This is a genomic window from bacterium, from assembly GCA_019695305.1.
Classification (GTDB): domain Bacteria; phylum UBA10199; class UBA10199; order UBA10199; family JAIBAG01; genus JAIBAG01.
In genome coordinates this window covers 1-115,343 of the sequence record JAIBAG010000002.1, presented here as the reverse complement: position 1 = coordinate 115,343, position 115,343 = coordinate 1, and the positions used below count along the sequence as shown (strand labels likewise).

98 protein-coding genes, 1 tRNA gene and 1 pseudogene (1 of these 100 running past the window's edge) are annotated in these 115,343 nt (G+C 43.1%); 47 read left to right on the top strand and 53 right to left on the bottom strand.

The window, feature by feature from the left end:
- Positions 1 to 1,258, bottom strand: partial view of a hypothetical protein gene (locus tag K1X76_01985; GenBank protein ID MBX7147829.1) — the 5' end (the start) only. Its footprint begins 2,135 nt before the window's first position; 1,258 of the gene's 3,393 nt are visible here — the first part of the coding sequence; the start codon lies at positions 1,256 to 1,258; its stop codon lies off the left edge, out of view.
- A 217-nt stretch (positions 1,259 to 1,475) separates the two neighbouring features.
- Here K1X76_01985 and K1X76_01980 point away from each other — a divergent pair, with 217 nt between their 5' ends.
- Positions 1,476 to 2,180, top strand: coding sequence for a hypothetical protein (locus K1X76_01980; protein MBX7147828.1), 705 nt, complete (start codon positions 1,476 to 1,478; stop codon positions 2,178 to 2,180).
- On the opposite strand, the gene K1X76_01975 is transcribed toward K1X76_01980, so the two are convergent.
- The 6 genes from K1X76_01975 to thiS all read right to left on the bottom strand — a co-directional run bounded on the left by K1X76_01975 (position 2,177) and on the right by thiS (position 6,473).
- Positions 2,177 to 2,377 carry a DUF4911 domain-containing protein gene (locus K1X76_01975; GenBank protein ID MBX7147827.1) on the bottom strand — a complete coding sequence of 67 codons (201 nt, stop codon included), beginning with the start codon at positions 2,375 to 2,377 and terminating at the stop codon, positions 2,177 to 2,179. The genes K1X76_01980 and K1X76_01975 overlap by 4 nt on opposite strands.
- A gap of 49 nt (positions 2,378 to 2,426) precedes the next feature.
- Positions 2,427 to 3,755, bottom strand: a complete 1,329-nt coding sequence (gene thiC, locus K1X76_01970; GenBank protein MBX7147826.1) for a phosphomethylpyrimidine synthase ThiC — start codon at positions 3,753 to 3,755, stop codon at positions 2,427 to 2,429.
- Between the two features lie 81 nt (positions 3,756 to 3,836).
- The gene (locus tag K1X76_01965; GenBank protein ID MBX7147825.1) at positions 3,837 to 4,289 is read right to left on the bottom strand and encodes a hypothetical protein; all 453 of its coding nucleotides are present in this window, start codon (positions 4,287 to 4,289) and stop codon (positions 3,837 to 3,839) included.
- An 86-nt stretch (positions 4,290 to 4,375) separates the two neighbouring features.
- Positions 4,376 to 5,155: a thiazole synthase gene (locus K1X76_01960; protein ID MBX7147824.1), complete on the bottom strand. Its 780-nt coding sequence runs from the start codon at positions 5,153 to 5,155 to the stop codon at positions 4,376 to 4,378.
- Positions 5,152 to 6,270: a glycine oxidase ThiO gene (gene thiO, locus K1X76_01955; protein MBX7147823.1), complete on the bottom strand. Its 1,119-nt coding sequence runs from the start codon at positions 6,268 to 6,270 to the stop codon at positions 5,152 to 5,154. Before thiO ends, K1X76_01960 begins: the two co-directional genes overlap by 4 nt.
- Positions 6,271 to 6,272: 2 nt before the next feature.
- Positions 6,273 to 6,473: a sulfur carrier protein ThiS gene (thiS, locus tag K1X76_01950; protein MBX7147822.1), complete on the bottom strand. Its 201-nt coding sequence runs from the start codon at positions 6,471 to 6,473 to the stop codon at positions 6,273 to 6,275.
- Positions 6,474 to 6,642: 169 nt separating this feature from the next.
- Between thiS and K1X76_01945 the strand changes: the two genes are divergently transcribed.
- A complete protein-coding gene (locus K1X76_01945; protein MBX7147821.1) occupies positions 6,643 to 6,957 on the top strand; it encodes a hypothetical protein in 315 nt (104 codons plus the stop codon).
- Positions 6,938 to 7,306, top strand: coding sequence for an ArsR family transcriptional regulator (locus K1X76_01940; protein MBX7147820.1), 369 nt, complete (start codon positions 6,938 to 6,940; stop codon positions 7,304 to 7,306). Before K1X76_01945 ends, K1X76_01940 begins: the two co-directional genes overlap by 20 nt.
- On the opposite strand, the gene K1X76_01935 is transcribed toward K1X76_01940, so the two are convergent.
- Entirely contained in the window at positions 7,295 to 8,053 is a 759-nt protein-coding gene (locus K1X76_01935; protein MBX7147819.1) for an MBL fold metallo-hydrolase, read from the bottom strand. The genes K1X76_01940 and K1X76_01935 overlap by 12 nt on opposite strands.
- Before the next feature lie 51 nt (positions 8,054 to 8,104).
- Between K1X76_01935 and alr the strand changes: the two genes are divergently transcribed.
- The 20 genes from alr (at position 8,105) to K1X76_01835 (ending at position 45,023) form a co-directional block, all read left to right on the top strand.
- Positions 8,105 to 9,232 carry an alanine racemase gene (alr, locus tag K1X76_01930; protein ID MBX7147818.1) on the top strand — a complete coding sequence of 376 codons (1,128 nt, stop codon included), beginning with the start codon at positions 8,105 to 8,107 and terminating at the stop codon, positions 9,230 to 9,232.
- Positions 9,232 to 10,011, top strand: coding sequence for an ABC transporter permease (locus tag K1X76_01925; protein ID MBX7147817.1), 780 nt, complete (start codon positions 9,232 to 9,234; stop codon positions 10,009 to 10,011). The genes alr and K1X76_01925 overlap by 1 nt, the downstream gene beginning before the upstream one ends.
- A 100-nt stretch (positions 10,012 to 10,111) precedes the next feature.
- Positions 10,112 to 10,852, top strand: a complete 741-nt coding sequence (locus K1X76_01920) for an ABC transporter ATP-binding protein (protein ID MBX7147816.1) — start codon at positions 10,112 to 10,114, stop codon at positions 10,850 to 10,852.
- Positions 10,853 to 10,862: 10 nt separating this feature from the next.
- Complete coding sequence (locus K1X76_01915) at positions 10,863 to 12,302, top strand: amidase (protein MBX7147815.1); 1,440 nt, start codon at positions 10,863 to 10,865, stop codon at positions 12,300 to 12,302.
- Between the two features lie 53 nt (positions 12,303 to 12,355).
- On the top strand, positions 12,356 to 12,595 hold the full coding sequence (locus tag K1X76_01910; GenBank protein MBX7147814.1) for a type II toxin-antitoxin system prevent-host-death family antitoxin: 240 nt from the start codon (positions 12,356 to 12,358) through the stop codon (positions 12,593 to 12,595).
- Positions 12,592 to 13,002 (top strand): type II toxin-antitoxin system VapC family toxin, encoded by a 411-nt coding sequence (locus K1X76_01905; protein MBX7147813.1) that lies wholly within the window; start codon positions 12,592 to 12,594, stop codon positions 13,000 to 13,002. Before K1X76_01910 ends, K1X76_01905 begins: the two co-directional genes overlap by 4 nt.
- A gap of 283 nt (positions 13,003 to 13,285) precedes the next feature.
- Positions 13,286 to 14,722, top strand: coding sequence for a hypothetical protein (locus K1X76_01900; protein MBX7147812.1), 1,437 nt, complete (start codon positions 13,286 to 13,288; stop codon positions 14,720 to 14,722).
- A gap of 170 nt (positions 14,723 to 14,892) precedes the next feature.
- Complete coding sequence (locus tag K1X76_01895) at positions 14,893 to 21,690, top strand: 1-acyl-sn-glycerol-3-phosphate acyltransferase (protein MBX7147811.1); 6,798 nt, start codon at positions 14,893 to 14,895, stop codon at positions 21,688 to 21,690.
- 1 nt (position 21,691) lies between these two features.
- Positions 21,692 to 25,105, top strand: a complete 3,414-nt coding sequence (locus K1X76_01890; GenBank protein MBX7147810.1) for a hypothetical protein — start codon at positions 21,692 to 21,694, stop codon at positions 25,103 to 25,105.
- Between the two features lie 72 nt (positions 25,106 to 25,177).
- Positions 25,178 to 29,140, top strand: a complete 3,963-nt coding sequence (locus K1X76_01885; protein MBX7147809.1) for a pyridoxal-phosphate dependent enzyme — start codon at positions 25,178 to 25,180, stop codon at positions 29,138 to 29,140.
- 105 nt (positions 29,141 to 29,245) lie between these two features.
- The gene (gene ald / locus K1X76_01880) at positions 29,246 to 31,360 is read left to right on the top strand and encodes an alanine dehydrogenase (GenBank protein MBX7147808.1); all 2,115 of its coding nucleotides are present in this window, start codon (positions 29,246 to 29,248) and stop codon (positions 31,358 to 31,360) included.
- Between the two features lie 82 nt (positions 31,361 to 31,442).
- Positions 31,443 to 33,146 carry a hypothetical protein gene (locus K1X76_01875; GenBank protein ID MBX7147807.1) on the top strand — a complete coding sequence of 568 codons (1,704 nt, stop codon included), beginning with the start codon at positions 31,443 to 31,445 and terminating at the stop codon, positions 33,144 to 33,146.
- A 147-nt stretch (positions 33,147 to 33,293) separates the two neighbouring features.
- On the top strand, positions 33,294 to 37,097 hold the full coding sequence (locus K1X76_01870; GenBank protein ID MBX7147806.1) for a DUF4215 domain-containing protein: 3,804 nt from the start codon (positions 33,294 to 33,296) through the stop codon (positions 37,095 to 37,097).
- Between the two features lie 171 nt (positions 37,098 to 37,268).
- Positions 37,269 to 39,773 carry a DUF4215 domain-containing protein gene (locus K1X76_01865; GenBank protein ID MBX7147805.1) on the top strand — a complete coding sequence of 835 codons (2,505 nt, stop codon included), beginning with the start codon at positions 37,269 to 37,271 and terminating at the stop codon, positions 39,771 to 39,773.
- 48 nt (positions 39,774 to 39,821) lie between these two features.
- Positions 39,822 to 41,027, top strand: a complete 1,206-nt coding sequence (gene xseA / locus K1X76_01860; protein ID MBX7147804.1) for an exodeoxyribonuclease VII large subunit — start codon at positions 39,822 to 39,824, stop codon at positions 41,025 to 41,027.
- A gap of 46 nt (positions 41,028 to 41,073) precedes the next feature.
- On the top strand, positions 41,074 to 41,313 hold the full coding sequence (gene xseB / locus K1X76_01855; protein MBX7147803.1) for an exodeoxyribonuclease VII small subunit: 240 nt from the start codon (positions 41,074 to 41,076) through the stop codon (positions 41,311 to 41,313).
- Positions 41,310 to 42,197, top strand: a complete 888-nt coding sequence (locus K1X76_01850; protein MBX7147802.1) for a polyprenyl synthetase family protein — start codon at positions 41,310 to 41,312, stop codon at positions 42,195 to 42,197. Before xseB ends, K1X76_01850 begins: the two co-directional genes overlap by 4 nt.
- Positions 42,194 to 42,610, top strand: a complete 417-nt coding sequence (locus K1X76_01845; GenBank protein MBX7147801.1) for a secondary thiamine-phosphate synthase enzyme YjbQ — start codon at positions 42,194 to 42,196, stop codon at positions 42,608 to 42,610. The genes K1X76_01850 and K1X76_01845 overlap by 4 nt, the downstream gene beginning before the upstream one ends.
- Position 42,611: 1 nt before the next feature.
- Positions 42,612 to 43,904, top strand: a complete 1,293-nt coding sequence (locus K1X76_01840; protein ID MBX7147800.1) for a ribulose 1,5-bisphosphate carboxylase — start codon at positions 42,612 to 42,614, stop codon at positions 43,902 to 43,904.
- Between the two features lie 12 nt (positions 43,905 to 43,916).
- Positions 43,917 to 45,023, top strand: a complete 1,107-nt coding sequence (locus K1X76_01835; GenBank protein MBX7147799.1) for an aldo/keto reductase — start codon at positions 43,917 to 43,919, stop codon at positions 45,021 to 45,023.
- Between the two features lie 8 nt (positions 45,024 to 45,031).
- On the opposite strand, the gene K1X76_01830 is transcribed toward K1X76_01835, so the two are convergent.
- Positions 45,032 to 45,730, bottom strand: coding sequence for a hypothetical protein (locus K1X76_01830; protein ID MBX7147798.1), 699 nt, complete (start codon positions 45,728 to 45,730; stop codon positions 45,032 to 45,034).
- 163 nt (positions 45,731 to 45,893) lie between these two features.
- Between K1X76_01830 and ileS the strand changes: the two genes are divergently transcribed.
- From ileS to K1X76_01810, 4 genes are read left to right on the top strand one after another with little or no spacing between them, the layout of a single operon-like run.
- Positions 45,894 to 48,734, top strand: coding sequence for an isoleucine--tRNA ligase (gene ileS / locus K1X76_01825; GenBank protein MBX7147797.1), 2,841 nt, complete (start codon positions 45,894 to 45,896; stop codon positions 48,732 to 48,734).
- Positions 48,734 to 49,255: a signal peptidase II gene (lspA, locus tag K1X76_01820; protein ID MBX7147796.1), complete on the top strand. Its 522-nt coding sequence runs from the start codon at positions 48,734 to 48,736 to the stop codon at positions 49,253 to 49,255. The genes ileS and lspA overlap by 1 nt, the downstream gene beginning before the upstream one ends.
- A 42-nt stretch (positions 49,256 to 49,297) precedes the next feature.
- Positions 49,298 to 50,077 (top strand): prolipoprotein diacylglyceryl transferase, encoded by a 780-nt coding sequence (locus K1X76_01815; GenBank protein MBX7147795.1) that lies wholly within the window; start codon positions 49,298 to 49,300, stop codon positions 50,075 to 50,077.
- On the top strand, positions 50,074 to 50,715 hold the full coding sequence (locus K1X76_01810) for a CPBP family intramembrane metalloprotease (protein MBX7147794.1): 642 nt from the start codon (positions 50,074 to 50,076) through the stop codon (positions 50,713 to 50,715). The genes K1X76_01815 and K1X76_01810 overlap by 4 nt, the downstream gene beginning before the upstream one ends.
- A gap of 199 nt (positions 50,716 to 50,914) precedes the next feature.
- Here the strand turns inward: K1X76_01810 and K1X76_01805 are convergent, their stop codons facing one another.
- The 16 genes from K1X76_01805 to K1X76_01730 all read right to left on the bottom strand — a co-directional run bounded on the left by K1X76_01805 (position 50,915) and on the right by K1X76_01730 (position 66,830).
- Complete coding sequence (locus tag K1X76_01805; GenBank protein MBX7147793.1) at positions 50,915 to 51,958, bottom strand: agmatine deiminase family protein; 1,044 nt, start codon at positions 51,956 to 51,958, stop codon at positions 50,915 to 50,917.
- Entirely contained in the window at positions 51,955 to 52,827 is an 873-nt protein-coding gene (locus K1X76_01800; GenBank protein ID MBX7147792.1) for a carbon-nitrogen hydrolase, read from the bottom strand. The genes K1X76_01805 and K1X76_01800 overlap by 4 nt, the downstream gene beginning before the upstream one ends.
- 79 nt (positions 52,828 to 52,906) lie before the next feature.
- Positions 52,907 to 52,988, bottom strand: a tRNA-Leu gene (locus K1X76_01795).
- A gap of 11 nt (positions 52,989 to 52,999) precedes the next feature.
- On the bottom strand, positions 53,000 to 53,356 hold the full coding sequence (gene secG / locus K1X76_01790) for a preprotein translocase subunit SecG (GenBank protein MBX7147791.1): 357 nt from the start codon (positions 53,354 to 53,356) through the stop codon (positions 53,000 to 53,002).
- Between the two features lie 8 nt (positions 53,357 to 53,364).
- Positions 53,365 to 54,123: a triose-phosphate isomerase gene (gene tpiA, locus K1X76_01785; protein MBX7147790.1), complete on the bottom strand. Its 759-nt coding sequence runs from the start codon at positions 54,121 to 54,123 to the stop codon at positions 53,365 to 53,367.
- Positions 54,124 to 54,131: 8 nt separating this feature from the next.
- Positions 54,132 to 55,313: a phosphoglycerate kinase gene (locus K1X76_01780; GenBank protein ID MBX7147789.1), complete on the bottom strand. Its 1,182-nt coding sequence runs from the start codon at positions 55,311 to 55,313 to the stop codon at positions 54,132 to 54,134.
- Entirely contained in the window at positions 55,314 to 56,318 is a 1,005-nt protein-coding gene (gap, locus tag K1X76_01775; protein MBX7147788.1) for a type I glyceraldehyde-3-phosphate dehydrogenase, read from the bottom strand.
- A gap of 152 nt (positions 56,319 to 56,470) precedes the next feature.
- Positions 56,471 to 57,400: a hypothetical protein gene (locus K1X76_01770; GenBank protein ID MBX7147787.1), complete on the bottom strand. Its 930-nt coding sequence runs from the start codon at positions 57,398 to 57,400 to the stop codon at positions 56,471 to 56,473.
- Positions 57,388 to 58,200 carry a 3-keto-5-aminohexanoate cleavage protein gene (locus tag K1X76_01765; protein MBX7147786.1) on the bottom strand — a complete coding sequence of 271 codons (813 nt, stop codon included), beginning with the start codon at positions 58,198 to 58,200 and terminating at the stop codon, positions 57,388 to 57,390. The genes K1X76_01770 and K1X76_01765 overlap by 13 nt, the downstream gene beginning before the upstream one ends.
- Positions 58,201 to 58,269: 69 nt before the next feature.
- On the bottom strand, positions 58,270 to 58,656 hold the full coding sequence (locus tag K1X76_01760) for a 3-aminobutyryl-CoA ammonia lyase (GenBank protein MBX7147785.1): 387 nt from the start codon (positions 58,654 to 58,656) through the stop codon (positions 58,270 to 58,272).
- A gap of 5 nt (positions 58,657 to 58,661) precedes the next feature.
- The gene (locus K1X76_01755) at positions 58,662 to 59,399 is read right to left on the bottom strand and encodes a cobalamin-dependent protein (protein ID MBX7147784.1); all 738 of its coding nucleotides are present in this window, start codon (positions 59,397 to 59,399) and stop codon (positions 58,662 to 58,664) included.
- The gene (locus K1X76_01750; GenBank protein MBX7147783.1) at positions 59,400 to 60,965 is read right to left on the bottom strand and encodes a lysine 5,6-aminomutase subunit alpha; all 1,566 of its coding nucleotides are present in this window, start codon (positions 60,963 to 60,965) and stop codon (positions 59,400 to 59,402) included.
- Positions 60,966 to 61,072: 107 nt separating this feature from the next.
- Entirely contained in the window at positions 61,073 to 62,275 is a 1,203-nt protein-coding gene (locus tag K1X76_01745; protein MBX7147782.1) for a KamA family radical SAM protein, read from the bottom strand.
- Positions 62,272 to 63,303: an L-erythro-3,5-diaminohexanoate dehydrogenase gene (locus tag K1X76_01740; GenBank protein MBX7147781.1), complete on the bottom strand. Its 1,032-nt coding sequence runs from the start codon at positions 63,301 to 63,303 to the stop codon at positions 62,272 to 62,274. Before K1X76_01740 ends, K1X76_01745 begins: the two co-directional genes overlap by 4 nt.
- A gap of 192 nt (positions 63,304 to 63,495) precedes the next feature.
- The gene (gene ccrA / locus K1X76_01735) at positions 63,496 to 64,764 is read right to left on the bottom strand and encodes a crotonyl-CoA carboxylase/reductase (protein MBX7147780.1); all 1,269 of its coding nucleotides are present in this window, start codon (positions 64,762 to 64,764) and stop codon (positions 63,496 to 63,498) included.
- 92 nt (positions 64,765 to 64,856) lie between these two features.
- Positions 64,857 to 66,830 (bottom strand): protein meaA, encoded by a 1,974-nt coding sequence (locus tag K1X76_01730; protein ID MBX7147779.1) that lies wholly within the window; start codon positions 66,828 to 66,830, stop codon positions 64,857 to 64,859.
- A gap of 92 nt (positions 66,831 to 66,922) precedes the next feature.
- On the opposite strand from K1X76_01730, the gene sucC reads away from it, so the two are divergent.
- The 4 genes from sucC (at position 66,923) to rho (ending at position 71,342) form a co-directional block, all read left to right on the top strand.
- A complete protein-coding gene (sucC, locus tag K1X76_01725) occupies positions 66,923 to 68,122 on the top strand; it encodes an ADP-forming succinate--CoA ligase subunit beta (protein ID MBX7147778.1) in 1,200 nt (399 codons plus the stop codon).
- Position 68,123: 1 nt separating this feature from the next.
- Entirely contained in the window at positions 68,124 to 68,993 is an 870-nt protein-coding gene (sucD, locus tag K1X76_01720; protein MBX7147777.1) for a succinate--CoA ligase subunit alpha, read from the top strand.
- 37 nt (positions 68,994 to 69,030) lie between these two features.
- Entirely contained in the window at positions 69,031 to 69,453 is a 423-nt protein-coding gene (ndk, locus tag K1X76_01715) for a nucleoside-diphosphate kinase (protein MBX7147776.1), read from the top strand.
- 641 nt (positions 69,454 to 70,094) lie between these two features.
- Positions 70,095 to 71,342 (top strand): transcription termination factor Rho, encoded by a 1,248-nt coding sequence (gene rho / locus K1X76_01710; GenBank protein MBX7147775.1) that lies wholly within the window; start codon positions 70,095 to 70,097, stop codon positions 71,340 to 71,342.
- A gap of 1 nt (position 71,343) precedes the next feature.
- On the opposite strand, the gene K1X76_01705 is transcribed toward rho, so the two are convergent.
- From K1X76_01705 to K1X76_01600, 22 genes and pseudogenes are all read right to left on the bottom strand, one after another.
- Positions 71,344 to 72,069, bottom strand: coding sequence for a phosphodiester glycosidase family protein (locus K1X76_01705; GenBank protein MBX7147774.1), 726 nt, complete (start codon positions 72,067 to 72,069; stop codon positions 71,344 to 71,346).
- Positions 72,070 to 72,087: 18 nt separating this feature from the next.
- Positions 72,088 to 73,341, bottom strand: coding sequence for a M48 family metallopeptidase (locus K1X76_01700; protein ID MBX7147773.1), 1,254 nt, complete (start codon positions 73,339 to 73,341; stop codon positions 72,088 to 72,090).
- The gene (locus tag K1X76_01695; GenBank protein MBX7147772.1) at positions 73,334 to 74,062 is read right to left on the bottom strand and encodes a hydroxymethylpyrimidine/phosphomethylpyrimidine kinase; all 729 of its coding nucleotides are present in this window, start codon (positions 74,060 to 74,062) and stop codon (positions 73,334 to 73,336) included. Before K1X76_01695 ends, K1X76_01700 begins: the two co-directional genes overlap by 8 nt.
- 2 nt (positions 74,063 to 74,064) lie before the next feature.
- Complete coding sequence (locus tag K1X76_01690; GenBank protein ID MBX7147771.1) at positions 74,065 to 75,141, bottom strand: ABC transporter permease; 1,077 nt, start codon at positions 75,139 to 75,141, stop codon at positions 74,065 to 74,067.
- Positions 75,141 to 76,730, bottom strand: a complete 1,590-nt coding sequence (locus tag K1X76_01685; GenBank protein MBX7147770.1) for a peptide-binding protein — start codon at positions 76,728 to 76,730, stop codon at positions 75,141 to 75,143. The genes K1X76_01690 and K1X76_01685 overlap by 1 nt, the downstream gene beginning before the upstream one ends.
- Positions 76,706 to 77,146, bottom strand: a complete 441-nt coding sequence (locus K1X76_01680) for a hypothetical protein (GenBank protein ID MBX7147769.1) — start codon at positions 77,144 to 77,146, stop codon at positions 76,706 to 76,708. The genes K1X76_01685 and K1X76_01680 overlap by 25 nt, the downstream gene beginning before the upstream one ends.
- Complete coding sequence (locus K1X76_01675) at positions 77,143 to 78,771, bottom strand: tetratricopeptide repeat protein (GenBank protein MBX7147768.1); 1,629 nt, start codon at positions 78,769 to 78,771, stop codon at positions 77,143 to 77,145. Before K1X76_01675 ends, K1X76_01680 begins: the two co-directional genes overlap by 4 nt.
- A complete protein-coding gene (gene dapB / locus K1X76_01670; protein ID MBX7147767.1) occupies positions 78,771 to 79,568 on the bottom strand; it encodes a 4-hydroxy-tetrahydrodipicolinate reductase in 798 nt (265 codons plus the stop codon). The genes K1X76_01675 and dapB overlap by 1 nt, the downstream gene beginning before the upstream one ends.
- Positions 79,565 to 80,440 (bottom strand): 4-hydroxy-tetrahydrodipicolinate synthase, encoded by an 876-nt coding sequence (gene dapA, locus K1X76_01665; GenBank protein ID MBX7147766.1) that lies wholly within the window; start codon positions 80,438 to 80,440, stop codon positions 79,565 to 79,567. The genes dapB and dapA overlap by 4 nt, the downstream gene beginning before the upstream one ends.
- 9 nt (positions 80,441 to 80,449) lie before the next feature.
- The gene (gene dapF / locus K1X76_01660; GenBank protein ID MBX7147765.1) at positions 80,450 to 81,328 is read right to left on the bottom strand and encodes a diaminopimelate epimerase; all 879 of its coding nucleotides are present in this window, start codon (positions 81,326 to 81,328) and stop codon (positions 80,450 to 80,452) included.
- 4 nt (positions 81,329 to 81,332) lie between these two features.
- Positions 81,333 to 82,589: a diaminopimelate decarboxylase gene (gene lysA, locus K1X76_01655; GenBank protein ID MBX7147764.1), complete on the bottom strand. Its 1,257-nt coding sequence runs from the start codon at positions 82,587 to 82,589 to the stop codon at positions 81,333 to 81,335.
- A 94-nt stretch (positions 82,590 to 82,683) separates the two neighbouring features.
- Positions 82,684 to 84,075: an argininosuccinate lyase gene (gene argH / locus K1X76_01650; protein MBX7147763.1), complete on the bottom strand. Its 1,392-nt coding sequence runs from the start codon at positions 84,073 to 84,075 to the stop codon at positions 82,684 to 82,686.
- A gap of 85 nt (positions 84,076 to 84,160) precedes the next feature.
- A complete protein-coding gene (locus tag K1X76_01645) occupies positions 84,161 to 84,484 on the bottom strand; it encodes a helix-turn-helix domain-containing protein (protein ID MBX7147762.1) in 324 nt (107 codons plus the stop codon).
- Positions 84,474 to 84,757 (bottom strand): annotated as a pseudogene (locus K1X76_01640) (type II toxin-antitoxin system mRNA interferase toxin, RelE/StbE family). The gene K1X76_01645 and the pseudogene K1X76_01640 overlap by 11 nt, the downstream one beginning before the upstream one ends.
- A gap of 340 nt (positions 84,758 to 85,097) precedes the next feature.
- Positions 85,098 to 86,036 carry a Ppx/GppA family phosphatase gene (locus tag K1X76_01635; GenBank protein ID MBX7147761.1) on the bottom strand — a complete coding sequence of 313 codons (939 nt, stop codon included), beginning with the start codon at positions 86,034 to 86,036 and terminating at the stop codon, positions 85,098 to 85,100.
- Position 86,037: 1 nt separating this feature from the next.
- On the bottom strand, positions 86,038 to 87,309 hold the full coding sequence (gene tolB, locus K1X76_01630; GenBank protein ID MBX7147760.1) for a Tol-Pal system beta propeller repeat protein TolB: 1,272 nt from the start codon (positions 87,307 to 87,309) through the stop codon (positions 86,038 to 86,040).
- A complete protein-coding gene (locus tag K1X76_01625) occupies positions 87,306 to 88,133 on the bottom strand; it encodes a TonB C-terminal domain-containing protein (protein MBX7147759.1) in 828 nt (275 codons plus the stop codon). Before K1X76_01625 ends, tolB begins: the two co-directional genes overlap by 4 nt.
- Before the next feature lie 65 nt (positions 88,134 to 88,198).
- Complete coding sequence (tolR, locus tag K1X76_01620; GenBank protein ID MBX7147758.1) at positions 88,199 to 88,636, bottom strand: protein TolR; 438 nt, start codon at positions 88,634 to 88,636, stop codon at positions 88,199 to 88,201.
- Positions 88,633 to 89,334, bottom strand: a complete 702-nt coding sequence (locus K1X76_01615; GenBank protein ID MBX7147757.1) for a MotA/TolQ/ExbB proton channel family protein — start codon at positions 89,332 to 89,334, stop codon at positions 88,633 to 88,635. Before K1X76_01615 ends, tolR begins: the two co-directional genes overlap by 4 nt.
- A 164-nt stretch (positions 89,335 to 89,498) precedes the next feature.
- Complete coding sequence (locus K1X76_01610; protein ID MBX7147756.1) at positions 89,499 to 90,233, bottom strand: nucleotidyltransferase family protein; 735 nt, start codon at positions 90,231 to 90,233, stop codon at positions 89,499 to 89,501.
- A complete protein-coding gene (locus tag K1X76_01605; protein ID MBX7147755.1) occupies positions 90,233 to 91,285 on the bottom strand; it encodes a phosphotransferase in 1,053 nt (350 codons plus the stop codon). Before K1X76_01605 ends, K1X76_01610 begins: the two co-directional genes overlap by 1 nt.
- A complete protein-coding gene (locus K1X76_01600) occupies positions 91,282 to 92,061 on the bottom strand; it encodes an arylamine N-acetyltransferase (GenBank protein MBX7147754.1) in 780 nt (259 codons plus the stop codon). Before K1X76_01600 ends, K1X76_01605 begins: the two co-directional genes overlap by 4 nt.
- 42 nt (positions 92,062 to 92,103) lie before the next feature.
- On the opposite strand from K1X76_01600, the gene bcp reads away from it, so the two are divergent.
- The 5 genes from bcp to K1X76_01575 all read left to right on the top strand — a co-directional run bounded on the left by bcp (position 92,104) and on the right by K1X76_01575 (position 95,864).
- Positions 92,104 to 92,556 (top strand): thioredoxin-dependent thiol peroxidase, encoded by a 453-nt coding sequence (gene bcp / locus K1X76_01595; GenBank protein MBX7147753.1) that lies wholly within the window; start codon positions 92,104 to 92,106, stop codon positions 92,554 to 92,556.
- 144 nt (positions 92,557 to 92,700) lie between these two features.
- A complete protein-coding gene (locus K1X76_01590) occupies positions 92,701 to 93,378 on the top strand; it encodes a urate hydroxylase PuuD (GenBank protein MBX7147752.1) in 678 nt (225 codons plus the stop codon).
- 50 nt (positions 93,379 to 93,428) lie between these two features.
- Positions 93,429 to 93,755: a cytochrome c gene (locus K1X76_01585; GenBank protein MBX7147751.1), complete on the top strand. Its 327-nt coding sequence runs from the start codon at positions 93,429 to 93,431 to the stop codon at positions 93,753 to 93,755.
- A 156-nt stretch (positions 93,756 to 93,911) separates the two neighbouring features.
- Positions 93,912 to 94,700: a TIGR00266 family protein gene (locus tag K1X76_01580; protein ID MBX7147750.1), complete on the top strand. Its 789-nt coding sequence runs from the start codon at positions 93,912 to 93,914 to the stop codon at positions 94,698 to 94,700.
- 108 nt (positions 94,701 to 94,808) lie between these two features.
- Positions 94,809 to 95,864 carry a Fic family protein gene (locus K1X76_01575; protein ID MBX7147749.1) on the top strand — a complete coding sequence of 352 codons (1,056 nt, stop codon included), beginning with the start codon at positions 94,809 to 94,811 and terminating at the stop codon, positions 95,862 to 95,864.
- Here K1X76_01575 and K1X76_01570 read toward each other — a convergent pair.
- Positions 95,861 to 97,564, bottom strand: a complete 1,704-nt coding sequence (locus K1X76_01570) for a M3 family oligoendopeptidase (protein MBX7147748.1) — start codon at positions 97,562 to 97,564, stop codon at positions 95,861 to 95,863. The two genes, K1X76_01575 and K1X76_01570, sit on opposite strands and share 4 nt — an antisense overlap.
- A gap of 59 nt (positions 97,565 to 97,623) precedes the next feature.
- Between K1X76_01570 and K1X76_01565 the strand changes: the two genes are divergently transcribed.
- Positions 97,624 to 100,722: a hypothetical protein gene (locus K1X76_01565; protein ID MBX7147747.1), complete on the top strand. Its 3,099-nt coding sequence runs from the start codon at positions 97,624 to 97,626 to the stop codon at positions 100,720 to 100,722.
- 181 nt (positions 100,723 to 100,903) lie between these two features.
- Here the strand turns inward: K1X76_01565 and K1X76_01560 are convergent, their stop codons facing one another.
- From K1X76_01560 to K1X76_01545, 4 genes are all read right to left on the bottom strand, one after another.
- Positions 100,904 to 101,341, bottom strand: a complete 438-nt coding sequence (locus K1X76_01560) for a hypothetical protein (GenBank protein MBX7147746.1) — start codon at positions 101,339 to 101,341, stop codon at positions 100,904 to 100,906.
- A gap of 131 nt (positions 101,342 to 101,472) precedes the next feature.
- A complete protein-coding gene (locus tag K1X76_01555; GenBank protein ID MBX7147745.1) occupies positions 101,473 to 101,907 on the bottom strand; it encodes a PIN domain-containing protein in 435 nt (144 codons plus the stop codon).
- Complete coding sequence (locus K1X76_01550; GenBank protein ID MBX7147744.1) at positions 101,904 to 102,155, bottom strand: hypothetical protein; 252 nt, start codon at positions 102,153 to 102,155, stop codon at positions 101,904 to 101,906. Before K1X76_01550 ends, K1X76_01555 begins: the two co-directional genes overlap by 4 nt.
- Before the next feature lie 61 nt (positions 102,156 to 102,216).
- A complete protein-coding gene (locus K1X76_01545; GenBank protein ID MBX7147743.1) occupies positions 102,217 to 102,573 on the bottom strand; it encodes a hypothetical protein in 357 nt (118 codons plus the stop codon).
- 120 nt (positions 102,574 to 102,693) lie between these two features.
- Here K1X76_01545 and lysS point away from each other — a divergent pair, with 120 nt between their 5' ends.
- From lysS to K1X76_01495, 10 genes are all read left to right on the top strand, one after another.
- Positions 102,694 to 104,178 carry a lysine--tRNA ligase gene (gene lysS, locus K1X76_01540; GenBank protein ID MBX7147742.1) on the top strand — a complete coding sequence of 495 codons (1,485 nt, stop codon included), beginning with the start codon at positions 102,694 to 102,696 and terminating at the stop codon, positions 104,176 to 104,178.
- Positions 104,179 to 104,191: 13 nt separating this feature from the next.
- The gene (locus K1X76_01535) at positions 104,192 to 105,472 is read left to right on the top strand and encodes a hypothetical protein (protein MBX7147741.1); all 1,281 of its coding nucleotides are present in this window, start codon (positions 104,192 to 104,194) and stop codon (positions 105,470 to 105,472) included.
- A complete protein-coding gene (locus tag K1X76_01530) occupies positions 105,469 to 106,800 on the top strand; it encodes an FtsX-like permease family protein (protein MBX7147740.1) in 1,332 nt (443 codons plus the stop codon). Before K1X76_01535 ends, K1X76_01530 begins: the two co-directional genes overlap by 4 nt.
- Entirely contained in the window at positions 106,797 to 107,477 is a 681-nt protein-coding gene (locus tag K1X76_01525; protein ID MBX7147739.1) for an ABC transporter ATP-binding protein, read from the top strand. The genes K1X76_01530 and K1X76_01525 overlap by 4 nt, the downstream gene beginning before the upstream one ends.
- A complete protein-coding gene (gene bamA / locus K1X76_01520) occupies positions 107,449 to 109,740 on the top strand; it encodes an outer membrane protein assembly factor BamA (protein MBX7147738.1) in 2,292 nt (763 codons plus the stop codon). Before K1X76_01525 ends, bamA begins: the two co-directional genes overlap by 29 nt.
- A 146-nt stretch (positions 109,741 to 109,886) precedes the next feature.
- Positions 109,887 to 110,399, top strand: a complete 513-nt coding sequence (locus K1X76_01515; GenBank protein ID MBX7147737.1) for an OmpH family outer membrane protein — start codon at positions 109,887 to 109,889, stop codon at positions 110,397 to 110,399.
- Between the two features lie 8 nt (positions 110,400 to 110,407).
- Positions 110,408 to 111,058, top strand: a complete 651-nt coding sequence (locus tag K1X76_01510) for an FHA domain-containing protein (protein MBX7147736.1) — start codon at positions 110,408 to 110,410, stop codon at positions 111,056 to 111,058.
- Positions 111,059 to 111,075: 17 nt separating this feature from the next.
- Entirely contained in the window at positions 111,076 to 111,927 is an 852-nt protein-coding gene (locus tag K1X76_01505) for a YicC family protein (protein ID MBX7147735.1), read from the top strand.
- Positions 111,927 to 112,496, top strand: a complete 570-nt coding sequence (gene gmk, locus K1X76_01500) for a guanylate kinase (protein MBX7147734.1) — start codon at positions 111,927 to 111,929, stop codon at positions 112,494 to 112,496. Before K1X76_01505 ends, gmk begins: the two co-directional genes overlap by 1 nt.
- A gap of 5 nt (positions 112,497 to 112,501) precedes the next feature.
- The gene (locus K1X76_01495; protein MBX7147733.1) at positions 112,502 to 114,685 is read left to right on the top strand and encodes a bifunctional (p)ppGpp synthetase/guanosine-3',5'-bis(diphosphate) 3'-pyrophosphohydrolase; all 2,184 of its coding nucleotides are present in this window, start codon (positions 112,502 to 112,504) and stop codon (positions 114,683 to 114,685) included.
- Positions 114,686 to 114,689: 4 nt separating this feature from the next.
- Here the strand turns inward: K1X76_01495 and K1X76_01490 are convergent, their stop codons facing one another.
- Positions 114,690 to 115,244, bottom strand: coding sequence for a hypothetical protein (locus tag K1X76_01490; protein ID MBX7147732.1), 555 nt, complete (start codon positions 115,242 to 115,244; stop codon positions 114,690 to 114,692).
- Positions 115,245 to 115,343: the final 99 nt, after the last annotated feature.

Genomic DNA, 115,343 nt, shown 5'->3' with positions numbered 1-115,343 from the left:
GTTGGGCGGCTGCATCGCGTGCTTCTAAACCCCACTGAACCAGTCCTCCGCCTACGGCAAAAGCAACGCCATAGGCCGGTGCTAAAGCATAGGCTGCTGCTAAAGATACAACCATTCTGGCACCCACGCATAAATAGTATAAATTTTGAACATTGCTAGCCCGTTGTGTAATTAGCCTGGCTAAAGTCCAGGTACTAGCCGACATGTTATGGGGTTTTTCCTCACTCTCTTTGGCTAAAGTTAAATCGTTTTCGCTTAATCCTAATGTTTCTAAAGCACGAGCGCGTCCTGGGGTAGATTCAAAAAAACATAGAACATCGTATAGATAATGTGGATCGGTAAAACTTTCTACGCTTTGTATGGTTTCTTCAATTTGTGATTTTGCACGAATAAAGAGGGGTCTAATTATATCTTGGTTATGAGAACTGTTTTCAAACTGTGCCAGGTTTGCGCGAATAGGTAAATTATCGTTTAATAAATCAAGCACAATACCAGAGAGATCGGTTTCAACAGGTGCTAGTGCAATTTCCTGAGGTGTTAACGTTTCGGAAACATCTCCCATAAATTCTTTCAGAATTTTTCTTTGATCCGGATTTAAAGTATGAAGAGCTTGTCTTAAAGCATTTTGTGTTTCTAATATTACCTGCATGCGTTGGATGCCACTGCCCGGTAAATTGTAGGCGTTAAGAATGGCTTCAATATTGTGGTAGCTTTGCATGGGGTTATTTGAAAAATAACCTCTTAAAAAAGCTGCAAATAAATGGACGGTAATTGGGCTAACTCCTTTTTGAGGGGATAGCTTGCTTTCAAAATCTGCTTTACCTGCCGTTAATTGAGTGAGTGCTAAATCTTTGAGACGGTTAAAGGCTATTTGTGGTTGTTGCTGAATGTCTGCTTGTTCTGTACGTTGCGCTTCTTGCCTATAGCGTGACTCAACCTGTGGGCTTGTGAAACTAGGGGTAGGGGCAAGATGATCTGTGTAGTGCGATAAATTCATCCACGTGCCACTGCCTAACGATGTTTTTTGAAAACCCGGGATAGTAGCGAGCACAGCCATAAATTCTTCAGGGCTGGGTCTTCCAATCATGTAACCCGAAAAGGCATGTTGAATGGCCTGGGTAAGTTCAAATTGTTCGCGCATGCCCAGTTGGGTGCTGTTGGAAAAAGGATCTAAAAGCCAATTTTGAAACTCATCGTAGCTGAGCATTTCAAGGTTTTGAGGAAGATTTAAGTCGGAGTATGATAATGATGTTGTCATAAGTTGTCCATCCGGTTTTATTATCGACCAGACCAGTCTAAAAGTTGTGCTATTTTTTTAAAATAAGAGCTTAAAGCCTGATTTATATGCTTATTTTATGTTGTAGGGGTTAATCCACAGCTTGAGGGTTTTACTCACCAAAATTGTGCCTAAAATATAAAAAAATATAATAATTTCAAGGTATTTATATGGCATGAGGCTTGCATTTTTAGGCCCTATGGTCTACGTGCGCCCACAATCTGGCCCCTCTGAGACTCCTGCTGGTGATCCGTTTCTTCCGGAAAGCGAAAAGGAATTTATTCAGAGTTCTACATCGTACGCTTTGGGGGCGGCTTATTTGTTTGTACCTAAAACAACGGGCTCGTGTTCGTTTGCGAGTAAGCTTTTTGGAAATCCTGTTTCTTCTGTTATTCCCGACGTACCACAAGCAACACCCTCGCAGGCTGATTCTGTTTCTTTATTAGACTCCGAAATTACTCAGGAAGAGGTGGTAGACGATACAGGAAATATAAATGAGGAAGACGGTATTCGAGAAAATATTTTAGATTCGTGCAAGCGTATTGTGGGTTTGGGATTAAAATACGATTCAGAAAATAAACGCGGCATTGATTGTTCGCATTTTGTGTTTAGAGTGCTTGGCGAAAGTAATGCGTTACCCCCAGATGCTCAATATGTGAATACTAAGGTAGGTGAGAAGGGTTGGGTAGCGCAGGGTTTTGTAAGAGTAGATCGTTCTGAAGAAGTGTTGCCAGGAGATGTTATATTATTTCCATCACATGTAGGGATTATTGATGATCCGGATGCTAAAACTTTTTATGGATCGCAAACAAGCACGGGGCCGGCCCTTGCCAGCTATGACAGTGGTTATTGGGCCAATCAGCCTTATGTTATTTTAAGATTGCCGCAGTTGGTGGATGACTAATAATTACCCTGCGACACGGTTTGATTGTCATCTAGGCGTGTCATGGGAAAACGTTTTTCCATATCGGCTAAAATATCCAGACAATCGTTTAAAAAGTCCGACGCCACTCTAATTTGAATTTTAGAATCGGTGGGATAGTTTTCTACCGTCGAAATATCCATTAAATTTTCATAGGCCTCGATTAAAAATTTAATCATGCAAAGATGCTCGTGCGGGACTCTGTAAAAGAGGTAAATCATTTTTTTGTTATACAGCAATCTTATCCATATCCTGCGTAATTTTCATGCTGCAAAATTTGGGGCCGCACATGGAACAAAAATGGGCTTCTTTAAAAGAGTCTTGCGGCAAGGTTTCGTCGTGCATACGCTGGGCGGTTTCGGGGTCTAGCGAAAGAGCAAACTGTTCCTTCCATTTAAAATTGTAACGGGCACGAGAGAGAGCATCGTCACGATCACGTACACCTAAACGGTGACGCGCTACATCCGATGCATGGGCCGCAATTTTATAAGCCACCACACCCTGGCGCACGTCTTCGGCGTTGGGAAGTCCTAAATGTTCTTTAGGAGTCACGTAACATAACATGGCAGCACCAGCTGTTCCGGCCAGGGTGGCCCCAATAGACGAGGTGATGTGATCGTAACCGGGAGCAATGTCTGTCACCAAAGGTCCCAACACATAAAAGGGTGCTTCGTGGCACAGCTTCATTTGTTTTTTCACGTTCATTTCAATTTGATCGGCGGGAACATGGCCTGGGCCTTCAATCATCACCTGAACATTCTTTTCCCAGGCTTTTAAGGTGAGTTCGCCCAACACTTTTAATTCGCCAAATTGAGCTTCATCCGATGCATCGGCCAAACAACCGGGGCGTAAACCGTCGCCTAAACTGTAACTCACATCGTGCTTGGCTAAAACTTCCGAGATGCGATCGAAATGCGTATATAAAAAGTTTTCTTTTTTGTTGTGTTTAATCCAGTTTGCCAGCATGGAACCACCGCGGCTTACAATGCCGGTGATGCGGCCGGGGATGTATTGTAAAAATTCTTCTAACACACCGGCGTGGATGGTCATGTAATCCACACCTTGTTCGGCCTGTTCTTCAATGACTTCTAGCATGATATCAATATTGAGATCCGATACTTTTTTAACACGGCTTAACGCTTCGTAAATGGGTACCGTACCAATAGGAACGGGGCTCGCTTCAATAATAGCCTTGCGTATTTCGGGAATATTGCCGCCGGTGGATAAATCCATCACGGTGTCGGCACCCAAATGAACGGCCGCGTGCAGTTTTTCGAGTTCTTCATCAATTTTACTGGTAACAGCCGAGTTACCGATATTGGCATTAATTTTACACAGGCTGCCGATGCCGATGGCCATAGGGACTAAATTTTTGTGATTTTTGTTGGCCGGGATAATCATGCGGCCTTTTGCTATTTCCTGGCGCACAAATTCGGGCGATAAGTTTTCGGTTTTAGCCACGTGCTGCATTTCTTCGGTAATAACATGATGACGGGCATAAAAAATTTGAGTGGGGGTTTTGTCTTGTTTTCTTTTTAAAATCCATTCCGCGCGCATAAAAACCTTTCGTTAGTGGTTTTCTAAATCATGGAATGAATAGGGAGTCAATAATTGGATTTATGGCTTTAAAGCGATTCCTTAAAATTGAAACAGCCAGCCTGCTCCTGCGCTTATGGCTGCAGGTACGGAAGAATTCCCCGTGTGGGCACTTACTGTGACTGTTGGTCCTCCATAAAACAAATGTGTACTATAGTGACCTTCTGTTTTTATATCAGCAACGGGTGGGCCACCAGCAGTATGCCATGAAGGACCAGCCAAAAGACTTACGCCCGCATGAGAATTGGCTGCGGGTGTAGGCCATGCATACTCGGCGCCCACACGTACAGGAAATGCGCCTTGAACAGGGCTAGCGGTAGTAGGGATTAGTGCTGTTGGTTCGGCTTGAAGAGTAAACTGAATATGATGACCGTTACGGAGCTCTAAAGGATAAGTGAGTCTAGCATCAACCCCAAAAGTAAGTTTGGGAGCCTCTCCATTTAATGGTATTGATACTCCAGTAATAGGGCCTGCGCCGCCTAAAAACCATGTCATAACAACTCCTTATAAATAAGCTGATCAGTCAGCATAATTAATATCGGCTGTTCAAGAAAAAAGTTGCGTGATTTTTTATAGAATTTTTAAGACCAGTTTATTTTTCCCTTGGTGGGGCTGGAAGGGGTGGCCATCTTTTTTTGTGGGATAGCCCCGGCTAAAAAGCAGGCTCTGCCGGCATTAACCGCATCTTTCATAGCCCCAGCCATCAATACCGGGTTTTGAGCGTTCGCAACGGCGGTGTTTAAAAGCACGGCATCACAGCCTAATTCCATGGCTAAAGCTGCGTGCGAGGCCGATCCAATGCCGGCATCTAAAATAACCGGCACGCTGCTTTGTTTTTTAATAAGCTCAATATTGATAGGATTAACAATGCCACGCCCACTGCCAATGGGAGCTCCTAAGGGCATTACAGCAGCCGCTCCCGCATCGCATAATTTTTTAGCCACTACCGGGTCATCCGTAGTGTAGGGCAACACCACAAACCCGTCTTTCACCAATTCTTCGGTAGCCTTTAACAGTTCCTGGGTATCGGGATAGAGCGAATATTTATCGCCAATCACTTCTAGTTTAATCCAGTTGGTGTTTAAAGCTTCACGCGCGAGTTTGGCGGTGAGCACGGCTTCGCGGGCTGTATAGCAGCCGGCAGTGTTGGGTAAAAGATGCAGCTTTTTATCGACTAATAATTTGATCAAACCTTCATCACCTGTTTCAGCTAAATTAATGCGACGGATGGCAACTGTACAAATTTGTGTGGCGGATGCTTCTATGGCACGTGTCAGTATATCTAAATTGGGATAGGAGGCGGTGCCCAGCAGCAATCTAGAAGAAAAACTTTTTCCGGCTATGGTGAGTAAATCGTTCATTTAAAACGGCCCATCCCCCATTCATCCATAAAGGGAGAATATTTTCTTTCGGTTAAGTAATCGGCAATAATTTCTCCAATAAGAGGGGTGAGCATAATGCCGTGACGGTAAAAACCCAAGGCCAGTACAAAATTTTCATCGTCAATGGGGCCTAACACGGGGGCATGATCACGAAAAGCCGCACGATGACCAGCCCAGCTGCTTAATACTTCCATTTCTTCTACCATGGGCAGCGTACGCGAGGCAGCATAAATAAGTTCTAGCATGGCCCCCGCGGTAACCCGGGCATCAAAGCCCATTTCTTCTTTGGTGGCGCCTAAAATTAAACGATTGTCGCTTCGGGGCACCAAATACATGGGAAAACGATGAATGGTGCGGATAGGGCGTGTAATGGGATGGTCCAGCACCGTTTTTAATTCCAGAGCCTGGCCTTTTACAGGGCGCAGGGCCGGTATATTTTTAGTAAGTTCGCTGGATGGATATGTTTCTACACCACTGGCCAGCACTACTTGCGAAGCCTTAATAGGAGTACTGGTGTTATGGAGAATATACTCACCGTTTTTTTCGCGAGCGATAGAAGTAACGTGGGTATTTTCCAAAATTTTTCCGCCCTGTACTTTAATGGCGCGTACCAAAGCATTAACCAATTTGCGGTTATCAATACAATACTCGTTATTACTATAAAGGGCTTCTACACAATCGGACGTAAGATAAGACTCCATCTGCAATAATTGTTTTTTAGATAATTTTTCGGCCGGCAATCCCAGTTTTTTGTGAAATTCAAAAATCCGGTTCATTTCTTTTAAATCATCCTGATCGAGTGCTACGGTAAGAGAACCGTTGGCAATAAAATCTACCGATAAATCGGAAAGGGTTTGGAGTTTTTTAACAAAACCGGGGTAGCGTTTGTGACTTTCTATGAAAAGATTGAGCAGTTTTTCTTCACCAAATACCACTTCCGATGCAGGCGTAATCATCCCGGCTGCTTTAAGCGATGCACCGCTGCCACAGGTATTTTTTTCAACAACAAGAACATCTTGGTGTCTAAAGGCCAAATGATGGGCAATAGATAAGCCAATAACGCCACCGCCAATAACAACAATGGGGTTACTCATACTTAGCCTCCCCCCACAGGACGGATAATTTCAATCTTATCGTCATGGTTTAATAATTTAGTTGTATATTCCGATTTTGGAACAATATTTTCGTTAATGGCTATTGCAATATTGGAATGGTTTACCTGTAAGTGTTCCAGTAGCGCTAAAAGGCTAGTACCATGTTCTACTTTTTGATGGTTACCATTCACCACAATATCCATGACCCTTGCTAACTCCTATTGGGCCTCGATGTCAAGGGAGTCCGATTTTGAGATTGTGGCAGTCCGAAAATGAGACTCTGTATTTTAATTTAAAAAATAATCCTATAAAAATCAGTTATTTAATTTTGGCATGCTCCTTGCTTTGTAAAAAGGGGTCTTGGCTTGATGTTTGGCCTATGATACCCTATATATGAAAGCAATATCGATATTACGTGACAAAAACATTTATAAAGACGGTTCCATTACCGAGATGAAAGTATGGAAAATCCCAGTATCTATCCAGTACCCTTTTGGATTTCGATATTCATTTTTTTATGTAAAAAATGGGAAGGTACTTGTTGGATATGATAATCATTTTCCTAAAGGTCCACATGTGCATTATGGATACGAGGAAAGACAATATGCTTTTAAGAGTATTGATGAGTTGATTAAAGATTTTGAGCAAGATGTAGAAAGGATAAAAAATGAAAGTGAAAAAATTTAAAATTCGTTCGTTAAAAGACAGTCTTAAAAATGTTGCGGATGTTTTAAAGAAAATTCAGGCCGGAAAAAAAGTAAAACCGCAAGAAGGTGTTTATTTTGAAGATATGGAAGCTATGCGTAAAATACTGACGCCCGAAAGGCTTAAGCTATTGCATTATATTAAAACAGATAAACCGCATTCTATTTATCAGGTGGCCAAAGGGTTAAAAAAAGACATTAAAAACGTAGCGGATGATCTTAATTTTTTATCGCAAATAGGGCTTGTAGAAATGGAAGAGACTAAAGGTGCGAGAGGCCAAAAAAAACCCGTTTTACTGTATGATCAAATTACGTTTGAACTAACTATTTAGCGGGTGTTTTTCTCCGGCATTTAAGATTTTTATTTTGGAAGCCATGGGAGTGCCGCTGATTTTGGTTTTAAGAATTTCGAGCGATTCGTTAAGCCCATCCAATGCCAGTTTAAAACTGCCCCAATGAATAGGGATCATGGCTTTGGCTTGCAGGTCATCAAAAGCCTGCAAAGCATCTTCGGGTCCCATGTGGCGGTTTTTCATGATCCACAAAGGGCGATAAGCACCAATAGGCAGACAAGCCGTATCAATTTTAAATTTTTGGCCAATTTCCTTAAAATGAGGGCCGTAGGCTGTATCGCCGGGATGATAGATTGTATGATTTTTATGTTCCAGGACATAGCCCAAACAATTTCTGTAAGTAAGGCCCGATAACCTAAAACCATAATGTTTGGTAGGAACGGCATGAATGCTAACATCACCAAAAGTGTGCGTGCTGCCGGATTTAAGTTCGGTAACAGGGTTGTGCAAAAATTTGGAAATAAGGCTGCCTAAGCCTTCTGGGCATATAATAGGAATATTTTGTGAAAAATATTTATACGAAGGTAAATCGAGGTGATCGTAATGGGCGTGTGTTACCAGTAGAGCTGTGGGTTGAGGCAAATTACTTAAATCAATACCCACAGGAATTTGGCGCTTAGATACACCCAATAGTTTGGTAGAAAAATTAGTATCAATGTAAAAATTTTGGCCGCCCAATTTAGCCAATACCGAGGCGTGACCAATAAAATGGATAGAATTTGTCATATAAACGAATAGTTGTCAGATAACGGAAAACAACCTATAAACGCAAGGATAATGTCTATACACTTTCGTCCTACCCTTGCTGAAATCAACTTAACCGCTCTTCGCGACAATGTGAAAATTGCCATAGAAAAAACGGGTTCTCACACCAAAATTATGGGCATCGTGAAGGCTAATGCTTATGGGCATGGGGCGGTAATGTGCGCTAGGGCGCTTAAAGCCCAGGGGGTTACTCTTTTGGGAGTTGCCACTCTGGAAGAAGGAATGGAGCTTAGAAACTCGGGTATTCAGGGTGAAATTGTTATTTTAAATGGCTTGCTCAGCGAGTCGCTTAACGAATTTAATGAATTTCGTCTTAAACCGGTTTTACATCAAATGGATGATATTGTTCGTTTAGGCGCTTTTTTAAAACAAAGTAGTAAAAAAATGGCCGTGCATTTAAAAATAGACACGGGCATGGGTCGTTTGGGTTTTTTGCCATCGCAGGTAGAAGAAATGGTAGAGACTCTTAAAAAGAACAGTGCCATTACCGTAGATGCCGTTCTCACGCATTTAGCACGAGCCGATGAAGATAATAGCGAGCCCACCGACAGGCAATACCTGCTTTTTTCACGCCTTCAAAATATTCTTAAAGAAAAAGGGCTTGATGTGCCCGTGTATCATATTGCCAATTCGGCGGCTCTGTTAACGCGCCCTATAGAAAGTTACGAGTTAGCGCGTCCTGGTATTATGCTTTATGGGGCTTATCCTAATGCCAGTATGCGTGATAAAGCCGCACTTAAACCGGTGATGACACTTAAAACAAAAATTTTAAGTCTTAAAAATATGCCTGCGGGTCATGGTATTAGCTATGGCGCCACTTTTACTACCGCGCGTGAGAGTCTTATTGCGGTATTGCCCATAGGTTATGCCGATGGTTATCCACGGCTTGCTTCTAATAAAGCTTGTGTATTAATAGCGGGTAAACGTGTACCGCTTGTTGGACGAGTGTGTATGGATTTGTGTATGGCCGATGTTACCGATGTGCCAGGAGTAAAAATAGGGGATGAAGTGGTGTTGATGGGCAAGCAAGGAAACGAATGGATTAGAGCCGAAGAAATTGCGGCCTGGGCCGAAACAATTTCTTACGAAATATTTTGCGGGATATCATCTCGCGTGCCAAGAATTTATTTGGGGATGTGATGCATCTTGAAAGCCTAAAACTAGTGTTGTGGAACTTGGCTGCCGAGCTGGGTACTTTTACCGGGTTTGCCAAAAACTTTTTTGCCTGGGTTCACAAAAAACCTTTTCGCCTCCCTCTTTTTTTGCGCCAGTTCAACACTATTGGTGTTGATTCTACGCCTATTATTTTACTTGTTAGCCTTTTTACAGGAGCCGTGTTTGCACTTCAAACCGGTTATGCCTTTCGTTTATTTAATGCCGAAACTATGGTGGGTTCTACCGTGGGTTTATCACTCACGCGCGAAATTGCCCCCGTGTTTACAGCCCTTATGATGATTGCCCGCATGGGTTCGTCTATGGCTGCCGAATTGGGAACCATGCGCGTAACCGAGCAAATTGACGCGCTAGAAAGCATGGCGGTTAATCCTTATCACTATCTTGTTGTTCCACGCGTTGTGGCCAGTATGATTATGGCGCCGTTACTCACCGTGGTTTTTAATTTTGTGGGGTATATGGGATCGTATTTTGTGGGAGTGGGGTTGCTGGATATTCCCGAAGGGCCGTTTATTGCTAAAACCGAGCACTATGTAGAATTGGATGATGTGTATGGTGGATTAGTAAAAGCCGTTATTTTTGGTTTTTTAATGGCCATGATTAGTTGTTACCAAGGTTATAAAACCAAAGGTGGTGCCGAAGGAGTGGGTAAGGCTACTACGCGTGCGGTGGTGTATGCATCGGTTACTATATTAGTGGTGGATTATTTTTTAACGCAGTGGATTTTGGAAATTTTTAAAAATTAGTAACCCACCCCTGTCCCCTCCCTTAATTTAAGTGAGGGGGACTTTCTTAGCCCCTCCCCCTTAGGTTAAGGGGGAGGACGGGAGGGGGTTACAACGCAGCATGATTGAATTAAAAAACATCCAAAAATCATTTGGGCCTCAAGCCGTGCTAAAAGGCGTGGATCTTGTGATTCCCAAAGGAAAAATTACCGTTATTATTGGAAGAAGCGGCGAGGGGAAAAGTGTGCTCTTAAAACACATGATGGGTTTGGTAAAGCCCGATGGTGGCGATGTAGTTGTAGACGGTATTTCGGTGCCAAAACTTGATGACTATGCCTTATCCGACATCCGTAAAAAATTTGGGATGCTTTTTCAAAATGCGGCGTTGTTTGATTCGATGAATGTTTTTGAAAATGTGGCCTTTCCCTTGCGTGAGCATTCCAATTTTACCGAAAATAAAATTAAAAACCGTGTGCATGAAGTTTTAGAATTGGTGGGGCTTAAAAATATAGACCACAAATTACCGAGTGAACTTTCGGGTGGTATGCGTAAGCGTGTGGGCTTGGCACGCGCCATTGCACTCTTGCCGCAAATTTTATTATATGATGAACCTACAACAGGTTTAGACCCCATCATGACCGATGCCATTGATCAGCTTATTTTAAATACTCAAAAAACATTGGGTATTACCTCGGTGGTTATTTCTCACGATATTGAAGCTACGTTTAAAATTGCCGATAAAGTAGCCATGTTATACGAGGGAAAAGTGCTGTTAGAGGGCGATGAAAATACTTTTAGAAATTCAAATCATGCCTTTGTGAAAAACTTTTTGGAAGGCAGGGCTTTGGGCAATGAAATGTAAAAGGGAGTGAATGTTGAGGGGCAAAGAACTTCTTCAATTATCGGGTTTGCAAATGGCGGAGCTAATCCGCAATGGTGTTGTGTCGTCTGTTGATTGTGTAAAAACTCATATAGAGCATATTGAAGCGGTTAACGGAAAAATAAACGCCGTAGTAGGTAAACGTTACGATGAAGCGTTATCCGAAGCAAAGGCGGCCGATCGCGCCGTAAAAGCCAAAAAGAAACTGGGGTCCTATCATGGAGTCCCCTTTACCGTGAAAGAATGTTTTGCCGTAGACGGCATGCCCAATACCGCCGGTACTGTGTATCGCAAAGATGTAAAAGCAAGTGAAGATTCCACAACGGTAACCCGTATGAAAAAGGCGGGTGGCATTGTTGTGGGAGTAACCAATACCTCCGAAATTTGTCTGTGGGTAGAAACCAACAATAGAGTGTACGGGATGACCAATAATCCTTACAACACCAAGCGTACGGTGGGTGGTTCGTCGGGCGGCGAGGGTGCTATTATTGGTGCTGGTGGTTCTCCTTTAGGTGTGGCGTCGGACTTAGCCGGTTCCATCAGGCTTCCTGCTTTTTTTAACGGTATTTTTGGACACAAACCCACAGGTGGTTTAGTGCCTAATACAGGCCATTTCCCACCGGTGGCATCGGGTATTGGCCGTTGTTTGGTAACAGGTCCTATGGCTCGTAAAAGTGAAGATTTATGGCCCATGCTTAAAATTATGGCCGGCCCCGATGAGCGTGATTCCTGTTGTGAAACTTTTAAATTGGTTAACCCCAACAAAGTAAAAATTTCGGATTTGAAAGTATTTAACATTCACGGCGACGGCAGTATTAAGGTGAGTGACGATTTGCTGGGTGTGCAAAACAAGGTGGCGCGTCACTTGTCGCTTTTGGGGGCCAGTGTAGAAGAGCATCAGGTATTTGAATTCAAAAAGAGCCTCGATATTTGGTCGTCGTTTATGGCGGCAGCAAAAGGAGAGCCCACCATTAAAATGCTGGGTGGTGGTGTGGCCATTAAACCATTTAAAGAATTTTTTAAATGGATGTTTCGCATGTCGCATCACACACTTCCGGCCATTGTGTTGCCTCTTTTAGAAAGTATTTCGGCGTTTTCTGAAAAACGCGTGGAGAATCATGTGAAGCTGGGAAAAAATTTAAAAGAAAAACTCATGCGCATGCTGGGACCAGACGGTATTATTTTGTTCCCTTCCTATTCGGTGCCGGCCCCCAGTCATTATGAACCCTTGTGGCGCACGTTTCACTGGGCCTTTATGGCCATTTTTAACACACTTGAATTTCCCGTTACCCAGGTGCCGCTGGGCCTTAATCCGCAAGGCTTGCCGCTGGGTGTTCAGGTGGTTTCTAGCCCGGGTAACGATCATATTACCATTGCGGTAGCCCAAGAGCTGGAGCGTCGCTTTGGCGGCTGGGTGATGCCTGCTCTTTAAATAAGCATAGACAAATGCCTCTTAATAATTTAGACTAGATTAAGACTAGAATTATGGTTTACATCGGAACATATGACGCTAAGACTAATCTTCCTGGGCTTCTTAAAAAAGTGGCTAAAGGAGAGGTGATTACTATTACCAAGCATGGACAGCCTGTGGCTATGCTGGTTCCTCCCCGAGGTCAAGAAAACGGGGACTTTAGCCCCATGATTCAAAAACTAAAATCCCTCCGTCAAAAAAACAAGCTTAAAGGCTTCAGTCTTAAAAAACTGATAAACGAAGGCCGTCGATGAAGCTTGTTATCGATTGTTCCATTGCCATGTCGTGGTGTTTTGAAGACGAGATATCTGAAGAAGCCGATAAAATTTTAAATGAAATAACCCGTTACGAACTGGTTGTTCCTGTTTTATGGTGGTTTGAAATAAGTAATGTTTTGGTGGTGGCCGAAAGAAAAAAAAGAATGAAGTCGGCTCATTCCAATCAATTTATTCGCACCTTAAAAATGTATCCTTTTACGGTGGATACCCTTCAGGTAGAGCATCGCCTGGACGATATTCTGGCTTTTGCCCGCAAACACCTACTCACTTTTTATGATGCCAGTTACTTGGAGCTGGCTCATCATATGGATTGTGCTCTGGCCACCAAAGATAAAGCATTAATAAAGGCCTGTAGTGAAGCCAAAATTAAAGTTTTTTCTTAAGGGGACCTCTAAAAACTCCTTTTTTTAGAGGATGTCATTCTGAGCAAAGCGAAGAATCCCGTTGAAATTACTTGAGATCCTTCACTACGTTCAGGATGACAGATGGGCAAAACCATGGTTTTTAGAGGTGCTCCCAAATTATTTTCTCTACCCTCTCTTTCTCTAAACCCCCTTGACGTTTTTACCTTATTTGAACTATAGCCCACCTACCTTCATTTCTGGGCAAAGGGGTCAAGTCGAAGGTTAAATCATAAAAATTTAAAATTTTTCCGAAAGGATTGTTATGCCGAGCGTTACTTTATCTCCTGCCGAGTTGCAGTATGTTTATCACTATGTCACGAGTCATACCGATGATGTGCCCGAAGGTTGGACTCCTGATAGTGTGGATCCCGTGTTGGTTGAGATGGCGCGGCATCAATGGGCGTTATTAAGTGAGGGTGTTGAGCCGGCGGCCAGAATAAGACAGCATTTGTTGGTTAATATGCCAGAGGGAGAAGAGCGCACGTTTGAAGTGCGCGCTTTTGAAGAAGGAACCGACAGGTCTTATGTTTATGGAAAGTACAGCTTTTTAACAGAGGTTATTGAAAGCTATGCGCAATCTGTGGATTCTTTTTTACAGGCTCACGGTGCCGAAGCAGCAGCTCTTGATCCTTTAGCTTTGCTGCGTTTGCATCAAGCTTCGGTAGACTTGCATAATTTGGCCGAAGAAAACCAGTACGCCTACCAGTCGGATGCTGTTGGTTTTTATCGTATTGCCCGTACCAGCTCTGTTTTAACAGGTTTGCTCACGCTACTAGGTTCAAAGCAAACAAGTTATCACGTTAGTTTGTTTTTACAGGGGTTAGAACGTGGTCGTATCTATTTAACCGGTTTAAGAAGTCCTTCCAGCGGATTATATTACAACCATCCCATGCTGGCTACAGGTAGTGCTTATCGCGGCAGCATGGATACAGAAGCGCTTTATTATTTTTTCAATCATTTTACGCCGCAAATAGCTGGGTGCCGAGTTGTTAAGGTGCAAGTTAAAGAGGGCCGGTTGTTGGTTGTGTATGATGGAACCCTAGAGTACGCAAAAAATGTACAAGAAACAATTTTGTTTTTAACCGAACAAGGTTTTATTGAAAGTGCTCAAAATACTTGGGTAAAAAACATTAAGGATGACGATACCGATCCCTCCCGCCCGGGCGGTGGAAGAGTAGCACGCCCAGAGGTTATTGCTGAAGAAGGAGTAGATGATCGTGCTTCTGAAATTGCAGCCGGACCTCAAGCTGATGGCCCTACAGACTTGGCGCGTCCGCAATCGCTGGATGATTTATACCGTGAGTTAGGTGTTAAACCGCAAACGTACGATACGGACTACGATCGCTATCAGGCCCTTATGCGTGCTGTGGCGGTACGTGGCGATAATTTTTATCAACTTGTTTCTACCGTTAGTGCCTCGGTACGTTTTGCGGCGCGGCCTACAAGTTTTGGAGAAACAGAAGCTAGTCTAGTATTGGGTTCTTTAGATGCTTTATTGCGTGACAATGACGATCCATTAAAAAACTTATCCCAAGTAAATCCTGTTGTGTTGGAAAGGGTTACCCAAAGAGTGGTTGCTTTTAGGCAAACGCTCCGAGAGCTGGAAGAAGCCCGAGAAGCGGCTTTAAGGGCTACAGAAGAGGCGGCCCGTGAAGTCGAAAGAGATAGGGTAGAAGAACGTTTACGGGTAGCCCCGTAAGTATGTGACATTCTTGTGAAAAAATCTTGTCGAAACTAGCAACTTTTTAGTAAACCCTCCGATAAATAATCAGAACGACTAGCATTGTTGTTTGGGCATTTTATTTACAAATATCTTTTTAAGAACCTTTGTGAGTTTTTTACGGCATTTAACTCACACAGAAATTTTCTATGTCAAACTCTACGGATAAAGCGCATCCATGGGCGCTCAATTATCAGCAATGGGGCAACGCTCTTGCCGAGCTTTTAGGACAAGAGGTTAGTACTCTCGATCCCGTCCTCAAAGACAGCACATTTCATATGGCAGCCCGTATTGCTGGTGAAACAGGGTATGATACCGAAGTAGATGCCGGTGATTTATGGAAAGCCGCTCAAGCTGGCAATAATAGACCCGATCATTATTTACACATTGCTCCTCAAACTTCTTCTTTGGCTCTTCTTACCCTTTTTAAATTAACGGGTGTTTCTATAACAGATGATAGTTCTCAGGCTTTACTTGCGCAGGTGCAAGGAGGCGTTACTCATGATGACTTAAATTCTGTTTTAAAAGATATTGATAAACCCAATCTGGGGCTTATACGCGGATTACGCGTAGCAGCGGGTAGGCCGCTTTCGGATGCGGTAGATGCGTTTATTTATGGCCCGGCTTATTTGGCAGCGTCTTTGACGTCTACAGCCAGTTATTATTTGCCCGATCGCTTGGCCTCTTTGCGTGGTCGATGGGGAGCAAGAGTAACCGACTGGTGGCCCGCACAAATTGCTCCCGAAACTGAAACGGTGGCCAATCGTTTAAATATTGTGTTGCAAAATGCCATTCAGGTTTTTGATGAAATGCCCGAGCAAAATATGGTGGCTACCAGCAAGGTGAATTTTGAATATGAAAAATCGGGTCGTCAGCATCCGGCTGCACGAGCCCAGGTGGCGGAAGATATTGGCCGCTTACGCGGTGTGATGGAGGCTCAGCCTACCGATGCCGATTTGGTGGGTTATTTAGAAACTAACCCCGAAGATAGAAAACGCGTTGAAGATCTGTTTTATTATATTGAGGCCTTTGGCAGTCGTCCTAATCGCCGGGCGGCATCCGAGTTTTTGGCTGTTTGGCAGAGTGGGGTTTTTGAAGAGCGCGCTACAAGCCCCATTGGACAAGCAACACCTCATTTCCCTCAGGTAGATGTAGGCAATAGAACGCAGGTTTTAGAATTTGTAAGAAGTATTGTGCCTCAGTTTTGGAGTAATTTAGATGAAGGTGATAGTGCACTTCTTGATGCAGAAATTTGGAAAATTTGGAGTGAAACACTCACTATTGAAGGGCTTACGGCTGATGATATCCGTACCGATTTGGATAAAACCCTTTACGATTATACCATGCCCCGTTTTATCTGGGGCCCCGAACATGTGCGTTTGCGTAAGCTCATTATTAGTTACCTGGCGTTAACGCTTCGCGATCAAGCTGCTATTCATTTTGCCAGCCATACAGTTGCCGACAGACTTAAAGATTTTGCCAATGATCCGCGTCTTGCGGCCTTAAGGTTGGTTTTGTTTTTACGAACTCAAGCCGATCCAAATGTTACAACAGCCGAAGTAGATTCATTTGGCAACAATGTAACTTATGTAAGCTTGGCCCAGCGTGAATTGGCAGCTTTAGAGCGTTTTCAGGCTGTAGGCTACGATTTTAGCCAGCTTACTCCCGAAGAAAGAGTACGCGTGGCTCGTAGCCTTACCACCCCTTCGCGTGGTGACCGTGTGCTGGGTTCTAAATCGTATGCTGCCGAGGCCAATAGAGTATTAATTGATGATACCAAAGGCAAGGTTGTGGATTACGTTTTGGGTGGAGGCATGGGTGGTATTATTTTGGGTGAATACGATTACGATCCTGTTTTTTTGATGCGTGTGGTGAAGATGGTTAAAGATAAATACGCCCAAACCGGTAAACCTGTGATTGTTGATTTATCGGGCGGCAATGTTTTTGGCGAGCTGATTGATGAAAAAGAAACCAAAAGCGAGTTGGTTGCCGAAGAAGCGCCCATAGAGCATTCAAGTTGGCGTATGTACGATGGGTACACGCGACCTGTGGTGGATATTATTCATGCCAAGGGAGATATTGAAAGAGCATTAACTACAAGCGGACGTTATCAGGCTGTTCTAGAAGAAGCCCACGGGATTGTGGCTACAGCTCTTTCTAATGTAGAGAATTGCAAAGTAGAGGTAGCGGGGATAACTCCGCCGCATCTGGTGCCGGCCAATGCAGCAGCCTACGACCCCCGTATAGAACAAATTTACCAAAATTTATCGCCTCCCGATAATTTAATTAAAATTAAACCGGGTGAGTTGCCCGATTTGCACGATATTTTGGATATCCGTTTTGATGCAGAGGGATCGCTGGTTATTACACCTAAAGGCTTTGGGATGGATAAATCATCGGTGTCTTTTAAAGCGCTTTTAAAATCGATGAAAATATTTGTGGATTATGGACCCGAGTTTAAAGCTTTAGTAGATGCCGGTCGTTTAGATGATGCTCATCGTTTATTGGGTGTTTGGTTTGCGCTTTCTCTTGTGGAACAACAAACACAAGTTGTTGTGAAGGGCTGGGACAATATTGCCGGCGACCAAAATCAACTTTTTGCTCCCGATCATAAAAGTCCTTCCGAATATCATATTCTTATAGGTCTTCTTTTAGGCAAAGGTCAAATTGCAGGTATTACGTATAAAGAAGAAATGATGCGTAATCCCATTGCGCGTTACACCTTTGGTGTGGGGCTACGTTATTCGCCTTATTTTGTGCCTCTTAACCGTGGTGATACCAAAGGGTCTATTGCTCGTTTAGAGCGTACCGCCGAAATGCTGGCTAGGCCTGGTGCTCCCAGTCTTATTCATTTTTTTCCGGGAACGCGCGCGCGCAAAGATTCTAAAGACGCAAGGGGTGCCCGCCAAGATGGTATTCAGGAACCTCTTAAAAAAGGTGGAGCCTGGCTTGCTGTAGATGCGGGGCTAGATGTTGTGCCTGTTCATTTGGAAGGTATTGGCAAGGTTACCGGAACAGGTGTGGATTTAAGAATTGGTACACAGCAAACCGTAACGGTACAAGTTGGTGAGCCTCTCCCTATTACAAATTATACCGGCATGAATAGAGATGAAGCGGTAGCGGTATTAACCGAAGATTTAAGAGTGGCCTGGCAAGATTTAGGAATACGTCTTAGTCCTCAAGACAGTGAACAAATACAAACGGTAGCAAGCCAAGGTAGCGAGGTGCTTCAACCACGCCAACCGGTTTCGCGTAATCCCCAAGAAGCAAAAAAACCAGTATCGCGACCTTTGCGTGTTTTTCAAGGCGTGCTGGGTAAAATTCATCCGGCCATTCCTACGGCACCTCTTGAAGCGTCCATGTATACGCCTCAGGAAAGAATGCGTTACGCTCTGGAATATGTGGGGGCAAAATGGGAACTGGTTAAAAAGCTGTTTGCACTTTTGGGCGGCTATACCTACCAAAACGATGCCGGATTAAGAGAACGATTTGGCCAGGGTTTAAAATACCGCGTGGCTCGTTTTTTGGGTTCTCTTTCGCGTGCGTTAGGCAATCAACCTTTTTCTCTCACACGTGGGGCCATTGCTGAAGCGGTAGATTCGGTTTCGCGTAATCCGCGCTATCAGTTGCCCGAGGTAGATAAGGCTGTGGTGGTAGAAACCTTAAGTGCTATTGCCAATAATTATCATTTTGAAGAAGTTCCCGAAGTCTTAAAGGCCCGTATTGCAGAATTGTACGGCCCCGCAGGGGCTGATGCTGTGGCTCGTTTTACACAATATACCCTCTATTATTTAAATGCCCTGGTGGAGGGCGCAGATAAAGCTTTAAAATTTAACACAAGCGATGTTGCTTTGGATGACGCTCCTGTTCGTGAAGCGCGTGATACCTACACAGCGTTATATCAACAAACTGTAGATCAAGCCAAAGAAGCGGGTGTGGTGCTGGATGATACAAGCTATGCCGTTGTGCGTGATGCACGCGAGAGCGTGTGGATTACTACGGGCCCTGTAAACGGAAATGAAGAACAAAACGCACGCTGGCAAGATTTGCTTGCTGCCGAGGCAAAGTTGGGGTCGTTGGTTGCGGAGGGCGCTTCTACAGCACAACTTGAGGCTGCGCGTTTTGATGTGCAAAAAGCCTACGAGCAGTATTCCCAAGTGTCGGGTTTGGCAGCCTCGCACGAAACGTTTAGTTATTTCGATCGTGCCGAGGTGGGTTACGCTATTCCTCATCATTATTTGGAATATGTTTTAACAAACACTTTTGGACGTACGTCTGAAGTTATAGGTATTTTGACCTTGCATACCCAATTACAAGAAGACAGAGGCAGTGATAATTTGGAATTAAGACAGCAGTATGTAAGTGCTGTAAGGGCGTTGTTAGACGTGCCCGGTAATGCACGCAGCCTTCAGGTAAATTTAATGGCTTTGTATGGTGCTCAGGATTTTTTACTAAAACATCCCGCCGATGAATTGCATGCAATAGTTGAACAATATGGAAATGATCATCCCGAATCAAAAAGTAATTATGCGCGTTATGAAAATGCTTATACCGATTATCATTCCTTTAGCTTAAGTTTACCGGCCAATCCTACCTACGACATGAGACTCACGCAAGAACGCTTACGGGGTGCTCTTATTACCGAAGCGGTGGCGTTATTTACTGGTGAAGCGGGTTTGCGTTTGGTTCCTGCTGCTATACGGTATGTGGGTGAAGCGGCGAGTTCTATGACTGGTATGGAAAGCGTTTTAGACGCGCATGCCCGTTATCAAACCGAAAGAAGAACTTGGGCGTTTGCCGAAAGAGAACGTCGTGAGGGGAATGTTGCCGATTATATTGATTATAGGCGTTGGAAAGCTGAAACCGTTTATGACTTATTCACCCAGGAGGCACAAGCGTTAAAGATGGTGGCCGATGGTTATGTGGCCGACATGGATGCACAATTGAAAGACGCTGGCATTAAAAACGGTGTGGCTCGTGTTACAGAATTAGCCGGTATTGTACTTGAAATTGAAGAGCTGAAAGCGACCGACAAAGCCACCAAAACAAATCAGCATGCCGATAGAATAACGTCTTTAACAGCCCAGGCTGCAACATTACGAGCTTCATTAAGCTCTCAGGAACAGTCGATGGAATTTGGTATCACGCGTTATATAAAAGGGCAAAGAGCCTGGGATAAAGCCATGACAGAGTTAGAACAGCATCAGGCTTTTCAGCTTTCTCATATCGACAATGTGGCCAATCCTCAACTCATTGAAGGTACCAATCCTCATCCGGGCCATTTGATTACTTACAACAGAAAATTGGAACAGGTGGCCTTAGCCACCACTAATTTGGTGGTGGGAGCGCAGCAAGCACGGCAGGGTATGGATCCTACTTGGAATTTATCGGCACCTTTAAGTTACATGATGACGGCTTTTACCGAAAAGCTGACGCCCACATACAATGCCAACACACATCGTGAGCGGGCACGCGATACTTTTGGACGTTATATTGGCGAATTTGTGGCGCCTGTTGTAACAGAAGGCGTGTGGATGTTAGAGCAAGGTTTACCTGCCGATGTCATTGCCGAACCCGTGGGGCGTTGGGGGCTTGAAACTAGCACTCGCTATCATCATTACCGCTTTTTAGATCGTACGCCCCAAGAGGCGTTGCCGGGTACGTTAAGTTTTTCAAATTCCAGCCATAACACCGGTTGGTGGGGTGATTATGGTCCCGAAGTGGCTCGCAAACCGCATCGTCCTCTCATGGCCAAACTCGATTTGGGTGAAAAAATGCCTCCTGGAATTGGTGCTGGAGTTTCTTTAATTGGTAGTCCTATGCCCAATACGCGTGAACAGGCTCCCATTACGGGCAGTGTGATTGATGTGATGACGCGGGGTGTGAGTACGGGTCCGCTCCTCCGGGCCGGTGGACAAGATACGCTCATTTATGGCGCGGCCACTATGGCTGTTCCTTCCGAATTAAGTTTAGATGCCATTGTTAATCCCGGTGATTTGCTGGATGTAGAACGTACTACCGGCATGGAACTTCCAGGATTTGGTAAATCGGTTGCTGCCATGCAAGGCGCGCGGGCTTTGCGTGGTACGGGCGCTTATGAAATGGAGCGTAACATTAAAAGAGGGGGACATAAAATTGGTTCTAAGCCCGATAAACCCATGGGCATGCGACCCGCTGAAGTTCATTACGTGGTAACACCTGTTGATGTGGATGCTCTTCCGGATGGTCGTAGCTTAATGACGGATGGTGTGCGTCCTTCTACGTTTACCAATAATAATATTGGAGAGCTCACTATTTTTGCCGATAACAATCGTGATATGGCCGATTTGGGGGCTATGAGAGTAGCTCCTTTGGTTTCTGGTCCCGATTCTCCCAATGGGCCCGATGATTTGAATGAAAGTGATCTTACGCCTCTTTCTCCTTCTGAAGGGGGTGCTGCAGTAGTAGATCTAGCGGCAGCAAGAGCTGCCGCTGTTAGCAGTCCCACGCCTACGGCGCGTGTTTCTTTTACAGATATACGGTCACTTGATGATCTGTACCGTGTTTTGAAAATAACCCCTGAGAGTTATGCGAATGACTATGAGCGTTACCTGGCCATCAGAAGGGCATTGGCGGTAAGCGACCCTTATAGCATTACACCTGTATTAGATCCTATTGTAAGGCTTATTTGTGCTAGTCGTAGTGCTTCTACGGTTGGTAATGAAGAAGCCCGTTTGCTTCTTAAAGTTACCGATCGTGTTTTGGCGGATGAGCAGATTTATGGTACCCGTGAAGTGGAATTATTAGCTCAAATTCATTTTATGGGTGTGCTTGTTGAAAGTGTTACAGATGCTGTTAAGAAGCAAGAATTAGAAACGCGTATTGCACAAGCCCGCGACCGTTTGGAAGAACTGCGTGATCGTGAAACGCGTGAAGAAGAACGATTAAGAGAAGTAAGAGGAAGGTAATATGCCGGGCAATCCTCCTCCAATTGGTTCTGTTACTTCCGGTGGACCTGTTTCAGATGTTGGAGATCCGCTTACTCCGACTGCATCTCCACCAGACGAAGGGCGTCCTGGGCTTATTCTACCGGTTGAAGATGAGTATGTTCCTCCTAGCTATCCCGAAGCTTTTCCCTCGCATTTAGTTGTAACCTCGTTTGGCGCAAACGGTATTGCCTATTCTAATTTAGGTGATGTTTATCAAATGCGCGTCAACGAATTTGGTGAAAAATATTATGCCACTATAGGTACGGGTATTCACAGCTGGCAAAAGCTGGCCGACTTTATTGGGGCGCGTGTTAACGATGCGAGTTCTTCAGGACGTGTTTTAAATTTTGAAGTAGACCAATATAATTTTAATACATTAGGTCCTAATCAATCTGTACTAGAACAATTACAAACGCTGTCGGCCACGTTTAGTGATGTAAGTTTTTCTGTTGTCATTCATGGTGACCCCATGGAAGAGCCACGCGTTTTGCTTTTTAACGGTGGAACTGTAAACGATGTGGTGCATGGAAATGTTTCTGGCTTGGTAAGCGGAGTGTGGGATACCAGAAAAGTTCAAGAAGGGATTACTGCCTTGTTAGAAAGTAATCCCGAGTTTAAAGCCTTATATACAGCACTGGTAGATATTTCTGCCGATTCCGGTGATTTAAGTTTGGGTGAATTTTTAGAAAAAGTGCGGGTACGCTTTAATACCTTGTCGTCTGTTCGTATTGCCGATAACCAAAGAACGCAAATTTTTGATAAGCTCGATTTACTTGTGAGTCAAATGCGTCAAGTTGCACTAAAAGCTTCAATCTCTGCACCGGTTACAGCAGGTTTTCAGTATTTTGATCCGGTATCCACTATTTTGCGACGTTACGAGCCTAACAACAGTGCCTCCAATCATGCGTTTTCTATTGGTGGTGGCGCCATGGTGGCCCAATTGCATTATGCCAGACGCCTTATGGATTTGGGAGAGCTCCCTTTAGATTTTAGAGTGACTGCATCATCCCGAAGACTAGCCCCTGTGTGGGAAGCCAACAACGAGGGAACTTTAATTGGAGCTTTTGGTGCTACTCCACTTAACCAGGTTGGACGTGGTATTTATTTTGTAAACGATGCTCAGAGAAATGCATATTTGGCAGAACATCCGGCAGAAGTTATTTATGTGAATACCAAAGCCAGTGAGCTGGTAAGTACTTTGGCCGATCCCGATTTTTTGCGCATTATTGCCCCCCACACAAAAGCGCTGGCAACGCCTGCCAAAGCTTACGATTTGCAGGGGCGCATCCCGTATTTGGTGGCGCACGAATATCTGGTACAAGCTGGATATCCCGATTTGGCCCGTGCCTTGGTGGTGGAAGGCGGTTATTTTAGTGCGCCCGATATTTTGGCGGGTAAGCCCGTGTGGATGACTTTTGCCGGTGAATCGGCCGAGGCGTTGGAGGCCATGAAGCATGTGTATACGCCGGCACAGGTGGGAGACAATGGAAGAGCTTTGTGGACAAATGGTTCGCTGATTAACGATGTGGAGTTTGTGCAAAGTTACGAAATGGCAGCCTATCTTATGGCGGGCGGCGCCAATAAAAATTTTCTTACCTATTACCTGGGAAGTTATTTCATGGACCGGGTGCTTGATTTAAGCGACGCCGATATCAATCAACATACTCTTGCTGCATTAAATCGCGAGTTAACCCAGGCCATACTGGAAATGATTGCGGCATCCGAAGAAATTATTGTGCGCATTTTGGCAGAAGAAGGTATTTCGGTAGATCACTTAAGATCACCGGATGGTTTACGGATGGATATCACCATGTGTTCACCCGAAGATTTCAAAGGAATGCTCGCCATTCGTGCTCGTTACCGGGCTATTCTTACCCAGGAATTCCCTGCACGACGTGTGGGGGCCTTAAAACAATTAATTGGCGATATTGTGAGTGGTCAAATTAAGAATGCCGATGGCACCGTAACGCCCGCGCAGGGAACGCGTAACCCGCGTGATGGTTATATTGATAAAGTAATTGCGCGTGCCTATGTTGATTTTCAGGTCAATGATATGGATTTTGAGAGTTTTAGAGACACTGTTTATCCCGAAAAATGGAAGGGCGATCGTGCACAGGAAGGCCGGCAGGGCGCTCCCCGTTTGGATGATTTTTCCGGTCGTGCAGGTTTGACGCTGGATCCTCTTTTTTATTTGGCCTTGGCGGGCTACCAAGGGCAAGACCCTGTTATTCCGCCCGAAGAAACCCGTACTGTTGAAGCTGCAGACGGGCTTGATGCGGTTTGGGGCTTACCCGATGAATGGGTGGAGCGTTTTCAGGGTGCTGTTTTGGAAATGAAAACGAATGTGGAGCTTTCGCGAGCTGGGTTAAGTCGCGGAAAAACGTTACCCGACAATTTTTTTACCCATGGTTTTGATAAAATTGTAACTCTGTTGGCCCAAATCAATTCGGATAGAGGCAATTATTACGAGGTAACACGGCGTTTGATGGTTTTACAATTTTGGCTTAGTCGTGCGCAGGGTTATTTTGAACGTCTTCAAGCCGAAGGAGGAGTTCTTACCCCAGAGCAAATAACCACCACCATGTATAACCTGGAAGTGACGCTTTCGGTGGCAAGCGGTATGTTTAAAGTTTCCACCACCACCGAGCTTTTAAGTTATTTGGGTAAAACCATTCAGGATACTTTTCAAATTGAAGCCGCTCTTAATCCAAAAGTTTTAAAAAAGCTGGGGCTTAACATGCCTCCCGATGAACGTCCGGTGTCGGCCGAAGCCCGTGTGCTGGCCCCTGCAGAGGTGGTGGAACTTTTTAGAACCATTACTCCCGATGACGATAACGACCCCGATCGTGATCCGCCGTCTGGAGGGAGAGTGTCTGTTGCGGCTCTAGCACCTGCTGCACCGGCGGCTGTTATTGCTTATCAAACTCCATCTTCTGGCGGCAATACTTCGGGTGGAAGCGGTACAACCTCGTCTCTGGTGCGTGTGTATGAGGAAAACCAGTTACATGAGTTTTCTAATCCTTATGAGCGTTATATGTCTTTTAGACGGGCGCTGGCGGTAAGTGGTACTGCAGAAGAAAATCGCTTGGTCGATAGTTTAAGTTTATCGGTACGCTTTTATATGCGATCGAGAACTCTGGGCAATGCCGAAATTGAAGTTGTGTTAAGAAGTTTGGAAGCGCTAGTAGCCGATAAACCCGATGATTTAGCCGATTTAGAGCAAAAAATGAGAGGCGCTAGCTTAATAGCGTTAGCTCAAACCGTGGAAAGCTTGCGTGTAAAGCGAGTTCAAATGGACGAAGCACGTCTGGCACAGGAAGAAGCCAGAGAAATTGAGCAAAGAGATGAAGAAACAAGTGAGCGGGAACGCGAGTTGTTAAGAGAGGCACGCTAATTTTATTTTGACAGTTTTGTATTAGTTTATTAGGGGTCACATTCTTTCTGGGGCAGTCTTTTAAAGGGCAAAATGGGCAAAGATGGTGTAGCACTGGGCACTCCTCCACGCGGAGTATCGCCCAACTTTTGGGAGCATCCCACACAAAGCCTGCCTCGTGAAAACGGATTTTATAATCCTGTTTTTTTGTACGGCTTAAGCGATGTGTATGCCGGACGTGTGCCCGTTAGCGGGCAAAATCCCAACTTAGAGCTTCAAAGCCCGTATCCTGTTTTAAATAAAAGCACATACAGCATTTACATTGTTGATGAAGCTCATCGTATACAAACCATTAAGCTTACCGATGATCCCGATGCCTTTGTGCGTGAACGGATTAATATTTTTGGCGATAAATTTATTGGATATGAAGATTCTTTTTCTACCACTCTTGTTGATAACGAAGGCAATCACCAAACAACGCAGATGCGTATTTATTATGTCAAGGGTCGTGGTGATCCATCAGATGTTGTAGCAAACGAAATTTTTGATTTGGTTGATGCCGACGACATCAATATGGTGTCGCGTTTGGAATTGCTCTATTTAAAAAGCCGCTTTGATACACGCCCTCCAGCCGAAAAACCACCCGCCGATTTTAGCCGCGATGCCCAGCTTTTTGCCTGGAGCAGTGTGCGCGGGCAAACTGGTGGATCGGCCGAAGCGCCGGCTATTATTACCCCGGTAGTCCAGTCGCCGTGGCTGGCACAGTGGATTGGGGCGCAAACTGTTTATGTAAAAGATGAAGGTTTGCAAAATCAGCGCAGCTTTAAGGTGCGCGGCGCCTTTAATTTTATGGATTACATGCGCCTGTGGGAAGAAGTGGTGCCTGCCGAAACACCGGTGGTGGCTGCTAGCCATGGTAATCATGCTCAGGGTGTTATTCGCGCTTCCAATTTATTGGGCTATCAATCGGCTCTTTTAGTATTACCCAACGATCCCCAAACCCAACGTAAAAAAATTGAGGCCTGTGCCGCTAACGGTGCCATTGTACTGTTGGCCGGACACGGTTTTCCCGAAGCGTTTGAAACAGCTCAGGCCATGGCAACTGACGGTGTTGCATCACAACTGGCTCTTATTAATGCCAAAGGGAAACCTATTTTATATTTACCTTACAATCCTGGCACCTGGGATGAAACGCAGGCTCGTATTGATAGAGCCACTGCCGAAGATCAACCGGTTATTTTGTATCCTGGCGATACCGTTCCACAATGGAGCGAGGTAAAACCATTACTGGTTCCCACTTACGATCATCCTCTAACCAGTGTGGGGCAAGGGACTGATGCCATGGAATTACTGGCGCAGGAGCCGTCACTGATACAAGGTGCTTTTGTGTATGTGGTGCCGTTTGGCGGCGGTGGGAAGCTAGCCGGTGACGGCACGTATTTAACATCTATTAATCCCGATGTGCGCGTAGTGGGTGTTAACGACGACAAAGCTCCTGTGTTTGAGCGTTCGCTAAGTTTAGGCCGGCTGGATGTGTGGCCCGAAGAATTTGAAATGGCCGAAGACCGTAATTTTGCCGATGGCACGGCAGTTCCTAACCCGGGTGTGTATACATTTAACCAGGCCATGCAAATAGGAGCCGAAGCAGCTATTGTCACCAACGATGAAGTGGCCGAAGCCTTGGTGCTGATGGATAGCCAGCCCTGGTACACCGCAAACGGCGAAAGCCGCGCGCGTCAAATTGAAGGCGCCGGTGCCAGTGCCGTAGCCGCTATGATGAATGGGGCTATTGGCAATATGCAGGGGCAGCGTGTGGTGCTCAGTGTATCGGGCAGCAATATTGATCAAAGCACCATGGACAGGGCCTATGCGTTAAAAGGCTGGATATTGGATGATCTCGATTTTTATCGCGGTATCACCTTGTGGCGCACCGCCTTGCGCATACAAGAAAATAGCGGTTTTCATATTGCTCTTTTAAACGAGCTTATTCAAACCTCCACCGGGCGCAACGAAATAAGAGCATTGCTCATGAGCGACGGAGCTTCGTGGAAAGAGGCATCAAGCCTTGATGCTTTAAGACTTGAAACGCTTGATGGCTTTTTGGACGGTAAATGGAAAGAAGTAAAAGCGGTGGTGGAAAAAGCGTTGGGTGCAAGTGATTTTGTATATATAAAAGAAAATCGCTCCATGATGTTGAATGACCCTCAAGTATTGGCACGTGTGATGCCCCAGCTTTTTGGTTTTTATAAAGGACAGATCAGTGCTTCCGAGATGATTGAAAAATTAGCGTTTTGGTACGATGTTTTTATGAGGCGTTCGCCAAATGCGCAGGCCGACAATACAGTAGATGCAGAGTTAAGGCCCATTGAGGTTGATTTTGATAGAAAAGTTCAAAATCCTTTTCCTACGCTTGCCGATGAAATTTATTTTAGAGATTTAAACCGTCAGCAAATTGAAAAAAGACAGGCCGGTTTTTTGGATTATTACCGTGAAGTGAGCGGTAATGCAGAAGCCACGCAGGAGGTTTTTGACCAAGCCTATACACAGTGGAATCCCTTTATGGCTTGGGCTTCTGCAGAATTACCGGTGGATGACGATTTGATGCGTTTTTCTTTTTTGCGCTCCCTTCAAATGAATACAGAAGCGCATCGTGTAAGTTTTTTAAATTTAGAAGGTGCTCCCGATGTGCAAGGGAATCCCATCAATATTTATACCGAAGTGCATCAACCAACAGGATTTTCGCGCGGTGTAGTGATGCTGGTGCCGGGTGGTTACGAAACAGTGGCCATGTATAATCAGGAAATAGATCGCTTTGTGGCCGAAGGTTATACGGTAGTGGCGGCCGATGTACGAGGAGACGGTTTTTCGGGGAAACCTCTGGGTGTGGGTGGCTACATGGATTCGGCCGGGAGTACGGTTCACGATTTATCCCGTGTGTTGCTCTACATTCAACAAGATGCTCGTTTAAAAGATTTGCCTTTGGTGGGTTATGCCTACTCGCGCGGCGGTTTGCTGTTAACGCTTTTATCACAGTTGCATCCCAAGGCGTTTAAGGCCATTTGTTTATTGGCTCCTGCGTTGCGTTTAAGTGAATACAGCAAAAAATTACTTCCCGAAAATTTGCCGCCGGGAGTATCACGTGATTATTTTAGAAGAATCAGCCGCAGTATTATTGTGCCGGGCACAGATACTCCCATCGATTTCATGCGTTTTATTCCGTACCAGCCTCAAGACTGGATGGCTAGAGGGTTTACGGTTAATTATCAACTAGGCAACACCAGCGCTACTGTAGCCGATGCTTATCTTTATTCGCATGCTTTGGCCGATGATGGTCATCTGTCACCCACGCCGGTGTTGGTAATTCATGCTTCCAACGATCATTGGACTGGAAATGATGATGTGGTGAATGGGGCAAGAGAAGTTTATCAGCACGTGACCGATTTAAAAGTGGATGGGTCGCATACTGTTCGCTGGCATGCAGATGTGATGGATGCTGTTATTTTACCGGCCATCCTGAGAGCGTTTGAGGAAAAACCTTCTCCGCCCCCATCCGGAGGGGGAGGAGGCGGGGTGGAAAGAGGTGCAGATGGAGAAGTGGTAGTGCCCACCCCTGTTGAAGCCGCAAAAATAGGTCCCGGTTCGTTAGCTGATTTGTATGAAGAGTTGGGTGTGAAAGTGGATAGAAATACGCCGGAGTATGAACGTTATCTGGCTTTAAGGCGTGCTTTAGCAGTAAGAGGCGATGAGGTTTTATTAAACAGAGTGAATACAATAGCGGATACGGTTCGGCTTTATTTGCGATCCACTCTTGTTGGAGATACAGAAGCCAAACTTATTTTAGCTACTGTGGATGCCGGTTTAAAAGCCGATACTCAAGATTTAAAAGAATGGCATGATAAAGTGAGTGAAAGGGGTCTTTTGGCACTTGCCGGTTTAGCTGTACGCGTCAGTGAAGAAAGAAAAGCGGCGGAAAGATTGATGCTTATGGCCGAAGAAGCACGTGCCGCGGAGGTTAGAGAAGAAGAGAGGGACAGGAGACCGTTGGAAGTAAAGTAAAAGCCAGCCTTGACAGTTGGCTTGTAATTTAATAGCGCGAAAAGTTCTGGGCAGAATTTAAATCGCAAAAACAAACGTAAAAAACTAGGAGATACTATGCCAGGGATTACTATTGGGGTACCAACAGAGGTTAAAAATAACGAAAGTCGTGTGGGCTTAACGCCGGAGGCGGTAGCGGCTTATGTAGCGGCAGGCAATACGGTGTTGGTGCAAAGCGGCGCGGGTATAAAAAGCGGTTTTACCGACGATGAATATCGCGAAGCGGGTGCTACCGTTGTGGCAACAGCCGAAGAAGTTTTTAAAGGCGCCGATATGTACATTAAGGTGAAAGAGCCTTACGGTGACGATTTAAAATATCTCGAACAATACGGACGTGGAAAACTTTTATACACCTATTTACATTTGGCCAGCGGCCCCGCTTTAACTCGCGATCTCATGCGTTTTGGTGTAACCGCTGTTGCTTACGAAACCGTAAAAGACGGCAATGGTCGCACGCCATTACTGGCTCCTATGAGCATTGTGGCCGGTGTTTTAGCGGCTGATAAAGCAGCTTACTATTTAACAGCTCCGGCCGGAGGTAAAGGGATTGCCATGGGTGGCGTTCCTGGAACCAATCCTGCCAAGGTGCTCATTGTAGGTGGTGGTGCTGTGGGTTTGGCCGCTGCACAAAAAGCGGTGGGTATGGGCGCCGATGTGACTATTTTAGATGTAAGCCCTGCGCGTGTTCGCTACCTTAATAATTTCTTTAATCGCCCCATTGCTCGTGTGCTTGATGCTTCGGTTAATCTGGATGATCTTGTGGCGGCTTCCGATGCGGTAATTGGTTCGGTGTATATCCATGGAGCTAAAGCGCCTCAGCTTATTACTCAAGATGCTGTTGCGCGCATGGCACCAGGCAGTGTGGTGGTAGATGTGGCGATTGATCAAGGTGGGGCTATGGAAGGGGCGCGTGCCACAACACATTCCGATCCCGTTTATACAACAACCCATGGTGTTATTATTTATTCTGTTGCCAACATGCCCGGTTCGGTAGCGCAAACATCAACCCTTGCTCTTAACAATAGTACGCTTGAGTACGGTTTAGCATTAGCGGCCGGTTGGCAAGAAGCCGTGGCTGCCGATGCCGGTTTATTAAAAGGCTTAAGTGTGTATGACGGTAATTTGGTTGATCCTGCCGTAGGCAGTTCTATTGGTGAGCCCGTGGTACCGTTTGTTCCTTCTGTTGTTGTTGATGCCCCAGCACCCGCACCTGCCATTTCGTTAACTCCCGATGCCCAGCGCGCTGCAGACCGTACGCTGGCTTTGGCTCAAAGTCATCCGTTATTTGATGGGATTATTTGGAATGACTTAAAACCGGTGCTGGCTGCTTTTTATGCAAACCCAGACGCGCAAGAAATTTTGGAGCGTTTATACGAAGATCCAATTCGTCTTTATGAAGCGCTAGAACAAGCCACTGGCCGTTACGATCTTTCGGTGAACATGGCCGATTATTTGGATGCCCGCACGGTATTTTCAACCGACTTTGCGATTCCTTTGTATATTTTGGCTGTATCCGATAATGCTGCATTACTGGATGTTGTTGCCGATAATGTAGAGGATGCCAAAGAAAAGCAAATGAGTTGGCGTGGTTTTGTGTGGGATACTCCTGCAGAAGCTCCAAACATTGAGTTAGCGCGAGTTTTATTGGGTATAGTTCCTGGTTTAGGTTTAAAACCAAAAGCTGTAGATGCGCTTTTTGATGCTGCGCCCGCCAATACGGATGTTACAGTAAAGCCGGCCCCCGTACCAGCCCCTGAATCATCGCGATTGAAAGATATTTACGACAAAGTTTATTATTCAGACGGTGACTATCCAAATGATTACGAACGTTACCGGGCGCTATTAAGAGATGTGGCTGCTCGAGGGACATTTGTAGATTATAAGCTGGTTACCGATTTATCGAAAGCCGTTAGAGATGCTTTGGGTTCTACGCAACTAGGTGTGGACGAAGCCTCGCTGGTTTTTGAGGTGTTGGGTTCTGTTTTGGATAGAGACCAGGCTTTAGTTTTATCCACCGATATTGACGATATTCGTGCTCAGGCTTTAGAGCAGCTTGTTGTTGATTATGCGCGTCGTCGGGCTGCTGAAGAAGCAAAGGTAACTGCCGCTAAAGCTGAAGCCTTATTACGTGCCGAGGAAGAAATTGATAGGGTAGAAAGAGATTTAGTAGAGAGAAAATAAATATATAAAATCACGCAACTTTTTTGATGCTAATCCGATAATCCCCTATCCTCCCAGGGCTGGGAGTTAGAATAGGGAAAGTATGCCGGGCATTGAATTATCTGAACATTTAAGTTCCCAATTATGGGCCATTATTCCGTCGTTGCCACAAGCTCAGGCCGATATGGCTCGGGATGCTTTATCTGCCTTAACAGCAGCTCAAAACGAAGATGATGTTCGTGCTGTTGCCGACGCGCTTTTTTTAAACCCGAATCCCAGTCTTCATCAAATTGGTGCCGATTATTTATATACAGCTGTACCCCTTAAACCCGGCGCCTTGAGATCATCCACTTCTTATACCCTTCCTCTTTTATTGCGAGATATTACCGGTCCTTTAACAAGCAAACAAATGGCAACACTGTTAAGATTTTTGCCGGCCACAGGGGCGCGTGTATCCGGTGTGGAATATCGCGATGGGAATTGGCAGGTATATTTATTGCCGGCCAATACACCCAATGCCAATTTAGAAAGTTTTGAAGACAGAACTCAAGATGGTTTTGAGCGTTTTGTAAGCGAGCTTGCCAGCATTTTAGGTTATTTGGCCGATAGCGGGATGATCAGTAAAGAGGACGTTTTTAATATTGTGTGTGATTCTGAGTCTTTTAAACAGACTCCGGGTGGTGGTTTGGTGAGAGATTTGAGTAAACGTTATTCTTTATATTACCTGGAACAAGATCCTGTGAGTGGCCGCTATACGATTTTGGATTACAGTGCAGATCCCTTAGAGGCAGAATGGCGGGCGGGTGATATTAGTTTTGGTATGGATGATTCCGATTTTGCTGAAATAGAAGAACAATCGCGTGTTATGCAGGGTGAGCCCAGCATGGCGCAAATGAAAGATGCTGCGGCACATGGTATTGGTCAGTGGATAAAAGGTAAAATTGATTTGGCCGCTCCTCTTGTTTTTAATGCATACGATTTAAGAACTCGTTTAACTGATTTTGCCTTGAGTATTGGAGCGTCTCATTCTTTACAAAATATTATCTCAGCCCTTTCTAATTTAATAAGTTTTTTAAATGAGAATGAAGGAAGATTTGATGTTTTTCACAAAGCAGATGCAGCGACCTTAATGGAGGCTTTGAAGTACATGCAACGAGAATTAACAGCTCTCAATGCTTGTACGAGTGAGGCCGAGCTTCAAGAGTGGTACGATAATTTTGCCACAACAGACGGTTTAACAGAGGAGATAAAAAAATCGGCACGAGGTTTGGTGAGTAGGGAATTGGCCAAGCTGAGGCCGCAGCGTGCAGATGCTGAACCTCAGCCACGAGGAAGAATTGAGTTTGGCGGGACGGCCGATAATGTTGATCCTCCCGCTGTTTTTACAGTAAGTCCCGAAAGTGCATATCCTAGATCGTTAGAAGACCTATTTCGCATGCGGCATATTGCTACCGAAGGACAAACATCTGCGGCCCAATATTTAGCTTTGCGCCGGAGCTTGGCTGTAACTCCCGATGACTTTTTATTGCAAATGCTTGGTCAGGCAGAACAAGTTTTTCATCCTGAAAGCGGATTACTGAGTGATGCAGAAGCCAATGCGGTGCTTAAAACCCTGGATGCTGTTTTATTAGGCAATACCACGTCGTTAGATGCTTTGGTACAAACAGAATTGGTGAGCCTTGCTTCTCGTTTAATTGAGGATCGTAAAGCGCTTGATGTTGTAAGGCGTGCAAGCGAAACAGCAACCGATGTACTGGAAAGGGATCGCAAAGAACGCGAAACAGTACGTGATCCACGAGTGCCGTAAGTAAAAATTTATTTAAGTATATGATTTTACTTTATTTTATTTAATTTCTTTTTACGCAACTTTATTGTTTAGTTTGCCGATAATTAAAGTAAGAACAAGTATTTGGGCAAAAATTAGGGAAAGGACACTTAAGACGAGGTCCTTTCTATGCGTTATTTTTTAAATCGTTTTCATCTTTTATTTATCCCCTTTATATTTTTATTCACTTTCAGCTTCTCACAAGCGTATGCGGCATCGGGAGATTTAGATTTAAGTTTTGGAACTTCTGGCCGGGCTGAATATATCTTTGATTTTGTTTACCAGCCTCCAATTGGACAAGATCCCGCAGGTGTTAATTACTCAATTTTATCCGACAATCTAGATGGAGCTTGGATTGTGGGGCAATCTTATGACTCAAAGGAATTTATCTACTTGGCGCATGTTTTGGAAAGTGGTGCCCCAGATTTAAACTTTTACAGGCACAATTTTTATCGACAAATAGAGATTGATACAATTCTAAATGTGCCTCCAATAAGCGATTATTCGCTAATTTCCCTGCGTTCTGAACCTGGTCCTCTTTTACAAAATCTTCTTAATCCTGACTTTATTGAAATAACAGGGGTATTTGGTTTTACTGGTGCCGAGCAGTTTTACCGCGTGCGCTATGATACTGTCCAAGATACGTTAAATATTAAAAAAGTAACCATTCGATTTCCTCAGGGCGGCTCTTTGGTAACACTTAATGCACATTCATTAACAGCAGCTTTGTCTACTGAAAGTGGAGGCCAATTATATTTGGGATGGGTTGAATCTAACGGCACGGCAGTATTCCCTACCCGACAAATTTTATTAAAATTAAATTCTCTTGGCGGATTGGATTCAAATTTTGGAGAAGATTACGATTTAAATGGATCGCCGGATGGGTTTGTGTTTTTAGATAGTATTTTACCACAGCTTTATCCTGCTCTTGCTTCTCAAGCTGTGGTGTCAGATATGAGGGATGGAGCCAATGGAAAAATAAGATTACTGACGACTTTTGACGGAGAAAGAGATGTTCTTATTTTTCAACTTAATTCAGATGGCCACTTAGATACTACTTTTGGTTCGTCAGTTATTGGTGGAGTCCCTAGGTCTGCCGTGTTATGGCAAGCTCCATATCCTGTAAAGCCTACCGTTAAATTTAAAGAATCTAGTGATCATCGATGGATTGTAGCTGGAACAGATCCAGACCCCGTTTATAATCAGACGGCTACTTATCAAAAGTTTTTTTTGGGTGCACTTCGTGCTGATGGAACGCTTGATACTTCATTTGCACACTCAGGCTTTCTTCTTATTAATCTCCCTATACTTGTTACAAATTTTGATAATTATGTGTCTTTAAACAATCTTTGGATTGATGCTTCCGGCAATTTTATGGTGTTGGGGAGTCAATACGTGGAAGATGGATATTTACCTGGAGCTCCCTATATGGAAGGGCATATTTTTGTTGCCGCTACTGATTCGCTAGGTGTTCCTAAAGAGGGGGGTGCTTTTTATCGGGGTCTTGTATCCCAAGATTTTAATCCCCAGGGTGGTGGTGACTACGTAGTGGGTTCTATCTTAGATTCTGAAAACCGATTGTTGGCATTGGGAAATTTTGAATCTAATGAGTACTATGATGTTACAAATGCCTTAAGGATAGTTATTGAAGATTGTGGCAATGGCGATAAAGAAGCTGATGAAGTATGCGATGATGGTAATCTTGACGATAATGATGGTTGCGACTCTCTTTGTAAAAAGGAATTTTGTGGCGATGGAGTGGTAAACGGCATTTATGGTGAAAGCGCTTGGGTAGATGAATGCGATGATGGCAATAATATAAATGGTGATGGTTGTTCTTCTACTTGTATTTTAGAACGTTGCGACGATGGTGTTGTGAATATTGATGGAACAACGGGCGTTTTAGATGAGTGTGATGATGGAGGAAACTTAGATGGTGATGGTTGTTCGGCCAGTTGTAAACGTGAGTTTTGCGGCGATTCCCGCATTAATGGTATTTATGGCAGAGCGGGTTGGGTAGATGAATGTGATGATGGCGATACCGATAATCATAATTTTTGCAAATCGACCTGTCAGTTTAATGTGTGTGGTGATGGGGTTGTGCAAACTGTAGCAAGTCCCACTGATCCTGCCGATATAGAACAATGTGATGATGGTAATACAATTGTAACCGATAACTGTGTGGCCTGCAAACAGGCTGTATGCGGGGATGGTGCTGTATGGAGTGGTCATGAAGGTTGCGATGATGGAAATCAAGACCCTATGGATGCGTGTGTATCATGTTCTATTGCTCGTTGTGGTGATGGGCATCTTTGGATAGGTCATGAACAATGTGACGATGGCAATTTGGTTTCGGGTGATGGTTGTGATGCAAACTGTCTTTCTGAAGATCCCTGTAATGGTCTGGATGATGACGGAGATGGAATTTATGATGAAGGTTCAGGCGGTGATTCGGACGGTGATCATTGGGGTGATGCTTGTGATAATTGTCCATCAATAGTAAATCTAGGCCAGGCAGACGTGGATGGAGATCATGTAGGAGATGTTTGTGATGTGGAAGAATGTGATGGTGAGGATAATGACGGGGATGGATTGGTAGACGAAGATCCTGTAACTAATGGTGGTTTTCGCGATGCCGATGGCGATGGTATCTCCAATTTTTGTGATCGAGAAATATGTAATGGCATAGATGATAATGGATACAACGGTGTGGACGAGGGATTTCCAGATACCGATGGCGATGGTTTTAAAGATTGTATCGATATTTGTGCCGGTGGGGATGATACCAAAGATGCTGATGGCGATGGGATCCCCAATAAATGTGATTTAGAAAAATGCAACGGGCTTGATGATAATGGAGATGGTAAGTCTGATGAAACTTTTGTTGATACCGATAGTGATGGTTGGGGAGATGAATGTGATAATTGCCCCAAGGTTGAAAACGATTTGCAAAAGGATACAGATGGTGATGGCTTAGGCGATGCCTGTGATCCACGACCTGTTTGTGGAAACGGTATTGTAGAAAAAGAAGATTTGGGATCAAAATTCACTCCAGCTGATGATATTGTGGCCGAAGAATGCGATGATGGGAATGATATTAGTGGAGACGGGTGTGACGCCTGTCAATTTGAATGTGATGTGCCAGAAACTATAGAAGGTTGTAAGTTGCCAGGTGCGATGCTTGAGGTGTGCGAAGTAACGCAACGTATTTGTCGTGATGATCATTCGTGGTCGGCCTGTTCTATACGGCCTGCATCCCAGGGAACGGCTTGTGAAGGCCCCGACAAATGCCAAGCCTATGCGTGCAATGCCACCAGTGAATGTGTGGGATCTCCCATCGAAATTCCCGCTTCGGATAATACGTGTGTGACAACATCGTGTGTGGCGAGTGAAGGGATTATCACAACGCCCGTGGCCGATGGAACAGCATGTGGTTCAAACGATAACTGTACTACTTTTTCTTGTGCGTCTGGCAATTGTGTAGGAACACCTATAGAAGATCCTGCAGATGACGATACTATCCCTGAATGTGAAGAAAAATGTGGTGATGGTGATATTAATGCCGAACTCAATGAAGAATGCGATGATGGTAATAATCAAAATGGTGATGGTTGCTCCTCGGTGTGTAAGCTTGAACCTGTACCCGGTGTAGAGAGTGAAAATGATTGCATTGCTGTTGGTGGTACTTGGAAACCATCAATTGGTCAAATTATTGAAGAAGGTAAGGAAGATTTAACCGACAATAGTGTTGTTCTTGAAGGGGATGCAAGCGCTGGTGTTTGCCATAGAGCCGAAGCTAAATTTGTGGGTGGTTGTGCGGCGAGTATTGTACCAATAGGTACGTTTCAAGCAATTCCACTCTGGTTTTTGATAGTGATTGCTTTAGGTTTTGTTCCTATTATTTTCCTGAGAGTTACAATAAGACGGCACTGAAGACTTAACTATTTGTAATTACATAATATTTTATACTTTAAAGAGAGCTTCGCCCTATTTAAAGTATTCACAGTAAATTCACGCAACTTTTTCTTTTCATCACCGATAAAACAGCATAAAGCATTAAAAAAAGCTGGGCATGCTTTTTAAAATTTTCGCAAAAATGTGAATATGAAAGTTGTTAACTTCATTCTGTATGCATGCGTTTTCATGGCTATTTGCTTTACGGCTCAAGTCTCTTATGCCGGTGTGTGCGGTGACGGCCATCTTGATGTCGGTGAAGAATGTGATGATGGTAACAATATTGACGGTGATGGTTGCCCCTCTAATTGCCGCCCTTCCTGCGGTGACGGTACCAAACAAAGTTTTGAAGAATGTGATGATGGTAACAATGCTATTGGTGATGGCTGTAATCCTATTTGTCAAATAGAAGAATGTGGCAATGGGCGAGTAGATCCTCGAAAAGAAGAATGTGACGATGGCAACAGGAATGATTTAGACAGTTGTACCAATCAATGTACTACGCGTGGTGGTTGTGTACCGGGAAAGGTAAGAGAGTGTACCGACTATGTTACACAAGATTATACCGGTGGAACCACACCAGTTGAAGGTGTTTGTGCCCGCTGGGAACAAAAGTGTATTGGTGATGCCGGTTGGGAACCTTGCCAGCTGGTTGATGTTTCTACTCCCACACAGCCCCCATCCGAATGTGTTATTGTAGAGTGTGATCCTGAGTTAGGTGTAGTAGAAACCTTTGTTTCTGCAGGAACAGATATAGGCATTTCGTCCGATGGATGTACACGGCAGGAATGTGATGGGAATGGCGGTATTGTTGATATTGACAGAACACCTGCCGAAGGAGCTCCATTATCTTGCTTTTGTCCCAATGGTATTGTGGGAGATTATCCTGGTGAAGAATGTGATGATGGAAACAACAATAACAACGATGAATGCTCTAATTCTTGCAAAAAAAGAGAAATTTGCGATGGAAAAGATAACGATGGTGATGGTGATGTTGATGAAGGTTATCCTGATACCGACCGTGATGGTGTAAAAGATTGCATAGATATTTGCCCGGGTGGTGATGATAAAGCCGATGCCGATCACGACGGCAAGCCTGATTTTTGTGACCCTGAAATATGTAATGGCAAAGACGACAATGGTATAAATGGTATTGATGAAAATTTTCCTGATAGTGATGGTGATGGTGTAAAAGACTGTATAGATATTTGTGCGGGTGGTGATGATCATGCAGATGCTGATCATGATCAAAAGCCCGATTTTTGCGATCCGGAAGATTGTAATGGAATTGATGATAACGGTATAGATGGGATTGACGAAGGTTTTCCTGATAGTGATGGTGATGGTGTAAAAGATTGCATGGATATTTGTGCGGGTGGTGATGATCATGCAGATGCTGATCATGATCAGAAGCCCGATTTTTGTGATCCTGAAGCTTGTAATGGGATTGATGATAACGGCATAGATGGCATAGACGAGGGTTTCCCTGATACCGACGGCGACGGAGTGGCCGATTGCGCCGATATAGAAGTATGCGATGGATTTGATAATGATGGTGACGGTAAAATAGATGAAGGCTTTCCCGATTCTGATCACGACGGGGTAAAAAACTGTTTGGATATTTGCAAAGGTGGCGACGACCATGCCGATGCCGATCATGATGGAAAGCCCAATTTTTGTGATCCCGAAATTTGTAACGGTATTGACGATAACGGGATTAGAGGCATAGACGAAGGTTTTCGCGATAGCGACCACGATGGCATTGCCAATTGTATGGATGTGGAAATTTGCAATGGAATTGATGATAATGGGATTAATGGCATAGACGAAAACTTTCCCGATACTGACGGCGATGGTGTAAAAGATTGTCAGGATATTTGTGCTGGAGGCAATGACAGTGCCGATGCTGATCAGGATCAAGTTCCTGATTTTTGTGATCCTGAAATTTGTAACGGTATTGACGATAACGGGATTAATGGCGTTGATGAGGGCTTTCCAGATGCCGATGGCGACCATATAGGCGATGCTTGCGATGCTCCCGATTGTGGAAATGGTATTAAAGAAGAGCCGGAAGATTGCGATGACGGTAATGATGATAATACGGATGAATGCTTAAATAACTGTACTTTTCCCGTTCCTGTAATTCCAAATATATGTGGCGATGGTGTAGTAGGAGATGAAGAAGAATGTGATGGAACAGCCTCTTGTAAAGAGGATTGTACTTTAATTGTTTGTGGTAACAGTGTGGTAGAAACCGGTGAAGAATGCGATGATGGCAATAAGCTAAATGGAGATGGTTGCTCCTCTACATGCACCACTGAAGAAACACCAGATGAACCTTCGGAAAACCCCGATACTCCGGTAGAGCCTACTCCCGCTATTGATAACGAAGCCGATTGTTTAGGTGCCGGTGGTACCTGGACTCCCAGTATTGGCGATATTTTAGATCAGGGTGAAGCCGATCCCGATCACAATCAAATAGTTTTTGATCAAACCAGCGTATCGGGTGCTTGTAGCGTGGCCAGCCTTAATTTTGTGGGTGGTTGTGCAGCCAGCCTTGAACCTGTGGCACATACCGATTTATCACCTTTAGTTCTTATTGTAGTTACTTTAGTTCCTCCCTTTATTTTACGCTTGCGTAAAGAGCGCTATTAATATTTTTTAGTGATTGCCAAGTTATTTTAAGCATGACAAGTTTGGCGCATGCCTGCCAGTACGCTGTCTATTTTAGAGCCTAAAAACGTGGTGTCGGTTACCGAGCTGACACGCGATATTAAAAATCTGCTTTCCGATAATTTTACCGATGTATGGGTTACTGGTGAAGTGTCTAATCTCAAACTTTCGGCCAATGGCCATACCTATTTTACACTGAAAGATGCCGGGGCTTCTGTATCGGCCGTCTTTTTTAAATACTCCAAGCAATATAAAAGATGTGAATTGGAAGACGGTATGGAAGTAACGCTTCATGGTCGCCTTAGCGTGTATGAGCCACGTGGGCAATATCAACTGGTTGTTGATTTTGTAGAACCCAAGGGATTGGGAGCTCTCATGATGGCCTTTGAGCAGTTAAAAAAGAAATTAACCGACGAAGGTTTGTTTGAAGAAAGTAATAAAAGAGAACTTCCGCTTATGCCGCGCCGGGTGGGGCTTATTACTTCGCCACAGGGAGCTGTAGTACACGATATGGTTACTGTGATGCGCCGGCGTTTTCCAAATGTAGATATTGTGTTGTACCCGGTTACGGTTCAGGGTGAAGGTGCTTCTCAGGCTATTGCTAAGGCTATTGGGCACATGGATACAATCCCCGATATTGATGTGCTTATTGTGGGCCGCGGGGGAGGTTCTATGGAAGATTTGTGGGCTTTTAACGAAGAAATATTAGTGCGCGCTGTGGCCGCTTGTAAAAAACCTATTGTATCGGCTGTGGGGCACGAAACCGATTTTACGCTGTGTGATTTTGCTGCCGATGTACGAGCTCCCACTCCTTCTGCTGCGGCCGAGCTTGTAATGCCTCTTAAAGAAGACTTATTTCGGCGTTTGACGGAGATAAAAATTGTACTTATTCGTTCGCTGCAGCTTTTTATTGAGAGAGAATCCGAAACTTTAAAACACTATAAAAAGAGTTTAAAAGATCCGTTGCAGGTTGTGGATGACCATGTGTTGGATTTAGATAATAAAACCCAAAAAATGATTTTAGTGTGCCGCCATTATTTAAAAATTAAAATGATGGAATTTATGCAAACTAAAACTCAGCTTTTAGGCTTATCGCCCATGGCACCACTGGAAAAGGGTTATGCTATTATTTATAACAACAATAATCAGGTGGTAAAAACTACCGCCGGTCTTAAAGAACAAAACGAATACACTGTGCATTTAAAAGACGGCAAAAAGACGGTTCGTTTGGCTTAAAGCGGCTTGACCGCCCCTTTGTAACGCGCTATTTGGCTTATTGACTATGAGCAAAACATCCAAAAATCTAAGTTTTGAAAGTGCCATGGAAAAACTAAGCGGTATGATTGAAAAGCTGGAAGGTGGAGAGCTTAAGCTTGATGATATGCTCAAAAACTTTGAAGAAGGCATGAGTTTGGTTAAATTTTGCGAATCAAAACTGGAAGAGGCAAAGGGAAAATTAGAAAAAATTGTGAAAAAAGAAGATCTTTTAATAGCAGAAGATATGGAGTTGGACGCCGAATGAGCTTTGATCTTTTAAAATACATTGCCCGTGTTAATGAATTGGTAGAAGGGTATATGGATGCCCATATGCCGGCTAAAAATGCGTTTCCACCGGTTATTCATGAATCAATGCGCTACAGCCTTTTTGCCGGTGGTAAGCGTGTACGTCCTTTACTTGTTATTGCATCGGCCGAGGCATGTGGTGGCAAGGCAGAACAAGTTCTTCCTATTGCGGCTGCTCTTGAAATGATTCATACCTTTTCGCTGGTGCACGACGATTTGCCGGCCATGGATGACGATAGCTTGCGTCGTGGAAAACCTACCAATCACGTGGTGTACGGCGAGGCCACGGCCATTTTGGCAGGCGATGGACTTATTGCGCAGGCTTTTTCGGTACTCACACAACTTAACGGAAAAATTAATGCCGATTGTATTTTACCCATCATCAACGATATTGCGCTGGCTACGGGTTCTGTTGGTATGGTGGGTGGTCAGGTGCTCGATATGCAAGCCGAAGGAAAAGAATTAACTTTGGATGCGCTCAAAAAATTACATTCTCTTAAAACCGGACAATTAATTACCGTATCGGTCACCAGTGGGGCTAAAGCCATCACTGCCGATACAAAACGCCTTCAAATGCTAGAGCAGTATGGCCAAGCTATTGGACTTGCTTTTCAAATTGCCGACGACATTTTGGATATTGAAGGAGGCGAGGAGATTGGCAAAGATATTGGCTCAGATGCCGAAAACAACAAGATGACCTACCCTAAATTATTGGGGCTAGACGGAGCCAAAAAGGAAGCAAAGCGTGTAGTAGACGAAGCTCTTTCATGTTTGGCAGGTTTTGGGGAAGAAGCCGAACCGCTGCGGGCTTTGGCACGTTACATAATTGAGCGTAAAAAATGATTACAGATTCCATCACTCTTATTACCACAAAACCTCTCCAGTTAATGGATATTACCGAAGCCGTTTCTCAAAAAATAAAAGAACTCAATATTACAAACGGCCTTTTGGTGGTTGCCAGTCATCATACAACCGCTGGTATTAAAATTAACGAACAATGTGATGCCTTGGAACGTGATTTTTATGCTTGGGCCGAAAAACTGGCGCCCTCTAAGGCCAACTACGAACATAATAAAGTGGCCGTGGATGATAGACCCAATGCCCATAGTCATTTACTCAGTTTTCTAATCAACACGTCCGAAACCATTATTGTTAAAAACGGAAAAATGGAATTAGGAACCTGGCAGCGTCTTTTTTTTATTGAATTAGACGGGCCACGGGAGAAGCGTACCGTAAATTTAACCGTACTGATATAATATGGTTCAATCAGCCGACATTGAGGGTTTTGTTTTTAATCCAGAAAAGCATCGGATAAGTGATTATTTAGGTATCGATTATATTTTTGAAACCGAAATTGATCCACACCTTGCTTGTGCCGGAATTTGCAGTGAGCAAAGTACAGCCCAGTGGAAACGTCCTGGTTTAAACGAAGATTACCGCCCTCAGTATGCCGCCAAGTTTACCAATCTTAAAATTATCAAAACCCAAAATTCTTTTTCGTATCCCGAATATCAGGCTTCTCGTCCTGTTACGGTTTGTTCGGTAAGAGTTTATCATCCTTTAATCAATTTTGGACCGCGCATTCCTAATTTATTGTCGGCCATTGCAGGCGAGGGGGCTTTTTATTGTCCGTCTATCCCCGTTCTTAAAATTACCGATATTCATTTTCCAGAAACCTTCTTAAAAAACTTTCCTGGGCCGACTTTTGGCATTGACGGGCTAAGACAAAGTTTACAGGTTTACAACAGACCCTTTTTTATTGGTGTGGTTAAACCCAATATTGGACTTGAGGCAGCCGATTTTGCTGAGATTACCTACCAAAGTTTGGTGGGAGGGCTTGATATTGCCAAAGATGATGAAATGTTGGCCGATGCTCCCAATTTAGAATTAAGTGCACGTTTAAAAGCTGTTGAAACGTTACGCCGTAAGGCAGAATCTGAAACAAAAATTCCAAAAATGTTTGTGGTGAATGTGACAGACGAAACCCAGGCCATGGAAGAACTTTATAAAAAAGCCAAAGAGGGTGGAGCGGGTTGTGTGATGGTAAATTCTTATTTTACCGGCATGCCGGCCTTAAAGCGGCTGCGTCAACTCTCATCGCTTCCCATTCTTTCTCATTTTACTGGAGCTGCTCTTTTTGAACGCCTTCAGCATTACGGCATTGAAGGAAAAGTTTTTGTAAAGCTTCAACGTTTACTGGGGGCCGATATTATTGTTATCCCGGGTTTTGGCCCGCGGATGTATGCGCCCGATTGGCGTGTACAAGAACAGGTTCAAGCCTGTTTGGAGCCTATGGGCAATATAAAACCGGCTCTGGCAGTGCCTGGTGGTAGCGATTCGGCCGTAACTTTACCTCTTGTTTATCAAAAAATTGGTCATCCTCATTTTGGTTTTATTGCCGGCCGTGGTGTGTTTGGGCATCCGTTAGGGCCCAAAGCCGGGGCTATGTCACTTCATCAGGCCTGGAATGCCATAAAAAATGGTGTTGATCTTCAAAAATATTCGGAACAGAATACGGAACTCAAATTAGCTCTCGATAGTTTTAAGTAAGGGAATAAGAATATGATTCCTCCTTTAGGTGCCACAATAGACGGAACCGGCCGTTATTTTCGTCGTCTCCAAAAACGGTGGATGCACGAAGAAAAAGTGCGCAGTTTGTGCGAATGGACTATTCCAGCCATGGCCATTGGTACTTATTTGGGCCACTACGACAGCGATACCGATGCTCTCTATACCAAAACTCTTGAAACAGCCTTAGAGATGGGCATTAATTTTATTGATACCTCTATTAATTATCGTTGCCAGCGCAGTGAAAAAACCATTGGGCGTGTTTTAGCCAAACTTATTCAATTAAAAAAACTAGCGCGCGATGAGGTGGTTATTTCTACCAAAGGCGGTTTTATTCCCTTTTTAGATGCGCCGGCGCCATCTCTTAAAAAATATATTGAAGACCAATTTATAACTCCGGGCATTTTAACTGCCGATGATATTGTGGCCAATTGCCATTCTTTAGCCCCACGTTTTATAGATAACCAAATTAGTACCAGTCTCCGTAATTTAAATTGTGAAACCGTAGATGTTTATTATTTACATAATCCCGAAACCCAACTGCCGCATGTGGGCGAAAATGTTTTTTATGAAAAAATTGAAAAAGCTTTTCATGTTTTGGAAGAAAATGTGGATAAAGGAAAAATTCAGTATTATGGATTGGCCACCTGGAATGGTTTTAGAGCCCCTGTTTTAGAAGCTCTTAATTTAAACAAGTTATATCAAATAGCTGTTGATGTGGGAGGGGCTGATCATCATTTTAAGGCTCTGCAAATGCCTTATAATTTGGCTATGCGCGAGGCCTCCGTCTCTCTTAATCAAAAAGTAGGTGACAGAATGTTGTCTACTTTAACCCTGGCTAACGATTTAGGATTGCAGGTTATGGCATCCTCGCCCTTGTTGCAAACGCAGGTGTTGCAAAAAGGAGATGCGTTTTTTAAAAAAATACCGGGTAATTTTACTCCCGTGCAAAAAGCTTTGCAGTTTGTAGAATCTAAAAAAATGATTACCAGCGTGATGAGCGGCATTAAATTGTTGGCGCATTTAAAAGAAAATATGGCGGTATTAGAAAAAGAAAATTGGACGCCTGCTCAGCTAAAAGAAATTACAACGTTATTGTAGTTCCATTTTTATCCTAAAAACAAAATACGGTGACATTGTGGGCACGATTTAAGAACATCCGGTTTTTGAAGCTCTATAAAAAGTTGGGGAGGAATGCGCGTGTTGCATTCGGTGCACAAACCCTGCGCTGCCAAAGATAAGGCAGGTTTTACACGTTGAAAAATAGATTTGTATTTTTTAATAAGAACAGGGCTTATACTTTTTTCAAACTCATCCCTGTTTTTCATTTTGCCATCGGCTTCGCTGCGACTTTGAGCTACAGCCGCTTCGTGTTGGGCAATTTGTTCGCGGATAGCCGCTGATTTTTGTGTGATTTCTTCTTTTAATGCAGCAATTTTTTGGTTTTTTTCTTCAATGATGGCTTCTAAAGTTTTGTTCTCTTCTTCCAGCTTTGCAATAAGGCGTTGGCCGTCATTTACCTCTTTAAGAGCGGCATGATATTCTTTATTGGTTTTAATTTCTTTACTTTTGGCTTCTCGCGAGGCAACCCATTCCTTTTTTTCGGTAAGGCTAAAATCATTTCCTTTTTTTTGTGTAATGGCCTGGTCTAGTTCTTTGGTAAGCAGGGTAATGGGACTCTCAATTTTAGAAATTTCCTGATTTAAGTTGGTAATCAGGCGGGGAGTGTCTTCGATGATGTCGAGAATTTCCACAATTTCGGCGTCAAGCTTGGACAGCTCGGCCAATTTAATAAATTCATCTTTCAAAAGAACCTCCTTCTTTAATAAGACAGTGAAAAGACTTACCCCCTTCACGGGGCTTTGTAAAGGGAAGAATGGGATTGCTTCCTTAATTGATAAAACGCCAATAACAGGAATAAAATCATAATGTTTGACAAGGATTGATAAACTATGATTTTGTGAGTTTCCTATGGATTATAAGGCAACTTTAAATCTTCCTAAAACCGATTTTCCTATGAAGGCCGAGCTCCCCAAGCGTGAACCTCAATTTTTGGAGCGTTGGGAAAAAGAAGGCACTTACAAAAAGCTGCTTGCTAAAAATGAAAAGAAACCCAGTTTTATTTTGCATGATGGCCCTCCGTATGCCAACGGGCACATCCACTTTGGGCATATTCTTAATAAAGTTTTAAAAGATATTATTATCAAATATAAAAATATTAGCGGTGCTTATGCACCTTTTGTTCCGGGCTGGGATTGCCATGGGCTTCCTATTGAATTGGGCGCTGTTAAAGAACTTACCGAAGCCAACTTGCCTCCCGAACAGGTTCACAACCCCTTGGTGCGCCGCGAGGCTTGCCGTACTTATGCTCACCGTTTTATTAATTTTCAAAAAGATGAGTTTAAACGCCTGGGTATTTTTGCCGAATGGGACCGTCCGTATTTAACCCTCACTAACCAATTTGAAGCCGATATTGCCCGTGAATTTGTAAAACTGTATAGTCAGGGTTATGTGTATCAGGGTAAAAAGCCCGTATACTGGTGTACATCCTGTAACACGGCATTAGCTGAAGCCGAAGTAGAGTACGAAGAATTATCGTCCCCTTCCATTTACGTAAAATTTAAAATTAATAACCCCGAAAAACTGAACGATGAAGACAAATCGTTTACGGGAAAAAATGTATATTTTGTAATTTGGACAACTACCCCGTGGACCTTGCCGGCTAACCTAGGTTTGGCGTTGGGCTTAGACATTTGTTACGTGAGTATTAAAATAGACGATGACTATTATATTGTAGCCGAAAATTTACTGACTACGTTTTTAAAAGACATCGAGTTTATTGGAAAACAGGAAATTGTGGCTTCTTATTCGGGAACTGAACTTTTAAGCCACGATTTGATAGCCTCTCATCCTTTTTTAAAACGCAATTCAAAAGTAGTGGAAGGTTTTCATGTAACCACCGAAGCAGGCACTGGTGTGGTGCATATTGCACCGGGTCATGGTCAAGAAGATTATGTGATTGGTCAAAAGTTTGGCTTAGAAACTTTATGCCCCATAGATGCCCAGGGAAAACTGATGGTAGGTTCTCTAGAAACCGCGCGCGACCCGGCTATTCGCAGTTGGGAAGGTCTTTTTATTAAAAAGGCCAATAACGAAATTGTAAAATATTTGGCCGAACAAAAAATTTTGCTCAATCCCCCGGGGCAAATGCTCAAGCATAAATATCCACATTGCTGGCGTTGTAAAAACCCTGTTATTTTTCGCGCTACCGAACAATGGTTTTGCTCGCTGGCTCACAACGATTTACGCAAAAAAACACTACGCACTATTACCGGCAATATTAAATGGGTTCCCTCGTGGGGGCGCGAACGTATTTATGGCATGATTGAATCGCGCCCCGATTGGTGTTTATCGCGCCAGCGTATTTGGGGTGTTCCTATTCCGGTGCATACCTGTAAAAAATGCCACAAAGTGCATTTAGACGAAAAATCGGGCGCTTTTATTGTAGCGGCGTTTGAAAAAGAAGGTGCCGATGCCTGGTGGCGCGCAACTGGCCCGTTATTGCCCCAGGGTACTACTTGTGAGTGTGGTAGCGTTGAGTTTGAAAAAGAAAAAAGTATTTTGGATGTTTGGTTTGATTCTGGTGTTACACACGCAGCCGTATTGGAACGCTTTAGTGGGCTTAGTTCCCCCGCCGATTTGTATTTAGAAGGCTCCGATCAACATCGAGGTTGGTTTCATTCTTCGCTTCTTACCTCTATGGCCACGCGCGATCGTTCCCCGTACAAAACATGCCTTACGCACGGATTTGTGGTGGATGGACAGGGAAAAAAATATTCCAAATCGGCTAAAAATTATGTGCCACCCGAAAAAATCTTATCCGAAACGGGGGCCGAGCTGTTGCGTTTGTGGGTAGCGGCCGAAGATTATCGAAACGATATCCGTGTATCGGACGAAATCATTAAAGTTTTGGCCGAAGTGTACCGAAAAATCCGCAACACGTGTCGTTTTATGTTGGGGAATTTGTACGATTTTAATCCCGATACTGATTTGGTTCCATATGCCAAGCGCGAAGAAATTGACCGTTATGCTTTATCGATGGCCGCAACCGTTGCCGAAAAAATGGAAAAGGCCTATGACGACTACGAATTCCATGTTGTGCATCACAGCCTTAATAAGTTTTTTACCGTTGAACTTTCGGCTTTGTATCTTGATATTTTAAAAGATCGTCTCTATTGCGATCGTGCCGGTGGTGCCTTGCGTCGTTCGGCACAATCCACCATGTACGATATCCTACGTTTAGTGTTACCGCTCATGGCGCCCATCCTGTCATTTACCTCCGAAGAAATTTGGGGTTTTATGCCCAAAACTAAAACGGATGCGAGCAGTATCTTTTTGGTAGATAAGTTAGCTATTAATGAAGAATGGAAAAATAAGGAAATTACCGAACGTTGGGAACGTATCGGGCGTATTCGTGATGAAGTGTTAAAAGTCTTGGAAGAAGCTCGTAAGAAAAAAGAAATTGGACATCCGCTCGATGCCAAAGTGTTGTTGGGTGGTGGCGGAGAAACGTTATCGTTTATTCAAAAATATGAAGCCGACTGGACGCAAATCCTCATCGTGTCTCAAGTAGAAATTAAAGACGCCAAAGCCGTTTCTGGATTTGAAAGTAAGAATGTTCCGCAACTGGTTATTCAGGTGGTTCCTGCCCAGGGTAAGAAATGTGAGCGTTGCTGGAACTATAAAACAGATGTAGGTGCTTCCGGTGTTCATCCTACCGTATGTAAACGCTGCGAAGAGGCGGTGAGCTGATGCTCCATAAAATCAAAAAAATTCTTTTGGTTTTTCCTCCCATTTATATTCTCGATCAAATTACCAAGGCACTTATTGTTAAATATTTTACTTTTGGAGCTTCAAAAGTCATCATCCCCGGTTATTTTGATTTGGTGCATGTGCGTAATAGGGGGGCGGCTTTTGGTTTTTTGGCGGCTTGGGATTCACATTTAAGAGATATATTCTTTTATGTTCTTTCAGGTGTGGCCATTGCTTTTTTATATTCTTTTTTAAAGCAGCTTAAATCATCGGATAAACTGTCTATTGTAGCTGTGGGTATGGTGTTTAGTGGGGCTATTGGCAATTTAACCGATCGCATTTTTAGAGGGTCGGTTGTTGATTTTTTATCTTTCCATTGGCAAAATAAAACTGCCTCTTTCTCTTTACTAGGAAAACATGTATTCTTTGATCTTACATGGCCGGCTTTTAATGTTGCCGACATGGCTATTAGTTGCGGTGTTGTTTTGCTTCTTTACACAATGGTGAGATCAAAAAGTTAAGGAGAATTTACGTTTCCATTCATTATCAATTATAAAACCGTTGTGATCCCCACTTTCTTTTTTATGGTGATGGTGGCCTCATTGGCTGCAACCTTTTATATTTATTACCTGGCACCCAAAAGAGGACTTTCGCAAATTGCTGTTCTCGACCTTTCACTTTATGGCACTATTTTTGGTGTGATTGGGGCCCGTTTATTTCATATTTTTTTCGAATACCCAGGTTATTATTGGGAGGATCCCATCCGTGTTTTTTATTTTTGGCAGGGTGGTTTTGTTGGCTATGGTGTTTTTATTGGTTTGGCGCTTACTACCATTATATATGTAAAGCTTAAAAAATTGCCACTTCTTAAGTATGTTGATCTCATTGCTTTTGCTGGTCCCATTATTGTGTTTTTTGTACGCGTGGGTTGTATTGGCGCTGGATGCTGCTATGGAAAGCCCACACATTTTCCTCTTCACCTTGTTTTTAATAATCCAGCAAGCGATGCAGGACATGATTTTCCAGGTATCGCGCTGCATGCTACTCAAATTTACGACATGTGTAATGCTATTATCACGTTTCTTATTTTGCATTGGGTGGACAAACGGAAAAAAACAGACGGTTGGTTGGCGTTGGTATTTTTCACAGCTTACCCCATCATGCGCTTTTTGATTGAATATCTGCGTGGCGATACGGATAGGGGCGTGTATTTAAACGGCATGCTTTCTACATCTCAAATTACCAGTCTTGTTTTTTTAAGTATTGTAGGGATGTTGGCGTTACTTCTAAGGCGGTATCATAAAATTCATACCCATTCCGAAAGCTTTAATGTGCAACAATGAAAAAATTAGTTTTCATCTGGTTTGTAGTTATTGCCTTAATTAAGACCCTCGATTTTATTCCTCTTTCTTTTGTGGTGGCTAATAAAGCCGTGTTTACGGCGGTTATTTTGTTGTACGCCCCTTTGGTGATTGCCCTTCAAAATAAGGATCGCTCTCAATATGATGTGCTGGATACCAAAAAACTTTTTAGCGCGTTTAAGTGGTTTTTTATTGTTTCTCTTATTATTTTTCCCATTGCTGTTGTGGTTAATCATGGATACCAGCATTTTTTGGGAAATGGCTATACAGGGAAGGCTGTGCCCCGCTTGGGTGAGTTTATTTTTTATCAATTGATTGTGGTAGGTTTGCCGGAAGAATTCTTTTTTAGAGGGTTTTTGCAAAATAAATTAAACGGGGTTTTTACCTTGCGGCGCCCTATTATAGGCGTTCCTGTGGGCTTAGCATTGCCTGTTACCAGTCTTATTTTTGCATTATCTCATAGTATTATTACTATTCAGTGGTGGCATATTCTTATCTTTTTTCCTTCCTTGTTATTTGGGTGGTTGTTTGAAAAAACAAAAACCATCTGGGCCTCTGTTTTGTTTCATGCGGCATGCAATGTGTTTGCACAATGGGCTTATTGGGCTTATTTGCGTTAACTTTTTCAGCCAGAGTGATTTTTTATTTTTTCTAAAAGTCTAATGGTCTCTATTATATTACGTCCCCACAAGTTCTGACCCAATGACTTTAGATGGAAGGGTGGGGACTTAGAGGTGGACCGTATACTTTTAGAAAAAATAAAAAATCACTATGGCTGAAAAAGAAGAGTGAGGGAGAGTTGAGTTTGGATTGGAATTTTTAGAGTTTTGGTTGCTGCTGCGTAATGCAATGAAAAGCCCCAAAACCCCATACTAAATCGTAAGCATACACGCCCACAATTTTACGGGTTGGGAAGAGCTTTTGAAGAGTATCTAAGGCCACCTGATCATTAGGATCGTTAAATGTAGGTACTAAAACAGCGCCGTTACCAATATAAAAGTTGAGATAGCTGGCCGGCATGCGTGTGTCGCCTTCATATTGGCCCTTGGGCATGGGGATGGTGATAATCTTGAACGGTTTGCCCTCGGTATCGGTAAATGTTTTTAAGAGCTCCAAATTTTTCTGAAGAGGTTTAAAGTTGTCGTCTTTGGGATCGTTTTCAATGGCCGTCACTATGGTATCGGCGGCTACAAAGCGCGTGATATCGTCTACATGGCCGTCGGTGTCGTCACCAGCAATGCCGTCGCCTAGCCATAAAATCTTTTTTACACCCAAATAATCTTTTAAATATTGTTCAATTTGAACCTGGCTTAAGTGTGGGTTACGGTTTTTGTTTAACAGGCAGGTTTTGGTGGTTAGTAAACAACCCGCGCCGTTTACATCAATAGATCCACCTTCCAGCACAATTTTGGGGCTGAAAGAGGGGATATTGTAAAGCTTCGCTATTTTTTGAGGAATCTGGTTATCTAAATCCCAAGGCGGGTATTTACCGCCCCACATGTTAAATTCCCAGTCGGTGAGCGCCAGTTCTCTTTTGTTGTCCTTGTTTCTAACAATAAAAATTGGACCATGATCGCGAGCCCAGCAATCGTTGGTTTCAAAGGGGTGCAGAAAAATTTTATTCATGTCCACATTTTGGGCTTGAAGTAAGGTTTTAATGCTTGTTTCCATCTCCTTATCTTTTACATTTATATGGATGTTTTCGTGTTCATGTAAGTTTTTAGCAATAGCCACCCAAAACTTTGAAATGAAATGAATTTTTCCAGGGAATGAGTTTTCGTTATGGGGCCACGATATCCAGGTTCCTTCATGAAGTTCCCATTCGGCGGGCATGTGGTAGCCTAAGGATGCAGGAGTGCTCATGAGTCTTTAAATACTCCGGGAGAGTTTAATTTGAAACGACGGCAATTTAAAAAGGGCCAGTCCTTTTTAACCGTATCCGATTCATTCAAATCAATTTTAACCATGAGGTTGGCTTCTTCATCATGCCCTAATTGTTGCTGAATCACACCAAAGGGACCGCTTACAAAAGAACCACCCCAAAAATTAAGATTATCTTCATGACCCACGCGGTTGATGGCGGCTACAAAAACGCCGTTAGCAATGGCATGCGAGCGTTGCATGGTAACCCAGGCCTCAAATTCGGCTTTTCCAATGGCCTGTTCTCGTTCTTTGCGAGGCCAGCCGATAGCGGTGGGATAAAAAATGATTTGAGCACCATCTGCGGCCAAGGCACGGGCCGGTTCGGGATACCATTGGTCCCAGCAGACAAGCACACCAATTTTGCCATACTTGGTTTGCGTTGCTTGAAGCGGCAAGTTGCCAGGTTTAAAATAATAAAGTTCGGAATAATGATTTTTTAAATCGTCCGGAATGTGCAACTTGCGATATTTGGTTTTAAGTGTGCCGTCGGCATCAAAAATAACGGCTGTGTTGTAATACTGATTGTTATCGTTTTCGTAGAGAGAGGCTACCAGCACAATGTTTTTCTTTTTAGCCACTAATGACAGCGCATCACTTACTTTACCCGGAATAGGGGAGGCGAGTTTAAAATAATCGTCCTTATTTTCTTGGCAAAAATAAAGGCTGCCAAAGAGTTCTTGCAATGCAATAATTTGTGATCCGGCATCGGCTAGTTTTTCAATATTAATAATGGCCTTATTGAGGTTTTCCTCGGGGTTTGCCGAGCAATTCATCTGTACTAAGCCTAATGTGACTGTGGATGAAGTCATAGAGAGTGGATGGTGGATGGTGGGTAGTGGATGGAAAGACTTGCTATCCACCATTCACTATCCACCATCCACCTGCATATGCCCAGGGCGGGACTCGAACCCGCAAGGGTTTCCCCATACGCCCCTTAAACGCACGTGTATACCAATTCCACCACCTGGGCTTTTAAAAAAATTATTCTTTTTTATCCTCGGGTTTTGTTTCGCTAGCTTTTGGTTCTTCCTTGGGTGCGGCATTGGTATCGGCCGCTGGTGTTTCGGGCATTGAAATGTCTAAACCGTTAAGGGAGCGGTTTTTATGAATGCCCGATAAGGTAAGAGAAGTTACTAAAAACAAAATGGCTGCAATAGCCGTCATTTTGGATAAAAAAGTAGCGGCGCCACGAGCGCCAAATAAAGTTTGTGAGCTGCCGGCTCCAAAAGCGGCCCCAATATCGGCCCCTTTACCGGCTTGCAGTAAAATGGTGATAATTAAAAAAATGCACAAAATGAAATGAAAACCTAAAATAAGAGGCTCAAACGACTGTAACATGCTCATACTTAATCCTTGTCCAAACTAACGAGTTCTAAAAAAGACTCCACCGATAACGATGCCCCGCCCACCAAGGCGCCATCAATATTGGGCTTATCCATCAATTGACGGATGTTATCGGGTTTAACCGAGCCACCATATAAAATTCTTAAATGAGATGCAAGCTCGGATGACTTATTTTTTTTGACCCATTCTCTAATAAAAACATGCACTTCTTCGGCCTGTTCGGGGGTAGCTACCTGGCCCGTGCCTATAGCCCAAACGGGCTCGTAGGCTAAGACTAGGTTTTGACCGGTAAAATTTAGACTTCCCAAGCCTTCGGCCAACTGTTTTTCTATTACAGCCAAAGTTTTCTCGGCCTTGCGCTCGTCTAAGGTTTCGCCAATACAGTAAATGGGAATTAGGCCCGATTTCAAAGCGGCTGCTAATTTTTTATTGAGGATGTCATTGGTTTCTAAAAAATACTGGCGGCGCTCGGAATGGCCAATGATGACATATTTACATTCCAATTCACTTAAAAAAGCCGGACTTATTTCGCCGGTAAAAGCACCGCTTTCTTCCCAATGACAATTTTGAGCTCCCAACACCACGCGGTTTTGCTCCGACAGGGCTACCGACACGGTGTACAGTGAGGTAGCGGGAGGGCAAATAACAATATCGGGTTTAACGTGGTTGGGAAGTGCTCGTAAAAAACGCATCACAAATTTGAGCGAGTCTTCAATGCCCAAATTCATTTTCCAATTGCCGGCTAATAGTGGTTTACGCATAAAAAGTGTTATAACAGAGCTTTGAGCCCCGGCAATGTTTTTCCTTCTAAAAATTCCATGGAGGCACCACCACCTGTTGAGATAAAGCTAAAATCTCCGGCATGCCCCGATAAATTAACAGCGGCTGCCGAATCGCCGCCGCCGGCAACGCTAATGGCATCACTTTCAGAAATCATACGTGCCATTTCAAAGGTGCCGGTTTGGAAGGCATACATTTCAAAAACACCCATGGGGCCATTCCAAAAAATGGTTTTGGCTGTTTTTAATTTTTCGCCAAAAAGCTTGATGGAATCGGGACCAATATCAAGTGCCATCCAGTTGTCCCAGTTTTCTCCTACTTTGGCCGTTTTACGGGAGGCTGTAGCTTCAAATTTATCGGCTAAAACAGAATCGCAGGGAAGTGTTATTTCAATGCCCTTAATTTTGGCACGTTGTAAAATTTTTTCGGCCTGATGAATTTTAGTTTCTTCTACAAGTGATTTGCCAATATTGTGGCCTTGGGCTTTTAAAAAAGTGTAGGCCATACCGCCACCAATAATAAAGCCGCTCACGTGATTCATCAGGCTATCAATTACGTCAATTTTATCGGAAACTTTTGCGCCACCTAATACAGCCACAAAGGGTTTTTCGGGATTTTCTACCAATTTGGTTAAAAACTGGAGCTCTTTTTCAACTAAAAACCCAATTCCCTTTTCCTTAAAATGTTTGAGCATGCCGTCAATAGAGGCGTGCGCGCGATGGATGGCACCAAAAGCATCGTTAATGTAAATGTCAGCCAGCTCAGATAGTTTTTCACTAAATATGGGATCGTTCTTTTCTTCTTCGGGATGGAATCGCAGATTTTCAAGTAAAATAACGCTGCCTTCTTTAGCTTCCTGAATTAATTTTTTAACGCCACTTCCAATGCATTCCTCGGGGAAAATAATTTCGCATTCCAGCAAATCTCTTAGTTTTTGGGCAACAGGCAACAGTGAATATTTTGGATTTTTTTCGCCCTTGGGCCTTCCCATGTGAGACGCCAAAATAACAACCGCTTTTTGCTCGATAGCGTATTTAATGGTGGGTAATGTTTCGCGAATGCGCGAGTCGTCGGCTATCACGCCATCGGTTAGGGGAACGTTAAAATCGGTTCTAATAAAAACTTTTTTGTTTTTTAAATCGAACTGATTGATAACCTTATAGCTGTGCATTTAGCGTTTTAAAATAAAAGAAGCCACATCCACCATGCGGTGAGAGAAGCCGGTTTCGTTATCGTACCACGACAATACTTTTAAAAGTTTATCGCCAATCATTTTGGTGGATAAGCCGTCTACAATTGAGGATAGCGGGTTGCCGTTGTAATCGATGGATACAAGAGGTAAATCGGAATAACCCAAAACACCTTTTAAGCTTGTTTCGCTGGCCTGTTTTAATGCGGCATTCACATCTTTAGCGGTGGTTCCGTTTTTAAGATTACATACTAAATCTACACACGATACATTGGCAGTAGGGACGCGCACGGCCATACCATCAATTTTACCTTTTAAATCTGGCAATACCAACCCTACAGCCTGAGCGGCACCTGTTTTGGTAGGTATTTGCGATAAATTAGCGGCACGGGCACGACGTAAATCTTCGTGTGATACATCTAATATTTTTTGATCATTTGTATACGAGTGAATGGTGGTTACTAAACCCGATTCAATACCAAAAACTTCGTGAATGGCTTTTGCTAAAGGAGCCAAACAGTTTGTAGTACACGAAGCGTTAGAAATAACATGATGTTCGTTAGCATTATACAAAGTGTGGTTAATGCCAAAGGCCAAAGTAATGTCGGGATCTTTAGAAGGAGCCGAAATAAGAACTTTTTTAGCGCCACCTTTTAAATGAAGGCCGGCTTTAGCTTTATCGGTAAAAAAACCGGTGCATTCCATTACTAAATCTACACCGTGAGCGCCCCAGGGGATTTCTTCAGGATTTTTATGGGCGGTTACTTTAATGCGACGGTCATCAATTAAAATGCTATCGCCATCGGCTTTAATGTTATTGGCCAGTGTGCCGTGGACGGAATCGTATTTTAACAAGTGAGCGTTGGTGGGGATATTGCCCAATTCGTTAATGACCGCTACTTCTAGCGGAAAATTACGGGCAATAAGAGCCCGCATGACAGAACGGCCGATACGGCCAAAACCATTGATACCGATTTTCAAAGACATTTTTTTCTCCTTAGATCATGTTAATCTGACGCCAGTCAGATGTTACATGATCTTATCCCCAAACCGTGAGCAAGGGGGTTAAAAAATGAACCAAAGGAATAAATCGCGAGTAACAAATTACGGGGGGTCTAGCAAGAAAAAATTAGGGTGGTTTAACTAACCAAAATAGTTACTTTAGGCCCCACTGTTAAATGAAAAGTATCTTCAGGCGCTAACATATCGCCGTCAATGGTGTAAGGAAGAGGTTTAGCAAGTTTTATCAGCATTTCTTTAGCTGGTTCTTCTATTAAATTTGGACAGCCAGCGGGTTTTCCCATTTTCATTTTAGGCACGTAATTAAGCACGCTGCGCGGGGGGAGTGAAAAACCAATAGCATGAAAAATGTCTGGAACTTCATCTACCAAGTAAAAAACTCTAAAATCTAAACCCAATTGATTGATGGAGCCCGAATACAAGGCCGAATAATTGGCAAAAGGCCATTTTTTACCGTTAACAGTTACCTCCGCATCAAAACGATCAAACATTTTACGAGCAAAGGCGCCGTTGATAAGCGCCGAACCGATGGCGCGCACCAATGTTTTAGCGGCACCTACGGGCGAGAGCGAACCTTTGGAATAATAATCGGCCATAAAATTATAAATAACACCCATGCCAAAGATACATCCAAATTTGTCGTTAATTTTCATCAGCTGTAACTCGCGTGTTTTAAAGGGAACGTTCTCGTGATATTTGACAAGTACCGACGACAAAATACTTTCGGGTGTGCCTTTAACTCCCATGGTGGCCGCAATAGTATTAAGAGTGCCACCGCGGAGTAAAGCCACACGGGGTAGCGGCTTATCGCCATATTCGTGAATAAAAGTGGTGAGCGTGCAATGAATGGTGCCGTCGCCGCCAGAAATGGCCAAAACATCTACATCGCGTTCTTTAAATTCGCGTGCTGTGCGTTTTAAATCGTCTATTGTTTCGGTGGCGTGACATGAGGCGCGGTCGCCCACAATAAACGACATGTTTTTTGCTTTGTCGGGATCTTTTTTGTAACGCTTGGAATGCGGATTTAATATAACGCCTATGCCTGACATAGTGTGTATTTGGCCTCTATTTGGGTGGCTATGTGCCGTTTATAGTGTTGAGCTAAAACCAGAACCTGTTCTACCAGCTCGGCATTCCCTTTGGCAAGAACGCCTTTTTTGAGATAAATATTATCTTCTAACCCTGTCCGCACATGTCCGCCGTTTTTGATAGCGTACTCAATCATGGGCAATTGGTTTTTTCCTACACCCGAGGCCGACCAGGTGCACGGTTGTGGCAACTTTTGAATAATATAATCTAAATTTTGGACGCTGGCGGCAAGCCAGCCGGGTCCTCCTAAAATAATGTTAAAATGATAGGGCGGTTTAAGGAGTTCTTTTTTAATAAGATGATAAGCTGTGTCTACCATGCCCACGTCAAAAATTTCAAGTTCGGGCACAATGCGCTTCTTTTTCATGGTGGCGGCCAGTTTTTCAATAAAGGGCAGGGGGTTTAAAAACACATCAGTTCCAAAATTAACACTGCCCAGCGTGAGCGAGGCCATATCGGGTTTTACATCTAAAATTTTTATTCTTTTTTTGTAAGAGTCGTTAATAGATCCGCCCGTGGATATTTGAATAATAAGATCAGTTTTTTTACGTATTTCGGTTACCACCTTTTTTGCCAGTTTTAAATCGAGCGTAGGTTTTCCTTTTTGATCTCTAATATGCAGATGAAAAATATGCGCTCCGGCTTGTTCAATACGGAGAGCTTCTTCAATAATAGCGTTAGGAGTTGACGGTAAATAGGGGGTGTCTTTTTTAGTGAGTTCGGCGCCAACGCCAGCAACGGTAATAAGAAGAGGATGCATATGGTGGATGGTGGATAGTGAATGGTGGATAGTAAACTTTTTTACCATCAACTATACACTATCCACTATTCACTTCTTCACAACACAAGTTCCCTTGGCCTTGGCCACAATGATGGGTTCTTTTAACAAGGTTGCTTTAGACGGTTTTTTCTCGTCGCGGGAGCCTTCAATAATTTTTTTAGCCGTAAAATCCATATCACGCGATGTAGTACCTTCGTTCACAATAGAAGCGCTAATCTCTAAAAAATCACCGGCATAAACAGGAGCTAAAAAATCTATGGATTGATAGGCTCTAAATAAACCTTCGTCACCGTCGTGACGGATTAATAGTTCTGTTGCGGCATCGCCAAATAATTCTAAAACTTTAGCGCCGCTGGCAATATTGCCGCCATAATGAACATCTTGCTGGCTGATGCGAACTTTAAAACTGGTAGAATTAGAATTTTTTTGTTTCATAAAAATTAGCCCAGTCTCTTTTTAAGCTCGTGAATAATAAAACTGCCCACATGCGAGGGCTTGGTGCCGGGACCAAAGCCTGCATCAAAACCCCAGCTAAGAGCTTCTTCGTGGCTAATGCGTGGCCCACCACAAATTTTAATAAGATGAGGTGGTACATCGGGGGTTTGACTTAAAGCCTCTAAAAATTTTTTCATTTCTGTAATGTGTTCATCGCGCTGGGTGACAACACGCGATACGAGAACAGCATCGGCTTTTAACTCGGCCACTCTTTTAGACAAATCTTCTACAGCCACTTGTGCGCGTAAATTATGAGCATCCATCATGGGATAACGTTCAAAGCCCCAATCGTGCGCATAACCCTTCATGTTAAAAATGGCATCAATACCTACTGTGTGCGCATCCGAGCCAATGCAGGCGCCAATTACTACAATTTTTCTTCCAATTTCTTTTTCAATAAAAGAGTTGATGGCATCAAAAGCCAATACAGGATTTTCTAGTTTAGGAACATGAATACTGCTCATGTCGATGGAATGAGATGTTTTGGCGTAAACGTAAAAAAGTGTGTAGCCGCTGGTGATTTGCTCCATGTGGCAAACCAGCACTTTTTCAAAGCCCATTTTAGCTACCAGTTGGGCTGCCGCTTCTTTGGCCTCGGGCGAGGCCGATACGGGGAGAGTAAAACTCATCTGCACCATACCATCATCGGTACGGTCACCATACGGGCGGACTTGTTCGTTCATTTAATCCTCCGGTTCCAAATGCTCCAGGAAGGGGTTGTAGTATTTGCGGGCTTTTTGGAAAATTCCATCCAGCCCACGGCCGCCGTCACGCGCGCGCGGCATATTGGCAAAATATCCTTTTTCGATAGATTCCATAAGGCCCATCGAGTTGATATCTTCCAGATATTTTAGCGTATTATCCAAAACAGTGCGAGCTCTTCGTGCAAGTTTTCCATTATTATTATACTGCAATTCGTCAAAAAGAGAGGCTGCTGCTTTAAAGATATAATTGGCACTTTTTAAACTTTCAAAGCGGTCCATTAAAAACGGGTTATGAATGGCTTCGGTGGCCATGCCCAATAATTGCACCGATTGGCGGGTAGCGCTACCAATCAAGTTAAACATGGCATCCAGCACATGGCTTTGCATAATATCGCCCGTTTTGTGGCGGGTGGGTGGCATGTACTTAATGGGATGGCGCACAAACACATCACGTATCATTTGCGCCATAGCCAGTTCATAAATAAAACTGTCTTCAATATCGGGGTCCATTTCAAAGGCGTGGCCCAAACCAATTTGTTCGTCACGCAGGCCTGCTTTTTTGGCAAATTGCTCGTTAATAAAGTGCGAGGCTAATACCTGATGATGGTTTTCGTAAGCTTCGGCAGTGGTGAGATAATTATCTTCACCTGTTTGAATAATAATGCCCGCACGGCTCACAACCAAGCGCGAAAAGTATTGATCTACAAATGTGCGCTTCATGTTGATATCGCGGAAGAGGATGCCGTACATCGAGTCATTTAATAAATAATCCAAATTTTCCTGTGCGCCCATTACAGCAATTTCGGGCATACATAATCCCGAAGAGTAATTTGTTAGCCTAATATAACGGCCCAAACGGTTGGAGGCTTCATCTAGCGCCTGGCGCATGATACGAAAATTTTCTTGTGTGGCGTAAGTGCCGCCAAAACCTTCGGTGGTGGCACCCACGGGAACGTAATCGAGTAAACTTTGCGCGGTGGAGCGAATCACGGCAATAATATCGGCGCCTTGTTCGGCAGCGGCCACGGCTTGCTTTACGTCTTCATAAATATTGCCGGTGGCAACAATAAGATAGCGTAACGGTAAACGTACCCGGTTCATACGGCCGCGCATGCGCTCTTTATGCTTACGGCTGGCATCAATACGGGCAATGCCGTCTTGCACCCAGGGGGCTAAGATTTTTTTAGTAATATCGGCATTGGGAGGTTCGGGTAGTGTGTTGATGTCAATTTCGCCATTAATAATTTTGGCGGCAATTTTTTCTATGGATAATTTGGGATGGTCATTTCTAGCCGATGCCATCCAGGCTGCAATGCCTAAAGGAAGGCGGCGTTTATCCAATTTATCTAAAATCATGTTGGCCAGCGGGTAGGGCGGCATGTCGGGCAGCTCTTCGGCGCCGGTGAGCCCCATGAGACGTAAAATGGAGCGCTCAATAGAAACAGTGGAATGCAGATGAATATACTTTTGGACAGGATGCACCAGGTGTTCGGCGATAGAGCGGCACTGGTCAACCTTGTCGCGGTCGAGATTAATTTTTGCCATTGTTCGTACATTCGTGCGTTCGTGCGATCGTGCGTTCGCTAGTGTATGGTTGATGATAGCGCACCATCGTAGAATCGTACTTTTCTTAAAATGAAAATAAAGGGAGCCTACTTCGTAAATTCTTTAGAAGTAGAACACTCACAATCGGTCCAGGCAGGTTCGGTGTAGGTAAAGATTTGGTTTTCGTAATTTTTTAACGTAATTTCCTTCCCTGTGCGCCCTACAACATAATCGGGCAAAATAGGAATTTTTCCGCCACCGCCCGGAGCATCAATTACATATGTGGGGATTGCCAACCCCGAAATATGCCCGCGCAGGCTCTTCATAATTTCTAAACCTTTTTCCACCGGTGTCCGGAAATGGCCAATTCCTTCGGAGAGATCGCATTGATACAAGTAATAGGGCTTTACTCTCATCTGGATGAGGCCATAACAGAGCTCCCTCATAATATCCGGACAACTGTTTATCTTTCTTAGCAAAACTGCCTGATTCATAATGGGAATACCATTATCTACCAGCATGGCACAAGCCTTTTTTGCCTCCGGGGTAATCTCATAGGGATGGTTAAAATGGGTCATAAAATACAGAGGCTGATACTTTTTAAGCATGCTCACTAAAGAGGGTGTGATGCGCATGGGGCATACAACCGGAATACGCGACCCAATACGCAGCGTATAAATATGCGGCATGGCGCGTAGCTGAGAGAGTACCGATTCCAGGAGTTTTTCGCCCACTACCAGGGCGTCACCCCCTGAAATGATCACATCATGAATTTCGGGATGATTTTTAATGTATTCAATGGCCCGTTCAATTTTGCGGTCGATATGGCTTTCTTTTTCTAAAATCACGCGTCTTCGGGTGCAATAGCGGCAATAGAGTGAGCATACTTCGGTAATGAGAAACAGCACACGGTCGGGATAGCGGTGCACTAGTCCCGGCACGGGCATATCGGCGTCTTCGGCTAACGGGTCACGCATGTCTACGCCGGGTTCTAAATTCATTTCTAGCGGGGAGGGTACCGATTGCAGCTTGATGGGGCATTCAGCATTTTTGCCATCAATCAAATTTAAATAATAAGGCGTGGCTGTAAATTTATACTTACCCATCGTAGACTTAATGCCCTCAACCTCATCTTTAAATTGAGGAAAAAGTTCTAAAAATTCGTCCGCCGTGGTTACCAAATTTTGATACTGCCATTTCCAGTCGTTCCATTGTTCGGGGGTTACGTGTTCCCAGCGTTTAAAACGTTGCCAGGCAAAGCGTATGGAGGTTTCTTGAGCCGATAAATTATGATGGATGATCGAGTTCATAAGCCGTAATTCTCCCCAAGCCAGTCCCGGTAGGGCTTGTTATTGCGTACTAAACCCAGCATGAGAGCGGCATGTCCGGGCACATAACCGCTACCCATTAAGAGCGTAATATCTTTTCCAACTCCTTCGGCCCCCAGCACCACTTTGCCAAAGGCTGTGGCCATTCCAAAAAAGAGAGCGGTGCCGCCGTCTTTTACGGGTAAAATGCCGGCCATCTCGGTTGATTCTACGTTAGTGGCATGAAAGGCTTTGTCTACGAGTTTTCCTGCGTTGTGTTCTAAAACCCAATTGGTGACGAGAACGGGATTGGTAACATCCAATTTAGCAAAGGTGCCGCGTATATGCTGACGGCACCAGTTGACGGCTTCCTCACGCGCATCAAGCCCCAGAACGCGTGCGCCCAGTTGTTCGCACATAAGGGCAATACTCTTGCCTGCTTTCCCAAGTCCAAGAATCATGACGGTATCACACGAACCGACATGACGCTTGGCTTGGGCGGGAGCACCGCACACATCCAGTGCGGCTAACACAACACCTTGGGGCAAATCATCTGGCAGTAAAGAATACAAACCGGTTTCAAATAAAATGGCGTGGCCTGTAACACTTAAGCGTTCTTTCCTTTTATCGACGGCGGTAATTTTTTCTAGATGCAGTGGGGTGAGAGTGAGTGAGACGAGTGAAATGATGCGTTCGTTTTTTTTAAGTTTTCCGTAATCGGGATGTTTTTTACCCACCTCAATTACTTTTCCTAAAAATACACCACCCGAATTGGTTACCGGGTTATGCATTTTGCCTCGTGATGAAATAATTTCCATCACTTGTGTTTCAATAGCTACTCGGTCTATTTTTTCTTTTTGTTCTAAAGCATGGAAACTGGCGGAATCAATTTGAAGAGCCTCGAGCTCCACTAAAATTTCGTTATCAAAAAGCGGGAGGGCATTATTAAGCTTGAGGGCGGCTTGGGGTAAAACCGGGGTAGTATCGCATACGCGATGAAGTCCCCACGGATTGCCTCGCTCTAAAACCATATTACCCCCGTATTCTTCTATTGTAGCGCTTTGGCGGATAGTAACACAAGGTGGGTTGCGTCATTTTTTTAAAAAGAATACCTAAGAGTTTATTTATTTTAAATAATTGAAATTATTATAGATTTTGCTCTGTTGACCATAAAAAAAGGGACCCGGTTGGGTCCCTTTTTAGTTCATCTTATCCGTTAGGATTTAAGCTTTTCTGGATTCTTCCAGGTTTTTTAATCCCTGTTTTTTTGCATTCACCAAAATAGCCATGTTACCTTGAGGGTGTTTGTTTTCTTTCATCAACTGGTGGCAGCTACCAGTTTCTTTAAATTCAAACACCTTCGATAAACAAGGATCTACTTTTCCTTCTAATACAAGGTTGTTAAATCCAATTGATTGTTCATCGTTAGCAAAGTGCGAACCTTGGAAACGTTTTTGACGCATCCAGTGGTAACGTAAATCGATAGTAGCATTGTAACCGGTGGTACCGGCACAAATCACCACCATACCGCCTGTGTCACACACAAAAATGGAGGTAGGAACGGTATCTTCACCGGGATGTTCAAACACAATTTTGGGGCTCTTCTTTTCGCCGATAGCTTCCCAAATGGCTTTACCAAAGGCTTTTGCACCACTAGCCCAGGCATTGTATTTTTCGTTATCTTTCCAGTGAGGCAACATACCCCAATGGTTGAATTTTTTACGATCAATGCATCCTACAGCACCTAATTTTTTACAGAATTCAAACTTATCTTCACCGCCCACAACCGCAACGGGAATACCGCCGGCAGCTTTAACGATTTGGATAGCCATAGAACCTAAACCACCGGTAGCACCCCAGATGAGAACTACATCGCCTTTACCTACAGAGTGTTCCTTCCAGCCATGAAGCATACGGTAAGCGGTAGCGCCCACTAACATGTAAGCACTGGATGCTTCCCAGGTTAAATGTTTGGGTTTGGGCAAGCATTGGTGATCTTGCACGCGGGTAAACTGGGCAAAGGAGCCCCAGCTATTTTCATAACCCCAAATGCGGAAGCTGGGGTCGTACATGGGATCTTTACCTTGTTTAACAAGCGGGCCATCTTGTTTCCATTGGCCACAGTGAACAACCACTTCATCGCCCACTTTTAAATTTTTAACATTGGAACCGATCTTCCACACGATACCGGAAGCATCCGAACCACCAATGTGGTAACCGCTGGCATCGGGCCAGTACGGGTCTTTCGGGCGGTTTTTGGTAACATCGATAGGAATACCAAGGGCAGCCCATACGTTATTATAGTTTACACCGGCGCTCATTACATAAACCAACACTTCGTCGGGTAAAATTTCGGGAACATCTACTTGTTCTAAAGTAAAAGCTTTATTGGGATCGCCAAAGTTAGAGGGGCGGATCACCTGTGCATACATTTTTTTGGGAACTTCGCCCAGAGGGGGAATTTCACCTAATTCGTAGATTTCCTTCGTCATTTTATTCTCCTCAGAGCCTGTTGGTTGACGAGTCCTTCGAGGGGCTCGCCGGCGTTCAGGCTCTTTTACCAAAACTATTGTTTTAGGTTAGTTTATTGATGGGCTGTTAAGCACACATCAACGATTTCACTCATGATTTTATTCAAATCAAAATCCTTGGGTGTATACACACGAGCCACACCCAATTTCAACAACTCTTTTTTGTCATCTTCCGGAATAATCCCGCCGGCCACCACCGGGATATCAGTGATTTTTTTTTCTTTCATCAGGCGCATCAGCTCCGGAATTAAAGCCAAGTGCGATCCCGATAAAATAGAAAGCCCAATCACATGCACGTCTTCCTGCAGGGCCGAGTCTACAATTTGCTGCGGGGTTAAGCGTATGCCTTGATACACCACTTCCATGCCCACATCACGCGCGCGCACGGCAATTTGTTCGGCACCGTTAGAATGGCCATCCAAACCGGGTTTGCCTACAATGATACGCAGCTTTTCTTTTGTTTTTGTTTCAAAGGCTTTTACTTTTTCGCGCACGCTTTCAATTTCGGCAGACCCTTGGCTCTTGCCTACACCACCCACGCCCGTAGGGGCGCGGTATTCACCAAAAATTTTGCGCAAAGTATCGGCCCATTCACCGGTGGTAACACCGGCTTTTGCGGCGGCGATGGAGGCGGGCATGATGTTGCCACCGCTTTTAGCAGTATCGCTTAAGTTTTGAATGGCGGCTTCTACGTCTTTGTTATTTCTTTTCGCTTTAAACGATTTGAGCGAGTCTAATTGATCACGCAGCGCGGATTCATCAATTTTTAAGATACCGCCATTATCTACTGTAAGAGGCGATTCGGCGGTTTCTTTATAGCAGTTAACACCCACCACTTTTGTCTCACCGTCTTCAATGGCACGGATGCGTTTGGCGTTAGAAGCGACGAGTGCGCTCTTCATATAATCAATCGCTTTTACGCTGCCACCTAATTCCAGAATTTTGGAGAGTTCTTTTTTGGCTTCGTCCATTAGCGCGTTGGTTTTGGCCTCAATCACATGCGAGCCTTCAAAGATATCTTCGTATTCCAAGAGATCAGTTTCCAAAGCTAAAATCTGTTGCATGCGGAGCGACCATTGCTGATCCCACGGGCGGGGCAGACCCAAGGCTTCGTTCCAGCAGGGCAGCTGGATAGCGCGGGCGCGGGCGTTTTTACTTAAAGTAATACCCAACATTTCTAAAATAATACGTTGAACGTTATTTTCGGGCTGTGGTTCGGTTAAACCCAGCGAGTTAACCTGCACGCCGTAACGGAAGATGCGGTATTTGGGATTTTTAACACCGTAACGATCACCCGTCAGTTCAAACCATAATTTATTGAAGGCGCGCATTTTACAGATTTCTTCAATAAAACGGATGGAAGCATCCATAAAAAACGAAATACGACCAACGGATTTTTCAAAATCTTCAGGAGACAAATTGCCGGATTTTTTTACATCATCTAAAAAGCAGATGGCATTGGCTAAGCCGTAGGCTAATTCTTGCACAGGTGTGGCACCGGCTTCCTGCAAGTGATAGGGGCATACGTTTACCGGGTTCCATTTGGGGATATTTTTTACCGTGTAGCTAATCACATCGGTTGTCATCTTAATAGCGGGTTCGGGAGGGAATACGTAGGTGCCGCGTGAGAGATATTCTTTTAAAACGTCGTTTTGTGTAGTGCCGGAAAGTTCGCTTTGGCTAGCACCCTGGCGTTCGGCTGTGGCGATATATAATGAAAGGAGCCAGGGGGCGGTGGCGTTAATGGTCATCGACGTGTTCATTTTGCCCAAAGGGATTTGGTCAAAAAGAGTTGTCATGTTATCGATGTGGCAAATAGGCACGCCTACTTTGCCCACTTCGGCCATAGCCACCGGGTGATCGGAATCGTAACCCGTTTGAGTGGGTAAATCGAACGCTACCGAAAGGCCGGTTTGGCCCTTAGCCAGGTTGGTGCGGTAAAGTTCGTTGGATTTTTTAGCGGTAGAGTGCCCCGAATAGGTGCGCATCAGCCACACATCATCTTTTTTGGATGCCATTTGTGTCATAGATGGGGATGCTTCTAATATAATTTTTACTTCCGGGTCAAATCATTTAACTCCTTGACACCGCATCATTTCCTGCTAAAAACCTAGCCCTCATGAACATCCACGAATATCAAGGTAAAGAAGTTTTCCGTAAGTATGGTGTCCCCGTTCCTCGGGGTATTAAAGCCACTAACCCCGAAGAAGTTTTTAAGGCGGCCAAAGAACTGGGAACCCCTGTTGTTGTTGTTAAATCCCAAATTCATGCCGGCGGGCGTGGTAAAGGTAAAGTTTATAAAAAAGGTACAAAAGAATTAGTGCTTGATGGTGGCGTGAAGGTTGTTAAAAGTGCCGAAGACGCTAAACTGGTTGCCGAGAAAATTTTAGGCAATATCCTTGTAACCCACCAAAGTGGTCCCGAAGGCAAAGAAGTAAAAACTTTGTATGTTGAAGAAGGTGTTAATATTGCCAAAGAATATTATTTGGGTCTTTTATTAGATAGAGCAACTTCGCGTGTTCTTATTATGGCAAGCAGTGAAGGCGGTATGGAAATTGAAAAAGTGGCCGCCGAAACTCCCGAAAAAATCCTCAAGGCTGTTGTTGATCCTGCCGTGGGTTTTCAGGCTTACCAGGGACGCGATTTGGCTTTTGGTTTGGGCTTAACCGGCGATTTGGTGGGCAAGTTTACCAAGTTTTGTAGCGCGTTATATCGGGCTTATGTAGAAGGTGATTGTGCCATTGTAGAAATTAATCCTTTGGTGGTTACTAAAGAAGGCGATTTACTTGCTGCTGATGCCAAAATTAATTTTGAAGACAATGCGCTCTTCCGTCACAAAGATTACGAAGGTCTGCGCGATTTATCCGAAGAAAATGCCAACGAAATTGAAGCGAAGAAATACGATTTAGCTTACATCAGTTTGGAAGGCAATATTGGCTGTATGGTGAATGGTGCAGGTCTCGCCATGGGAACCATGGATATTATTAAACTTGCCGGTGGTGCTCCTGCTAACTTTTTAGATGTAGGTGGCGGGGCAACAACCGAAAAAGTAACCGCTGCTTTCAAAATTATTTTATCCGACTCCAACGTAAAAGCCATTTTGGTAAACATCTTTGGTGGCATCATGAAATGCGATGTGATTGCTACTGGTATTGTGGCTGCAGCTAAAGAAGTGTCGCTTAAAGTGCCGCTTGTTGTTCGCTTACTCGGTACCAATATGGAGCAAGGCCGTAAAATTTTGGCCGACTCGGGTTTACCTATTATTTCTGCCGAAACCATGGATGAAGCTGCTAAAAAAGTAGTGGCTACATTAAAGTAATATGTCAGTACTCGTTAATAAAAATACAAAAGTTATTACTCAAGGCATTACCGGTTCTACCGGTCAATTTCATACCAAGGGTTGTAAAGAATACGGCACCCAAATGGTGGCTGGTGTTACTCCCGGTAAAGGTGGACAAAATTTTGAAGGCATTCCTATTTTTGATACGGTAAAAGATGCCGTGCATAAAACGGGAGCAACCGTTTCGGTTATTTATGTGCCGCCTCCATTTGCTGGCGATGCTATTTTAGAAGCTGTAGATGCCGAACTCGATCTTGTAGTTTGTATCACCGAAGGTATCCCTGTGATGGACATGGTAAAAGTAAAACGAGCCATGCAGGGCAAAAAAACGCGTCTTATTGGCCCCAACTGTCCCGGTATTATTACTCCCGGTGAATGTAAAATTGGTATTATGCCTGGCTCTATCCATAAAAAAGGAAAAGTGGGCATTGTATCGCGCAGCGGAACACTCACATACGAAGCTGTGTATCAAACTAGCCAATTGGGCTTGGGTCAATCTACCTGTATTGGTATTGGTGGCGATCCTGTGAATGGCACCAACTTTATTGACTGCTTGGATTTATTTAATCGCGATCCCGAAACCGAAGCTATTGTCATGATCGGTGAAATTGGTGGTACCGCCGAAGAAGAAGCGGCTGCTTTTATTAAGGCCAATGTTAAAAAGCCCGTGGCCGGTTTTATTGCCGGTATTTCTGCTCCAGCCGGAAAACGCATGGGGCATGCCGGAGCTATTATTTCGGGTGGTAAAGGTACGGCCGATAGCAAAATTGCAGCATTAGAAGATGCCGGTGTAAAAGTATCGCGTTCACCCGCAGACATTGGCAAGACACTGGCTTCACTTATTAAATAATTTTTAAACAATAATATTCATCTACGAAGGAGATTTTATGGCAATTGAAACAACTTTAGGCATTGTAAAACCAGATGGTGTAGCTAAAAACGTTATTGGTCAAATTTTGGCTCGTGTTGAAAAAGCAGGTTTAACCATTGTGGCGGGTCGTATGCTTCAATTAGATGCTAAAAAGGCCGAAGGTTTTTATGCCGTTCATAAAGAACGTCCTTTCTTTGGCTCTTTAGTAAGCTACATGACCAGCGGTCCTGTATTTGTTTTTGCCATGAAGGGTGAGGGAGCTATTGCCAAGTGGCGTGAATTGATGGGCGCTACTAACCCAGCTAATGCAGCCGAAGGTACCATCCGTAAGGACTTTGCCGAGAATATTGAAAAAAATACTGTGCATGGTTCGGATGCAGCAGAAACTGCCAAGGTAGAAGTGGCTTATTTCTTTGATAAATCAGATGTTTGCAAGTAGTTTTGTAGCTAAGTTCGACGTTTAATTTTAATTGTTTTTTTGAACTTTCTAAGATTAATCCTTGACGCTTTGATGCTTTTTATCCATAATGAGGCATTCGTTTGACAATTTATATCAATTAATCTTTCCTTCATAACTTAATAACTAATCATTGCCGACAACGTGCACTTCAATCAAATTAAACAATCAAGAGAAGCTTTCACCTGTCGCGTGACTATCATGGAGCAACAATCCATAACAATATGAGTGAACCCACCAATCCTACCCGTCGTGTAAGAGAATACGAACCCCCTAAAAGAAGATCCTCCGGAGGAGGCCCCCGCCGAAGCGGTGGAGGTGGACGTTCATCCAACAACGAGTTCCAACAACGAAATAACGATTTCTCTCGTGCTGGTGGCGGTGGTGATGATGATAATGGTGGATACCGCAGTAATAATTACCGTAACGACGATAGAGGCCCTCGCGGTAATGGTGGCGATATGCCTCCTTACCGTCAGCATCAGGACGATCAACCCCGTTACCCAAAACCTTCCGAGTTGCCTCAAGATGATGAGTCTGGAGATGAAGATTTAGCGGCAAAGCCTGCTGTACCTACCGATGGTCGCCATCCTGTTCTTGATAGCTTTATCAAGGGCGGCATTATGTATCTTAAAGATTTAAAAGAAGTGAATATTACCGAGCTCATCTCGCTTGCTAAAGAGCTTAATATTGAAGGCGCTGCCGGTATGAAGCGTCAGGAGCTGATCTTCTCGCTTCTTAAAGCTCAGACCGATCAAAAAGGTGCTATTTACGGTGATGGTGTTTTAGAAATTTTGCCTGATGGTTTTGGTTTTTTACGTTCGGGCGATTTTAACTATTTGCCGGGTCCGGATGATATTTACGTGTCACCCTCGCAAATCCGCAAATTTAACCTGCGTACCGGTGATAACGTATCGGGCCAAATTCGCCCACCCAAAGATTCCGAACGTTACTTTGCTCTCTTAAAAGTTGAAGAAGTAAACTTTGAAGAATCGGAAAAAGCGCGCGATAAAATTTTATTCGATAACTTAACGCCACTGTATCCCGATGAAAAATTTAACCTCGAATTCAATAAAGATAATTACACCACCCGTATTATCGATTTACTGGCTCCTATTGGTAAAGGTCAGCGCAGTCTTATTGTTGCGCCTCCGCGTACCGGCAAAACCGTGATGATGCAGAATATTGCGAACGCCATTTCTACCAATCATCCCGAAGCTTTCCTGATTGTTCTCTTAATTGACGAACGTCCTGAAGAAGTGACCGACATGCAACGTTCGGTAAAGGGTGAAGTCATCAGCTCTACTTTCGACGAGCCTGCTACCCGTCACGTGCAGGTTGCCGAGATGGTGATTGAAAAAGCAAAACGTTTAGTTGAACATAAAAAAGATGTGGTGATTTTGCTCGATTCCATCACTCGTTTAGCCCGTGCTTATAACACGGTGGTTCCTCCTTCTGGAAAAATTCTTTCCGGTGGTGTGGATTCCAATGCCCTTCATAAACCCAAACGTTTCTTTGGTGCGGCTCGTAATATTGAAGAAGGTGGCTCACTTACCATTGTAGCTACAGCCCTTATCGATACCGGTTCGCGCATGGATGAAGTGATCTTTGAAGAATTTAAAGGAACGGGTAATTCCGAAATTCATCTCGATCGCAAACTGATGGAAAAACGTATTTTCCCTTGTATGGATGTAAACAAATCGGGCACGCGTAAAGAAGAACTTCTCATGCCCGAAGATACCTTAAGCCGTATCTGGATACTCCGCAAATTGCTTCATCCTCTTTCTGTGCTGGATACCATGGAATTCTTGCACGATAAAATGCATGGCACCGAAGATAATGCGGATTTCTTGGTGTCGATGAATAAGTAGTTTAGCGGTTAAAAACGCCCAAGCCCGACGGCAACTCCACATAGCTGGGTAAGCTCAGTTCAAAATTTCCTATTTTGGCATAAATTTGCGTGGATGAACCGCCGTCTAAATTGAGTGCATCAACCAAGCCTAATCCACCCTTTTCTTCAGGTTGCGATAATAAATCGGCCAATTTGTTGATAGACACAAACGATTGCGACACAACTATAACCACCTGATGATCGTGCGTTAAGCCAATAGCTGTTTTGGGGCTAGTTTCTTCTTTTATTTTTGGCGTAATACCATTTACAACCAAACGAGGGCCTGCTTGTAAGGCGCTTATCACTTTGGCGCTATCGGCAAATTCACTGGTATGGATGATACGGATGCGACTTTTTTCAAAGCTCATCACGCCCCACCACGATACTTTCTTTAGCGCATTTAACACCTGGCCGTCTTTTTTTATAAGACCCAGGGGCTTTCCTTGCTCATCAAAAAAATTGGCGTTAATGACCAAAAGGGCGGCATTTTTATCGGCCATGGTTTTAACGGAATTTATTTGTCCCGGTAGTGCCATGACGGGCTTAATGGTGTATTGATTGGGATCAATTTTAAAGGCATGTAATACTGTGCCGCCAGTTTCAATTTTTTGATAGTTAAGACCCAAGGCCAAATTTTGCCAAGTGCCCGCCCAAACCTGGGGAGTCCATAAAAACAAAATAAAAATGGTACGCCACAAAAAGCCCATAGCTTTAAAAAGATAACCTTACACCGGGATTTTCTCAATAGCTTTTACACGCTCTAAAGTGGTGGGGTGGGAGTAGTGGTAAAAGCTGTACCAGGGGTGAGGAGTGAGGTTAGAGAGGTTTTCCTTAGACAGTTTTACCAGCGAAGAAATCATAGACTGCTTATCGTGCGTGGTTTCAACCGAAAAAGCGTCTGCTTCGTACTCGTGTTTGCGAGAAAGTCCTGTTAAGAGAGGGGTGATCATAAATGTAAAGGCTCCCGAAAAAAGACCAAAGAGTGTTAACGCCATGTGGGTAGAGGGTGTGGTAATAGCAAAGGCTTCGTAAAAGGGCGGATAGGTATAAAGGAGCGATAAAACATAAAATGAAATAAAAGTGGAGATGAAAGAAAGAATTAAATTTTTTTGCACATGTTTTTTAATATTGTGTCCCATCTCGTGGGCCAGCACCGCAATAATTTCATCCTGCGTCATCTGCTTTTCTAAAGTATCAAAAAGAACGATGCGCCTTAAGCGCCCCATGCCGGCAAAGTAGGCGTTGGAATGGCTGGAGCGCTTGGATCCGTCGATAGTAAAAATACCCGACATGTTAAAATTAATTTTACGAGCCAGGTTGTAGATGGCGTCTTTTAGTGCTCCATCCGGAAGTGGTGTAAATTTATTAAAGAGCGGAGCTAATACGGTTGGAAAAATAGCAGCTAGGAGCATTTGAAAAGCAAAAAGTGATAAAAAGGCATAAGCCCACCACGCGGAGCCGGCTTTATCCCATAAATAAAATAACAATAACAGGATTGGGCCTCCTAAAATTAAGCTAAGAGCCAGCGCTTTAATTTTATCTAATACAAATGTGGCAAGTGTCATTTTGTTAAAGCCAAATCTCTTTTCGATAACAAAATGATGATAGAGAGAAAAAGGAAAGCCTAAAATAGATGACAAAAACCCCAAAGTAAAAATAAAGCAAACAGAATGAAAGAGTGGGGAGAGTTCATAATTTCTTAAAAAATAGTCAACCTCGTTTAAACCATTAGCTAGCAAAAAGCACCAAAGGGCTGCGCTATCGACAAGGGTAGTGATAATTTCAAAACGGGATTTGGTAAGCGTGTAATCGATGCTTTTTTGATAAGTGGGTTGGTCTATTTTATCTTGAAAATAAGCAGGAATCTCATGCCGGTGTTGTTTGATATGCTGCATGTTAAGATAAGTTAGCAGAAGTTCCCAACCTGCATGTACGGTGTAAAAGAAAAGGAAGAGATAAAAAAGAGTGGTGCTAGTCATAGCGGATAATCTCCTGTAACTTTTGTTCGGCAGCTATTACGGCTTTTTTAATATTGCGTTTTTGGGCGTAAAAACCGGCTATTAAACTGGCTAAGGCACAACCTGTACCACGTGTTTTTTTATCAACACGTTTATGGCGAAATTCTATGATCTCTTTTCCATCGTAATACAAATCAATAATCTTGCTCTTCAAATGCCCGCCTTTTAACAGAAGCGGCACGTGATAGGTGTTGTACAATTCAAAAAGAGCGGCATACATATGCTCCGATGACGTGACGGGTCTTTTTAAAATAAGCGAAGCCTCGTGTAAATTAGGAGTCCAAATATGGCACAGAGGTAAAAGTTTTTTGAGAAAAATAGAGATGCCTTTGGGTGTAAGAAGAGTGCCTCCCGAGCTCGATTTAAAAACGGGATCGGCTACAAGAAACGGGTATTTGTTTTTTTTGAGTGTTTTAGCAAGTGTTGTTACTATTTTTTCATTGCCTAACATGCCCAGTTTAATGGCTTTGTATTGAGAAAATGGGAGCGTAGCCCGTAATTGGTTTTTAAGTTGTGTAGAGTTTGCTGGCTGTGCTTTATAAAATTTTGTTTTGGTTTGAGAGGTGAGAGCTGTAACAATAGCTGCAGATTGAAAACCAAGATGATGAATCATGGATGTATCGCGAAGAAGGCCGGAATAACCTAGGGGGTCTAGTCCTGCGATGACGAGAACTTTATTCATGCTTACTTGCCCTCAAAGCTAATTCGCGGGTCTACAAACATATACAGAATATCCGATAACAAAAGGCTTAAGAGCGTTAAAAAAGCCGAGATGGTGGTGATGCCCATAATCACATTGTAGTCGCGCCCAAGCACGGCTTCAAATGAGAGCATGCCCATGCCCGGGATTGAAAAAATTTCTTCAATAATTACCGAGCCGCCTAAGAGGGCAGGCAACAAAGAGCCCATCAAGGTTACAAGTGGGATGAGTGAATTACGAAAAATATGTTTCCAAATGACCTGTGTTTCCGATAGCCCCTTGGCACGGGCGGTACGGATATAATCTTGCTTCATCACTTCTAAAAAATTGGCACGTTCAAAGCGTGATAAAAAGGCAAAGCCTTCGTAGGTGGAGGCAATGATAGGCAGTACCAAGTGCCAGGCTACATTGATGATCCAGGCGCCAAAACCCAATTCGCTAATGCTAGCCGATTCGTAACCCATCATGGGGAATAAATTGAGATATTCACCACCGGCCAAATACACCAGTAACAGAGTAGCCACCCAAAACGATGGAAGAGAATAGAGGATAAACAGTTTGATCATCACCAGTTTATCCATAGTAGTATCGCGGTGTAGCGCCGACCAAACGCCCAAGGGAATGGAAATAAAATAAACAATACAAATGGAAATGATATTAATAGCCAGTGTAATAGGAATGGCTTCTAAAATGCGTGATAACACCGGCCTCTTATCTTTGGCAGAGTAGCCAAAATCAAGTTTCACAATATTTTTTAGCCATTTGCCATACAAAATAGTATTTTTACCTGTCCATGTAATAGCTTTTTCGGTTTTACTTCCTTTGCGTTCTCCGTTTTGACCTTCGGCAAGCCTAACAAGCCAGGCGGGTAAAGGAATGGGGTCTTCTTTTTTTGCTAATTCTTTTGCTAATCCTTCGGGCGATAAGCCTTGGCCGGCAAACATGAGCTTGAGTGATACCGGATCGCCAGGGGCAAGTTTCATAATTAAAAAAGTAATAAGCGTTATTCCCACCAGTGTAGGAATCATAAGAAGTAATCGTTTGATAATATACTGAATCATTATTGACTTTGTGTTGCTGTTGCCGGAATCCAATCAAGTGGGTCCAGACCGGCTTTATGTACCTTTACATTGGTAAAGCGTTTCGATACCACGACCAACGAGTAATTGTTAAATAAAAACGTATAAGGTTGTTCGTTGTAAATAATTTCCTGAAAGCGATAATACAGTGCGTTTCGTTTTTGTTTATCAAACTCAACACGTGCTTTTTCTATAAGTCTGTCGGCTTCTTCATTTTCAAACGACACGAAATTGGAACCACGATCCATTTTGGCCTGTGATGAGTGCCATAATTGATAAGGATCGCTTTCAAAACTGGACGACCATCCCAGTGACGTGGCCTCAAAATCTTTTGATTCAATTTTATTGATAAAAGCGGCCCATTCCATTTTTACAATTTTCATATTAATGCCCAGTTGAGACAAATCTTCTTTTAAAATAGAGGCTAATCGTTCGGTAAAAGTGGCCGACGAAGGATAGAGAAAGGTAAATTCAAACTTTTGTCCGTCTTTATCTAAAATGCCATCCCCATCATGATCGGCCCAGCCGGCTTCTGTTAACAATTGTTTGGCTTTGGCGGGATCATAGGGATGAAGTGTTAGTTTTTTATTGTACTGGTCCGAATCGGGGAAAAATGGACTTTCGATGATAATACCCAAATCATAATTTATTTTTTCCAACAGTTTGGGCCTATTGATGAGCGATGTCATGGCCAGACGTACGCGCGCATCCTTAAAAAAGGGTTTTTGCATGTTGTAGCCAATATAATTATAGGACGGGAGCAAATAGGTGTATTTGTTAAACAGGGCATTAAATTTTTCATCACCTGTTTGTTTTACCCACTGGATGGGGCGTAAGCTAAAAAAATCGAGATCTCCCTTTTTTAAAACCTGAAAGGCAATTTTTTCATCCGAAATAATAATGTTGTCTATTTCCCGAATGGCCGGTTTTGGTCCCCAATAATCTTCGTTGCGGATGAGTGTGATTTTTTTATTAGTATCCCATACTCCAAATTTATAAGGGCCAGTTCCAATAGGCTGGCGACGGGCCGGATGGCGATTAAAATCAGTGCCATCGTCAAAAACATGTTTGGGCACAAGAGGCATGCCTCCACACATAGACAGGGCCAAAAAGTAGGGTTTGGCGTAGGTAAACTTAACGGTATAGTCGTCTTGCTTTTCTACGTTTTTAATATCTTCATAATAAACGCGTAAAAACGGCGCTTCGGTAGTGGGGTCTTTTATTTTATTAAAAGAATAAATAACATCATCGGCAGTAAACGGTTGGCCATCGTGCCATTTAACGTTTTTACGCAGGTGAAAAGTATATTCTAAACCGTCTTTGCTAATTTCCCAGCGTTCGGCAAGCTTTGGTTCAAAGTCGAGTGTATCCTTATTACGATCAATGAGCGAATCGTTTACGTAACCTAAAATGCGTTCGGCATAGGCATCGCTGGCTAAAATGGGATTTAAGGTATCGGGTTCGGCTGTTAGCCCAATTCGCAAGGTTGCAGGATCAAGTTTAACTTGGGGATCGCAAGCTAATAAAAAAGACAGAAAAAAAATAATTATGAGAGCTCGATGTTTTTCCATTGGATGGTGAGTGATCCCTTCTTAGTTTTAAACACCATTTGTAACGGATAGTTTATCTTTTTAAAAGTCTTAAAATGGTCGGCTTCAATGGTTATTTTTGCATTTTGATACTGTGAGGGGCAAGTTTCCATCAGTAAAATGGCAGAAAAATCGTCAAAGTTCATGGGTAAACGAGTTACTTTTTTAAAATTCTTTTTGTTGAGTGAGGCAGCAAAAGGTGTGTTGCCAAAATCATCTACGGCTTCAAAAATAACTTCATTTTTAGTAATAATAATTGCCGATAAAGTTTTAATTGTTCTTTTTTTATAAGTAAGAGTTACATCCGCCAGTCCTTTGGCTTGTTTAAAGGCGGGTAGCTCCTGGGCAAATGTAGATAAAGAAAAGAGAAGTAAAAAAATAAAGAAAAAATATCTCACAGTTCCCCTAATTTCTTTTTTATCCGTTCTATTTGCTCCTGTGTCCGTAAATCTAACTTTTTAGAGTTACTGTCTTTTTGCAGTAAAAAAAGCGACTGCTCCAAATAAGTACGGGCTTTCTTTTTATCGGCCTGTTCTAAGGCCAGCATCCCCAAATGTTCCAAAATAGTAGGTTCTTTGGGTGAATAGCGTAGTGCCTTGTTAATCCATTCGTTTGCTTTAAGGCTGTCCCCTTGTTTAAAATAAACCCAACCTAAACTATCCATAATAAAACCATCGTCTGGTTTAATGGTGAGCGCTTTTAAAATAAGTTCTTTGGCTTGCTCCAGGTTAATGCCTTTTTCGGCGTACGAATAACCCACAAAGTTAAGGGCTAATGCGTTTTGGGGGTTTATAGCTATAACCTGTTGCATGCTAGAAAGGCTTTTATCGTAGGCTCCCATTTTATCGTACAAAACGCCTAGCGAAAAATAGAGGTGCTCGTTATTGGGGTTTTTCTTGAGAGCACTTTCTAGTACTTTGGAGGCTTCATCAAACTTCTGATCGGTAGCATAAACGGATGCTAATAAATCGTATAAGGTAATTTCTTTGGGTTTATCGTGAATAGCTTTGTTTAAAAGAGTAAAAACGGCTTCGGGTTTATTTTGTTCTTTTAGGATAATCACGCGACGCGTGAGAGCTTCAATATATAAATCGGAATCGGAAGGAATATTGGCAAAATAATCTAGGGCTTTATCCTTGTTTCCCTTTTCCTGATTCATGAGACCCAGATAAAAAGCCACCTTATAGGCCTCGGGCTGCTTTTGAAGTAATTCTTCAAAGGTGGCCATGGCTTTATCAAGATCTTTTAATTCGTAATAGATAAGCCCAATTTTTACATCAAGTGTAAGGTCGTGAGGCAAGATCTCTTTTAATTCAAGCAATGTTTCGAGTGCTTTCTTGTAATTTTTTTGTGCCAAATAGGCTTCGTTAACCAGTGTTAAAATTTTAGGATCGTCCGGAATGGCATCCTTCATCTTTTCGTAAACGCCAATAGCTTTGGCCGGATCTTTTTTATAGGTGGTATAAATATTGGCCAGGTAAAAAGGCGCTGCAATGGCTTCGGGATTAGCGTCTATGAAACGGTTTAAAACACGGATGGCCTCATCCGTGTTTTTTTGTTCCAAAAAACTGCGGGCCAAAAGTGAGGCGGCTTCTTCGTTTGCAGAATCTTTTACCAAAACTTCCTCAAAATATTTTTGGGCCTCGGCAGGATTTGCTTTTGAGGTATACAGTTTTCCCAACAGCAATGCCAGTTCGGTATTGGCAGGGTCTTTTAAACGGGCCTTTTGGGCAAGTGAGAACGATTCTTCAATTTTTCCAATGCGAGCATATTTATAGGCTTGTTGAATAAGTAAATAAGCCGAATTTGGATCTTTAGCGATAGATTTGTTTAAATACAAATCGGCACTAGTGTCTTCACCTTTTAGGGTTTCAATTTCGGATACCAAATAATAGTAAAGACTGTTTTGCCCTTCTTTGGGTGATACGCTTTTTGCTGTTTTTGGTTTTGCATTATGAGAGCAGGCAGAAAAAAGCAGGACAAAAATAAAAAGAGGGAGAAATGATTTGTTATGAATGCTCATCAATTTTTTGGAATGCCTAACACATCTCTCATGTCGTACAATCCACTTTGCTTGGAAGAAAGCCAGGCGGCAGCACGCAGGGCCCCATCGGCAAAAGTAGAGCGACTTGTGGCAATATGCTTTAGTTCTAAACGCTCACCCATGCCGCAAAACATCACGGTATGTTCGCCCACAATATCGCCTCCGCGGATCACTTGCATACCAATTTCACTTTGTTTACGCTCGCCAATCATGCCTTCGCGGTGAAAATTAAAATTATCGGGATAAATTCTTTTGGTAGCTTCTGCCAATACTTCGGCTAGACTCACAGCTGTGCCAGATGGAGCATCTTTTTTAAGTTTATGGTGTGCCTCAATAACTTCAATATCGTACCCCTGGTTTAAAATTTTAGCCGCCATTGACACCAAGCTAAAAAGGGTATTAACGCCAACACTCATGTTAGAGGCCATAACAATGGCCGTCTTTTTTGAAGCATCAATAATTTTCTTTTTTTCAGCCGGTTCAAAGCCGGTTGTTCCAATAACAATTTTAGCCCCATGTTTTTGAATTTGTTCCAAATGAGCCAGTGTTGCTTTGGGAGATGTAAAATCAATGACAACGGCATTTTTTGTTTTGCTTAAAACCAATTCAAGAGAGTTTTCAATAGTGACACCTTTTAGAGCTTCGCCAATTTGTGGATGATTGGTGTATTCGGTAGCACCCACAAGGGTATAAAACTGAGATTGCTCAGTGGCTCGTGTAACTAAGGTTTGGCCCATACGCCCCAAGGCGCCTGTGATGATGACATTTGTGGTCATATAATTTTATTGGCTTTTAATACTTCAATTAATTTATTTCTATTGGCTTCCCCCATTTTTACCATGGGCAAACGGTATTCTTCTTGAATAAGCCCCAATAAGCTTAAAGTAGCTTTTACCGGAATAGGATTTGTTTCAAAAAACATGGCGTCATGAATGGGTAAAAGCTGAGCATGAATTTTTTCGGCTTCGGCTATATTTCCGCTTTCAAACGCTTTCCACTCGGCGGCACATTCTTTAGGGCAAACATTGGCCGTTACCGAAATAGCGCCGCGTCCTCCCATTTTATAAATATCCAGACTTTGCGAATCTTCTCCCGAAAGAGTGATAAATTCTTTAGGACAAAGACTGATCAGTTTTTTTATTTGCTCCAAATTGCCACAGGCTTCTTTAATGCCCACAATATTTTTAATGCTGGCTAAACGGGCCACTGTTTCGGGAAGCATGTTCACACCAGTACGGCCGGGCACATTGTATAAAATGATGGGTTTGGTAGCTATTTCAGCAATGGCTTTAAAATGCTGATAGAGGCCTTCTTGCGTGGGTTTGTTGTAATAGGGCGTAATGTGCAAGGTGCCATCCACACCGGCTTCTTCGGCTGCTTTTTGCAAACGAATAGCTTCGTGTGTGGCGTTAGAGCCTGCTCCAGCTAATACTTTGGCGCGTCCAGCTACTGTTTTAACGGTAAAGGCAATAACGGCATCATGTTCTTCGTGTGTGAGCGTGGCCGATTCGCCCGTGGTGCCGCAGGGAACAATCACACTGGTACCGTTTTCAATTTGACGGTTGATGAGTTTTTGAAAACTATCAAAATCAACTTTGCCGTTTTTAAAAGGGGTGGTGATGGCCACCATGGATCCTGTAAATGTCATAAAGTCTTTCTAGAAAGTATATATACCGTCAAATACGGTGGTTGCGGGCCCTGTTTTGTACACGTGATCATCATTCGGGTCCCAAAAAATTTCCAAATCACCGCCGCGCAGATGAATGGTTACATGCCGGTCGGTTTTGTTGTTAAGTATCGAGGCTACTGCTGCGGCACAAGCGCCTGTTCCGCAAGCCAAAGTTTCACCGCTGCCACGTTCCCACACACGCATGTTAAGCGTTTTTTTATCCACCACTTCAATAAACTCGGTATTAATCCGGTTAGGGAAGTGTGGGTCGTTTTCAAAGTACGGGCCAATTGTTTCTACAGGGTAATCTTGTACCTTATCCACAAAAACAATGCAATGCGGGTTACCCATGGATACACAGGTAATTTTATAATCGTTTTGAAGCGAGCTTCCTTTTGGAAAGTCTTTCAGTTTAAAAGGTTTGTCGATAATAAGGCCGTTTTGATTCACCGGGATATCTTCGCCATCTAAAATAGGTTCGCCCATATCCACTTTTACCCAGGCGGTTTTGGCCGTGGTTTTAGGATGCCCAGCAATAATTTCGGGTTTAATAATGCCAGCCAAGGTTTCAACCGTGAGGGCTGTTTTTGTTGTGAGTTTGTGATCCAATACATATTTGGCAAAACAGCGTATGCCATTGCCACACATTTCCACCGTGCCGCCATCGGCGTTGATGATGTCCATGCGAAAATCAGCGATCTCCGATTTTTTAACAATGAGAATTTGATCGGCACCAATGCCAAAACGGCGGTCGCACATTGTAACGGCCAGCTCGGGTGTGATAGTGGGGGCATCGGATGCTAACGCATTGATGAAGATGAAATCGTTTCCGGCACCTTCCATTTTTGTAAAATATAAACGTGGCATAATTTTATTTTAAAAAGCTTGGGATTTTTTCACCCTTTACTAAATCCTCCAAAGTTTCACGTTCGCGAACAATTTCGTAATCTTTTCCATTCACCATCACTTCTACCGCACGAGGGCGCGAGTTATAGGTAGACGACATCGAAAAACCATAAGCTCCAGCACTCATGATGGCTGCGTATTCGCCGTTACTCAGAGCGGGGAGGGCACGGTCGTGGGCAAAAAAGTCACCTGTTTCGCAGATGGGCCCCACAACATCCACCACTTGGGTTTCCCCTGTTTTTTGAGAGAGGGGTTTAATATCGTGATACGCATCATACATGGCCGGGCGCATGAGGTCGTTAGAGGCGGCATCAACAATTACAAACTTTTTGTTATCGCGGCCTTTGTTGTAGAGAACTTTGGTGAGTAAAACTCCCGTATTGCCCACCAAAAAACGACCAGGTTCAAAAATTAATTTGAGGCCTAGCTCCGTCATAATCCCTTTTAAGGCAGCGGCATAATCAGCCGGCGAGGGTGGGGTTTCGTTATTGTAGGTAATGCCTAAGCCACCGCCAAAATCCAAATGACGTACGGTGATGCCTTCGGCTTTTAGCGCGTTGATTAAATTCTTTACTTTACCAAGCGCTTCCACAAAAGGAGCGGTGGTGGTTAATTGCGAGCCAATATGGCAATCGATGCCCACAATTTCGATATTAGCCATGTCGCGCGCTTTTTTATAGGTATCCACGGTCTTTTCGTGGCTGATGCCAAACTTGCTCTTTTTTAAACCGGTGGAAATATACGCGTGGGTTTTAGGGTCTACGTCGGGATTAACCCGCAAAGCAATGGGAGCCTTTTTATTTAAACGAGCCGCAACATTTTGAATGGCAGAGAGTTCATCAATCGATTCCACATTAAATTGTAAAATGCCGGCATTTAAAGCCATTTCAATTTCGCTATCCGATTTTCCCACGCCTGAGAAAACAATTTTGTTTGCCGGGCATCCGGCTTTTAACGCACGATACAGTTCGCCGCCGGTCACCACATCAATGCCGCTACCCAGGTTGATAAAGGTTTTAAGAATAGCCGCATTGGAATTGGCTTTCATCGAAAAACAAATCAAATGATCGATGCCGCTAAAGGCTTGAGTGAAACTTGTGAATTGATGTTTTAACGCCGCATAGCTGTACACGTAGGCGGGCGTTCCCAATTTTTGGGCAATTTCTTTTAACGGAACTTGTTCGCAAGAGAGTTCCTGATTTTGGTAAGTGAAATATTGCATAGCACATGGCCTCTACCCTCCCTGACCCTCCCTTACAAAGGGAGAGAACTTTCTTTGTCCCCCTTTGTAAGGGGGACGACAGGGGGTAGAGATTTTATCTTAATTCTTTCTTCAGTCTTTTAATTTGAGCCTGAACCTGATTTTTGGCGGGTCCACCGGTTACATTGCGGCGGTCGATAGACTTCTCAATATCTAAGAAATCACCGATATCATTGCCAAAAAGCTTTGAGAACTTCTTTAGTTCAGAAAGGGGTAATTTTTCAAGGGTTGTTTTGGCGGCAATACAATGCTGAACAAGCTTTCCCGATACCTCATGGGCCTCTCTAAAAGGCAGACCTTTTGCCGCCAAATAGTCGGCTACATCGGTGGCCAGTAAGAAGCCTTCCTCGGTGGCTTTTTTCATGGTCTCTTTATTAGCTTTAATGCCCGGAACCATGGCGGTGAGTACATCCAGCACCATATGGATAGTATCCAGCGAATCGAAGAGGGGTTCTTTGTCTTCCTGCATGTCTTTGTTGTAAGCCAAAGGGAGGCCTTTCAAAGTGGTGAGCAGGCTAATCAAATTGCCATAGGCTCTGCCGGTTTTGCCCCTTATCAGTTCGGCGGCATCCGGGTTTACTTTTTGAGGCATCATGGAGGATCCGGTGCAGAATTCCTGGGGTAATTTCACAAACGAAAACTCTTGCGAGCACCATAAAATAAGCTCTTCAGCAAAACGTGAAAGATGCGTCATTAAGAGTGCAATATTAAATAGGATTTCGCATGCAAAATCCCTATCGGAAACGCCGTCTAAACTGTTTTGAGTGACACCGTTTAAGCCTAATTCACGGGCGACAAATTCCCGGTCTAATTTAAAGGGGCTTCCAGCTAAAGCTCCCGAGCCCAAGGGGCTAACGATGCGCTTTAAGGTGTCGGTCACCCGGCTTTTATCCCGAGCCAGCATCTCCACATAGGCTAGTAAGTGATGAGCAAAATAGATGGGTTGAGCCCGTTGCAAATGGGTATAGCCGGGCATGGGGCAAAAGCCTTCTTTTTCGGCCAGGGCTACTAGCGCCTTTTGAAGGGCGGTGAGTTTGGTGGAAATCCCTTTTAAATTTTTGATGGAGTAGAGCCTGATATCGAGCGCTACTTGGTCGTTTCGGCTGCGGGCAGTGTGCAACTTTTTACCCGTATCACCAATAATTTGGGTTAGCCGAGTCTCAATAGCCATGTGGATGTCTTCGAGCTTGATAGAAAATTCAAACTTACCCGCTTCAATTTCCTTTTTAACCTGAGCAAGTCCTTGTTGAATGGATTTAGCCTCGGCTGCTGTCAGTAAACCAATCTTGGCCAGCATCTTTGAATGAGCAATCGAGCCTTCGATATCTTCGGCATACAGGCGTTTATCAAACGAGAGTGATTCGTTAAATTTTTCGAGCAACGGATTGGATTCTTTGGAAAAAACTCCACTCCACATTTTTTTTGTTTTGTTCGCTTTTGGAGGCATATCCCTGTGTAGCAGGGGAGTGGGGTTTTGTCAAAAACTGGATAGGACATAGTGATAGATCAGAGCTAATTCTAAGAGGCTCATATCAGGCAGCACCCATGGCGATTTGCACACTAAATTGCGACAAGCCTTGGCGGTTTAAGCTATCTTGTAGAGATAAACGGACGAATTGTTTGGGAGAATACCCTAATTTAGCAGCATATTTTGCGGCCAAGTCGGCGCTTACGAGTTTGCGTCCTTTTTCAATGTCTAACAGATGTGATTTGGAAATTCCCAAAATTTCTCCAAATTCATCCAATGTCATTTCTTCGCCTTTACGAATAGACTCCAAGGTACGTCCCAAAGTTAAAGGTCCACTGGTATGTTTTGAGAGAGTTTTTCTGGCTCTGCTTTTTCTTTTAATAGTCATGTTTGTTTACCTCCACTACATAAACATAAGCCATGGTTTGGGCCTCGTTTATTTCATAAATGGCCCGGTAAGAACGCGGCTTAAACGAATAGAACGCTGACCTTTTCTTTCTCCCTTAAGTGGTTCATCGTGGTAGCCTGGTATTTTTCTTACCTCTTCCAGGCCATCACATTCTACTTCTTCAACCCAAGCGTCCAGCTTATCGGCTATATAACTTGGCAATTTGGCCAAAGCTTTATCAACAGCGCGCGATAGTTTTACTTTTTTAATCATATAAAATGTACACTAAGTTGGTGAACTTTTCAAGGTTATTTTTTAAGAAAATTTGGCTTAAAAGCCTGTCTTGTAAATCAATTACGCTCTTTGTTTTCCCTTAAAAAATAATTTATCTACTGTTCACAATGCAACAAAAAATAAAGGTAAGAAATGAATTGTGGACACCTCTAAAGACTATGGTTTTGTCCTATTGTCATCCTGAACGTACACCATAAGGGTGCCACTTCGAGGGTGAAGGATCTCGAGTGATTTCAACAGGATTCTTCGCTTCGCTCAGAATGAGAACCTCTAGAAAATGAGTTTTTAGAGGTGTCCTTGTACTGATTCAGGAGGGGTTTTATTTAGCAAATTTTTTGTAAAACACGCCAAAGCGCAAGCCTCGGTCGGAAATGAGGCAGGAGTCTTTTTTAAAGTACGAGAGAATTTCGTAGAGAAGAACGGCGCCGGCTAAAATCACGTCGGCTCTAAGTGGTTCTATGCCGGTTAGTTTTTGGCGTTGGGATATTGTCATTTTGAGCATCTCGTTAATGAGGCTCTCCAGCTTTTCTTTTTTAAGCGTGCTGCCATGCACTTTTTCGGAGTCGTATTTTTTTAACTTTTGCGTAACAGACGCCAGTGTGGTTGCGGTTCCGGCGGTAGCCACCAGGGTGTATTCGGTAGAATCAAAATCCACGCTAAATAAATCTTCCAGTTCGTCTTTTAAATTGTGGCGAATACCCGTCACCAAATTTTTAAATTCGTCCACTTCAACCGGATCGGAATGAATGTATTGCTCGGTTAATTTAACCGAGCCAAAGGGGATGCTGATAATAGCTTCTGGCTTGGCTTTGGTTTTGCCGGGGCCAGTGATAATTTCGGTGGAGCCACCGCCAATATCCACCACAATGATTTTTTTTAATTTTTTACCAAAGTCGGCATAAGCCGAGTTAAACACATAGTCGGCCTCATCATTGCCGCTAATCACTTCTAATTTAAGTCCGCATTCTTTTTTAAGCCTATCAATAAAAACATCGGCATTGGCGGCATTGCGGCAAGCGGCGGTACCTACGGCAACTATTTTTTTAACTTTTAATTTTTTGCAGGTGGCAGCGTAATTTTTGAGTACATCCAGCGTGCGCTTAATGGCTTGGGCGTTAAAACAGTGCGTCTCGCTAATACCCTGACCCAAGCGGGTGATGTGGGCTTCGTCGTGGATGATACTTAGCCCAGATTTTTTTTGCTCGGCAACAAGTAAAATAACCGTATTGGTGCCAATATCGATGACGGCTTGTGCCATATTATTCTACGCGTGGGCCCCAATCGGGATTGATGCAGCCCTGGCTTTCGGGAATAAGTGTTTGGCCATTCCCGTCGTCTAGCATGACATATAAACCCGAACCTCCACTGCGTCCGGATGAAAAACCAATGTAGCGGCTATCGGGTGCCCAAGTAGGCGATTCGTTATTCCCTTCATCACGCGTTAAACGCTGGATGAGGGAACCATCAGAATTCATCATAAATAAATCAAAAGCGCCTCGATCACGCGCGGTAAACACAATACGTTTGCCATCCGGAGACCAGTCGGGTTGATCGTTTTGATAACCGGTATAGGTAAGGCGCGTAGAGCTGCCGCCACCGGAAGGCATGGTAAAAAGATGCAAATTACCGGCACGTTCGGAAGCAAATACAATCTGGCCGCCATCGGGCGACCATGCTGGCGATACATCAATATTTAATACATTGGTAATGGCATGTCCCTCGCGGCCCGAATGACTCATGCTATATAGTTCGGTATCACCGGTTCTGGAGCTGGCATAAACAATAGTGCTACCATCGGGTGAAAAAGACGGGGTAAGGTTTGTTGATTTATTATTGGTGAGCTGTTTTAAACCGCTACCAGAAGCATTAATAGAGTAAATTTCGGGATAGTATTTCATGAACGAAGTAAACACGATGGTGCTGCCATCGGGTGACCAGTTGGGTGAAATGTTGTTAGACTTGAGTTTTCCTACCGTGTAGTGAACAACACCATCCATTGAAAATACATGAATTTGACGCGCACCCGTTTTGCCACAGGCCGCTGCAATGCGGCTGGTAAAAGGGCCTTTAATACCCGTTAAGGTAAGAAGTAATTCATCCATAAAACGGTGTGCAGCTTCGGGATAATCGTTTTTAGACACCGTATATTCTTTGCCTATCAGCATTTCTTGCGAGCTGGTATCGTACAAGCGCAATTCGGCTACTACCTTGCCACCTTTTTCATCAATTACACCTTTAACCAAGGCATGCGCACCAATAGAAGACCATTGATTAAAATTGATAGCATCGCCTTCATCAGCTGAAATAAAAGAGCGCTCATCCATTACTTTAAAATAGCCAGCTACATCTAAATCAAGCCGGATAAGATCGGTCATTTTTTTGGCCATGCCCGATTTAGACCCCTTAGAATTTACAAATTCTGGAACAGCTATTGGGAATTTTTTAGTGGAGGCATCGTTAACCGATATAAGAATGGTGGCGTGTGACAAGTAAGGAACCAAGAGAAAAGCGAGCAATAATATTTTTTTCATGTCCCGTTTCCTACTACAGAACTGGGATTGAATTCAATCAAAAATCCTTCGGTTAAGACTTCGTTTTTAATCTCTTCGGGAGGAATAGGAAAGGGGGCCGAGCGTTCAATGGCGCGCATGGCGCCCATGTCAAAAGAGGCATCGCTCGATTTGGTGTCGTAACTGGTACTTAAAATATTTCCCTGAGAGTCGATGGTGACATTAATTTTAGTAAGAAGAGAGGTTCCCTCGGCCACCGCTTTGGGTGTTGTAATCCATTCTTGTTGGATTTTTTTAAGAATTTCTTCCACATATTTGGCCAAAATGGCGTTTACCTCGCTATTTTGAGCATCAAGAGACCCCACAGGTGATTGTCCACCTCCATCGTCTTTTACTTGGGCTGCTTCAAGCTCTATTTGCCTTTGTTTCATCATTTCTTCGTTGCGAGCCAGAGCGTCCTCAATAGTGCGATCGGTTTCTGTTTTTTGCTTTTGATCCAAATTAATGCCAGCATCTTTAGCGGTTTTCTTTTGATCTTGAGGAGGAGGGGTTTTGGGTTTTTTAGTGGCTGTTGTGGTTTTTTTATCTTTGCCTGGTTTTTCCTTGGTTTTTTCTGTGAGCGCTTCTTTTTGCTCGCGCTTCGTATTGTACGGCATGTCTTTTACTTTTTTATAGGGTTGGGTGCTTGTGGTGTCGCCTGTACCTTTGGTGAGCTTTACCCAGGTAATTTTGGTTTCTTTTTTAGGGAGTAAACGAAAAAGCTGGGCAGAAAAAAGAAGAAAGATAAAAACGGCTACATGCAGTCCTACCGATGCATAAAGGTATTTTTTTAAATCGGTCGACATGAGTTTAAGGTGTCAAAAGTGATTATACTATCGCACAGTTTGCCAGAGCCCATTGAGGGCTCTGTTTACCTGTTTGATGGCTTCTCCTCATTGGGTGTGGTAATCATGCCTACACGTTCAACGCCTGCGCTTTGGCAAATCCCCATCACTTCCATCACAAAACCGTATTCAATATTTTTGTCGGCTCTTAAATAAAGTTCCTTTTTTTCCTTGGTTTCAAAAATGGCCTTAATTTTATCGCCTACTGTATCAATGGTGTAAGCGTCTTTTTTATTATCACCCAAATAAATTTTGCGATCGCCGCTAATGGATACTACAAAATCTTCGTTGGTAGCTTTTACGGCTTGGGCCGATACTTCGGGCAAGTCAATATCTATCCCTTGTTGTAGCATGGGGGCTGCCACCATAAAGATGATGAGCAACACCAACATAATATCTACCAGAGGAATAATGTTGATTTCGGCTAGCTCCGTTTTGCCCTGTTCGTGGTGCTTTACCTTCATGGATTTTCCTCCTCAATTTTAAGCACCAAGTCGTCTACAAAAAGGTCCATCATCTTGTTGATAATACGGATTTTGTTTACAAAAAAGTTGTAAGCAACAACGGCCGGAATAGCGGCGGCTAAACCAATAGCGGTAGCAATGAGTGCTTCCGAAATATAGGGTCCAACTGTAGCTAAAGAGGAAGAGCCGGCCTTGCCAATGTTATAAAATGCCGAAAGAATACCCCATACGGTGCCAAACAAACCCACAAAGGGGGCTGTAGAGGCGGTGGTGGCCAAAAAAGGAATATGTTGTTCTAATTTGTATACTTCTTCTTCCCGGGCTTGAGCTAGCTTCTGACCAATGGCATCTTTCATAGAGGCGTTAGAGCGAGCTGTTTTTTTAATGCGGGGTAAAAAGAGAATGGCGCTGTTGTAAATTTCAAAGAGAGGTCCATCTTTTACATTAGAGGCTCGTGCTACATCCTGAAAGCTATCGGCTTTGGCAAAGGTACCCCAAAAATCTTGTGAGAGATTTTGGGCGCTTTTAATTTGGCGATACTTAAAAAAGATGATGGCCCACGATATGACCGATGCGGCTAAAAGAAGGATGAGGGTTAATTTAACCACAGGATCAGCTTCTAAAATGAGGTCGAGTTGCGATTTATTGGCAATGGTTTTTTCGGCTTGAACTTGCGCCAAAAGAGGCAAGAAATACATGATGGCTCCTTTTAGTCTCTTACAAAAAATATTTTGTGCATAATGCACAGGATATTTTTAGACAAGAGGCTTATCCCGTTTATGGGGATTGTATAAATGAGTAGTAAAAATAAGTGCTTACCATAACCAGAAAAACTTTCAACGAATAAAAAGAGAGTAAAGTTTTAGGAAATAAAACTAAAAGTAACTTTTCCTTTTTCAATATCCTTCCGGGTTTTGGCCAGGCTTTTGAGGGTTCCCAGGTCATTCCAGTAGCCTTTATATAAAAAAGCGCCCAGTTTTTGGCCTTGTTTAAGCCTGGGGATATACACATTGCGGATAATACACGAAGGTTTTTTGGGATTAACCCCTTTTAAAGTTTCCGGATTAATAATGTGAATGCCGGTAAAAAAAGTGTGAAGGGTTTTGTAATTTGAGGCCGGACGTTCTAGTACAGAAATAATTTCTTTTTTTGAATTTACATACAGCGTACCCAGCTTTTTAGAGAGAGGGCTTTCAATTAAACACAGTGTTGCCATCGTCTTTTTCTTCTGATGGGCTTTCCACATTTTTTTAAGCGGGACATCATGAATAATGTCGCCGTTTAAAACAAAAAAAGGTTTTTTGTTTTTAAACAAAAGACTCGCTTTTTTAATGCCACCGCCGGTGCCTAATATTTTTGGCTCGTACGAATATCTGATTTTTAGCCCCAGCTTTTTGCCATCACCCAAATAATCTTCAATTTGTTTTCCTAAATAATGCAGGTTAATGACAATATCTTTAATGCCGTTTTTTTTCAGCAATAGGAGATTGTAAACAATGAGTGGAACACCATTAACCGGGATAAGTGGTTTAGGAGTTGTGTTGGTAAGCGGTTTTAAACGGGTGCCAAAACCGGCAGCCAGAACGATAGCTTGCATTAGGCGAACTCCGGTAAATATTTTTGAAGGATAACGGCTATTTCTTTATAATCGGGCACGCGTTCCAACGCGGCTTTTACATAAGCTAGCGAACTTGGTACATGCACTAAAAAGTTTGGGTTTTTGCGTACGGTTTTAATAAATTGAAACCGGCCGGCATCTTTTAGTTTGCGCTGGATAGTGAGGAGATCAAAATCACGTTCCAGTTTTTGCTGTTGGTTGTAATAAGGGTGAATGGGTTTTAAGTTTTTTAAATAACTTTGCTGGATGGCGCGGATTTGATCTAAATTAAGAGCAATATATGAGTCGCGCAAGAGGGCTACTAAATCGTAAACCACGGGGCCTATTAAAGCATCCTGAAAATCTATCAATCTAAAATTATATTCGTGCACCATAATGTTGCGGCTTTGAAAATCGCGGTGCGTAAAACCGTAGGGTAATTTGGTAATTTCGCCTACCAATTTTTTGCCCAAATCAATCAGTTTGTATTTGTCACCAGTAGCAATTGGTTTTCCCAGGCGATCGTCCAGCCCATATTCCAAAAAGTGGTTAAACTCCCAAAATAACAGGTCTTCATCAAATTTACGGCTATAGGCAATGCAGGCGTCATTTGGGCTGGCTAAGGTTTTATGCTGCATGTCGGCCAAAACTTCGGCGCATTTGCTGTAAAAAAATAACAGCATCTCGTTATTGGAATTTTTAATCGCCATTTCAAGAGTGCGGTCGCCCAAGTCTTCTAAAATAAGAATGCCATCATTTGCCGAATAGGCATAAATTTCGGGCACGGGGATTTCCAAATTTTTTAAATATTTTTGAATATTAATAAAGGGGTATTCGTCGATTTGTTTGGTGGTTTTAGTGATTTCCTCAGCAGGGCTTGAGAAGCCCTGTGGCAATTTCATGATGATGAGCGTTGTGCCGTTATCAAAAGTAAGCCGATAGTAAAGACGCAGGCTTGCTTCGCCAGCTAATTGTGTGAGACGAAAAGGGCCGTCGGGGATTTTATTTTGTGATTTGAGAAGTTGGTGAATGATGTTTTCCATTTTGGTCACATTGTATGTGAGAACGCTTTTTTTACAATCATTTTATCGATTCCCAAAGTTTCAATATCAGCTTCGGTGAGTTTAGCATTACTTTGTCCATCCGGTGACAGGATTAAGAGTTTATCCCGATGGATATAAATCTGTTTTTCGTCTTTTTTAAACGTGATGACAATATCATCCATGCCTTTCCAGCTAAACGAATCATTCCAGTGTTTTTCAAATTCATCCCAGACGGTGGGGGTATCACTAAAAGCATAGCGAAATTTGGTTTTAAGTTTGTCTACCGTATGTACTTTAAAAATGTTTTCGCTCCAGGCTATTTCGAGCGTGTTAAAACCTTGATTGTGACGCGTTATTTCTAGCTTCGACAAAGGAAGAGGGTGGTTGAGCAAAAAACCGGGGTCCACAAGATAAGCCTGTTTGTCTAAAAGAACGATGAGTGCGCAATGCGTGTTGTTGCCGTAGGTGCGGTGGCCCATGACCGGGTAAGAGATAAATCCGCTTGTATGGAGGATATGATACAAAAAATAAGTAAGAGCAAAGCAGGTGCCGCCTGTTCCTTTTGATAAAAAATCATCCCACACTTGTGGTGGAAAACGGAGCGGGCGTGTGGTGAGGGTGTTGTGCTCTTTGTGGGCGATGATTTTAGTAAGATTCTCGTAGGGTAAATGGCTATAGGCCTTGGTGATTTGCTCCAATAAAACTTGGTCCGGTTTGCGAGCGGCGATTTTAAAATGATTTAAAAAAGTATCGGCCGTGGGTTTAAAGGAGAGGCTATCCAGCATGATTTTCTTGACCTAGCATGGAGACAGGAATAATACCATCCTATGATTAAAGAAAAAGAAAAGGCTCCAGCGTTTACACTTAAAAATCAAAATGGAGTAGAGGTGTCGCTGAAAGATTTTAAAGGGAAAACCGTTGTGCTCTACTTCTATCCTAAAGATTCAACGCCCGGTTGTACCACCGAGGCCTGTGACTTTAACGATAACCTGGCCCGCATTAAAAAGAAAAATACCGTGGTGTTGGGTGTGAGCTTTGATTCTGAAAAGTCCCATCAAAAGTTTATTGATAAGCACTCCCTTGGTTTTGATCTCTTGGTCGACGATTCTAAAGAAGTGGCCAAAGCTTACGGTGTTTATCAGAAGAAAAAATTTATGGGCCGCGAGTTTATGGGTATTGTGCGCTCTACCTTTATTATTGATGGTAAAGGGATAGTTCAAAAAGTTTTTTCGCCGGTTTCAGTGAAGGGCCATGTCAATGAAGTGATGAGTGTTTTGTAAGAATAGAGTGTTCAGCCAGAGGCTGATCCGCCTTTGGCGGAAAAAGGGCATGTGGATGAAGTGCTTGAGCTGATTTAGATCATATTGATTGACATTGAAAAAAAGCGTGGCACACTCGGTTCAAATTTTTTAAGGAGGATTTTTATGCAACTTGCTATTGCTTCTCAGGAAGGTATATTTTTTGTTTTACGTTGGATACACTTCTTTGCCGGCGTAACCTGGATTGGTCTTTTATATTATTTCAATTTTATTCAAGGTGAATTTTTTAAAGAAATTGAGCCTGCTGTTAAAGGGGTGGCTGTTCAAAAACTGGTTCCCCGGGCTTTATTGTGGTTCCGTTGGGCCGCAATGTGGACATTTATTTCGGGCTGGTCGTTACTGATTGGTACTGTGCATACGGGTGTTCCTCTTGCTTCCTCATGGGGAATTTGGATTTTAACCGGTGCCACTTTGGGAACTTTTATGTGGGCTAACGTTTGGTTTGTGATTTGGCCTAACCAAAAGAAAGTAATTGCCGGAGCTCCTGATGCCGCCGCTGCTGGTGCTAAAGCCTTACTGGCTTCGCGCACTAACGTATTATTTTCAATCCCCATGCTTTTTTTAATGGGTGCTGCTCGTCATTTAACTTTGGCTCGTGATTTTGCCGCTGTGAACTTTACAATTGTTATTGGTGTTATCGGTGCTGTTATCTTGTTGCTTGAAGTGAATGCCCTTAAAGGTAAGCTTGGACCTTTAACCACAGTAAAGGGTGTTGTTCACTGTGGTGTGGCTTTAGCGGCTGTGTTGTATCTTTTAATTGAGATCACCACACGGACGATGTAAATTTTATTGGTAGGGGCGCATCCGCCAAAGGCGGACGCCCCTACGAATCAATGCGGTTTTTTATTCTCTCATTTTGTCTTTTTCTTCTTTCTTGTTCTTCCAATAATTCTCAAATTAGTTCCGATGTTAGCCCGCTGTATACAAAGGGGAAATCGGTTTACATGGCCAATTGTGCGGTTTGCCATAATCCTAATCCCAAATTAGATGGCTCGTTGGGCCCGGCTGTTTTTGGTTCTTCTAAAGAATTAGTAACAGCTAGGGTCATGCATGCGCAGTATCCAGAAGGGTATAAACCTAAAAGAGAGAGTAAGCTGATGCAGGCTTTGCCGCATGTTGAAAAAGATATTGAAGCTTTGGTGGAGTTTTTAAATAGGTGAAGAGTGCTTCTTTTTCCCCTCCTTTGTAAGGAGGGGATAGGGGAGGTAGTAGGGTGTGTTGAAGGAATGAAGAAGCTACCCCCTGTAGTCCCCCTTACAAAGGGGGACGAACAATACTGATGAAAAAAACTGAAACAAATATTCGAAAGGAAAAATATGAAGAGTCACGAAGTTGATTACCAAATTGTTGGCGATGACATGCAGCTTGTAGAAGTAGAGCTTGATCCTAATGAAACGGTGATAGCGGAAGCCGGGGCCATGAATTACATGGAGAGCGGAATTAATTTTGAAGCCAAAATGGGTGATGGGAGTGCCGCTAATGAAGGCTTTATGTCCAAGTTGTTAAATGTTGGTAAGCGCGTGCTGACAGGCGAATCTTTATTTCTTACTCACTTTACCAATAAAGGTGAAGGCAAAAAGAAGGTGGCTTTTGCGTCGCCGTTTCCGGGAAAAATTATTCCATTAAATTTAGGTCAAATTGGCGGCGAGATTATTTGCCAGAAGGATTCGTTTTTAGCGGCTGCTTTGGGAACTAATTTGAGCATTGCCTTTACCAAACGTTTGGGGGCCGGTTTTTTTGGTGGCGAAGGTTTTATTTTGCAGCGTTTAAAAGGTGACGGCATGGTGTTTGTGCATGCCTGCGGCACCATCATTAAAAAGGAATTAAAGGGTGAAACGCTGCGTCTTGATACCGGTTGTTTGGTAGCGATGACACCCGGAATTGATTACAATATTGAACGTGCGGGTAGTTTAAAATCGATGTTCTTTGGTGGCGAAGGTCTTTTTCTTACAACGCTCTCTGGCACCGGAACCGTATGGCTCCAGAGTTTGCCGTTCTCGCGTCTTGCCGATCGTATCTTGGCCAACGCACCGTCAGTTGGTGGTAAACAGCAGGGCGAAGGTGGTGCCTTGGGTGCTTTGGGGCGTTTGTTGGATGGGAATTAGATATCCATAAAAATAGCCATAAATATCCATATTTTTAGTGATATGGTATATTATATGGTATATTTTATGGACATATCATGAAATATAGCATATTATATGGTATATTTTATGAGGTATTTACTTCAATCTGCTCTTGTTCCCGAAGCCTTAAAGCTCATCCAGAAAATCATGGCTTTTCATGGCCGCTTTTTGGCCTTAGCTGATACTCAAAAAGAAATTTATGCTGATTTACAACACACGGTGATCATTACATCGGCCGGTGCTTCTACACGTATTGAAGGATCCAAGTTATCGGATGAAGAAATTATCAAACGACTTTCAGGATTAAAAATTACAAAAATTAGAGACCGAGATGAAGCGGAAGTTGCAGGTTATATTGACTGTAAAAAATATATTTTTGATAACTACCAGCATTTGGAAATTACCGAACATACCATTCGTTCGCTTCATCAAATGATGATGGTGTATTTGCCTCACGAAATATTACCTCCCAGTCAACGTGGAGCTTATAAAAATATTACCAATTCGGTTGTGCGGAAAGATTATTTAACAGGGGAGGAAGAGGTTGTTTTTGAAACCATGCCGCCTGGCCCGCAAACCGATGTAGCCATGCAGGAATTAATCGTCGATTATCAGCGCTTTATTGCCGACCCAAATTATTCCGATTTAGAAGTGATTGCGGCTTTTATTATTAAATATCTGGCGATTCATCCTTTTAGGGATGGTAATGGCAGAACTAGCCGTTTGTTAACTGATTTGTTATTACTGAAGAGGGGATATACTTTTTGTATGTACGCTTCGCATGAAAAAGTCATCGAAAACAATAAAGCCCAATATTATGTGGCTCTTCGGCAAACTCAAGGTACTCTTAAAACCACATCTGATATTAATCCTTGGTTGGTTTATTTTTTAAAGATACTCGAAGAACAAACACGCGTTTTGGATGTAAAGCTGGCTCCTAAACAGCGGGGTACATTTACTGTATTGGAACAAAGGGTTTTTGATGTGATTTGTCTTCACCAGCCTGCAACAATCGGATTTTTAGAAAGAGAAACAGGAATAAAGCGCGTAACGCTTAAGAGTATCCTGTCGCGTTTGCAAGAAAAGGGTGTGTTGGTGATGGAAGGTGAAAGAAAGGGAAGTGTTTATCGTCTTAAAAATTAACGTAATCCTTCCAACTCTTCCCAAACCTTCCCAATTAATTCTTCCAGCATCTTTTTAGAAAAATCAAACTTGAGCCCCGCTTCTTTAAAAAGCTCTGGTAAGGCTTTTGTGCCACCAAAGCTTAAGCCTTTTAAGTAAGCGTCAATCGCTTTTACTTTATCCTTTTTATAATTAAGCCACACCTGCAGTGCGCCAATTTGTGCCATGCCGTATTCTACATAATAAAAGGGGACATGAAAAAGATGCAGTACGCGGTGCCAGTAGGCATCACGGTTTTTTTCGTAACCGCTCCAATCTACATCTGTGCCCACAAAACGCAGCCAGATACTTTGCCATTCTTTTAAGCGTTCGGCTTCGGTGTGGCCGGGGTGCGTGTAAATCCAGTGCTGAAAATAATCGATCATAGCCATGCGTGGAAAGAAGCGTATGATGCCTTCGAGTAATTTCTTTTTGGCGCGTTTTACTTCATCGGCCGTGTAAAACACATCCAGATAATCAGCGCCCAAAAGCTCCATGCTCATGCTGGCTACCTCGCAAAATTCCATAGGTGCATGACGCAGAAAAATGGGAATCGAGAGAGGTGTTACCAAGGTGTGAAACGCATGCCCCGATTCGTGCAACAGTGTTTCTACATCACGTTGAACCCCGGCGGCATTCATAAAAATAAAAGGCTCGCCGCATTCGTCTAGAGAAACCTGATACCCACCCGGTTGTTTGGCCATGCGGCTATCTAAATCTAAATTATTTTGCTTTTCGAGGGTGGTGTAGAGGGCCGAGAGAGGAGGGGCTATTTTTTTAAACACTTCACCTGTTTTTTTAATAAAGAGGGGGATGTTTTTAGGATCAAACGGTTTTAGCGGTGTAGACGCATCCGGGTCCACGGCCATATCCCAGGGTTTTAATTTATCGACACCAAGTTTCTTTTTATGTTCTTCGTTTAGTTTTTTAATGTAGGGTGTACACACGGCTTCAATGCTTTCAGCAAATTCCAGGCAATTTTCGGGTGTGTAATCAAAGCGTTCCATTTCTTGCCATACGTAATCGCGATAGTTGGAACATTTTGAGTTTTTGGCCATTTGTTCTCTGAGATTTACCAGCTTGTCAAAAACGGCTTCGGTTTCTTGTGTTTTTTCCAGGCGAATTTTTTCGGCTAGTTCCCATACTTCTTTACGAACTGCGCGATTGTTGTCTTCCATAAAGGGTTGCAGTTGTTGCAAGGTATAAGTTTTGCCCTTGTAGGTGGCTGTAAAGGCTCCGCATATTTTATCGTACTCGTTAATAAGATTGGTTTCATCTACCTCAAGCGGTAGGTTTTTTTCGCTGTAGAGTTTAATAGAAACTTCCCATTTCTTTTTAATGAGCGTTAAGTTGGAAGTGGGGTTTTGGAGTCGGTTTAAGGCTTCCACAAACTTTTTTTCCATCTCATTAAAGAGTGGCTTAGTATTTTGCTCTACATGCTCTACAAAATGCATGTAGGCGTCTTCCACAACTTTATCTTCCGTATTGCAGCTTTTTTTAACGTACAGGCGGTTAGAGTATTCCGACAAAATGGCGTTTAATTCAGAGCATTGATCAATCCAGCTATCTACCTGGGCCAAGCTTTCAAGTGGAGTTTTCACTAATTCTTCTAAATAGGGTTTTATCTTGTTAAAATCATCCGGAATCAGGTTTGGGGGGTAGTATTTACGGGCTGTTTTCATACCCCTATTTTGCACAAATTATTTTGTGAATACAATCATTTATGTTATTGTGACCGCTCATGGCAGAAGATGAAAAAAATCCGGGAGGGGAAACCGGGGAGCATACTGATGGCCATATCGAACTAGATATGGATTCCACCCGTATGGATATCAAAATGCCTCCGGTTTCAACTGATTCTACCCGCACCTCTATTCGCGTAGATATTGGCCGTGAAAATACAATTGATCAGCCTATAAAACCTCAAAAAAATTTAATGGCCGATTTAAAACAGGCCTTTTCTGTGTTGTGGTCAAAAGCATCCAGTCGTCTTCCGGCTAAAAAAACAAGCTCGTTTAAAACCAATACTTCTCGGTCAAAAATTACGCCTTTAACCTTGGTTTGGATGCCTCACCCCGATTTCCCTTTATTTCATAAAATCACTTTTTATTTGTCGCGTCTTGTTATTTTAATGGTGGGCTCTTTGCTATTTTATTTTCAGACTGCCTCTACCATCCATTATTTTTCAAATCCCCTTTATTACAAATGGGTTTTTTTGCTGGTTCTTGTTCTTACACTGGGTTTGGCAATAACCCTTTTGCTGGCTAAAAAAAGCCCGGCCTGGTTTGTGTGTTTGCCTTTTGTGGGTTTGGGGCTTCATATTTTTATTCACCTTTATTTTTTTCGTATTTTTGAAACCGGTTTATTTGAATTTAAAGGCCAAAATTTTCCTCAACTTTTATCTTTGTTTTGGGCTGCTGTTGGCCTGTTTGAATTAGCTTTAATTATTTTTGTATATCCTAAAAGCCGTGTGGGTAAAACAATACTGGCTCTTTTTGCAGCTCTTGTTTTTTCGGAAGTTTTTTATTTAGCGTTTCACCAGGTGCCTATAGAAACGGCCTGGCAGGGTTTAGGTTTTTTTGCAAATTTTCCGTATCTTTTTATCCGACCCATTTTTCTGATGTTGCATGTTATTTTCCCGCTTTTCTTTTTTGTATCGCTTGCATCGCTTACCATGAATCGCCGTGATAAACGCTTGGCGGCCTGGATTTCTGCTAATTTGCTGGTTGTGGTGATAATGGGAGTTTTGGGTCTAATTACTTTATCTAAAAGCCGTGTGCCTGGCTTGCTAAGCCTAGTACTTCAAAACCCGCCATTTGTTGGTATTAGCGAAGTAGAAGACGAGGGAGTAAAATTGGCAATTGCCACCTCTAATTACGATTCCATGAAAAACAAGGATGATGTTGATCGTCTTAAAATAAAAATGACGCCTTTTGATCCGACAAAATATAAGTTTCCTAAACCGGTAACAGAGGCTTTTTTTGTAAGTGCCGAAGACCAGTTGGGGACGCCCGTTTATTTTTTAGAGCGCTCCGATTTTATTTTAAAGGTTGGTGGTGAAAAAATAACTCAATGGTATTTTAGTGATGCTCCAAGCCCTCTTAATGCCGAGGGTGAGAAAGAATGGGGTTATGTAGCCGGTTTTAACAAGCCTGCTCTTATGCCCCGCATTAAGGTTACAAGCGTCAATGATAAAAACGAAATTGATGTAACCAAACCCATTAGCTTTGAAAAAATAACAGGGAGTGTTCCTCTTAAAAGTTACGAAATAAAAATAGACGAAACGGGTGTAGACAGTAAAGATTGGAACGGTGATGCTCCGGCCAATGTGGCGTGGCCAATAGTTACTCCTGGTGATCACACGCTTGTTATTAGGGCTCTTTCCGATTCGGGAGCCGAAAGCGTGTTGAGTTATGATTTTCATGTAGAGGCTACCCAGCCCTTGGTAGTAAAAGCCCCCTTTGTAAACGATTTTTTTGGTTCCACTCTTGATGTTGCTTTAGATGTTATTGATCCTGCCTTGTTTGATAAAATAGAGCTTCAGCTTGATGATAAGCCGTTTTACGAAATTAAAAATGCTCCTTATATTGCGTCTATCAGCACTGTACAAATTCCTGATGGTGCTCATACGCTTAAGGTTATAGCGCATCTTCTTACCCCGGGTGGCAGCCTGCACCCCAACGATTTACAAAAAATTATTCCGCTTACCAAAGGCAATGTTCCTCAAATTAAATTTATAAGTCCTAGTTTGGGCGAATATGTGGGTAATACTTTTAAAGCGAAAGTGGATACTGTGGATGCGGTAGACACAATAGAATTGTTGATTAACGGTGTATCGGCTCAAAAAATATCGCAGGCACCTTATGAGTTTAACGTGACTCTTCCTGAAATAGATAACACGCAACAGGTGACGCGTCATTTATTAACAGCAGTGCTTAAGACAAAAGATGGTCGTCAGGTTTCGGAATGGTTAAGTGTAGAGGCGGGCTTAGGGCAAATAGAGGCTAAGGGCCAAGTGGGTGGTTTAAATAAAGTAGTTTTTGTGATTGATGCCAGTGTGAGTAACTGGGATGTATGGGATGGTAAGCAAAAGTGGGATCACACGCGTCAAATTTTTAGGAGCCCCAGTCTTCAGGCTAAACTTAAAGATGCGCAAGTGGGTGTTGTGATGTTTGGCGGGCAATCATCTTTTTCGCAAAATAACTGTAAAGATGCCGATTGGGTTATTCCTTTTGATGACTTTAAGAAAACCACTTTTTATACATTTGCCAATAAACTAAAGCCAAAAGGTGTATCGGCCTTGTATGCCGGCCTTGCTAAGGCTGTTGCCGAAAAACCACAAAAAATTATTGTGATTACTGATGGTGGAGATTCGTGTGCCGTAAAGCCACCGGCAACTCTTACCAGTGCTCTTGCTAAAAATAAAACTGCCCTTGATATTGTGCTTTTGGGCGATGCCGGCGATGCGCTTACCAAATTGCTGGGCGATTTTGTGCATGAAACGGGAGGCGAGCTTGTTGTTCCTGAAAAAATAGAAGGCTTAAACGAAAAAGTAACGGCTTTGTTATCGGCCAATTACGAGGTGTATCAGGGAGAAAATTTAGTGTTAAGAAGTCCTATTAACGGAACCCCTCAAAACATCAAGCAGGGTGATTATACTCTACGTTTATCGGCAGGCTTATCGTTAGACCCCATGGCGGTATCGGTTAAAAATGGCTTGAAGACCAAAATTAACCTCCGAAAAGAAGGCGAGGCTATCAAAGCCGAAACCAAAACAGAAACAATTCAAGCCCCAGCTCCTGTTTTTGATAATCCTCAGGCTGGAACTCTCGGCCACTAGAAAAGAAAAATTTAAAGTAAGCCAAGCTGTTTTTGCCGCCATGCTTTCGGTAAAGTCCGCCACAATTCGTGTTTGGGAACAAGGCCTTAAAAGACCGTCGGACGCCGCTAGCAGGCTTATTCAAATCATCACAGTTGTGCCGAATGAATTTGAAAAGTTGAGCCTGCAAGCGGGGTAAAATTTACGTCGCTTTGGAATAGCTTCTATTATTGTTGACCTTGTCTTGTTCAATCAAAAGCGCTTTTAATGCTTCAAATCTCTGATTGCTTAAAGGGGGTAGATTCTTAATGTCTGTGGAAGTTCCATAAGTGGTACCGGCATTAGATGCACGCACCGATGTATGTACGGAGCCTGCTGAGAAATGCAACGCGATATTATTCCACCAGCCATTGGCGTTCGTATATGTGGGCCCATCCACCTGAATATCACCCGTCCTGGTTATATAAATATCGGAACACTCAGGTAAGTGAAGGGGGTTTAATGGGTCAGAGGCGTCTAATATTTCATTAGCCTTTTCAGTTATTTGGCAAGCATCTTGCGCTGGCTGTCTGGCTGGCTCGTTTGTTACGTGTCTTGGCATAGTATCTCCTAAACTTGTGGTTTTTCTTTGTGAATCCATTCACAAAAAAAGTACCGTTTATTCTTAAATTAGGTTATCGTTCATCCTTCCACTAAAAATGCTATCAAAAATGGCTCAAATGCAGAAACTGCACTCAAGTTGTTATCGGTGTTTTTTTTTAGGGGGAACACTTATATAAGAGGATTCAGGGTTTTAATCTCTTGAAATCTGGAAAAGTCCCGATCACAACTCCACAGGATATTAACTCCATGAGCTTTGCATACAGCGGCGATGCGGGCATCGTGAATACGGGGGCCGGTGACGTGAGAGGCTTTTAGAGTATCACGCAAGACGGGCCATTGATCGGTTTGGGATTCGCTAATGAGCTCAAGGGTGGGGCATTCAAGCCAGGCTTCAACTTGATTGATGGCTTCATTCAAGGAAGAGGGTGGGGAATAAATCCGCGGATGAGTAGTAATTGATAAAAACTCATACAAGCACGCCCAGGGGATGACCCAACGCTCGCCGCTTGAGGCGAGCTCTTGTAATTTCTCACTCGCTTTAGAATAAAAAGGAGAATCCTTCCGGTGGCAATAAACTAAGATGTTGGTATCGACTGCAATCAACCGCCCCGTCCTTCATAGGCGAGGCTTTTAATGGTATCCCAATCTCCCTCTTTTATCCCTGCCGCTAGCCCTTTCCCCCTTACGGACGCATTTCTAAACTTGAAGGTATGGGGAGCTTTCTTTTTATTGGTTCCTAAAAAGATTCTTAAGGATTCTTCAACAACACTTCGTAAAGTAAGGCCTTTTTCGGCCATGTAACGCTTGGTTTGTTTAAGAAGAGGGTCAGATATCTCAATAGTCGTTTTCATACATAAATATGTATCATAGAACCCATATTTATGTAAATAGTGATTTTGAGGTGAAGATTAGTCAGGCCGCCTTGGAATAAGCTAGTTTCAGCGGTTTTCCCAGACTTTTTCCTTTTTTAATGACGAGATGAATACGCGTTAAATGATCCGGGTTTAAACGTTTGGGGATATATAGCGCTTCGTTATAAGGGACAAAAACCCAGAGGTGAATGAGGCTAGCTTCGATGGCTTCCAAGGTGTGTTCTAGCTCCAATAATTCTTCTAACGTATGGCTCTTATTTTCGAACTCGTGGAGCACATGCTCTAAATAATTGGATAAATAGGTAAGAAGCCGGCTTCTGTAAGCCGAGGCTTTTACATGCTTTAAATGGCGGGTAGCCATCTGTTTTAACGAAGCGTGGTTAAGCCGAAGCTGCATATTCTTTAACTTTAAAGGAATGGAAATAAATTACAAGACTTGATAAACATTTTTAGATATGCATAGTGACGCAAGGCATTAAAGTCTTGGTGCCATTATAACTATCAGTTTCAAATACTTATGACAGAAGAAAACGAGTACATCCAAAACCGCCTGGCCAAAGCAGCCAAGCTTCGTGAAAAAGGCCTTAATCCTTATCCCTCCGGCATTAAACCTACTGCTCTTGCCGCCGATTTAAAAAAGAGATTTGATTCTTTTGATTTGGCAGCCCTTGAAACGGTAGCCGAAGAGTTTTCTATTGCTGGTCGTATTGTAGCTCGTCGCTCTTTTGGAAAAGCTGGCTTTTTAAAGCTGCGTGATCGCTCCGGCGATCTTCAGGTATTTTGCCAAAAAGATGGATTTACTCCGGCCGAATTTGAACTTTATCAAGATGTCGATATCGGCGATTTTGTGCTTGTGACAGGCAAAATGTTTCGTACCAAAACAAACGAACTCACGCTTAAAGCGCACAATTTTAGTTTGGTGACTAAAAGCATCCAAACACTCCCCGAAAAATGGCATGGTTTAACCGATGTAGAAACGCGCTATCGCCAACGCTATGTGGATCTCATCGCCAACCCCGAAGTGCGTGATGTTTTTATCAAGCGCTCCACCATTGTGCGTGAAATCCGCCGCTTTTTAGAAGACCGCAATTTTTTAGAAGTGGAAACACCCATGATGCATCCTATTCCGGGTGGGGCTACCGCGCGCCCATTTATCACGCATCATAATACGCTGGATGTTGATTTGTATCTCCGTATTGCACCTGAGCTATATCTTAAACGCTTGGTGGTGGGTGGTATTGAACGCGTGTTTGAAATTAACCGCAATTTCCGTAACGAAGGTATTTCTATTCAGCATAATCCCGAATTTACCATGCTGGAGTTTTACATGAGCTATGCCACGTATGATGATTTGATGAAGCTCACTGAAGAAATGCTCTCCGAATTAGCGGTGAAAGTCACCGGCAGCGATACCGTTAATTATCAAGACACACCCATTAGTTTTAAAGCGCCGTTCCGTCGTCTCTCCATCCACGATTCATTGGTAGAAGAAGCGAGTTTAGATGGTTCCAAATTAAACGACCGTGATTATCTCATTAGTGTTTTGGAAAAACATAAAATCAAACACGATGCCAAAAAAATGGGGGCAGGAGCTATGCAAACTCTTTTGTTTGAAGAGTTGGTAGAAAAGAAGCTCATTCAACCCACCTTTATTACAGGTTTCCCTACCGAGGTTAGCCCCTTGGCGCGTCGCAACGATCAAAACCCGGATGTTACCGATCGTTTTGAGCTTTATATTTACGGCCGCGAAATTGCCAATGCCTTTACCGAATTAAATGATCCCATAGATCAGAAAGAACGTTTTTTAAAACAGGTAGAAAGTCGCGAGGGTGGTAACGACGAAGCTATGTTTTTTGATGCCGACTATATTTGTGCGTTGGAATATGGGATGCCACCCACGGCTGGCCAGGGAATTGGTATTGATCGTTTAGTAATGCTTTTAACCAATTCGGCATCTATACGTGATGTGATTTTGTTCCCGCAGCTTAGATCGGGTGGATAGTGGATAGTGAATAGTGGATGGAAAAATTTTCTGTAACCATCCACCATCCACCATTCACCATTCACTTCTTTTTTTGTCCCTCGAATCCTTTATAGCTCGCCGCTTTTTTAACTCCCAAAAAAAATCGGGTTTGGTGTTGGTATTGGCGCTTGTAGCCTTAATAGGGAGTACCTTATCGGTTTTTTCTGTTTTATCAATCCATGCTGTGATGAACGGTTTTTCTCATCATCTGCGCGAGGCTATCATTGGTTTTAAAGCGCCTCTTACCATTAAAAATATTGTCGACCAAACCGAAATGGAAGAGGTTAAGAAAATAGTGATGTCTCAAGGAGTGTCTATTTTGCGTACAACAGAGGTATTGGAGTTTGATGGTATTTTAGAAACTGGTGATGGCGATACGGCTGGTGTGCGTTTTAGAGGCGGGTTGCCTGAGGCTAATAACAAATTAACCGTCGATTTTTTTGAACCCTATACACAGGCCGATATAGAAAAAGATCAGGAAAACTGGATTTTACTGGGAGAAGATTTGTTTTCACGCGTTAACCTATTGCCTGATGCCGGAAATGGTGTAAAAATTACATTCCCCTTTGCCGAAATAGGCCCCACGGGCGAGATGGAGCCTAAGCAAAAAATTATGACCGTGTTTGGTACGTTTAAATCGGGATATTACGATTTTGATACGCAATATGGCATCATGTCGGTTAACAATCTCAAGGTTTTTACGCAAAACTCGCAAGCTTTGCGCACCTTAGCCGTGTATATAAATCCCGAGCAGGCCGATGGTCTAAAATTAAAACTAGAAGCTTTGTTGCCAAATCAAAAAATTTCTACCTGGACTGAAGATAATCAAAAATTATTTCAGGCATTAAAACTGGAAAAAATGGGCATGTTTCTCCTTTTGTTTTTGGTCATTATTGTAGCCAGTTTTAATATTTTGGGTCTTATTGGCCTATTTGCTGTGCGTAAATTATCCGATCTTTCTGTTTTGTTTGCTCTTGGGTTTACACGTAAGCGTATGGCACGTATTTTTTCAATCATAAGTATTGCCTTGGGTTTAACGGGAACGCTTTTAGGAATGGGATTGGCATTACTATTTTTAAATTATGTTCGTCATCATCCTGTGGTTTTACCTAGTGCCTATGCTGTAGAAACGTTACCGGTGCTGATTGATTACCGTCTTTTTATGGCCATGTTATTTGCGGGCCCGCTTATTACTTATGTGGCTGGCATGGTGCCGCTTGGTTTGGTACGGAGTTTTAGTCCGCTTGAAATTTTAAGAAAGTTTGAATCATGAAAAATGTTTTTGCCAAACGCGTTTTATTATCGGCCGGAGAGGGCAGTGTTTCGCGTACCATCAGCTGGGTGGCGTTATTGGGTATTGCCTTTGGCGTGGCCACAGCTCTTGTTACGCTTTCGGTAATTGGCGGGTTTCAAAAAATTTATGAGCAATCCATTTTGGGTTTTAATGCACATTTGGTTTTGCTGCACGATGGATCGGACGATGCGCGTACAGTTTTGCCTTTACTCGATCAGTTGAAGGTATCTAACGACGATATTGCGTATTGGAAACGGCATAAAGATTTTTGGAGTATTATGGATATGCTGGGAATAGATACCAATGAACGGATGCGCAAACTGGCTGGTGCGGGTGTTACGGGCATTACACCTTTTATTTTTAGGGAAGGTCTGGGAGTTTTTAACGATGGTTTGGGTACGGTTATTTTAAAAGCGGTTGACCCGAGGGCTATTCATGACCTTTACCCATTGCGTTATCATTATTTTGGGAATTCAACTTTGGATTTACCACCGCAAAAAGGGTTTATCCCGGTACTTTTGGGAAAAAAAATGTTAGAGCGACTTTCTCCCGATTTTGGTCAAGCAAACACTTCTTTTAAAATGATTATTCCCAATGCTGCGGTTCAAAACCCATCGCTTAAACAATTATCGCAAACGGTTACGGTAGTGGGCACATTTGAATCGGGGCTTTATGAATTTGACTCTCAATTTGTGTTAACCGGTATTGATGACCTGCAGGTTTTGTTTAACGAAAAAATTCCCTATAGCGGTTTTGAGCTTATATTAGATGATCCTTCCAAAGCGCCCATGATGGCTCGTACCCTGCAAGATATGCTGCCATATTCGTTTCAGGCTATTGCGTGGGATGAATTAAACGAGGCTTTGTTTAAGGCCATGCAGCTTGAAAAACGTTTGTTTTTTGTGATGATGGGAATTATTTTACTGATTGCCTCTTTTAACATTATTGGAGTGTTGGTGATTTTGTCTATTAAAGTGTTTCCGCAGTTATCGTTATTAAGGGCGTTGGGAGCGTGTAAAAAAGATGTTGGCCGTATTTTAGCACGCGTAGGTTTGTTTATAGGCTTGGGTGGTTTTGTGGTGGGGGCATTTATAGCGCTCATTCTTTTAGAAGGCTTAAAATATTTTCACTTTATTAAACTGGATCCTAAAATTTATTTTGTAGAAACTTTACCGGTAACGTATTCGCCGGTTTTATGGGCTGCAGTTTTTGCATTGTGTATGGTGATTGTGTTGGGTGTTTCCACTCTGGTTGCCACCATTTTAAATAAAAAGGGATCGCTTGTGGAAGGGATGCGTTTTGTATGAGTCTTTTTAAAGTTAATAATCTTACCAAACGATACACTACCGATAATATTCCCTTTGAAGCTTTGCGTGATGTGAGTGTGACGCTTGAAGCTGAAAAAACCTATGCCATTTTAGGACCGTCGGGAGCAGGTAAGTCAACTTTGTTGCATATTTTGGGAACGCTCGACACCCCAACTAGCGGTGAAGTTTACTTTGAAAACATGCAGTTAAGTGCTTTATCTGAAGAAGAACTTTCTGTCTTTCGTAACAAAACAATTGGCTTTGTTTTTCAGTTTCATCATCTGTTGCCCGATTTTTCGGTTTTGGAAAATGTAGCTCTCCCGCTTTTAATAGGGGGTGTAAAAAAGACGCAGGCTCAAGACCGTGCCAAAAACTTTCTTGAAAAAGTAGGCCTTTCGGGTAAATACGCCAGACGTCCTTCCGAATTATCTGGTGGAGAAAAACAACGTGTGGCCATTGCCCGGGCTTTAGTTAATTCTCCTCGTGTGGTTTTGGCCGATGAACCTACCGGAAACCTGGATAGTGATATGGGACAAAAAGTTTTTGATTTACTTTTGGGCCTTAATGAGGAATTAAAGACTACTCTTGTAGTGGTAACGCATAACGAGGAACTGGCCTTAAGGTTAGATACTAAAATCCGGATTGTGGATGGGAAAATTGCGCAAATATATCAATAAGGTAAGTTTTTTTATTCTCTTCTTTTTTTCTTTTGGTGTGCTTGCCGCCGAAAAAATCGTGAACATCGATTTTAAGGGGCTGGCCAACACCGAAGAAAGCTATGTAAGAAGCCGCATCACGTCTACCGAGGGATCTTTTTATTCCCCCCGCACTGTTCAGGAAGATATTAAAGCTTTGTATAAAACTGGAATGTTTAGCGATGTATCGGCCGAACGTGAAAGTATTGCTGGTGGGGTGCGTTTAGTTTTTAATTTGCTGGAAACCGGCAGTATTGCGGCAGTTAAATTTTTAGGGAATAATAAAATAAAAGATAAAGCCCTAAAAAATGCTATTTCTATTCGTTCCGATTCTCCTATTGATGAAGCCCGCATTGCCGAATCGGAAGATGCTATTCGTAAATTATATGAAGATAAAGGGTTAACCTTAGCCGAAATTAGCCACCGCTTTGAACCTTTTGACACCGAAAAAAACGAACAGGTTTTAATTTTTGATATTAGCGAAAACAATAAAGTAAAAGTGCGTCGCATTTCGTTTGTTGGCAATAAGGTGTTTTCCGACAAAAAACTTGCCAAACAAATGTTAACAAAAGTGAAGGGGACTTTTTCGTTTTTATCGGGCTCTGGCAAGTTAAAGGATGAAAAAATTGAACACGATATTGAGCTGCTGCAAAATTTTTATTTGAATAACGGGTATATCAAGGCCAAGGTTGGAGACCCTCAAATTACTTTTACACGTGATAAAAAAGCTATCTACATTAACTTTCCTGTTCATGAAGGTGAACAATATAAGGTGGGCAATGTAGAAGTGGCTGGTGATATTATTACCACGCCTGAAGAATTAAAATCTAAGGTTACGGTTAAAAAAGGCGAAGTTTACAATAGCTCAAAAGCCCAAACCGATAGCCAGACCCTTTCCAATTTTTATGGCGATCAGGCCTATGCCTTTGCCAATATTTATCCTGCCTTAAATCCTGATGATTCCACTTTAACGGCCGACGTTATGTACAATATTCAAAAGGGCCCTAAAGTATATGTGGAGCGTATCGATATTAAAGGGAACACAATCACGCGTGATAAAGTTATTCGTCGTGAACTTTTGGTAAAAGAAAACGCTCCGCTTATTCGTAAAGATTTGGAAATGTCGCAGCGTCGTTTGTATCAGTTGGGGTATTTTGAAGATATTAAAGTTGATGTCCCGCGTGGTAGTCGTGACGATACAGTTATTTTGGAACTTACACTAAAAGAAAAACCTACCGGTTCTTTCAATATTGGAGCAGGATTCTCGTCCCTTGAAAGTTTTGTGTTTACCGGTTCTGTTCAAAAAGACAATTTTTTTGGTTACGGTATTAAAGGATCGGTTGCGGCTAACATTTCCAAGTTACGCCAAGAGTTTACGCTTTCTATGTCGGATCGTTACTTTTTAGATACACGTTGGTTGTTTTCGGCATCCCTCTATCGTTTCTCATCGGCTTTAAATCAAGATTTTGACCAACGGGCTACAGGCGGTTCTGTTACTTTTGGTCGCGAGCTTTTCCCATTTTTAGATGTGAATGTGGGTTACGAAATTGAAGATGTCTCTATCACTAATTTTTCGGCCGAGGTGCCCAAGTTTTTTCAGCGTAATGCTTCGGGATTAACATCAAGTTTGTTAGCCAGCATTGCCTACGACACGCGTGATAACAGGTTGATGACTTCAAAAGGTATGTATCATGCCGTAAGCGGCCAATATGCGGCTGATACTATTGGCAGTGAAAACGAATTTTATAAAGTGTCGGCTGAATCCCGTTTCTTTTTTAAATTGCCTCTTAAGGCTGTATTTAAAACAAGAGGGCAGTTTTCGTATATTAATTCTATCAACGATTCACCCGTGCCTCTTTTTGAACGTTTTTTTATGGGTGGTATTAATTCGCTACGCGGATACGATTTGTCGTCTGTAGGTCCAGAGTTACGGGTGCCTTCATCGGCAACAGGCAGTGATGGACGCTTTGTGTATGGTGGTAACCGTATGCTTCTTTTCAACAGCGAACTGGAACTTCCCATTTATGATCCTGCCGGTGTGCGTACTGTAATCTTTTTTGATTCTGGGCAGGCCTATGCCGAAAATGAGTCTATCGATCTCATGCGCTTGCGTAGTAACTATGGTGTGGGGTTACGCTGGAATTCGCCCTTTGGGCCTCTTCGTTTTGAATGGGGATTTCCCATCAATAAGCGAAAAGGGGATGCCTTTACCGTTTTCAATTTTTCCATTGGCCAAGCTTTTTAAAGTATAGCGACTAGAAATTATTATTATAAATTAATGAGCATTGTGTATTCGTTGCTGTATGAGTATTTTAGCTTGAACAAAGTTGGTAATTATTTTAAAAGTTCATCATATTTTTATAACTCTTTCTAAGGAGACGTCTCATGGGTTTGAATAAGATAATTTTGGCAGGGTTTGTAGCTTTTTCACTTTTTTCCTTTACAGCCCATGCTGAGGGGAAAGTGGCTGTAGTTAAATTGCAGGCGGCCTTAAACATGGTTAACGAAGGCAAGCGAGCCATGGCTTCTATTAAGTCGGAAATTGACGCCAAACAAAAAGAGTTAGACGGTCTTAAAACCACCATTAAAACTATGAGAGATGCTCTTGAAAAGGAACAGATGGTTCTTTCTAAAGATGCTCTTGAATCCAAAACTCAGGAAATTCAAACCAAGATGATGGAGTTGCAGCAAAAAGCCATGGATTACGATACAGCTTTAAAGAAAAAAGAATCCGATAATGTGGCTGCTATTTTGGGTAAACTTAAGTTAGCCGTTGCCGATCTTGCCAAAAAAGGCGGATACGATATGGTTTATGAAAATTCTGCCGATGTGATTTTGTATACCACCAACGCTGTGGATATTACCCAGGAATTGGTGGATGCTTACAATAAATCTAATAAGTAACCTTTTTCATGACAGATATTGAGCCTTCCATTTTGGAACTCATTTGTTGCCCCCAGTGTCGGGGTGATCTTCACTATACTAAAGAAAATGTTTTTGTATGTGTTAAATGCCTCGTGTGTTACCCATACGATGGTAAAACGCTGCGTTTAACACAAGCGCAAGCGCTTCCGCTCGATAAATCGGGAAAAATTTTAGAAAAAAGAAGTCTGGGTGTTCTTCAGGTGCAGCCTTCCTCGGGTGGTCCTTTTCAAGCGCGGCTTACTTTAGGTTCGTGCATGGTGGTTGGGCGTAAACTTGATGACCCGCATGAAACTTTGGTGTTTGATGCACACTTCAATATGGTGTTAGATGACAACACCAAAAAAATAGTTTCTAACTACATGGCTAAAGCAACAAAGGCCAAACCCGAAAAAAAAGCTTTTGATTCGCCTGGAAAGTTGGGGGCGTACGAACGACTCTCCGATTTGGTACTTACCGATCCCCTCGTATCGCGCCTTCATGCTATGCTTTTTTATGACGAGAAAGGGGTGGGGGTTTTAGATTTAGTAAGCCAAAACGGGACGTTTATTAATAATCAGGAAGTGGAAATGGGTTTAATGAAAGTAGGGGATGTGATGACGGTGGGTAAAACAACTATCACGCTGGCCTTTACGGCATAAGGAACACTATGTATTCAATGACAGGCATTGGCCGTGCAAGTGGTAAAATGGGAGGCGCCACGCTCCATATTGAAGTAAAATCGGTTAATCATAAATTTTGCGAAGTTTATACGCGTTTACCCTCTCGTTTGCAGATGTTTGATTTTGATATTAGCCAACTGGTTAAGGAAAAACTGACTCGTGGTAAAATTGATGTGTGGATGGGAGAGGAAAAAAGCGGATTTGATCAAAATGTAAGTTTAGAATCTCTTAAAAAATATCATGCGTTTTTAAAAAAACTAAAAAAGGAACTTAGCTTAAAGGGTGATATTGAAATTGGTCATGTGTTAAGTGGTGCTTCGTCGCTCAGTCCCCGTGAGCCTGCTTCTAAAGATGATTGGAAAGTTTTAGGCAAGTTACTGGAAAAGGCCATTAACGATTTGATGAGCATGCGTAAAAAAGAGGGGCTTAATCTTAAAAAGTTTTTGTTAAGCCGTCTTAAAAGTTTGGAAGGGTTTCATCGTCAAATTGCCGATCGCAGAGATGAAGTATTTGTGGTGCAACGCGATAAATTAAAAAAGAAAATTGAGCGTATTTTGGAAGGCGTTACCATGGATGAAGCAAAACTTGCCAACGAAGCCGCCTATTATGCCGAAAAAAGTGATATTTCTGAAGAGTTGGAACGCTTGGCCAGCCATTTTACGCATATGCGCGATATATTGGATTCTGCAAAGCCCTGTGGCCGTCCACTTGATTTTCTCATTCAGGAAATGAATCGTGAGTTTAACACTATTGCGTCTAAATCGCAGGATGCAAGTATTGCCCATGTGGTTGTTTTGGCCAAAAGTGAGCTGGAAAAAATCCGCGAACAGGTGCAAAATATAGAATAATGTCTTCTACCCACAAAAAAGCTCCTCTTATTGTGGTGTCCGGTGCTTCCGGCTCGGGTAAAACTACGCTCTGCCGCATGATTGCCGACAAATTGGGTTATTATTACGGGGTTTCTCATACCACACGCCCTATGCGTGTGGGCGAGGTTCATGGCCGTGATTACTATTTTTTATCCCAAGATGATTTTAAAGCCATGGTGGAAAAGGGCGACTTTTTAGAGTGGGCCCTGGTGTATGGCAATATGTATGGTACTTCACGTGTGATTGTGGACGAACATCGCAAGAAGGGCATGGGGGTTATTTTAGATGTAGATACGGTAGGGGCTCGTAACATTAAAAAAGCCTCGCCGGATGCGGTTCTCATTTTTATTAGTGTGCCCAGTTTAGATGTTTTAAAAAGTCGATTAGAATCTCGAGGTACCGAATCGCCCGAAATGCTGGCTAAACGGATGGGGCAGGCTTTAAACGAAGAAAACTGCAAAACCAGCTACGATTTTGTGATTGTTAACGACAACCTAGAATCTTCCTATAAGGCACTTGAAAAATTAGTGAAAAACGCCGAAAACTAAAGTCTATGCCCCAAACGGCCACACTTCCTATTAAGCTAGACGATATTGTAAGCAAGGTGCGCCAATATAACGATCGCGCCAATATCGATATCATCAACAAGGCTTATGTATTTACCGCCAAAGCGCACGAAGGCCAAATGCGTAAATCGGGCCATCCCTATGTGATACATCCGCTTGAAGTAGCCAATATTTTGGCCGACATGAAGCTGGATGTGTCCTCTGTAGCGGCCGGTATATTGCACGATACACTAGAAGACACCGAAGCTTCTAAAGAACAAATAGAATCCATCTTTGGCCGTGATATTGCCGAGCTGGTAGATGGCGTAACCAAACTTTCCAAACTTAATTTTAATACCAAAGAAGACCGTCAGGCCGAAAACTTTCGCAAGATGATTATTGCGATGTCTAAAGATATCCGTGTGATTCTTATTAAACTCGCCGATCGCCTTAACAATTTGCGTACCTTGCAGTTTATGCCCGAAGAAAAGCAGATGCGGATTGCCAAAGAAACACTCGATATTTATGCGCCCATTGCCAGTAGATTGGGTATTGATTGGTTAAAAGTAGAATTAGAAGATTTAAGTTTTCGTTTTTACCAGCCCGATTCTTATAAGCAAATTGAAAAAAAGATGGCGCGGCTTAAAAGTAACCGCGAAGAGTACATTGCGCGCGTTGTGAAAGAAATTCGCGATAAATTTGAGGGCGATATTTCTGGTATTGAAATTGTAGGCCGCATGAAAAATATTTACAGCATTTACTGTAAAATGGAGCGGCAAAAAATTACGTTTGAGCAAATTCACGATTTGTTGGCGTTTCGCATTATTACGCGCAGTTTGGAAGAGTGTTATGAAGTATTGGGGCAGTTGCACAGCCTGTGGAAGCCGGTTCCCGGGCGTTTTAAAGATTATATTGCCATGCCTAAAAGTAATAATTACCAGTCGCTTCATACCACGGTTATTTGTTTGGATGGCGAGCGGGTAGAGTTTCAGATCCGTACGCAAACCATGCACGAAATTGCCAACAAGGGCATTGCGGCGCATTGGAAATATAAAGATGACGGCAAGCTTGATACCGATTCGGAAGCCACCTTTCAGTGGCTGCGTCAGCTGATGGAGTGGCAGAAGGAGCTCAAAGATTCGATTGAGTTTTTAGATACGGTAAAGCTCGATTTATATACTTCCGATATTTACGTGTTTACCCCACGTGGCGATGTGCGCTCGCTACCGCATAGTTCTACCCCTATCGATTTTGCCTACAGTATCCATACCGACATTGGTAATCATTGTACCGGTGCTAAAGTAAACGGGCGCATGGTGCCACTTTCGCACAAATTGGAGAGTGGGGATGAGGTAGAAATTATTACTAATCCCAAAAAAGGTCCCACCAAAGATTGGCTTAAGTTGGTGGCTAGTTCATCGGCCAAAGCGCATATCCGCCAGCATTTAAAACAAGAACAACGTAAAAAGAGTTTGGAGATTGGTAAAAATATTTTTGAAGACGAATGTGAGAAAATGGGAATTAAGCCTGATGATGTTTTTAAAGCCCATCATTATGGTGATTACACTCAAAAGAAGGGAATTAATAACGAGCTTTCATTATATTCTGCGGTGGCCTACGGAAAAATTGCGGTGTCGTCTATGTTGGAAGAGCTTTTTCCCAATAAAAAGCCAGAAGGTGAAAAGCCGCCGGAGGAAAAAGAAGGTATTATCCAGCGTATTTTTGACAAAGTATCGCAGCGCAATAAAAATGTGGTGCTTATAGACGGGATGGACAATATCCTGGTTACTTTTGCCAAATGCTGTTACCCGCTGCCTGGCGATCCTATTGTAGGGATTATTTCGCGTGGAAGAGGGCTTAAAATTCACCGTACCGATTGTTCACGCATTTTAACCTACGACACCGAACGTCGAATTCAAGCCGATTGGAACAAGGGCTCGGCGTTTACGCGTTCGGCTAAAGTAAGAATTGTGAGTGAAAATAAAACGGGGATGTTGGCGCTGGTGGCTCAAAACATTGCCGAGCGTAAGTTAGATATTACCAAAGCCGTGGTCCGCACCACGCGCGATTTAAAAGCCATCATCATGGTAGAAATTGTAGTTCCCAATGTGCTGGAACTATCTAAAGTAGTTAAATCGCTCCAACGGATAGAAGGTGTTATCTCGGTGGAGCGGGTTTATACGAAGATATAATCCTCTATTCTGTAGTGTATACCACTGGGATAAAGCCTTCTTCAATAATTGATACATCGTCCACGCCTAAATTATCGCAATCACCAACCATGCGGGTGGATGCATTAATAATTTCTTCTGAGTTGCGATTTAAGGCAACGAAATTCAGAGATAGTGAATCGTCACTTATTGTGCCTTCGGTACCATCATAAGAATGTTCTACGGTTTCTGTAGGATTATTTACTAAGCAAAAGTTATCTGCAACTGAAGCATCAAATTCAAAAGCTGTATCTGTTAAGTCGATATTAGACTCTGCAGGAGTAACTTCCTCGATATAATAATCGGCTTGCATTTCGGCCCATCCCAAGGGGACGAATTCCAAATCGCCTGGATAAGTTGGTACAAATTCTTCGGCACTGTTTGTTGTTTCTGCAAAAGTATCGTCTAAAAGATTAAGTTCCAAGTTAATAGGATCGATACGGATACGGCTATAACTGGTTTCAACTATTTGTCCTATGTTATTGGTAATTTGTGAGTAATTGTTATCTGGATTGGTACGTTCAAGGTGGAAGTGCACCACTACGTAATTTTTTGAGTATTTCCGCAGGAGTATAAAAGTCTAAACATTTTCTCGGTCTATGGTTGAGACGATGTTCGACGAGAAGAATATCCTTTTCTG

Coding starts and splice junctions, on each gene's coding strand:
- K1X76_01980 (MBX7147828.1), top strand. CDS start 1,476: ATGGTCTACGTGCGCCCACAATCTGGCCCCTCTGAGACTCCTGCTGGT.
- K1X76_01975 (MBX7147827.1), bottom strand. CDS start 2,377: ATGATTAAATTTTTAATCGAGGCCTATGAAAATTTAATGGATATTTCG.
- thiC (MBX7147826.1), bottom strand. CDS start 3,755: ATGCGCGCGGAATGGATTTTAAAAAGAAAACAAGACAAAACCCCCACT.
- K1X76_01965 (MBX7147825.1), bottom strand. CDS start 4,289: ATGACATGGTTTTTAGGCGGCGCAGGCCCTATTACTGGAGTATCAATA.
- K1X76_01960 (MBX7147824.1), bottom strand. CDS start 5,155: ATGAACGATTTACTCACCATAGCCGGAAAAAGTTTTTCTTCTAGATTG.
- thiO (MBX7147823.1), bottom strand. CDS start 6,270: ATGAGTAACCCCATTGTTGTTATTGGCGGTGGCGTTATTGGCTTATCT.
- thiS (MBX7147822.1), bottom strand. CDS start 6,473: ATGGATATTGTGGTGAATGGTAACCATCAAAAAGTAGAACATGGTACT.
- K1X76_01940 (MBX7147820.1), top strand. CDS start 6,938: ATGAAAGTGAAAAAATTTAAAATTCGTTCGTTAAAAGACAGTCTTAAA.
- K1X76_01935 (MBX7147819.1), bottom strand. CDS start 8,053: ATGACAAATTCTATCCATTTTATTGGTCACGCCTCGGTATTGGCTAAA.
- alr (MBX7147818.1), top strand. CDS start 8,105: ATGTCTATACACTTTCGTCCTACCCTTGCTGAAATCAACTTAACCGCT.
- K1X76_01925 (MBX7147817.1), top strand. CDS start 9,232: ATGCATCTTGAAAGCCTAAAACTAGTGTTGTGGAACTTGGCTGCCGAG.
- K1X76_01920 (MBX7147816.1), top strand. CDS start 10,112: ATGATTGAATTAAAAAACATCCAAAAATCATTTGGGCCTCAAGCCGTG.
- K1X76_01915 (MBX7147815.1), top strand. CDS start 10,863: ATGTTGAGGGGCAAAGAACTTCTTCAATTATCGGGTTTGCAAATGGCG.
- K1X76_01910 (MBX7147814.1), top strand. CDS start 12,356: ATGGTTTACATCGGAACATATGACGCTAAGACTAATCTTCCTGGGCTT.
- K1X76_01905 (MBX7147813.1), top strand. CDS start 12,592: ATGAAGCTTGTTATCGATTGTTCCATTGCCATGTCGTGGTGTTTTGAA.
- K1X76_01900 (MBX7147812.1), top strand. CDS start 13,286: ATGCCGAGCGTTACTTTATCTCCTGCCGAGTTGCAGTATGTTTATCAC.
- K1X76_01895 (MBX7147811.1), top strand. CDS start 14,893: ATGTCAAACTCTACGGATAAAGCGCATCCATGGGCGCTCAATTATCAG.
- K1X76_01890 (MBX7147810.1), top strand. CDS start 21,692: ATGCCGGGCAATCCTCCTCCAATTGGTTCTGTTACTTCCGGTGGACCT.
- K1X76_01885 (MBX7147809.1), top strand. CDS start 25,178: ATGGGCAAAGATGGTGTAGCACTGGGCACTCCTCCACGCGGAGTATCG.
- K1X76_01875 (MBX7147807.1), top strand. CDS start 31,443: ATGCCGGGCATTGAATTATCTGAACATTTAAGTTCCCAATTATGGGCC.
- K1X76_01870 (MBX7147806.1), top strand. CDS start 33,294: ATGCGTTATTTTTTAAATCGTTTTCATCTTTTATTTATCCCCTTTATA.
- K1X76_01865 (MBX7147805.1), top strand. CDS start 37,269: ATGAAAGTTGTTAACTTCATTCTGTATGCATGCGTTTTCATGGCTATT.
- xseA (MBX7147804.1), top strand. CDS start 39,822: ATGCCTGCCAGTACGCTGTCTATTTTAGAGCCTAAAAACGTGGTGTCG.
- xseB (MBX7147803.1), top strand. CDS start 41,074: ATGAGCAAAACATCCAAAAATCTAAGTTTTGAAAGTGCCATGGAAAAA.
- K1X76_01850 (MBX7147802.1), top strand. CDS start 41,310: ATGAGCTTTGATCTTTTAAAATACATTGCCCGTGTTAATGAATTGGTA.
- K1X76_01845 (MBX7147801.1), top strand. CDS start 42,194: ATGATTACAGATTCCATCACTCTTATTACCACAAAACCTCTCCAGTTA.
- K1X76_01840 (MBX7147800.1), top strand. CDS start 42,612: ATGGTTCAATCAGCCGACATTGAGGGTTTTGTTTTTAATCCAGAAAAG.
- K1X76_01835 (MBX7147799.1), top strand. CDS start 43,917: ATGATTCCTCCTTTAGGTGCCACAATAGACGGAACCGGCCGTTATTTT.
- ileS (MBX7147797.1), top strand. CDS start 45,894: ATGGATTATAAGGCAACTTTAAATCTTCCTAAAACCGATTTTCCTATG.
- lspA (MBX7147796.1), top strand. CDS start 48,734: ATGCTCCATAAAATCAAAAAAATTCTTTTGGTTTTTCCTCCCATTTAT.
- K1X76_01810 (MBX7147794.1), top strand. CDS start 50,074: ATGAAAAAATTAGTTTTCATCTGGTTTGTAGTTATTGCCTTAATTAAG.
- K1X76_01805 (MBX7147793.1), bottom strand. CDS start 51,958: ATGAGCACTCCTGCATCCTTAGGCTACCACATGCCCGCCGAATGGGAA.
- K1X76_01800 (MBX7147792.1), bottom strand. CDS start 52,827: ATGACTTCATCCACAGTCACATTAGGCTTAGTACAGATGAATTGCTCG.
- secG (MBX7147791.1), bottom strand. CDS start 53,356: ATGTTACAGTCGTTTGAGCCTCTTATTTTAGGTTTTCATTTCATTTTG.
- tpiA (MBX7147790.1), bottom strand. CDS start 54,123: ATGCGTAAACCACTATTAGCCGGCAATTGGAAAATGAATTTGGGCATT.
- K1X76_01780 (MBX7147789.1), bottom strand. CDS start 55,313: ATGCACAGCTATAAGGTTATCAATCAGTTCGATTTAAAAAACAAAAAA.
- gap (MBX7147788.1), bottom strand. CDS start 56,318: ATGTCTTTGAAAATCGGTATCAATGGTTTTGGCCGTATCGGCCGTTCT.
- K1X76_01770 (MBX7147787.1), bottom strand. CDS start 57,400: ATGTCAGGCATAGGCGTTATATTAAATCCGCATTCCAAGCGTTACAAA.
- K1X76_01765 (MBX7147786.1), bottom strand. CDS start 58,200: ATGCATCCTCTTCTTATTACCGTTGCTGGCGTTGGCGCCGAACTCACT.
- K1X76_01760 (MBX7147785.1), bottom strand. CDS start 58,656: ATGAAACAAAAAAATTCTAATTCTACCAGTTTTAAAGTTCGCATCAGC.
- K1X76_01755 (MBX7147784.1), bottom strand. CDS start 59,399: ATGAACGAACAAGTCCGCCCGTATGGTGACCGTACCGATGATGGTATG.
- K1X76_01750 (MBX7147783.1), bottom strand. CDS start 60,965: ATGGCAAAAATTAATCTCGACCGCGACAAGGTTGACCAGTGCCGCTCT.
- K1X76_01745 (MBX7147782.1), bottom strand. CDS start 62,275: ATGAACTCGATCATCCATCATAATTTATCGGCTCAAGAAACCTCCATA.
- K1X76_01740 (MBX7147781.1), bottom strand. CDS start 63,303: ATGGTTTTAGAGCGAGGCAATCCGTGGGGACTTCATCGCGTATGCGAT.
- ccrA (MBX7147780.1), bottom strand. CDS start 64,764: ATGACGAAGGAAATCTACGAATTAGGTGAAATTCCCCCTCTGGGCGAA.
- K1X76_01730 (MBX7147779.1), bottom strand. CDS start 66,830: ATGACACAAATGGCATCCAAAAAAGATGATGTGTGGCTGATGCGCACC.
- sucC (MBX7147778.1), top strand. CDS start 66,923: ATGAACATCCACGAATATCAAGGTAAAGAAGTTTTCCGTAAGTATGGT.
- sucD (MBX7147777.1), top strand. CDS start 68,124: ATGTCAGTACTCGTTAATAAAAATACAAAAGTTATTACTCAAGGCATT.
- ndk (MBX7147776.1), top strand. CDS start 69,031: ATGGCAATTGAAACAACTTTAGGCATTGTAAAACCAGATGGTGTAGCT.
- rho (MBX7147775.1), top strand. CDS start 70,095: ATGTATCTTAAAGATTTAAAAGAAGTGAATATTACCGAGCTCATCTCG.
- K1X76_01705 (MBX7147774.1), bottom strand. CDS start 72,069: ATGGGCTTTTTGTGGCGTACCATTTTTATTTTGTTTTTATGGACTCCC.
- K1X76_01700 (MBX7147773.1), bottom strand. CDS start 73,341: ATGACTAGCACCACTCTTTTTTATCTCTTCCTTTTCTTTTACACCGTA.
- K1X76_01695 (MBX7147772.1), bottom strand. CDS start 74,062: ATGAATAAAGTTCTCGTCATCGCAGGACTAGACCCCCTAGGTTATTCC.
- K1X76_01690 (MBX7147771.1), bottom strand. CDS start 75,141: ATGATTCAGTATATTATCAAACGATTACTTCTTATGATTCCTACACTG.
- K1X76_01685 (MBX7147770.1), bottom strand. CDS start 76,730: ATGGAAAAACATCGAGCTCTCATAATTATTTTTTTTCTGTCTTTTTTA.
- K1X76_01675 (MBX7147768.1), bottom strand. CDS start 78,771: ATGAGCATTCATAACAAATCATTTCTCCCTCTTTTTATTTTTGTCCTG.
- dapB (MBX7147767.1), bottom strand. CDS start 79,568: ATGACCACAAATGTCATCATCACAGGCGCCTTGGGGCGTATGGGCCAA.
- dapA (MBX7147766.1), bottom strand. CDS start 80,440: ATGACATTTACAGGATCCATGGTGGCCATCACCACCCCTTTTAAAAAC.
- dapF (MBX7147765.1), bottom strand. CDS start 81,328: ATGCCACGTTTATATTTTACAAAAATGGAAGGTGCCGGAAACGATTTC.
- lysA (MBX7147764.1), bottom strand. CDS start 82,589: ATGCAATATTTCACTTACCAAAATCAGGAACTCTCTTGCGAACAAGTT.
- argH (MBX7147763.1), bottom strand. CDS start 84,075: ATGCCTCCAAAAGCGAACAAAACAAAAAAAATGTGGAGTGGAGTTTTT.
- K1X76_01645 (MBX7147762.1), bottom strand. CDS start 84,484: ATGACTATTAAAAGAAAAAGCAGAGCCAGAAAAACTCTCTCAAAACAT.
- K1X76_01635 (MBX7147761.1), bottom strand. CDS start 86,036: ATGGCACAAGCCGTCATCGATATTGGCACCAATACGGTTATTTTACTT.
- tolB (MBX7147760.1), bottom strand. CDS start 87,309: ATGAAAAAAATATTATTGCTCGCTTTTCTCTTGGTTCCTTACTTGTCA.
- K1X76_01625 (MBX7147759.1), bottom strand. CDS start 88,133: ATGTCGACCGATTTAAAAAAATACCTTTATGCATCGGTAGGACTGCAT.
- tolR (MBX7147758.1), bottom strand. CDS start 88,636: ATGAAGGTAAAGCACCACGAACAGGGCAAAACGGAGCTAGCCGAAATC.
- K1X76_01615 (MBX7147757.1), bottom strand. CDS start 89,334: ATGTATTTCTTGCCTCTTTTGGCGCAAGTTCAAGCCGAAAAAACCATT.
- K1X76_01610 (MBX7147756.1), bottom strand. CDS start 90,233: ATGCAAGCTATCGTTCTGGCTGCCGGTTTTGGCACCCGTTTAAAACCG.
- K1X76_01600 (MBX7147754.1), bottom strand. CDS start 92,061: ATGCTGGATAGCCTCTCCTTTAAACCCACGGCCGATACTTTTTTAAAT.
- bcp (MBX7147753.1), top strand. CDS start 92,104: ATGATTAAAGAAAAAGAAAAGGCTCCAGCGTTTACACTTAAAAATCAA.
- K1X76_01590 (MBX7147752.1), top strand. CDS start 92,701: ATGCAACTTGCTATTGCTTCTCAGGAAGGTATATTTTTTGTTTTACGT.
- K1X76_01585 (MBX7147751.1), top strand. CDS start 93,429: ATGCGGTTTTTTATTCTCTCATTTTGTCTTTTTCTTCTTTCTTGTTCT.
- K1X76_01580 (MBX7147750.1), top strand. CDS start 93,912: ATGAAGAGTCACGAAGTTGATTACCAAATTGTTGGCGATGACATGCAG.
- K1X76_01575 (MBX7147749.1), top strand. CDS start 94,809: ATGAGGTATTTACTTCAATCTGCTCTTGTTCCCGAAGCCTTAAAGCTC.
- K1X76_01570 (MBX7147748.1), bottom strand. CDS start 97,564: ATGAAAACAGCCCGTAAATACTACCCCCCAAACCTGATTCCGGATGAT.
- K1X76_01565 (MBX7147747.1), top strand. CDS start 97,624: ATGGCAGAAGATGAAAAAAATCCGGGAGGGGAAACCGGGGAGCATACT.
- K1X76_01560 (MBX7147746.1), bottom strand. CDS start 101,341: ATGGATTCACAAAGAAAAACCACAAGTTTAGGAGATACTATGCCAAGA.
- K1X76_01550 (MBX7147744.1), bottom strand. CDS start 102,155: ATGAAAACGACTATTGAGATATCTGACCCTCTTCTTAAACAAACCAAG.
- K1X76_01545 (MBX7147743.1), bottom strand. CDS start 102,573: ATGCAGCTTCGGCTTAACCACGCTTCGTTAAAACAGATGGCTACCCGC.
- lysS (MBX7147742.1), top strand. CDS start 102,694: ATGACAGAAGAAAACGAGTACATCCAAAACCGCCTGGCCAAAGCAGCC.
- K1X76_01530 (MBX7147740.1), top strand. CDS start 105,469: ATGAAAAATGTTTTTGCCAAACGCGTTTTATTATCGGCCGGAGAGGGC.
- K1X76_01525 (MBX7147739.1), top strand. CDS start 106,797: ATGAGTCTTTTTAAAGTTAATAATCTTACCAAACGATACACTACCGAT.
- bamA (MBX7147738.1), top strand. CDS start 107,449: ATGGGAAAATTGCGCAAATATATCAATAAGGTAAGTTTTTTTATTCTC.
- K1X76_01510 (MBX7147736.1), top strand. CDS start 110,408: ATGACAGATATTGAGCCTTCCATTTTGGAACTCATTTGTTGCCCCCAG.
- K1X76_01505 (MBX7147735.1), top strand. CDS start 111,076: ATGACAGGCATTGGCCGTGCAAGTGGTAAAATGGGAGGCGCCACGCTC.
- gmk (MBX7147734.1), top strand. CDS start 111,927: ATGTCTTCTACCCACAAAAAAGCTCCTCTTATTGTGGTGTCCGGTGCT.
- K1X76_01495 (MBX7147733.1), top strand. CDS start 112,502: ATGCCCCAAACGGCCACACTTCCTATTAAGCTAGACGATATTGTAAGC.